Origin of the sequence: Mesorhizobium sp. M1334 (assembly GCF_040317995.1) — a bacterium.
GTDB lineage: Bacteria > Pseudomonadota > Alphaproteobacteria > Rhizobiales > Rhizobiaceae > Mesorhizobium.
The window spans coordinates 1-109,885 of sequence record NZ_JAMYLM010000007.1; the positions used below are offsets into that span (position 1 = coordinate 1).

Below are 109,885 nucleotides of genomic sequence, written 5' to 3' on the forward strand. Positions count from 1 at the left end.
CCCCCCCCCACACTCGCTTCCTCCCCGCGGCCTAATTTGTTTGCCGCCGCACATCCCCGCGCCCCCCCACAAACCAAAATCTTGTTTTTCCAAAACCCTTCCCACAAAAAACCCGGGGCGCCCCCCCCCCCCCCCCCCACCAGGCTTGGGAGGCTTAGCGAGCTGCGGTCCAGCCCTTGTAATCCTTCAAATTGTCGGCCGTGATCAACTTCGGGTCGAGCAGTACCGTCGGCTCGGCCGGCTTCTTGCCGGCAAGCAGGTCAGCCGCCATCGTCAGCGACTGGCCGGCCATCACATAGGGATCCTGCGAGGCCGAGGCTTTGATCATCGACGTGCCGGAAGCGAGTTCCTTCTCGATATCGGGCGCGCCGTCGACCGCGGTGAAGATGAACTCCGAGCGGTTGAGCTGCTTGGCCGCAAGCTGGGCGCCGATCGCCGTCGGATCGTTGATGGCGAAGACCGCGTCGATCTTGTCGAAACGGGTCAGCAGCGACTGGAACACTTTCAGGCCGCCGTCACGCGAGCCTTCGGCGTTCTGGTCGTCGGAAAGGATCTTGATGTCGGGGTGTTTTGCCAGCACGTCCTTGCAGCCCTTGACCCGCTCCAGGATCGATGACGAGGCCGGGCCGTTGAGGATGACGTAGTCGCCCTTGCCGCCGGTATGATCGACCAGATACTGGCACGCCTCTTCGCCGGCCTTGACGTTGTTGGTCATCACGGTGACGTCGGCGCCCGGCGCCGAAACGTCGAAGGCGGCAACGACGATGCCGGCCGCCTGTGCCTTCTTGACCGCCGGCGCGATCGCCTTGGCATCGACTGCGTTGAGCATGATGACGTCCACACCGGCGGCGATGAAGGAATCGACCTGCGAAACCTGCTTGTTGAGGTCGTAGTCGGCCGATACCGAGGTCACCTGCACGTTCGGATTGATCTTCTTGGCCGCGTCCTCGATGCCCTTGATGGTGGCGACGAAGAACGGGTTGCCGAGCAGGCCGACCGAGATGCCGACCTTGTTCAGGTCCTTGGCCGATGCCGGCGCGATGACGGCGGCCGCAAAGGCTACGCCGCAGAGCAGTTTAGCGATGGTCTTCATTGTTTTATTTTCCTCCTGATGCCCCGCGCCTCTCACGGTGCGTTACACATGAAACCGGCTCGTTGGATGCCGGCGACTAAGGGCCATCACGTTCTTGCTCCTGCCTGGAGCCGGTAACGGTCGAGGGCGACCGCCACGATGATGACCAATCCCTTGATGATGTACTGCCAGATGTCCGAAACACCGGCGAGGATGAGCCCGTTGGACAGCACGGCGATGATCAGGCCGCCGATCAGCGTGCCCCAGATCGAGCCGACGCCGCCGACGAAACTGGTGCCGCCAAGGATGACCGCGGCAATGGCGTCGAGTTCGTAGGACTGGCCGAGCTGCAGCCCGTTGGCGGCATAGAGCCGGGCCGCCGACATAGCGCCGCCAAGCCCGGCCAGGAGGCCGGAAACGCCATAGACGAAGAGCAGCACCAGCGGCACCTTGATGCCGGTCAGCCTGGCGGCCTCGGCGTTACCGCCGACGGCGTAGATCCAGGTGCCGAGCACGGTGCGCTTGAGCACCAGCCAGGACAGCACCACGACCGCCAGCGCGATGATTACCAGCCACGGAATGCCGAACAGCGAACCGTTGCCGATGAAGTCGAACGGCAGGTCCGCGTTGAACACCGTAGTGTCCTGGCCAAGCAGGCGGGCGACGCCGCGCACGGCGGTCAGCGATCCCAGCGTGACGATGAAGGGCGGCAGCTTGATGTAGGCGATCAGCAGCCCGTTGATGACGCCGAAGCCGAGCCCGACGAGAATGGCCGCCGGCACGCCCAGCAGTCCCCAATCGGGCACCAGCGACACCATCACCGCCACCATCGCCGAGGCGGCAAGGATCGAGCCGACGGACAGGTCGATGCCGCCGGTCAGGATGACGAAGGTCATGCCGGCCGCCAGCACGATGTTGATCGACGATTGCTGCATGACGATCAGCAGATTGGTCTGGGTGAAAAAGCGCGGGTTGATGAACTGGAAGCCGACCGCCAGCAGAATCAGGATCGGCAGCATGCCGAGTGCGGCGATGGCGGTGCGCCATCTCGTACTTCTGCCGATCGCCCGGTCGTCCGCTTTCATCGTGTCGGCCACCTTGTCGGTCATCGCTGAGCCGCTCCCGTTGCAAGTTCCATGATCGCTTCCTGCCGCAGCGGCTCGCCCTCCGACGCCGTCACCTCGCCGGCAATGGTGCCGTCGCGCATCACCAGCACGCGGTCGGCGATGCCGATCACCTCCGGCAGTTCGCTGGAGATCATCAGGATGGCGATGCCTTTCTTGGCCAGGTTGTCGATCAGCCGGTAGATTTCCGACTTCGCCCCGACATCGACGCCGCGGGTCGGCTCGTCGAGGATGACGACCTGCGGCTCGGTTTCCAGCAGGCGGGCGAGCAGCACCTTCTGCTGGTTGCCGCCCGACAGCGAACCCGCATTGGCCTGCACCGAGCTGGTGCGGATGGAGAGGTCTGACACCGCCTTGGCGGCGCGCTTTTCGGCAGCCGCGAAGTCGCGCAGACCGCCGGCCTTCGCGTCCTTTGCCAGCACGCCCATGCTGATGTTGTCGGAGATCGACATGTCGAGAAACAGGCCAAGTTGCTTGCGGTCCTCGGTCAGGTAGGCGATGCCGGCATCGAGCGCCTCGCTCGGCGAACCGATGGATATCGGTTTGCCGCCGAGCTCCAGCGTGCCCGATATGCGCCTGTCGGCGCCGAAGATCAGCCGTGCCAGTTCGGTCCGGCCCGAGCCGACCAGGCCGGCCAGTGCCAGCACCTCGCCTTTGTGGAGGTCGAAGGAACAATTCTTTATGAGATTGCCGTCCGACATGCCGCGCACCGACAGCGCGACGGCGCGCTTGCTGTCCGGCGGGCGGTGATCCTTCTTGTAGAAGGTCGACAGATCGCGCCCGACCATCATCGATACCAGGCGCGAGGCGTTCAGGTCGGCGCGGTCGAGCGTGCCGACATAGCCGCTGTCGCGCAGCACGCTGACGCGGTCGGCGAGCTGGTAAACCTCTTCCATGCGGTGGCTGATGTAGATGATGGCGATGCCTTGCGACTTCAGCGTCGCGATCACCTCGAACAGCCGGTCGGTCTCACGCGAGGTCAGCGACGTGGTTGGCTCGTCCATGACGATGATGCGCGCATTGGTCGACAGCGCCCGGGCGATTTCCACCAGCTGGCGCTCGCCGAGCGACAGGCTGGTGACCGGGGTGCGCGCCGAAAAGGCCACACCGAGCCGCGCGATGATCTCGCTGGCGCGCCGGTTGCACTGCTCGCGGTCGACGATGCCGAACCGTCTTGGCTCGTTGCCGAGGAAGATGTTCTGCGCCACCGACAGATTGGGCGCCAGCGACAACTCCTGATAGATGACCGCAATGCCGGCGGCGCGCGCCTTGATCGGGTCGCCGGTGGCGGCAGGCATCCCGTCGATCAGGATTTCGCCGCCGGGGTCCGGCCGGTAGGCGCCGGACAGCACCTTCATCAGCGTCGACTTGCCGGCACCGTTCTCGCCCATCAACGCGTGCAGCTCGCCGGCGTGAACGGTCAGCGACACATCATGCAAGGCGCGGATCGCCCCGAACGTCTTCGAGATGTGGCGCATCTCCAGCACCGGCTGGCGCACCGTCTCGATCCGGGCGGCGGCGCTCATCGTGCACCTCCCGAGGCTGCCCTGGCCACGCCCCGGTCGGCGGCAAGGCCGCGCCAGTCGTTGCGGTAGCCGGCAAGGCCGCTGAAGCTTGCCGCGTGCACCGCCTCCGGCGCCTCGGTGGCAAACTCGCGTCCGACGCTTTCAAAGGCAAGTGCGGCGGCACCGGTGGCGCTGCCCTCCAGCGTTGCGCCCTGCAGGAAGGCCTGCCCGGGCCGCAATTGCGCCAGCAGCGCGGCAAGCAGCCCGCCATTGTTCAGGCCGCCATCGACGATCACCGTATTGTCCGAATGGATCAGCTCGAGACATAGATCGAGCATCAGCGCGACGTAGAGCAGCGCCACGGCCGCGCGTTCCTCGGCATTGGGCGTACGCCCGACCAGTTCGCCTCGGCGGTGCGGCATCGGGCCGCCGGGCGCGAAGCTCGGCAGCGCCATGATGCCGGCGTCGATCACCCGTTGTACCGATGACGGCGCGATTGCGCCCTGCCAGCCGGCGCTGATCGTGGCGAATTCGCGGCCGCCCATGAAGCGGATGGTCGGCACCGGGCCGCCGTCGACATCGACATTGACCAGCATGTCGCGCTCGCCATCGAGTGCATCGAGCGGACAGTCCGGATTGAGCACGACCACCCAGGTGCCGGTCGAGACCACGGTCACCGGCCCGAGCTGCTGTCGGCGGTAGGCATGGAGCGCAGCATTGCTGTCATGGACGCCGTTGTGGACGGCGACCGGCTTGGCGGCCCGGCTGAAGCGCTGCTCGCCGATCACCGCGCCGGCACGCTCGAAGGCGGGCATCTGGCCGCGCCAGCCCTCGGCATCGACCAGCGAGCTGAAATCGCGTTTGCGCGGCGCCCATAGATGCGAATGGCAGCCGAGATAGGAGACCTCCGACACCGGCCGGCCGCCAAATCGCCAGCTCCAATATTGGGGGTAGCCGAGGATCGACGTCGCTGTGGCGAAGGCACCGGGCTCCACCTCCTTCAGCCACAACATGTGGCGGCCGTAGTTGAAGCCAAGCGGCAGGCGCGGCGAAAAGGTCTCGGCAAAATCCGGAATGCGGCGGTCGATCTGCGCGGCGATTTCAGCTGGCGGTTCCTGCTCGTAATCGAGGATCGGATGCGTCAGCGCGGCTTCGTCGATCAACGCGAAGGTGCAGCCATGGCCGGATACCATCAGCCCTTCCACGCCATGCGTATCGACGGCGTCATCGATGGCGCGAGCCGCCCAGTCGTGCAGCATTGCCTCGTCGAGCACGCTGAAGCCGCCTTTGCGGATCCAGCTCGGCTGGGTGCGGCGCTCGTCGAGGATCTGTCCGTCCTGGCCGAAGACGAACAGCTTCGAATTGGTCTTGCCGAAATCGAGGACCGCGATGTTCACTGGGCGCCTCCCGAGGAAGCGGCGATCCTTACCGTGACGCCGGCATCTTCGAGCATGCGGGCATCTGTCTCGGACAGGCCGTCATCGGTGACCAGCGTGCCGATCCGCGACAGCGGCAGCGCCACATTGCGCGCGTGGATCGACAGTTTTCGGCTGTCGGCCAGCACGACGATCTGGTCGGCGCAGAGGCTGAGCTCGACGATCGAGCGGACCAGGAGCGGGTGTGATTCCAGAAGGCCTTCCTGGCCGATGCCTTGCGCGCCGAGAAAAAACTTCGAGGCGTAGAACGGCACCGTCTGCGTCAGCGAATGGATGATGCCCGGCTCGCGGTAAAGGTCGCCGCCGGCAACGGTCAGACTGCAATGGCCGTGATCGCTGAGATAGGCCGCGAGCGGCATCGAGTTGGTGTAAAGCCGGATATTGCGGTCGGCGAGCTTGACGCCGAGATGGAAGCAGGTCGAACCGCCATGCACGATGACCGCGTCGCCGTCGCGCACCATGGTGGCGGCGAGAGCGGCGATCTGCCGCTTGGCCTCGACGGCGAGGTCGCGGTTCTCGTCATAGGGCCTGGCATAGGCGACGCCGGCTTGCGAAGCGCCATCGAGCGCCGAGATGCCGCCATAGACCTTGCGCGCTTCGCCGGCCTCATCGATCTTGTCGATGTCGCGCCGCACCGTCGCCGCCGACACGCCAAGCCGCTCCTGCAGCTCGCGCACCGATGCGAAGGGCCGGTCCCGCAAAAGCTCGACGATCTGACGCTGGCGGCCGGAGTCGCTCAACCCTTACCTCCCAATGCGCTTGCCTCCCAAGCCACTGCACGGCATTGCCATTTTGCACGGCAATTGGTGCAACTTACTCAACGGCCCTCGGATTGCAAGTCTGATTTGACGCGATAACATCACTGTTGACGTAACTTACTCGCATCTGCGATACCAGCGTCGGTCTTCGTCCCGGCGACAGGACGTCCAAAGCCGTGGCCACGCGGCCGGTTTGTGGAGGAATTTCGATGACGATCAGTGCGGATGCGCGGGAACTGGCAGCGCTGCGGTCGCTTTCCGCCGAGATCGGCAGCGACCCGCATCTGACCCAGGCCGCCGGCGGCAACACCTCGCTGAAAGCCGGTGACACGCTCTGGATCAAGGCCTCCGGCACCTGGCTGAAGGACGCGCTCACCGCGGACATCATGGTGCCAGTCAGCATCCCGCCATTGCTCGACGCCATCGAACGACGCGACCCGACCGCCGAACAGCCACAGGCCTTCACTGTCGGCGCCCTCAATCCGCGCGGCTTGCGCCCCTCGATCGAGACCACCGTACATGCGCTGATGCCGCAGCGCATCGTTCTGCATGTCCACTGCGTCGAGACCATTTCGCTGGCCGTGCAGGCCGACTGCGAGGCCGAGGCCGCCAGGCGGCTCGACGGCCACCAATGGGCGTATGTTCCCTATCGCCGGCCGGGACTGCCGCTCGCCCAGGGCATCGCCGAGCGCCTTCGGCCAGGCGTGGATATCCTGATCCTCGGCAATCACGGCCTGGTCGTTGCTGCCGACACTGTCGCTGAGGCAGGCATGCTGCTGCGCCGCGTAACCCGGCTGTTGGCACGGCCGCCGCGCCAGGTGGCTGAGCCGGACACCGCGGCATTGATGGCGCGCGCCGGCGACAGCGACTACAGATTGCCGGCGGATGTCGAGGCGCACGCGGTGGCGATCGACCCCGAAAGCTGCCGCATGGCTTCGGGCGGCAGCCTCTACCCCGACCACGTCATCTTTCTCGGCAAGGGCTCGGTCGTGGCGAGGCCGGGCGAGGGTGTGAAGCGCGTCATCGAGCGCTGCGGCGCCGCACCCGCGGCGATCCTGTTTCCCGGCCTCGGCGTGCTGATGCGCGGCGACGCGGGCGCCGGTGCCGACGCCATGCAGCGCTGCCTCGCCGACGTGACCGCGCGGGTCGATGTCGCGGCGAAGCTTAATTATCTGACAGCGGCAGAGAATGACGAACTGATCAACTGGGACGCCGAAAAATATCGCCAGAAACTCAATGCCGGAGGCAGCTGACATGCCGCGTTCGTCTGGCCCGCTTGCCATCGGCATCGACATCGGTACATCCGGCGCGCGCGCCGTCGCCATGCGCCCGGACTTTTCCATTGCCGCGCATTCCGCTATTGCCCTCGAGCGATTTGGGCCGAACGGCCGCGACCCCGCCATCTGGTGGGAGGCGGTCGGCGCGACGTTGGCGGAACTGCTCAAATGTATCGATCGCGCGGCAGTGCGCTCGATCGCGGTCGACGGTACGTCGGGCACGCTGCTGCCGGTCGACGGCGCCGGGCGGCCGCTGGCCGAACCGCTGATGTACAACGACAAGGTCGCTGACGACACTATTCTGAGTGAAATAGCCGGCGCGGCACCGGCAACGAGCGCTGCACTTGGGGCGACGTCCGGTCTCGCCAAGGCATTGTCTTTCCGGCACCTGCCCGGCGTCGCCGCTGTGCTGCACCAGGCCGACTGGATCGCCGGACAGTTCTCCGGCCGCTTCGATGGCAGCGACGAAAACAACGCATTGAAAACCGGCTACGATGTCGAAACCCGCCGCTGGCCGGACTGGATCGCGGCCACCGGAATGCGCATGGAATTGCTGCCTGGCGTCGTACGGCCGGGCGATGTCACGGGTACGCTCACCGCCAGCGCCGCGAAAATGTTCGGCCTGTCGCGTGACGTGGTCGTGGTCGCCGGCACCACCGATGGCTGTGCGTCGTTCCTGGCAACCGGCGCGACGGCGGCGGGCGACGGCGTCACTGCGCTCGGCTCATCGCTGACCATCAAGATTCTCTCCGACCGGCCGATCTCGGCGCCGCAATTCGGCATCTACAGCCATCGGCTGGGTGACACCTACCTGGCAGGCGGCGCCTCGAACTCCGGCGGCAAGGTTCTGGCCCAGCATTTCCCCGTCGCCCGCATTGTCGAACTCAGCAAAAAAATCGACCCGGCGACCGAGACCGGTCTCGACTATTACCCGCTGCCGGCGCCGGGCGAACGCTTCCCCATAGCCGATCCGGCCTTGCCGCCGCGCCTCGAGCCGCGGCCCGCCGACGACGCCGATTATTTGAAAGCGATGCTCGAGGGTATTGCGGCGATCGAAGCGCTCGGCTATCGCCGGCTTGCCGAACTCGGCGCACCCCGGCTGACATCGGTCAGGAGCGTCGGCGGCGGAGCGGCCAATCCGGCCTGGACGGCAATCCGGCAGCGCAAGCTTGGCGTCGCTCTCGTGCCGGCTCTTTCGGAGGAGGCCGCCGCCGGCACGGCGCGGCTGGCGCTGATGGGCGCTAGCGCAGCGGGGCTTTTATGACGGCCAAGGCAATTCAACACCTCGACGGCATCGCCGCGCTGGCCGAGCGCTATCAGGTATTCCTGCTCGACCAATTTGGTGTGCTGCACGACGGCACCAGCGCCTATCCAGGCGCTGTCGAGGCCTTGTCGGCACTCAAGCGTGCCGGCAAGACCATCGTGCTGATCTCGAATTCCGGCAAGCGGGCGCAACCCAATGAGCGCCGTCTACTGAAGCTCGGCTTCGAACCGGGAAGCTGGGATCACTTTGTCTCATCCGGCGAGGTGGCGTGGCGCTCCTTCCATCAAATGGCGGCATCCGGCGCCCTGCGCCCGCAGACAAAATGCCTGCTGATCCGCCGCGACAATGACCGTTCGGCTGTCGACGGCCTGCCCTTCGTCCTGGCCAAGGACGGCGACGATGCAGAACTGGTGCTGATTTCCGCCAGCGAGGGCGATCGCTACGACCTCGACCATTATCGCCGGCTTCTTGGTCCGGCGGCCGCGCGCCGGGTGCCATGCTTCTGCACCAATCCCGACAAGATCATGCTGACTGCCGTCGGCCCTCGCTTCGGCGCCGGCCGGCTCGCCGATCTCTATGAGAGCCTCGGCGGCAGCGTGGCGCGCATCGGCAAGCCCAATCCGCAGATATTCGAGGCAGCGCTGGCACTGGCGGGTCACCCGGAGCGCGACAGCGTGGTCTGCGTCGGCGACAGCGTCGAGCACGACATCGCCGGCGGCAACGGCGTCGGCGTCGCGACAACGCTGGTCCTGTCGGGCATATTGGCGGGGGCGCCTGACCTGGACGACGTTTTCGCCGCGCTCAACGCCCGTCCCGACTACATCGCGGATAGCTTCAGGTTTCGTTGAGTTGCTAAGGCGAGATAAAGCTAATCGAGGTTGAAACGCCCGATCACCGGCACGTGGTCCGAGGGTCGTTCCCAGCCGCGTGCCGGCCGCAGGATTTCATAGCCGGCAAAATGTGGCACCAGGTTTGGCGACGACCAGATATGGTCGAGGCGGCGGCCACGATTTGAGGCCTGCCAATCCTGGGCGCGATAGCTCCACCAGGTGTAGAGTTTCTCCTCGTAAGGCACATTGAGCCGCATCAGGTCGACCCAGTCGCCGGAGAGCCGCATCGCCTCGAAATTTTCCGTCTCGACCGGCGTATGGCTGACGACGTTGAGGAGCTGCTTGTGCGACCAGACATCGTGCTCGAGCGGCGCGATGTTGAGGTCGCCGACCAGGATCGAGCCGGAGTGCTCGTCATGCTCGGCCCGCACGGCGTTCATCTCGGCAACGAAATCGAGCTTGTGCTTGAACTTTCGGTTAACGGCCGGGTCGGGCTCATCGCCGCCGGCCGGAACGTAGAAATTGTGCAGCAGGATCGTTTTGCCGCCGGCCTTGACGGTGACCGACAGATGCCGGCTGTCGTCGATCTCGCAGAAGCGGCGCTTTTCGACCACCTCGATCGGACGGCGCGCTATGGTCGCAACGCCGTGATAGCCCTTCTGGCCATGGAAGGCGATGTGCTCGTAGCCGAGCTTGCGGAACGCCTTCTCCGGAAACAATTCGTCCGGAACCTTGGTTTCCTGCAGGCAGAGCATGTCCGGCGCCTGCTCGACCAGCAGGCGCTCGACGATCGGCATGCGCAGTCGAACGGAGTTGATGTTCCAGGTAGCGACGGAAAACGGCATGTGGGGTTCCGGACAACGCAAGATCCGCCGGATGGCTCCGACGGAAGTCAATCGCGGAAACTACTGCCAGCCGCGCACCGCAAAAACAAGCCGCCCGCACCAACGCGGAAAAGCCATCCCGCAGCAGTAGAAAGTTACCGCGTCTTGGTGTTCAGCTCGCGGTTCGCCGTATAATCGATGGCGAAGGTGTCGGGGGCGAAGCTGACGCCCTCCTTGGTGTTGAAGATCATCACCGTTGTGTCCTTGCCCTGCGCATCGGTGATGGTCCACTGCCGCAATTCATAGGATTTCGGATCGAACATCATGGTGATCTTCGAATTGCCGAACACCGATTTGTCGGCAAGCTGGATGGTGGTGAGATCGTTTTCTTCCTTGACGCTTCTGACGCGCCCGCCCGACAGATCGATCTTGTCGTCGAGCAGCAGCTTCAGCGGCGTCTTCGACAGCGGATAGAGGTCGGAGGTCCGCAGTTTCTTGTTGAGGATGACCACCGACTTGCCGTCGGAAATCACCCTGAAATTCGAGGCGCCGTCATAATTGAAGCGGATCTTGCCCGGCCGTTCCAGAAAGAACTTGCCGCCGGTCTGCTCGCCCTTGGGCCCGAACTGCACGAACTCGCCGCTCATCGATTTGACCGAGGAGAAATGATCGGCGATCTTCTGCGCCGTCGCCGGAACCGCTGCTTGCGCCGACGCCAGCAGCTGGAAGCCGGGCACGACATTGGCGGCCGCCGCACCGGCCAGGACCAGACCGAGGCCGAGCACCTGCCGGCGGGTTGGGGCGAAATCCCTTTTTGGGGCGAGAGTTGCGTTTTTCATGCCGGTCACCATCATCTGATTGCTTGCTCGTTATATTGGTCTGGCCCCCCAGTTGGGCTTAAGTTTGGCGGGCCGCACGGCGCTCATCGTTGCAACGCGCCAAAAGGTTCAAAGTTGCCGGCGCGGATGTGCTCTAGAACTTGTCGTCCTCCGTCGGCACCAGGATTTCGCGTTTTCCGGCATGGTTGGCCGGGCCGACAATGCCTTCCTTCTCCATCTTCTCGATGATCGAGGCGGCGCGGTTGTAGCCAATGCCGAGCCGGCGCTGGATGTAGCTGGTCGAGGCCTTGCCGTCGCGCAGCACCACCGCAACCGCCTGGTCGTAGGGATCGTCGGAATCCTCGAAATTACCGCCGTCGCCGCCGCCACTGCCTTTGCCCGTCGGCTCGTCGTCATCCTTGTCGTCGTCCTCCGTGATGGCGTCGAGATATTCCGGCACGCCCTGCAGCTTCAGATGCGCGACGATCTTCTCCACCTCGTCGTCGGAGACGAAAGGACCGTGCACGCGCTGGATGCGGCCGCCGCCGGCCATGTAGAGCATATCGCCCATGCCGAGCAGCTGTTCGGCGCCCTGCTCGCCCAGGATGGTGCGGCTGTCGATCTTCGATGTCACCTGGAACGAGATACGGGTCGGGAAATTCGCCTTGATGGTGCCGGTGATGACGTCGACCGACGGCCGCTGCGTTGCCATAATGACATGGATGCCGGCGGCGCGCGCCATCTGCGCCAGGCGCTGCACCGCGCCTTCGATGTCCTTGCCGGCGACCATCATCAAATCGGCCATCTCGTCGATGATGACGACGATGTAGGGCATCGGCTCGAGGTCGAGGTTCTCCGTCTCGTAGATCGCTTCGCCGGTCTGGCGGTCGAAGCCGGTCTGCACGGTGCGGGAGATCCTTTCGCCCTTTTTCTCGGCCTGCTGCACGCGCGCGTTGAAGCCGTCGATGTTGCGAACGCCGACCTTCGACATCTTGCGGTAGCGGTCCTCCATCTCGCGCACGGTCCATTTCAGCGCCACCACCGCCTTCTTCGGATCGGTGACCACCGGCGTCAGAAGGTGCGGGATGCCGTCATAGACCGAGAGTTCCAGCATCTTTGGATCGATCATGATCAGCCGGCAGTCCTGCGGCGTCAGCCGATAGAGCAGCGACAGGATCATGGTGTTGATGGCGACGGACTTGCCCGAGCCGGTGGTACCGGCAACCAGCACGTGCGGCATTTTGGCGATGTCGACGATCACCGCCTCGCCATTGATGGTCTTGCCCAGCGCCAGCGCCAGCTTGGCCTTGGTGGTCTCGAAATCGCGGCTGGCCATGATCTCGCGCAAATAGACGGTCTCGCGCCTGGCGTTCGGCAATTCGATGCCGATGGCGTTGCGGCCGGGCACCACGGCGACACGGCAGGCGATGGCGCTCATCGAGCGGGCAATGTCGTCGGACAGCCCGATGACCCGCGACGATTTGATGCCGGGCGCGGGTTCCAACTCGTAGAGCGTGACGACCGGACCCGGACGCACATGGATGATTTCGCCTTTGACGCCGAAATCCTCCAGCACGCCCTCGAGCAAGCGGGCGTTCTGCTCCAGCGCGTCCTTGGACAGGCTTGCGTCGCGCACCACGTTCTTCGGTTCCGACAGGAAATGCAGCGACGGCATCTCGAATTTCTCCGAGCCGATCAGCGACGTCTGCGCCTCGCGCTGGACGCGGGCGCCTGGTGCCGGCCGCGGCGCCGGCGCCTCGACGCGCGTCGCCGCGTCGGAGCGGAAGTTCTGCACCTTGGCCGTTGGCGCGGCGCGGCGCTGGCCGGCCGGCTCGGGCGCGAAATCCATGTCGTCATTGTCGTCGTTATCGAAGACGTCGGCATCGTCGGGGTCGATCGAGGCACTGCGGTCGTTGACCATGGCGGCGAAGAATTCCGGCTCGACGCGGGCGCGCCCGCCCGGGCTCATCCGCGCCTCGGCGAACTCGGCCGATTCGACTCGTTCGGCCGCCCGCCGCCAGGCGCTGGGGCGCGGTTCCATCTCCGGTTCGAAATCGTCGCGCTCGCGCCGACGCGCGGCGCGGCGGCGCAGATAGGCCCGCAGCGACAGCCACCAGTGGGTGATGGCGCCAAGCGCCAATATGCCTTCGTCGCCCTCGTCCTCGTCATTGTCGAAAAGCAGGTCGTCCTGCGGATCGGGCACGGCAGGCTGTTCGAGGACGGCAAAGCCGTTCTTGCGCGAAATCAGCGCCGAGCCATACAAGAATACCCACAGCGCCGGCGCTGCCAGGAGCACGGCGAGCACGCTGGCGACGAGGCCGGTCGGATAGCCGCCGATGATGAGGCCCGGGATATTGAGCACCATATCGCCGAATACGCCGCCGAGGCCGGTCGGCAGCGGCCAGGTCTTGGGCGGCACCACGCAGCCGGCGATTGCCGCGCCAAGCAGCGAAAACCCGAACCAGGCGAGCGCCCGTTTCGGCAGCCTGTCGACGCCGCGCGCGGTAAACAGCAGAAATCCCCAGATCACCGCCGGCACCAGCGCCGCAACGGCGGCAAGCCCGAAGAACTGCATGGCGATGTCGGAAAAGACGGCGCCCGCATACCCCATTGCATTGGTGACGATATTATCGGTGGCGTGCGAAAAGCTCGGATCGGCGACGTTCCAGGTGGCAAGGGCGGCGACGCCGAAGCCAACCAGAGCAAACAGCCCGGCACCGACCAGCCGCCCGACCTGGCGCCTCGCGAACGCCCGGATGCCGTGCCCCGTATCGGCCAGCGCAAGCGGTGCTGAAGCCCCTGAACGCATGCTCTTCCTCGTCTGTCGTTGCCCGGCCGGGCGCGGACGCGCAACACGGCAGATTCGGCTGTCAGACTAGCGGCGGGAAGGTTAAGGGCGCATTAACCATGGGCATTCTGCGTCACCGGAACGGGCGACCGCCACCACAGTTCGGAGCCGCCGCGGCCGATGTTTCACGCCGCCGGCGGATCGAGCACCTTGATCAAGCGACCGTGATCGAGCCATCACGGCCATCCGCGCGCAAAAAAGAGGCCCGGAAGGTTTCCGGGCCTCAAGGCGTGAGTCCTTTCGGGAGCGTCACGACGGGATCTTCCCGGCACCGGCAAAACGCCGATGCCGGCCAATGCCTTTACGGCACCACTTCGCCGTGCTGGCTGATGTCGAGGCCTTCGACCTCTTCCTGGGTGGAAGGACGCAGGCCGACCAGCGCCTTGACGATGTAGAGGATCACGAAGCTCGCGATCGCCGTCCACAGGATGGTGAAGACGATACCGTAGAGCTGCTTGCCGACAGAGGCGCCCGAGCCGAGGCTGTTGATCGCCGGATCGGCGAGCACGCCGGTCAGCAATGCACCGATGATGCCGCCGATGCCGTGCACACCGAATGCATCGAGCGAGTCGTCATAGCCGAACGCGTGCTTGAGCTTGACGGCCGAGACGTAGCACAGCACGCCGGCGACGATGCCGACGATGAAGGCGCCGGTCGGATTGACGAAGCCGGAAGCCGGCGTCACCGCGACCAGGCCGGCGACGGCGCCCGAGATGATGCCGAGAACGCTCGGCTTCTTGGCGACGATCCATTCGGCGAACATCCAGGCGAGCGCCGCAGCGGCAGCGGCAACCTGGGTGTTCAGCATCGCGGCACCGGCAAGGCCGTCGGCGGCCAGTTCCGAACCGGCGTTGAAGCCGAACCAGCCGACCCACAGCAGCGAAGCACCGATTACGGAGTAGACGAGGTTGTGCGGCGCCATGTTGGTGGTGCCGTAGCCTTCACGCTTGCCGAGAACCAGCGCGCAGACCAGGCCGGCAACACCGGCATTGATATGAACGACAGTGCCGCCGGCGAAATCGAGAACGCCGGCTGTGCCGAGGAAGCCGCCGCCCCACACCCAGTGCGCGATCGGGGCATAGACCACCAGCAGCCACGCCCCCATGAAGATGAGCAGCGCCGAGAACTTCATGCGTTCGGCGAAGGCGCCGGCAATCAGCGCCGGCGTGATGATGGCGAAGGTCATCTGGAACATCGAGAAGACGAACTCAGGGATGTTCGCCACGCCCGGCAGCCACAGCGACGAGGTGGTGATGCCGTTGTGGAAGAACTTCGAGAAGCCGCCGAGATAGGCATTCATGCCGCCGCCATCCGAGAAGGCCAGCGAGTAGCCGAACATGAACCACAGCACCGTCACCAGGCAGGTGATGGCAAAGCTCTGCATGATGGTGGCGAGCACGTTCTTCTTGCGCACCATGCCGCCATAAAACAGCGCCAGGCCCGGTATGGTCATCATCAGCACCAGCGCCGTCGAGGTCAGCATCCAGGCGGTGTTGCCGGTGTCGAGCGCGGGCGCTGGGGCAGCCGGTGCTGCCGGTGCCGCTTCCTGCGCGAACGCAGCAACCGTGCCCAGTGCAGCGAGAGCGAGCGAGCCCAAAACGGCCGCGCGTCCCGTTATCTTCAAGGTGGAAGGAATATTCATTGAACTCTCCATTGGAATACGTATCGGCGGCTCAAAGCGCGTCGGTGTCTGTTTCGCCGGTGCGAATGCGCACCGCCTGGTCGATGCCGAAAACGAAGATCTTGCCGTCGCCGATCTGGCCGGTCTTGGCCGCGGCGGTGATGGCTTCGACCGCCCTGTCGACCATGTCGACGGCGACCGCGACTTCGATCTTGATCTTCGGCAGGAAGCTGACCGCGTATTCCGCCCCGCGATAGATTTCCGTGTGCCCCTTCTGGCGTCCGTAGCCTTTTACTTCGGTGACGGTCAGGCCCTGGATGCCGACCGCGGTGAGCGCCTCGCGCACCTCGTCGAGCTTGAACGGCTTTATGATTGCCATCACGATCTTCATAAGGTTTCACCCTTTGCTGTTGCGGGTCCCCGCGTTTTGCACGACTTCGCCGATCCCCATGAGAGCCGGAGAGTGCCCGCTAGGATTCAAGCTCCGTGCCAATTGCCGAAGCAGGGTGTTAAGCTGTTGTTAAACAACGAAATCGGGAAGGTTTGCCGGCTGCCTGTTCACAGTCGCGGCAACGCATATGATTAAAAAATAGGCAAATTTCGAAAAATGCCTACTCCGCAGGCGGTCGCCTCAGCCGGATGAGTCCTTCTTGGGCAACCGAGGCGATCAACGTGCCGTCGCGGGCAAACAGCGAGCCGCGGGTAAAGCCTCGCGACCCTTGCGTCGACGGGCTGTCTTGCGTGTACAGCATCCAGTCGTCGAGCGGGTGGCTGCGATGGAACCACATGGCGTGGTCGAGGCTCGCCGCCTGGATATCGCGATCGAAAATGGCGCGGCCATGGGCAAAGGTCGAGGTGTCGAGCAGCGTCATGTCGGAGAGGTAAGCGAGCACAGCCGCCTGCGTGGCGCGATCTGCCGGCACCGGACCGGTGGTGCGGATCCAGATGTTCTGCTTCGGCTCGAGCTTTTCGCGGCTGGTATAATGCTTCAGCATCACCGGTTTCATCTCGATCGGCCGGTCGCGCTCCCAATAGCGCTTGATGCCCTCGGGCACCGCTTCGCCGAACTTGCCCAGCAACTCGCGTTGCGACAGCAACGTGTCGGGCGCCGGCACGTCCTGCGGCATCGGCACCTGATGTTCCAGGCCGACCTCATCCTGCTGGAACGAGGCTTCCAGCGAAAAGATCGCCTGGCCGTGCTGGATAGCGACGACGCGGCGCGTGGTGAAGGAGCCGCCGTCACGGATACGGTCGACCTCGTAGATGATCGGCACCTTGGTGTCGCCCGGCCGCATGAAATAGCCATGCAGTGAGTGCACATAGCGCTCGGGCTCGACCGTTCGCTGTGCGGCGACCAGCGCCTGGGCGATGGTCTGGCCGCCGAAGATGCGCTGCCAGTCGAGCTTGGGGCTGCGACCACGATACAGGTTGTGTTCCAGCTGCTCGAGGTCGAGAATGCCGAGAAGCTCGTCCATGGCTGCCGTCATCTTGACCTCGCCGCAAAATTACCATGGCGGTTTCCGACAGGAACAGCGGGCAGTCAAGGGCGGAAAGCCCGGCGACGGTCAGGCTGCGAAAGGAATTGCGATGGTGGACAGCAAGAATTCGCTCGACGTTCTTGTCGCCGGCGCCGGCTATGTCGGCCTGGCCGCCGCCGTATCGCTGAAGCAGGCGCGGCCGAGCCTTGCCGTTGCCGTCGCCGATGCAGCACCCGCCGGGGTCTGGCGGAAGGACGGCCGCGCCTCGGCGATTGCCGCCGCCGCGTGCCGCATGCTCGACCAGCTCGGCGTCTGGAACGAGATCGCGCCGGAGGCGCAGGCGATCACCGAAATGATCGTCACTGATTCGCGCACATCCGATCCGGTCCGCCCGGTGTTCCTCACTTTCGATGGCGAGGTCGCGCCCGGCGAACCCTTCGCGCATATGGTCGCCAACAAGGATTTGAACGGCGCCTTGCGCCGGCGCGCCGAACAACTCGGCGTCGGCATCATCGAAGGCGTCGCCGTCAGCGCCTTCGACATCAACGGCGCCGGCATCACCGTGCATCTTGCCGACGGCGCGACGCTGAAGGCGCGGCTGCTGGTCGCCGCCGACGGCGTCAACTCGAAGCTGCGCGACATGGCCGGCATCAAGACGGTGAAATGGGAGTATGGCCAGTCCGGCATCGTCTGCACGGTGGCGCATGAGCGGCCGCACAACGGCCGCGCCGAAGAGCATTTCCTTCCCGCAGGCCCGTTTGCCACGCTGCCGCTCAAGCCGGGCAAGGACGGCACCAACCGCTCGTCGATCGTCTGGGTCGAACGGTCGCACGATGCCGACAAGCTGGTCAGTGGCGACACCCTGGTCCTGGAATATGAGCTCGAGCAGCGCTTTGGCCTGAAACTCGGCGAAATCCATATCGCCGACAAGCCGCGTGCCTGGCCGCTTGGGCTGATCATTGCGCGCGCCTTCGTCGCGCCGCGCATCGCCTTGGCCGGCGACGCCGCCCACGGCATCCACCCGATCGCCGGCCAGGGTCTGAATCTCGGCTTCAAGGACGTGGCGGCGCTAGCCGAAGTGGTGGTCGAGGCCGACCGGCTCGGCCAGGACATCGGCGCGCTGGACGTGCTTGAGCGCTACCAGCAATGGCGGCGTTTCGACACGGTGCAGATGGGCATCACCACCGATGTGCTGAACCGGCTGTTTTCCAACGATTTCGGCCCGCTGCGCACTTTGCGCGACATCGGCCTCGGCCTTGTCGAGCGCATGCCGCGGCTGAAGGGGTTCTTCATCCGCCAGGCGTCGGGTCTGTCCGGCGACACGCCGAAACTGTTGAAGGGCGAGGCGATCTAGGCCCGGCAAGCGCGCGCGTTTTACTGGCGTTCGGTCAGTTGACCTCAAAGCCTAGCTTCTGGCGCAGCCGGAGCATGCGCTGGTCGGGAATCGGCAGGTTTTGTCCACCAGCTTCCGCCGCACGGCTGACCATTCGCAGCAGATCGTTCCTTTCAGCTGCGTCGAGCCGTTCGCGCAGGAACGGTGCCAGCTTGTCGATGACGACCGTGGCGTCGTCGATTTGCGATGCCGCCCATTTGGCGTAGATCACGGCTTCATCGGTCTGCTTTTTGTCGGCGATCTCCGAGATCACCGATCGAATGGCGGCTTCGCGTTGCGGCAGCACAGGACCATGCTCGGAAACAATCGCGGTGATCAGCGTCGCGGCGGCGACGACCGGATCGTCGATCGCCGTCAGCGGCGAGAGCGCCGCCTGCGTGCGCAGCTTCTTGCGGCGAATATTGCCCTGGACGCGGCCAACGACGTCGGCAACCTCACGCGCCGCGTCGTTCATGATCTTCAGCCGGTACCACCAGAACGCCGCTGCCCCCAGCAGGCCGATTGCAGCAATCAATATATGCATACCCCAAGATCCCCAATCTCGGGCGACGATAGAAGAAGTATTGCTTCGCTTCAACACGCAAAAGTTGCATCGATCGAAGAAAACGAAAGCCTGCGCCAGTCATCGGCCGCCATCACTTTGCCAAGGATCCTATCGGGACATCCCTACGACCCCGGTACGTTGTAGATCGCCCGCACCTCGATCGTGCCGATTTCGGCCAGCGGGATTCCGCCGGCGATCTCCAGCGCCTCGTCGAGATCCCCGGCCTCGATCATGACGAAACCGAGCAACTGCTCCTTGGTCTCGGCGAAGGGGCCGTCAGTGACCAGCCGCTTGCCCTGGCGCCGGCGCACGGTCTTCGATGTCTTCACCGATTGCAGCGCCTGCGCGATGATCAGGCGGCCGCTTTGCGCCACCGACCTGTCATAGGCCAGCGAATCGGCGTCGAGCTTGGCCAGCCTCGCAGGCGTCATTGCGTAGAGATCTTTTTCTTCACCATAGACCAGGCAAACGTATCTCATCTTTACCTCCATTCCTGGGTTGGACCGTAGGGCGAGGCGACGGACACGTCAGCTGGGCCTTTGGCCGCTGCATAGTCGAGAAAGGACACCGTAATGCCGATGATGGCAATCGCCGCAAGCAGTCGGCCGAAGCCGGAAGGCCGCAGGCGCGACCAGTCGGCTTGTTGTTCACCGGCCATGTGGCTGGTGCTTGTCCAGTGAGCAGAAAACAGATTGTTCATATGGTCCTCCATCCGGCCACCAATTCCATGGCCGCCCGCAGGACGGCCGGGACAGATGGAAGTCGACATTTTTGCATGCGTATTTTTTCGAATTTTTTTCGCTCGAACATGGTGTGTCACGCTGCCGCCGATACGAAAGCGTGGGTGGCCTTCGCTCCGGCGCGCGCTATAGTCGACCGGACGCCGACTACGGGCTCAATCACGACAATCAAGGAGGAATTGATGGACCGCACCGCCAACGCCGTTTGGAAAGGCAGTTTCAAGGAAGGCAAAGGCACGCTCGATACCCAGAGCGGGACGCTGAAAGGCACGCCCTATTCTGCCAAGATGCGTTTCGAGAACGAGAGCGGCAAATCCGGCACCAACCCGGAAGAGCTGATCGCCGCCGCCCATGCCGGCTGCTTTGCCATGCAACTTTCGCATCTTCTTGCCGAGAACGGCACTCCGGCTACCGAGCTCGACGCCAAGGCCGTGGTGACACTGGTCCCCGGCACCGGCATCACCGGCAGCGCGATCACGCTGGTCGGCAAGGTACCGGGCATCGATGCCGCCAAATTCCAGGAACTAGCCGAAAAAGCCAAGGGCGGATGCCCGGTTTCGAAGGCGCTCGGCGCCATCAAGGTATCGCTCGACGCCAGACTCGGCTGACGGGCGAGGTTCGGGGCAATCGGTTCAGACAGATGGACCCAATTGACTTGGGACGCCAATTGTTAAGGCCGGCGCTGCCCCTCACCTTGAGGGGCTGTCCGCCAACGTCTCGAAAATCCTTATCGCCCATCGCCGGTCAGCGCATCGAGGCGGGCGCGCAATGCCGCGACCTCCTCCTCGAGGGCCTGCACGCGCGTCTCCAGATCCGAGGCCGGCGAGGACGATTGCAGGGGCGCTGCTGCAGTCGACAGCTGCACCGGCCCGCTGAGCAGATGGACATAGCGATCCTCGCGCTGGCCGGGGCCGCGATCGTTCTGCTGCACCAGCGGCGGCCTTCGGCCGATCAGCAGATCGAGATTGCCGCGAAGCTCGTCGATCGACGGCAACCGCGCCAGGCGCTCGCTTCGCGCCAGCAATTCATAGGCCGTCTGCGGGCCGCGCAGCAACAACAGGCCGAGCAGCGCGATCTGCGCCGAGGTCAGGGAAAAGCGCTGTGCCACGACATGCTCATAGCGCTCGACGCGCGACGCGAACACCTGCCTGACGAGGCCCTTCTGCTCGAGCTGGCCAAGCGCCCGTCTGACCTCGGCAAGCTCGACCGACATTACCGGCTCGCGCGCCGTTTTCTGGTTGGCCGCCGCATGTGCTGCATTGAGCGTCAGCGGATAGACGTCCGGCGTCAGTTCCTTCTTCTCGATCAGGCAGCCGAGGACGCGCGCTTCGATGGGAGAGAGGATGGGAAGGTCGGAGTCGGTCATTGGATCGGCTATCCTTCTGAGGCCGGAGGGACAGCACCCCCCTCTGTCCTGCCGGACATCTCCCCCGCAAGGGGGGAGATCGGCAGCTTCAACGCTGTGCGTCCATTCTTGCAATGGTGGAGATTAGCGAAAGCCAAGATGACGGCCAATCTCCCCCCTTGCGGGGGAGATGTCCGGCAGGACAGAGGGGGCGCGAAGGATCGCTACGGACAACACGATCGGCAAAGCCGCCAGCCCCCTTATACCCGTCGCTCCACCATCATCTTCTTGATCTCGGCGATCGCCTTGGCCGGGTTGAGCCCCTTGGGGCAGGTCTGGGCGCAGTTCATGATGGTGTGGCAGCGATAGAGCCGGAACGGGTCTTCGAGATTGTCGAGCCGCTCGCCCGTCGCCTCGTCCCTGGAATCGATCAGCCAGCGATAGGCCTGCAGCAGCGTCGCCGGGCCGAGATAGCGATCGCCGTTCCACCAGTAGCTCGGGCAGGAGGTCGAGCAGCAGGCGCACAATATGCACTCGTACAGCCCGTCGAGCTTTTCGCGGTCCTCGTGGCTTTGCAGCCATTCCTTGGCCGGCTCGGGCGACACCGTCTTCAGCCACGGCTCGATCGAGGCGTGTTGGGCGTAGAAATTGGTGAGGTCGGGCACGAGGTCCTTGACCACTTGCATGTGCGGCAGCGGATAGACCTTGACCGCGCCGGAAATGTCGTCGCAGCCCTTGGTGCAGGCCAGCGTGTTCGACCCGTCGATGTTCATGGCGCAAGAGCCGCAAATGCCTTCGCGGCAGGAGCGGCGCAGCGTCAGCGTCGGGTCGATCTTGTTCTTGATCCAGAGCAGCGCGTCGAGCACCATCGGCCCGCAATCGTCCATGTCGACGAAATACGTATCCATGCGCGGGTTCTCGTCATCGTCCGGCGACCAGCGGTAGATGCGGTATTCGCGCAGATTGGTGGCACCCTCCGGCTTCGGCCAGGTTTTTCCGGCCATGATCTTCGAGTTTTTCGGAAGCGTCAGTTCGACCATTACCTCAGGTCCTTTCGGATGACGAGCTTCAGCCCGGACCAGATCTCGTTCACGGCGGCGACCTTGACGTCGACGAGGTCGAGCTTCAGCGCCTCTGTGCGGATAACGTCCTCGGTGACGTCGGTCGGCACTTTCGATGCCTTTTTTGGCCAAGAGACCCAGACCATGCCGTCCCGCTTGATCGCTGCTTCGATGTCGCCAAGACGGTCCTCGATCTCGACACGCTGCCGGGTGAAAGCATGCACGGCATCGTATTTGTCATGAACGCCCGAAATCGCCGACCAGTCAGCCAGCCGGTCGAGCTCGGCAAAGTCCACGGCTTCGGCAAGGTCGTCCAGCTCGGCCGGCAAGGCGACGAAGGCGGCAATCATCCCGTCCTTCAGGCCGAGCTTGGCTGGAAGGGGCATGCCGGAATATCCCGCAACCGCCAGCGCCATCGTCAATACACTCTCGCCTTCGGCGCAATCTTGGCCGGATTGATGCCGCCGTCTGCCTCCTTGAGCAGCGTCTCGGTGTGCACCGGCCGGTAGCTGAGCGCCACCTCGCCGGCCTCGTTGAGCCGGGCCAGCGTGTGCTTGCGCCAGTTGGCGTCGTCGCGGGCCGAAAAGTCCTCCCGCGCGTGCGCGCCGCGGCTTTCCTTGCGCGCCTCGGCGCCGTAGACGGTGGTGATGGCGTTGGCCATCAGATTTTCCAGCTCCAGCGTCTCGACCAGGTCGGAGTTCCAGATCATCGAGCGGTCAAACACCTTGACGTCCTTGAGCTCGCCCCAGAGCTGCGAAATGCGCCTGCAGCCGCTTTCCAGCGATTCCTGGGTGCGGAACACCGCCGCGTCCTCCTGCATCGCCTTCTGCATCTTTTCGCGCAAAACCGCTGTCGGCGTCGAGCCGTTGGCGTGACGCAGCCGGTCGAAGCGGTCCATGATCTTTTCGACGGCGGCCTCGTTGGGCGGAGGGATCGCCGATGTCCGGTCGATCACCTGGCCGGCCCGGATCGCCGCCGCACGGCCGAACACCACCAGATCGATCAGCGAGTTCGAGCCCAGCCGGTTGGCGCCGTGCACCGAGGCGCAGCCGGCTTCGCCGACCGCCATCAGCCCGGGCGACACCTGGTCCGGATTCGACGCCGTCGGGTTCAGCACCTCACCCCAGTAATTGGTCGGCACGCCACCCATATTGTAATGGACCGTCGGCAGCACCGGGATCGGCTCCTTGGTCAGGTCGACGCCGGCAAAGATCTTTGCCGATTCCGAAATACCCGGGAGCCTCTCGTGCAGAACGGCCGGGTCGAGATGGTCGAGATGCAGGAAGATATGATCCTTCTTCGGGCCGACGCCGCGGCCCTCCCTGATCTCCAGCGTCATACAGCGCGAGACCACGTCGCGCGAAGCCAGATCCTTGGCTGACGGCGCGTAGCGTTCCATGAAGCGCTCGCCCTCGGAATTGACGAGATAGCCGCCCTCGCCGCGCGCGCCCTCGGTGATCAGGCAGCCGGCGCCGTAGATGCCGGTCGGGTGGAACTGCACGAACTCCATGTCCTGCAGCGGCAGCCCTGCGCGTGCGGCCATGCCGCCGCCATCGCCGGTGCAGGTATGCGCGGAGGTGGCCGAGAAATAGGCGCGACCATAGCCGCCGGTCGCCAGCACCACCATTTTCGCCGAAAAGCGGTGGATGGTGCCGTCGTCGAGGTTCCAGGCGACGACGCCGGTGCAGGTGCCGTCCGGCTCCATGATCAGGTCGAGCGCGAAATACTCGATGAAGAACTGCGCATTGTGCTTCAGCGACTGGCCGTAGAGCGTGTGCAGCATGGCGTGGCCGGTGCGGTCGGCGGCCGCGCAGGTGCGCTGCACCGGCGGCCCCTCGCCGAAATTCATCATCATGCCGCCGAACGGCCGCTGGTAGATTTTCCCGTCCTCGGTGCGGCTGAAGGGGACGCCGTAATGCTCGAGCTCGTAGACCGCAGCCGGCGCTTCGCGCACCATGTATTCCTGCGCGTCGGTGTCGCCCAGCCAATCCGAGCCTTTGACGGTGTCGAAGAGATGCCACTGCCAGTTGTCGGGACCCATATTGGCGAGCGAGGCGGCAATGCCGCCCTGCGCCGCAACCGTATGCGAGCGCGTCGGGAACACCTTGGTGATGCAGGCGGTGCGCAGGCCCTGCTCGGCCATGCCGAGCGTGGCCCGCAGGCCGGCGCCGCCGGCGCCGACGACCACGACGTCGAATTTGTGGTCGACATAGCTATAGGCGGAAGCCGTGTTGGCGTTCTTCGCGTCCTTGGCCAAAACTCAGCCTCCAAATGCCAGTTTAAGCAGGGCGAAGACCGAAGCGACGCCGACGACTACGGGAAAGAATGTGTTGAGGGCGAGCAGCGCCAGCCTGGCGCCTTCGCCATGCACATAGTCTTCGATGATTGCCTGCATGCCGAGCCGCATGTGGTAGAGCACCGACAGCAGGACCAGCGCCAGCACCAGTGCCACGAATGGATTGGCAAGTGCGGCGCGCACCTCGATATAGCTGGCACCGTTGAGTGCGATCAGGAAACCCACGAAGAACAGGACCAGCGGGATGTTGGAGATCGCCGTCAGCCGCTGGCGCCAGAAATGGCCGGTGCCCTCGCGGGCGGAACCGAGGCCGCGGACCTTGGCCAGCGGCGTACGCATGTCGGTGTTTTTGCCGCTCATGTCAGGCTCCCCCGCGCCATGTAGCCGGCGATCCAGATCAGCAGCGTCAGCGTGACCGAGCCGGCCAGCGTCGCCCAGGCGATCCTCGACGCCGTATGCTTTTCCAGCCCTGCCCCAGTGTCCCAGATCAGATGGCGCACACCGCCCAGCATGTGGTGCATCAGCGCCCAGCTGTAGCCGAACAGCACCAGCCGTCCCAGCCACGAGCCGAAGGCCCAGTTGACGGCATTGAAGGTCGCCTCCGAACTCGCCGCCGCCATCAGCCACAGCGCGACCAGCAGCGTGCCGAAATAGAGCGCCCCGCCGGTGATGCGGTGGACGATCGACATCGTCATGGTGATCGGCGGCCGATAGACGGTCAGGTGCGGCGAAAGCGGCCGTTCACGTCTGGCAAATTCGCGGGTGGCTGGTGATTTGCTCATGGCTCCCCCAGTTCGGCGTCTCTGGAGCCTCAGGTGGGAATGCGGCATTGCCGCTTCCGGTTGCGACTTCGGACAGCCGGTTTCTAATGCTCTTTTTGCACCGCGTCAAAGCCGGAAAACCGTTTCGAAAACGTAATTTAGTCTGATGAAAGTGGCGTTTTCAGCTTCAATCGATTAGGACTATCGCCTTGAGCCGGCACAATGTCGCTGCACTGCAAAATATGGCTGCCACAAAGGGGCGGATCAGCGCTTGCAGGCCAGCGGTGAGGCACCGCCCTTCATCACCAGCGCGTCACGCCCGTCGATCACGATTGCGTCATGCGCCTCGCCGTAACGGCTGGTCTGATTGGCCGGTGAAGCCGGCAGCTCGGCACTGGTGCCGTCCTGGCCGAGCACGCGCACCGACGTGCCCAGGTTCTCGATGGCCATCACGCTACCGTCGGCGCAGTTGTAAGTAGCAATGCGCGGCTGCGGTGCCGTCGGTTCGCTGGCGGCGGGAGCAAGCGACACGGAAGCGGCGGCCGTATTGCCGAGCTTGGGCGCGCTGGTCTGTGGCGCGCAGGCGGCGGCCGCCAGTAGCGGCGGAATGGCCAGCGCCACCCGAAACCTGCGGTGTAATCTCATGCTGCTTTCCCCCGCGCATCGAGCCCGCAGCGATGCTCCGGAAGCCCCGGATTTCATGCTTTTTGAGTCGCGCCCGATGCCGGCGATGGTGGGAACAAGGCATGGCCGAATGATGGCCGGCGGGCGACCGAGTATTAACCATGTTTTCCAGGACCTCGCCCCGACTGCGGTTGCTCTCTTAACAAAGGTTAATAAAAGGTTAATTTCTGATTCGAGGAGGCTTGCCTCTCAGCAATGGAGCAGCACGCCATGCATTCGAATTCAGCAGGATCGCGCCTTCCCTGGTTCCTATTGGCGGCGCTCGCCGTCGGCGTCGTCGCACCGGCATTCGCCGGGACGCGCCATCATGACCGCGTCTATGCCGATTCCTTCGGCAATCTGGTCATCGAAAGCGCCGCCGGCTACAAGCGTATCCTCGTCGGCGAAGGCAAGCTGGCCAAGGAATTGTCCGACTACACCGGCGCCGGCCAGCCCGACGTGATCTACGAAAACGAATCGGACAATGTCCGCGGCGGCGACTGCTACAGGCCGCCGGTTTTCGTCAAGGGCCGCAGCTATATGTACGGCCTCTCCGACGGCGAGATGCCGGAGCTCAGCCCCTGCCGCTGACGGCCACGCCGCCCTTGGTTGACGGCGCCGGCAGGGCAACAGCCGGCCCCACCGAGACACGCACGCAATCGCGGCCGCTGCCCTTCGCCTGATAGAGCGCTTTGTCGGCGCGCCGCAGCAGGTCGGAAAAGCTTTCGCCCGGACCAAGCTCTGCAACGCCGAAGCTGGCGCTGCAGCGGTGATTCGCGGGCAGGCAGTCGATCGGCGTGGAACCGAAGGAGCTGCGCGTGCCCTCGGCAAAGAGCCGGGCGGCGGCTAGATTGGTCCCCGGCAGGAAAATAGCGAATTCCTCGCCGCCGATGCGCCCGGCGACATGATGGTCGGCCGCGGCATCGCGGAGAAAACCGGCAAAGGCCTCGATGACCCGATCGCCCGACGCGTGACCGTAAGTATCGTTGATGCGCTTGAAATGGTCGAGATCGGCAATGACCAGCGCCGCTGGAACGGCGCGCCGCATGGCGTCGCGCAGTGCGATCTCGGCATGGCGCTCGAAGCCGCCACGGTTGAGCAGCCGCGAAAGCGTGTCGGTTTCCGATTTCGACGTCGCCTCGGCGAGCACGTCGCGGACCAGGATAGCCAATGTCACCAGCGCCAGCGCCAGGCCGAACACGGTGCCGATAGACTGCGACACCAACGCATAGCTGGTCTGCGCATAAGATTGCGGGTTGGCACCCCAGCCCCCAAGCGCATGGGCGATGAAGGGTTTGCTGGCGAATTGCAAGGTGCTGGCCGCCAGGACAGCCATCAGCATATAGTCGAGCCGCTCGTGTCTTTGCCTGGACGACAGGACGATCGCCAGCCCGGTGAATTGCATGGCCGCATAGGGAAGCTGGTAGGCCGCCATTCGCACAAAGGATTGGCGTGGCAGGTCCTGGACGAAGTAGACCGCGAGGGTGGCGAAGACCAGGAAGAACAGCATCGGCGCCCAAGGCGGCGAAACGCGGTATTTATGGGCAAGCCCGCCATTGATGGCGATGGTAGCAGCAAGGAAAGCGGCAAAGGCGGCGACAACTACGGGGCGCGCATTGTCGAAGGCAGGAATGCTGAACTCGATCGCGAAATAAGCCATGCCGAGCACATAGCCGAACGCCAGCCAGCGCGCCGACACCCGGCCGGCGTCATAGACCGCGATCGTCATGAAGGCCGCCGCCAACAGCCCGGCAACGAACAGGTTGATCAGCAGGATGAAATTAGCGCTGCCCATGGCGTTTTCGCACTCCCCCCGGAACAGCAGATCACCAACGCGCGAAAAAGACGTTAATTCGAAGCCGCTGATGCTCAGCCAGCACTGGTCCGATTGGGAAGGACGACCGTTTCAGGCCGCTGATAGGACAGGCACACGCTGTCGCGGCCATTCCTCTTGGCTTTGTAGAGCGCTTCGTCGGCGCGGCGCATCAGCGGGTCCAGCCCTTCGTCGCTGGTGCGGGCGGCCACGCCGAAGCTCGCGGTCACTCTTGTCTCGGGCGGAAGCCCGTCGATTCGGCCCGCCGAATAGAGCGTGCGAACGGTTTCGGCATACAGTCTTGCCGCGCCAAGGTCGCTGAGCGGCAACAGCACGGCGAACTCTTCGCCGCCGATGCGGCCGGCAACGCCGCGCGTACCTACAGCCGACAGAAGCTTGGCGGCGAAATCGACGATGACGCGATCGCCGGCCGCGTGGCCATGCTGATCGTTGAGTGCCTTGAAATGATCGAGATCGGCCAGCACCAGCGTAACCGCCGATCGGGCCGTGGCACAGTGCTGCAGCACCAGCGTGGCGCGCTCCTCGAAGCCGCGGCGATTGAGCAGGCCCGACAGCGGGTCTGTCAGGGTTTCGGTCTTCAGGGCCTTCATCACATCGAGCGCGGCGGCGCCGAACAGGCAAAGTGCAATAAGCAGCGACAGCAATGCATGCGACAGCAGCGCCGTCGTCCAATAGGACGAGGTGTAAAGCCCTTCATAGCTGGTGAACGGCCCATGCGCGATGACGACGGCAAGGGTCCGCGCCAGGAAGTTCATGCCGGAAAGCAGCGACAGCACGAACAGGACCATTTCTGTCGGGCCGTTGTTGCGCACCGCGCGCAACTCGGCGGCAACAACCAGGCTGATGCCCCCGAAGCTGAAATTGATGGCAAGGATGCGCCAGGTGAGATCCGGCCGGGCAAAAAGAAACCACGAGAACGCGGCCAGTCCGCCGCAGGCCAGAATGCCGACCGCCGTGTAAGGCACGCGCCGCCCATAGCGCGCAATGACCGCGCCGGCGAGACAGCAAGTGGCAAAGGTGAAGCACAGGATCGAGATGAGCTTGGTGGGCGCCATACCGACAGGCAGCGTGAAATACTGGAGCAGGAAGCCTGCGGCCGAGGCCGAGTAGCCCGCCGCCAGTACGGCCAGATAGGGACGGTGACGCTGATAGAACCACAGCACGAGAAATGCAGTGCCGAGTGTGAGGGCGATGCCTGGATTGAGCAGCGCTATGAGCAGGCCGGTGTCCAAGCGCTGTAATTTCCCCTCGCTTCCCTCAGGAGACGTTAGAGCGGAAGCCCAAACAAGCGGTTAAGCGAAAGCGAATATACGACAGGTGCGTCGACGCAGCCGCTGGGCGGAACCGCGAACGGCGAGCGGCGTTTCACGACGGCAACCAGGAGACGCTCCGATGGCCGACACGATCATGCTGACCGATCACGATGCAATTCGCTCATGGGCGGCGGCGCGCGCCGGCTTTCCGGCGATCGTCGACGTGTCGCCCGAAGCCGGAACGCAGCCCATGCTGAGGCTGGTCTTCGGCCAGCATGCCTATCAGGACCAGGATGAGCCCGAACGTCCGGTCAATGCCGGCGGCTATGAACTGGTCGAATGGGATGAATGGTTCAAACTCTTCGACGAGCGCCAACTGGCGCTGATCGTTGCAAAGGACCAACCCGGCCGACGTGAGGGATTTCACGAATTCGTCAGGCGGCCCGGCTGAAGAATGCCCGAACCGCATTGCGGCTCGGGCACTCTCCGACTGGGCGCGCCCTGCGCTATTTCCACTCGCGGATGTCGACGAAATGGCCGGCAATTGCCGCCGCCGCCGCCATTGCCGGCGACACCAGATGGGTGCGGCCCTTGAAGCCTTGGCGCCCTTCAAAATTGCGGTTCGAGGTCGAGGCGCAGCGCTCATGCGGCTTCAGCCGGTCGTCGTTCATGGCAAGGCACATTGAGCAGCCCGGCTCGCGCCAGTCGAAGCCGGCCGCGACAAAGATCTTGTCGAGGCCTTCGGCCTCGGCCTGTTCCTTGACCAGGCCGGAGCCCGGCACGATCATCGCGCTGACCCGTGGATTGACCTTCTTGCCTTCGATCACCTTGGCGGCGGCGCGCAGATCCTCGATGCGGCCATTGGTACAGGAGCCGATGAAGACGCGGTCAAGTTCGATATCGGTGATCTTGGTGCCCGGTGTCAGGCCCATATAGTCGAGTGCACGCTGCTTGGACGTGCGCTTGTTCTCGTCGGTGATGTCGTCCGGGTTCGGCACGATGCCTTGCACCGAGACCACGTCCTCGGGCGAGGAGCCCCAGGAGACGATCGGCGGCAGCTTTGCCGCGTCGAGCACGACGACCTTGTCGAAATGCGCGCCTTCGTCGGACTGCAGCGTCTTCCAATAGGCGAGCGCGGCATCCCAGGCTTCGCCCTTGGGGGCGCGCGGCTTGTCCTTGACATAGGCGAAGGTGGTCTCGTCCGGCGCGATCAGGCCGGCGCGCGCGCCGGCTTCGATCGACATGTTGCAGATCGTCATGCGGCCTTCCATCGACAGCGCACGGATTGCCTCGCCGGCATATTCGATGACATAGCCGGTGCCGCCGGCTGTGCCGATCTCGCCGATGATGGCGAGGATGATGTCCTTGGCGGTGACGCCTTCCGGCAGTGCGCCGTCGACGCGCACCAGCATGTTCTTGGCCTTGCGCTGGATCAGCGTCTGCGTCGCCAGCACATGCTCGACTTCCGAGGTGCCGATGCCGTGCGCCAGCGCCCCGAACGCGCCATGCGTCGAGGTATGGCTGTCGCCGCAGACGATGGTCATGCCGGGCAGCGTGAAGCCCTGCTCGGGACCGATGATGTGGACGATGCCCTGGCGGATATCCTTCTCGGAATAATATTCGATACCGAAATCCTTGGCGTTTTTGGCCAGCGCTTCGACCTGGATGCGGCTTTCCTCGTTCTTGATGCCGAACTTTCGCTCCGGCGAAGTCGACACGTTGTGGTCGACGACAGCCAGCGTCTTTTCCGGATGCCGAACCTTGCGGCCGGTCATGCGCAGGCCTTCGAAAGCCTGCGGGCTGGTGACTTCGTGGACGAGGTGGCGGTCGATATAGAGCAGGCAGGTGCCGTCGTCCTGGCGGTCGACGACATGGTCGTCGAAAATCTTGTCGTAGAGGGTGCGCGGTGCGCTCATGTGCGTAAATCCGTCGATTTAAAAAGGGAAAAGGGACGCCGGTCGGCCGGCGAAACAGCCTGGCGAGTCCGCCCTAGCGAAGTCGGCTGGTCAGCGCCCCGCAGACGCGCGCGGAAAATCGCGACGGCAGGCGTTTCCTGTCCTGCAGCACGAAACCTTTATAGGCCGGATCGCCAAAAAGCTCTTCCATGGCGCTGCTCATATCAATGTTTTGGCTTTTCAGCAATCGCGTCTGCCTTCGCAGGCGCTTCACAGCACCTCGAACACGAAGGTTTTCACCAGCGCGTCGGGCTCGGCGATCGCGTAGCAGCGGAACCATGGGCTCTCCTCGACCGGCCGCCATTTTTTCGCCTGCTCCAGTTCGCCAAACACGGCCTTGAACCCGCTGCTTTCAAACACCTGGTCACGGACCGTAAAGATGGCGTGGCCGCCCTTCCGGGTGATGCGCACCAGCTCACGCAGGCCCGACGCCGGCGCGTGGCTGATGGTGAACACGCCGGTCGAGAAAAAGGCACGGAAATAGCCGTCCGGCCAGGGCAATGGCCCGCCGAGCATCGCCTGTTTCAGCTCGCTGTAGGCCTGCCGGCCGCCGGCGATTTTCAGCATGTCATGCGACAGGTCGAGGCCGGCAACGTCGTGGTAGCCGAGCGCCTTGAGCGACGGCCCCGACAGGCCGGTGCCGCAGCCGGCGTCGAGCAGCGGTCCTTCGCCCGGCGGCACGTAGCGCGCCACCCAGGCGGTGATCAGGAACGGCAGGAGATAGCCGAGCGCCGCGGTTTCGCCATCATAGGTCGCGGCCCATTGCGCATAGGCCTTGGCGAGCGCCTCAGGCGTGTCGGCCGTGTAGACCGCTTCAAGCGCCGCATTGGCCTCGTCGATGATCATGGGTCCTCTCCGGTCGCGTCGGCTCGATGGTAGCGCCGTTTTTGCCCGCCTTCTATTCCCCATGCTGGTGGCGCAGCCGCTTCTCCAGCGCCCGCATGGCCAGCGACAGGCCGACGGTCAGGATGAGATAGATATAGGCGACGATCGAATAGGTTTCGAAGAAGCGGAACGAGCCGGCGGCGTAGATCTTGCCCATCTGGGTGATGTCGGCGACGCCGAGCACCGAGACCAGCGAGGAATCCTTGACCATGGCGACGAAATCATTGCCGAGCGGCGGCAGGATGGTGCGGATCGCCTGCGGAAAGACGACCAGCCGGAAGCGCTGCGTGCGCGTCAGCCCGAGCGCCTTCGCCGCCTCGATCTGGCCTTTCTCGACCGCCTGGATGCCGGCGCGGAACACCTCCGAGATGAAGGCGGAATAGCCGATGGTCAGCGCCATGACGGCGCGCCATAAAAGCGAGACGTCGCGTACCAGCAGCTCACCGAAAAGGCCGGCGCTTTGCAACGGCGCCGTCAGCGCGTTCCACGCCGCGACGAAGGCCGGCGCGCCGGCAAAGGCGATCCAGAACAACAGCACCAGCATCGGTACGCCGCGGATGATCTCGACGTAGAAGCGGGCGATCTGGCTGAGCCAGCGTGAGCCTGACAGGCCCATCAGCGCGACGCCGAGCCCGATCGCGCAAGCCAGCGCGAAGGCGACCACGGTGACGAAGATGGTGACGCCGATGCCCTTGGCGACGGTTACGAAGACCTGGGCATAGAGGTCGCTGGCAACGATGAAGACGGCGGCGGCCAAGGCGATCGCCACAGCCACGGCAAGCCACCACGGGAAGTCGGATTTGGCCGAGGCGAGAGGCGGCGACGGCATCAAGCAATACCGGTTATAGAGTCGCCCAGAGTCAGCACGCACTCCCGCGCATCACCCGGCACCCGCGACAAAAGTCCTACTGCCCCATCTTGTAGTCGAGGAACCACTTCTTGTTGAGCGCGTCGAGCGTGCCGTCGGCCTTGAGCGCGGCGATCGCCGCGTTGACCGGCTTCACCAGGTCGGAGCCCTTGGGGAAGATGAAGCCGAAATCCTCGGTGCCGAGCGGCCCGCCGATCAGCTTCAGCCCGCCATTGGACGCATCGACATAGCCCTTGCCGGCAGTGCCGTCGGTGAGCACGACATCGACGTCGCCCGCCTTCAGCGCCTGCACCGTCGCGCCGAATGTCTCGAACAGCTTTATGCGCGGGTTCTGCTCATTGCCGTCGAGCACGCTGTAGACGGCGGTGTAGAACGGCGTGGTGCCGGCCTGCGCACCGATCAGCCCGTCCTTGAAGGCAGCGAACGTCTTGGCATCGGTGAAGCGTTTCTCGTCGCCGCGCACCAGCATGAACTGTTCCGAGCGCATATAGGGATCGGAGAAATCGACCTTCTGCTTGCGGTCGTCCTTGATGGTGATGCCGGTCATGCCGATGTTGTATTGGTTGTCGGAAACCGCCTGGATCATCGCGTCCCACGAGGTGTTCTGGTACTCGACCTTGAAGTTCAGCCGTTTGGCGATCTCGTTCATCGCGTCATATTCCCAACCGATCTGCTTACCGGTCTTGGCATCGATAAACTGCAGCGGCGGATAGGCGTTTTCGGTCACCACCACCACTTTCCTGCCGCCAAGATCGGGCAGCGCCTGCGCCAGGGCCGCGATGGGCACGAGAAGGCAAGCCAGCAGGCCGGCCAGCAGCAGTTTCGATTTGGTCATGACACGCTCCCCAAGAACTGAACCGCCTCGATCGACCGAGGCATGCAGGAAATCCGGCGCCGACTTTAGCTTTCCGCAGGCGCCTTGCAAGCCGCTCCGATGCGCCGCTCTGCACGAAAATGAGTTTCCGATGCTTTCAATGGCGGCATTACCGAACGATCCGTATCGATTGAGGACCGGCAAAATCGAATCCACCTCGCGAAACAAAAAGGCGGCCGAAGCCGCCTTTCCGAAACCATGGGTTTTGAAGACGCCTTATTCGGCGGCAGCTGCTTCCGCGGCCTTGGCGGCCTCGTCGGCGGCCTTCTTTTCGGCGGCGTCCTGCGCGGCCTTCTCGGCGGCCAGCGCCTGGGCGGCGGCCACTTTCTCGGCCTCGATGCGCGCCTTCTCGGCGTTCAGCGCATCACGCTCTTCATCGTTGAGCTTGCGGGCGCGCACGCCGGTGTTTTCCGAAATACGGGCCGACTTGCCGCGACGGTCACGCAGATAGTACAGCTTGGCGCGACGCACCTTGCCACGACGCACGATCTCGACGCCCTCGACCATCGGCGAATAGACCGGGAACACACGCTCCACGCCTTCGCCGTAGGAGATCTTGCGGACGGTGAAATTTTCCTGGAAGCCGGCACCGGCGCGGGCGATGACGACGCCCTCATAGGCCTGGACGCGGGTGCGGGTGCCTTCGGTCACGCGGACCTGAACGCGCACGGTATCGCCGGGCTGGAATTCGGGAAGCTTGCGCTTGGCTTCGATCTTGGCGGCCTGCTCGGCCTCGAGCTGACGGAGGATGTCCATCTCAATAATCCACTTCTTGTTCTTCCGACAGTCAGAGCGTCCGACACTCGCCTTGCAGTCGCATCGACCGCTCGGCTATGCCCTTCGTTCGAGAACTTCTGTTCGAGAACATCGGGCAGGGGCGACTACACCGTCACTGTTGACGGGTCCGGGAGAATTTTCTTCCGGTTCGGCGCGCACATACAGCTATTTCGGCGCTTTGTCACGCCTTCGCCGTTTCTTTTTTGGCACTGCTTCTTTTTGGCTGGCGCCGCTGTGGCAGTCCCGTGATCGCTTGTGGTCCAGGGGGTTGCGCCCGCGCGTCAAGCTTTCTAAGCCGGATGATAGGCGTTTTCCTCCAGCGACGACACCCCCCATGCCAATCTTGGACGCGGTCCTGCTCTTTCTCGCCGGCTTTCTATCAGGCGCGGTCAACGCCGTTGCCGGCGGCGGCACGTTCATAACCTTTGGCGCCATGACCCTGGCCGGCCTGCCGCCGATCGTCGCCAACGCGACATCGTCGGTGACGCAATTTCCTGGCTATATCACCTCGACGCTGGCCTATTGGCACGACATCAAGCATTTCTGGCGCGGCGCACTGCTGCTCAGCCTCATTTCGGCTCTCGGTGCGCTGTCTGGCGCGCTCATCCTTCTAGGCCTCGACAACCCGTCGTTCCGCGCCTTGGTGCCGTGGCTGCTGCTGGCGGCAACAGCGTTGTTCGCTGCCGGGCCATGGCTGAAGCCGGCCCCCAAGCCGGAGCATGAAGCCGCCGTGGGTTCGCTGGTCGGGTCGCTGGCGCAGTTCGCCACCGCCGTCTATGGCGGCTTCTTCGGCGCCGGCATGGGCGTCATGATGCTGGCGACGCTCGGTCTCACCCAGTCCGGCGATTATCATCGGCTGAACGCATTGAAGAACATGCTGGCCGTGGTCATCGCTGCGGTTGCCATCCTGGTCTTCGTCTCTGGCGGCGTCATCGCCTGGCTGCAGGCGATCATCATGATCCCGGGTGGCGCGCTCGGCGGCTATGCCGGCGTCTGGATCGCCAGGCGCGTGCCGCAGAACGCGGTGCGCGGCTTCGTCATTGCCGTCGGCCTGTTCCTGGCCTTCTACTATTTCGATAAGGGCTGAGCGGCTAAAAGATCCGGCCGTCGCTCCTTCGTCAGCCTCTCCGCTTCGGCCCGCCGCCACGCCGCGATCTTGCTGTGATTGCCCGAAATCAACACTTCGGGAATCGGCCGGCCCTCGAATTCCTGCGGCCGCGTATAATGCGGATGTTCGAGCAGGCCGTTTTCAAAGCTCTCTTCCTCGCCTGATACCGCATTGCCCATCACGCCGGGCAGCAGGCGCACCACGGCGTCGAGCAGCACGAGTGCCGCCGGCTCGCCGCCGGACAGGATGAAATCGCCGATCGAGACTTCCTCGAGGCCTCGCGATTCGATGACCCGCTGGTCGACGCCTTCGAAGCGGCCGCAGACGATCACCGCACCCGGCCCGGCGGCGAGCTCACGCACACGGCGCTGTGTCAGCGGCTTGCCGCGAGGGCTCATCAGCAGGCGCGGACGTGGATCGCCTGCCGGCGAGGCATGGTCGATAGCGCTGGCCAGCACGTCTGCCCGCATCACCATGCCGGCGCCGCCGCCGGCCGGCGTGTCGTCCACGGTCCGGTGACGATCGCGGGCAAAGTCGCGGACCTGGATCGTTTGGAGCGACCAAATGCCGGTCTCGAGCGCGCGGCCAGCCAGCGACAGGCCAAGCGCGCCGGGAAACATCTCGGGATAGAGCGTCAGCACCGAAGCCGAAAAACTCACCGGTTGCCTCCGGCGTCCCTCGGCCCGCGCGGCCGGCCCTTGGGGTCGAAGCTGTCGCGCTCGGCAGACTCTCCGTCCTCGTCCTCGTCCTCGACCAACCCTGCCGCAGCCGGATCGATGCGGACAAAGCCGCCGGCGATCGACACTTCCGGAACAGCGGCCTGCGTGAACGGGATAAGCACGCCTTTGCGCCCCGCCAGCGTCACGTCGAGAATGTCGCCGCCGCCAAAATTATGCACGGCGACGACCTTGCCGATAATGGCACCGGTGTCGTCCTTGACCTCCAGCCCGACGAGATCGGTGTGGTAGAATTCGTCCTCTTCGCCCTCATCAGGCAACACCGAACGGTCGACGAACAATTCGGTGCCGGCAAGCGCCTCGGCGGCATTGCGATCGTTGACGCCTTTGAAGCGCACCACCACGACGGTGTTGGCAGGCCTGATGTCGACGATCTGGAAGGCGCGGCCATCCCTGGCGTAGAGCGGACCGTAATCGGCCAGCGCCAGCGGGTCGCCGGTAAAGCTCTTGACGCGCAATTCGCCCTTGATGCCGTGCGCGGCACCGATCACGGCCATCTGGACGGGGTTTTGCGGTTTGCTCATCTGCGGAAAATCCTTTGCCTTGCTCTAACCCCAGCCCATCGTCATTTCAATGATGCCGCTCTTCACCGCTTACTAACCCGCATGCCGGAAAATGGCGGGGCACTGGAAGAGCGCAATGCAGGAATTCCTCATACCGGCAAAACCCGATCTTCAGGCGGCGCGCGAGGCCTGGCTGAAGATGCTGGCGCGCGAACGCCGGCTGTCGCCCGAAACCGTCGAGGCCTATGAGCGCGACACGCGCCAGTTCCTGCATTTCCTGACCGGCCATTGCGGCGGCTCGCCTGGTATTTCAGACATCGCCGATCTGCGCCCAGCCGATCTGCGCGGCTTTCTCGCTGCCCGCCGTGCCGAGGGCGCCGGCGCCCGCACGCTCGGGCGCGGGCTAGCCGGCATCCGCTCGCTGCTGCGTTTCCTGGAACGGCGCGGCCTCGCCAATGCGGCAGGTGCGGCAGCCTTGCGCGCGCCGCGGCAGCCGAAATCGCTGCCCAAGCCGCTGACCGCAAGCGATGCAAAACACGTCGTCTCGGTGGAAGGCCAACTGGCGGAGGAGCCGTGGATCGCCGCGCGCAACGCCGCCGTGCTGACTCTGCTTTATGGGTCCGGCTTGCGGATCTCCGAGGCGCTCGGCCTGTCGGGCGCCGATCTGTCCTCACCTGGTGAGACCGTGCTGCGCGTCACCGGCAAGGGCGGCAAGACGCGGCTGGTGCCGGTGCTGCCGGTGGCGCTGCGGGCGATTGCCGAATATCGCCGCCTCTGTCCCTGGCATCTCGATCCCAAGGGCTCGCTGTTTCGCGGTGCCCGCGGCGGCCCGCTCAACCCGGCGATCGTTCAGCGCGACATGGCCAAGCTGCGCTCGGCGCTCAACCTGCCCGACACCGCGACGCCGCATGCGCTGCGCCATTCCTTCGCCACGCATCTGCTTGGGCGCGGCGGCGACCTGCGCACCATCCAGGAGTTGCTCGGCCACGCCAGCCTGTCGACAACCCAGATATACACCGGCGTCGACACCGCGAGGCTGCTCGAGATTTACGAAGCAGCTCATCCTCGTGCGTGATGGACGCTCGGAATCGGTGACGATCTCGCAACAATTTTGATGCGCTGATTAACCGTTTTGCCGCTTTTTGCGCCTACAAGCGCAGCATGAAACGCCTCATCGCCATCGCCGACCGCGCGACCCAAGTGTCGCTGAAGCTGCTCGTCGCGCTCAACGCCCTGTTTTTCCTCTCCTTCCTCATCATCACGCTACTCGCCGTGGGCAAGGCACGCGCCGAGGCCCCGGTCTGCGTCGGTACCGATATGCTGAGCGCGCTGCAAAAGAACGACCCGGCTAGCTACCGCAAGATCGAGGCGGACGCGGCAGCAACACCGAACGGCAAGGGCTTGCTGTGGAAGCTGGAAAAATCGGGCGAAAAACCGTCCTTCCTGTTCGGCACCATGCACCTTACCGACCCGCGCGTCACCACGCTGCCACCCGCCGCGCAGAAGGCATTCGATGCAGCTGGCACCGTCATCATCGAAACCACCGAAGTGCTCGATAAGCAGAAGATGATGGCAGCATTGCTGAAAGAGCCGGATCTGATGATGTTCACCGACAAGACGACGCTTTCGTCGCTGCTGTCGCCGGAGGACGCGGCGGTGGTCGACAAGGCGCTCGACGCGCGTGGCATCCCGCCAGCGACGGTCGCCAAGATGAAACCTTGGTTGCTGTCGGCGATGGTGGCGCTACCAGCATGCGAAGTCGCCCGCCAGGCTGGCGGCGCGCCGGTGCTCGACGTCAAGCTTGCCAAGGACGCCGAGGCTGCGGGCAAATCAGTCGAGGGGCTCGAGACAATCGCCGACCAGCTGCGCGCCATGGCTTCGCTGCCGATCGCCTTTCACCTGAAGGGGCTCGTCGATACGCTGAAGCTTGGCGACAAGGTGAACGACGTCAACGAAACCATGATCGTGCTTTACCGCCGTGGCGACACTGGCATGTACGTACCGCTGTTTCGGGCTGTCGTCCCCGAACAGGTCGACGACCAATCGGGTTACGCCGAATTCGAGCAGACCATGATCACCAGCCGCAACAGGGTGATGGTTGATCGTGCAGCGCCGATCCTCGCCCACGGCAATGTCTTCATGGCGGTCGGCGCCATGCACCTTCCCGGAGCGCAAGGCTTGGTCGAGGGTTTCCGCAAGACCGGCTATACTGTGACTGCCGTCAACTGAACAACACGGCGGAGTTGCACACCGAATCATCGCCACGCCTGGGTCAACCCCTACTCGCGGCGCGACGGCGGACCGGCAGCGCTTCGTGTCAAGAAACTGAAAAAGGTTCGCTTTGGCTCGACCGAACCCATTTTGCGGTGGAAATGCATGCCTGCAAGCGATTCCGGATCAGAATTGCCCTGTTTTCGGCGTTTTCAACGCCTAATGTGAAACCGATTCAACGATTGTACGTTGATGGCTATTACTTGATGTTTTTCATCCACGGAGGACACTTTTATGGCGAACACACCCAATCCGAACGACCCATTCACCTCGCCGGGCTCCGCGCGGCCAAGCGGCGGCGGCAGCGGCTGGCTGATTGCCCTGGTCGTCGTTATCCTGGCAATTGTCGCCTATTATGTTTTTGGAAGACGTAGCGAGGCACCTGCGCCTGCCGAACCGCCCGCAGCCAGCACACCAGCTCCGGCCCCAGCGCCCGCCGAGCCGATGAAACCAGCCGAACCGGCTCCTGCGCCAGCTCCGGCAACACCGGCTCCGGCTCCCGCTCCGGCAGAGCCTGCACCCGCTCCGGCCCCTGCGCCAGCCCCGGCCCCGGCACCAGCACCTGCCCCGGCTCAGTGATCAAACTGCTGATTTGATATATGAACGGCCCGCTGAAAAAGCGGGCCGTTTTGTTTTTGGGAGCAGCCGTCGAGGGCTTTGGACGTTTCAGCCAATCTCTAAGGTTTGCGATTCACCGCGTTTGCTCAGATATGGATCGGCTTGAAGAACGTCGCCAATGCCGCCTCCTTTACCGCTTCCGACATTGTCGGATGGGCGTGACAGGTGCGGGCCAGGTCTTCCGACGAGCCGCCAAATTCCATCAGCACGGCCGCCTCGTGGATCATCTCGCCGGCGCCGAAGCCGACGATGTGGACGCCGAGCACACGGTCGCTGGCCTTGTCGGCCAGGATTTTCACAAAGCCGTCGGTGTGCAGCATGGCGCGCGCCCGTCCATTGGCGCTGAAGGGGAATTTTCCGGCCTTGTAGTCGATGCCGGCCTTCTTCAATTCTTCTTCGGTCTTGCCGACCGAGGCGATTTCCGGCGTGGTGTAGACGACGCTCGGAATCACGTCATAGTTCACATGCCCGGCCTGGCCGGCGATGGTTTCGGCCACCGCCACGCCCTCGTCCTCGGCCTTGTGTGCAAGCATCGGCCCGGCGATGACATCGCCGATGGCATAGATGCCAGGCACGTTGGTCCTGAGATGGCCGTCGGTCTTGACCCGGCCGCGCTCATCAACGTCGACGCCGGTCTCCTTCAGCCCGAGAGCGTCCGAATAGGCCCGTCGTCCCGTCGCAATCAGCACCGCGTCCGCCTCGATCGTCTCGGCTGCTCCGCCCTTGACCGGCTCGAAGGTAACCGTCACCCCCTTCCTGGCCTTGGCGACGCCGGTCACCTTGGCGCCCAGCCTGAACTCAAAGCCCTGCTTCGACAGCAGGCGCTGGAACTGCTTGGAGACCTCGCCATCCATGCCGCCCAGGATGGTGTCGAGGAACTCGACCACGGTCACCTTGGCGCCGAGCCGCGCCCATACCGAGCCGAGCTCCAGACCGATGACACCACCGCCGACCACCACCAGATGGCCCGGCACCTTGTCCAGCGACAGCGCGCCGGTCGACGAGACGATCACCTTCTCATCGAAATCGACCTCGACGCCGGGAATGCCGGCGACGTCGGAGCCTGTGGCGATGACGATGTTCTTGGTCTCGATCTCCTCGACCTTGCCGTCATCGGAGGTCACCGACACCTTGCCGGCCGCAACTACCTTGCCGGTGCCACGAAAACTGTCGATCTTGTTTTTCTTGAACAGGAAGGCGACGCCATTGACGTTGGCGGTCACCGTCGCATCCTTGTGTGCCATCATCTTCCCAAGGTTGAGCTTGGGCGCGCCGATCTCGACGCCGAGCGCCTCGAAGGAATGGCCGGCCTCGGCAAACATCTCGGTCGCATGCAGCAGCGCCTTTGACGGGATGCAGCCGATATTGAGGCAGGTGCCGCCGAAGGTCGGGTTCTTTTCGACCACCGCCGTCTTCAGACCGAGCTGTGCCGCCTTGATGGCGCAGACATAGCCGCCTGGTCCCGATCCGATGATAACGACATCATAGGCCATGATACTGTCCCTTTTGCTTTAGCGGCCGCCGCCGATTTCCAGATTGGCGCCTGTTGTGTAGGACGCCTCGTCCGACAGCAGCCACAGAATTGCGGCTGCGACTTCCTCGGCGGTTCCGACGCGCTGCATGGGCACCACCTTGCGCATTCTCTCGGCGCGATCCGGCTGACCGCCGGAGGCATGAATTTCGGTGTCGATGATGCCCGGGCTGACCGCGTTGACACGAATGCCTTCGCCGGCCACTTCGCGGGCAAGCCCGATGGTGAAGGAATCGATCGCGCCCTTCGAGGCGGCGTAGTCGACATATTGACCCGGCCCGCCAAGCCTTGCCGCGATCGAAGACACATTGGCGATGGCGCCACCCTTGCCGCCATGCCTGGTCGACATCCGCTTCACCGCCTCGCGGGCGCAAAGCATCGGCGCGATCACATTGATGCGCATCATGCGCTCCAGCCTTGCAGCGCTAAGCTCGTCGACGCGCGCGCTCTGGTCGACCACGCCGGCATTGTTGACGAGCGCGTCGAGCCGACCGAAACGGGCGTCGAGAGCCTCGAACATGGCCAATACGTCCGTCTCGTTGCCGACATCGGCCTTGACTGTGAAGGCTTCTCCGCCAGCAGCCTCGATGTCGGCGACCACCGTTTCGGCGGCTTTTGCATTCGACGCGTAATTGACCGCAATGCGATAGCCGGCCTTGGCAGCAAGCCTGCATGTAGCGGCGCCAATGCCGCGGCTGCCGCCGGTCACCAGCAGGATCTTTCCGCTCGCGCTCATTCCTGACATCCCTTCAGGGCAAAGACGTCCCAGGGCACCCTGGAAAAGCCGTTGGCGCCATAGGCAGCCGACATCTGCAACGACGCTCCCAAGTCAGGCAAGATCAGCTTCTTCGGCGCATCCTTTGCTTCGCCCGGCAGCAACGCGATGTTGCCCTGGTCGTCGGCAGTGTAGATGACGCCCTCCCACACGGTGCAGGCGGCGAGCTCGTCGCCGGTGACGTCGCCGGCCGGGCATTTGTACATCAGCGAGCCGTGCGGCCGCGCCACGCCCTCCGTCCACATGACGATGCCGTCGAGCACGACGCCGTTGTCGAGCACCATCTTGAAGGTATTGGTGACGGTAGCCGACTCCATGGTCGGCCTGAAATCGATCTCGGCGGCGTTCTCAGGATCGCCATAGACGGCCAGTTCGAGCGGGCAGGCGGCGAGGGCCGCGGAGACCGTCTGCACGCCGAGTGCGCAGATTGTGACAAACAAACCGGACCGGAAACGACACGAACTCATCCGGCGGCGCAGATCCATGCTCCGGCCCACGTCGGCCGCGCCCTAAAGGTCGAGCACCAGCCGCTCAGGATCCTCCAGGCTTTCCTTGACCCGCACCAGGAAGGTCACCGCTTCCTTGCCGTCGACGATGCGGTGGTCGTAGGACAGCGCCAGATACATCATCGGCCGGATGACGATCTGGCCGCCGACCACCACCGGCCGCTCCTGGATCTTGTGCATACCCAGAATGCCGGACTGCGGCGCATTGAGGATCGGCGTCGACATCAGCGACCCGTAAACGCCACCGTTGGAAATCGTGAACGTGCCGCCTTGCATATCGGCGACGGAGAGCTTGCCGTCGCGCGCCGCAAGCCCCAGCCTGCCGATGTCCTTCTCGATTTCGGCGATGGACATCTGGTCAGCATTGCGCACAACCGGCACGACAAGGCCTTTCTCTGTACCGATGGCAACGCCGATATGAGCGTAGTTCTTGAAGATGATGTCGGTGCCGTCGATCTCGGCATTGACCGACGGGATCTCCTTCAGCGCATGGGTGACGGCCTTGGTGAAAAAGCCCATGAAGCCGAGCTTCACGCCGTGCTTCTTCTCGAACACGTCCTTGTATTTGCTCCTCAGCGCCATCACCGCGCTCATGTCGACCTCGTTGAAGGTGGTCAGCATGGCGGCGGTCGATTGCGCTTCCTTGAGGCGGCGCGCAATGGTCTGGCGCAGCTTGGTCATGCGCACACGCTCCTCGCGCGACGCATCGTCGGCAGGGGACGGCGCGCGCGCGGCTACGGGTGCCGGTACAGGCGCGGCCTTGGGCATTTCTGCCGGCTGCGACGGCGCGCCCCTGGCGATAAGGTCGAGCACGTCGCCTTTCAGCACCTGGCCGCGCTTGCCCGAGCCCGACACCTGGTCGACCGCGAGATTGTGCTCGGCCAGCAGCTTTGCCGCCGACGGCGCCGGCGGCATGGTGCGCGTCTCGATCGCGCCGGCGTCGCCGGCAATCTTGGCCGTCTCGGCCGCAGCCTGCTTGACGCTCGAGGCCGCAGTCGGAGCCGAGGCCTGCGACACCGCCTCCTGCTTCGTTGCCGGAGCGGCGGCGGCATTGGCTGCCGCGCCGGCGCCTGCCGAAATCGTGCCGAGCAGTGCGCCGACGCCGACCGTCTCGCCTTCCTTGACGGCGATCTCGGCGAGCGTGCCCGCGGCGGCGGCCGGCACTTCCACCGTCACCTTGTCGGTTTCGAGCTCGACGAGCGGCTCATCGGCGGCGATCGCGTCGCCGACCTTCTTGAACCACTTGCCGATGGTCGCCTCGGTGACTGACTCACCAAGTGTCGGAACGCGGATTTCGGTTGCCATTGTGCCTGTCCGTTTCTTTCGGTTCTGTTCTATTCACCAAGCGCGTCGTCGAGCAAGGCGGCAAGCTGGGCGAGATGCTTCGACATCAATCCGGTCGCCGGCGAGGCGGCGGCCCGCCGGCCGGTATAGCGCACCCGCTGATGCTTGGCGTCGATATGCGCCAGCACCCATTCGAGATACGGGTCGATGAACGACCAGGCGCCCATGTTCTTGGGCTCCTCCTGGCACCACACCATCTCGGCATTACGGAAGCGCGACAGTTCGGTGATCAGCGCCTTGGCCGGGAACGGATAGAGCTGCTCGACGCGCAGCAAATAGATGTCGTTGATGCCGCGCTTCTCGCGCTCTTCGTAGAGGTCGTAATAGACCTTGCCGGAACAGAGCACGACACGGCGGATTTTCGAATCCTTGGTGAGCTTGATGGCCTGGCCTGACAGCAGCTGCGCGTCGTCCCACAACAGCCGGTGAAAGGCGCTTTCGCCCGACATTTCCGGCAGCGTCGACACCGCCCGCTTGTGGCGCAGCAGCGACTTCGGCGTCATTAGGATCAGCGGCTTACGGAAGTCCCGCTTCAATTGCCGGCGCAAGATGTGGAAGTAATTGGCCGGCGTCGTGACGTTGGCGACCTGCATGTTGTCTTCGGCGCAAAGCTGCAGGAAGCGCTCGAGCCGGGCCGACGAATGCTCGGGCCCCTGGCCTTCATAGCCATGCGGCAGCAGGCAGACGAGGCCCGACATTCTGAGCCATTTGCGCTCGCCCGACGAGATGAACTGGTCGAACACCACCTGGGCGCCGTTGGCGAAGTCGCCGAACTGCGCTTCCCACAGCGTCAGCGCCTTCGGCTCGGCCAGCGAGTAGCCATATTCGAAGCCGAGCACGGCCTCTTCCGACAGCATCGAGTTGATGACCTCGAAGCCGGCCTGCGCCGCCGACAGATTGTTGAGCGGGATATAGCGTGTCTCGTCGCGCTGGTCGTAGAGCACGGAATGGCGCTGCGAGAAGGTGCCGCGCTCAGAATCTTGTCCGGACAGCCGGATCGGATTGCCGTCGAGCAGGATGGCGCCGAAGGCCAGCGCCTCGGCCGTCGACCAGTCGATGCCTTCGCCGGACTCGATCGCCTGGCGGCGATTGTCGAGGAAGCGGATGATCGTCTTGTGCGCCTCGAAATCCTTCGGCACCTCGGTCAGTTTCTTGCCGATCTCCTTCAGCGTCTTGACCGGCACGGCGGTCTTGCCGCGCCGCTGCTCGTCCTGGTTGTCGGCCGAGCGCAGGCCGGACCATGCGCCGTCCAGCCAATCGGCCTTGTTCGGCTTGTAATGTTGGCCGACTTCGAATTCCTGCTCGAGATGCGCTCGCCAATCGGCCTTCATCTTTTCGAACTCGGCCTGGGTGATGTGGCCTTCGGAAATCAGCCGGTCGGCATAGATCTGCACCGTCGTCTTCTGGTTGCGGATCTTGCGATACATGATCGGCTGGGTGAAGGCGGGCTCGTCGCCCTCATTGTGGCCGAAGCGGCGGTAGCAGAACATGTCCACCACGACAGGCTTGTGGAACTTCATGCGGAATTCGATCGCCACCTTGGTCGCATGGACCACGGCTTCCGGATCGTCGCCGTTGACGTGGAAGATCGGCGCCTCGATCATCTTGGCCACGTCGGACGGATAGGGCGAGGAGCGCGAAAAGCGCGGGTTGGTGGTGAAGCCGATCTGGTTGTTGATGATGAAATGCAGCGTGCCGGCGACGCGGTGGCCGCGCAGGCCGGACAGGCCGAGGATTTCGGCAATCACGCCCTGGCCGGCAAAGGCGGCGTCGCCATGCAGCAGCAACGGCAGCACCTTGGCACGCTCTTCCAGCGGCACGATCTCCTCGCGGCTGCGGCCGAACAGATAGTCCTGTTTGGCGCGCGCCTTGCCCATCACCACCGGATCGACGATTTCCAGATGCGAGGGATTGGCGGTCAGCGACAGATGCACCTTGTTGCCGTCGAACTCGCGATCCGACGAGGCACCGAGATGGTACTTCACGTCGCCCGAGCCTTCGACCTCGTCGGGCGCGGCCGAGCCGCCCTTGAACTCGTGGAAAATGGCGCGGTGCGGCTTGGCCATCACCTGCGACAGCACGTTCAGCCGGCCGCGATGCGCCATGCCGAGCACGATCTCTTTCATGCCGAGCTGGCCGCCGCGCTTGATGATCTGCTCCAGCGCCGGGATCAGCGACTCGCCGCCATCGAGGCCAAAGCGCTTGGTGCCCTTGTATTTGACGTCGATGAACTGCTCGAAGCCTTCGGCCTCGACCAGCTTCTGCAGGATCGCCTTCTTGCCGGCGGCGGTGAAGGAGATCTCCTTGTCGGTGCCCTCGATGCGCGCCTGGATCCAGGCCTTCTCCTCGGGATCGGAAATATGCATGAATTCGACGCCGAGCGTCGAGCAATAGGTCCGGGTCAGGATATCGAGCATCTGCCGGATGGTGCCGAATTCCAGCCCGAGCACATTGTCGAGGAAGATCGGCCGGTCGTAGTCGGCTTCGGTGAAGCCGTAATTCTCCGGCGACAGCTCGTTATAATCCTCCAGCGGCTTGGCAATGCCAAGCGGATCGAGATTGGCGTGCAGGTGGCCGCGCATGCGGAAGGCGCGGATCATCATGATGGCGCGGACGGAATCGCGCGTCGCCTGATGCACGTCGGCGTCGGAAAGCGCTGCGCCGTTGCCGGCTGCCCTGTCCTTGACCTTCTTTTCGATGTGCTTTTCGACCAGGCCCCAATTGCCGTCCAGCGCCGAGACCAGCTCGCCATTGGCCTGCATCGGCCAGGAGGGCTTGGCCCAAGAGGCCCCCTTGGCGTTCCTGCGCACGTCGCCGGCGTCATCCTTCAGCGCCGCGAAGAAATCCTGCCATTCGGGATCGACCGAAGCAGGATCGTCCTCATAGGCGGCATAAAGCGCGTCGATATAATCGGCATTGCCGCCATAGAGGAAAGAGGTAAGCGAAAACTGGTCGTTGGCCTGATCTTGTCTTGCCATTTTTGTCCGCGGAGCCGCGCTCCGTCTCCTTTTCAGAGCGAATAGAGAGTAGCGAATAGCGAGTAGGGATTTTCCCTGGTTCGCGCCGTTACTCTGTTCTTACCTATTCGCTATTCACTACTCGCTACTCACTACTCACTAACCTTTGATCGCCTCGACCAGCGTCGTGCCGAGCCGGGCCGGCGATGGCGAAACCTTGATGCCGGCCGATTCCATCGCCGCGATCTTGTCTTCCGCACCGCCCTTGCCACCGGAGATGACCGCGCCCGCATGACCCATGGTGCGGCCGGCCGGCGCGGTGCGCCCGGCGATAAAGCCGGCCATCGGCTTGCTGCGGCCGCGCTTTGCCTCGTCCTTGAGGAACTGCGCGGCGTCTTCCTCGGCCGAACCGCCGATCTCACCGATCATGATGATCGACTTGGTCTCGTCGTCGGCGAGGAACATCTCCAGCACGTCGATGAACTCCGTGCCTTTGACCGGATCGCCGCCGATGCCGACGGCGGTGGTCTGGCCGAGGCCGACATTGGTGGTCTGGAACACCGCCTCATAGGTAAGCGTTCCCGAGCGCGAAACAACGCCGACCGAGCCCTTGCGGAAGATGTTGCCGGGCATGATGCCGATCTTGCATTCGTCGGGCGTCAGCACACCGGGGCAGTTCGGCCCGATCAGCCGCGATGTCGAGCGGTCGAGCCTTGCCTTTACCTTGATCATGTCCATCACTGGTATGCCCTCGGTGATGCAGACGATCAGCGGGATCTCGGCCTCGATCGCTTCCAGGATCGCTTCGGCAGCACCCGCCGGCGGCACGTAGACGACGGAGGCATTGGCACCGGTCCTGGCCTTGCCTTCGGCAACGGTGGAGAAGATCGGCAGCGTCTCGCCCTTGGCGCCGGTCCAGGTCTCGCCGCCCTTCTTGGGGTGGATGCCGCCGACCATCTTTGTGCCGTGATAGGCGAGCGCCTGTTCGGTGTGGAACGTGCCGGTCTTGCCGGTCAGGCCCTGCACCAGCACCTTGGTGTTCTTGTCGACGAGAATGGACATGATGGTCCTTTTTAAAAACCGTTGATCGGGGAAGGCCGCGCGCTCATGGTCACAACCGCTTCAGGTCGGCGACGGTGAGGTCGCTTTTGGCGTTGCCGGTGTTGAGCGTCGTCGCCGGCTCGAACATCAGCACGACAGGTTCCTCGCTCAGCGAGCGCGGCCGGTGCTCGACGGCGCGCGGCACGACGATGAACTCGCCGCTGCCAAGTTCCACCGTGCCGTCGCGGAAATCGATGGCAATGCGGCCGCGCAGCACGAGGAACGCTTCATCCTCATTGTCATGCGCGTGCCAGTCGAAGACGTCGCCGAACTTGGCGATCTTGACCTGGCTGTCATTCACGTCGCCGGCAATGTGCGGATCGAACGCCTTCTTGATCTTCGCATCGGCCGCTTCGACGAGGTTTATCTTATGCGGAGGCACAGACTCAGCCCTTCACCGCCGCGACAATCTTCTTGGCTGCGTCATCGAGGTCATCGGCCGACACCACGTTCAGTCCGCTGTCGTTGATGATCTTCTTGCCGAGCTCGGCATTGGTGCCTTCCAGCCGCACCACAAGCGGCACTTGCAGGCCGACCTCCTTGACCGCGGCGATGACGCCCTCGGCGATGATGTCGCACTTCATGATGCCGCCGAAGATGTTGATCAGGATGCCTTTGACCGCCGGATCCTTGGTGATGATCTTGAACGCCGCCGTCACCTTTTCTTTCGACGCGCCGCCGCCGACATCGAGGAAGTTGGCGGGCTCGGCGCCGTAGAGCTTGATGATGTCCATCGTCGCCATGGCAAGGCCGGCGCCGTTGACCATGCAGCCGATATTGCCGTCGAGCGCGACATAGGCGAGGTCGTATTTCGACGCCTCGATCTCCTTCTCGTCCTCTTCGGTGGTGTCGCGCAATTCGAGCACGTCCGGGTGACGGAACAGCGCATTGTTGTCGAACGACACTTTTGCGTCGAGCACGCGCAGCCGGCCGCTCTTCATGACGATCAGCGGGTTGACCTCGAGCAGGCTCATGTCCTTCTCGACAAACGCCTTGTAGAGGATCGGAAACAGCCTGCCACCATCCTTGGCGGCGTCGCCGTCGAGCCTCAGTGCGGCGTTGAGCTTCTTCACATCGTCGGCCGTCACGCCCTTTTCCGGGTCGATGGCGACGGTAATGATCTTTTCCGGCGTGTCGTGGGCGACCGCCTCGATGTCCATGCCGCCCTCGGTCGAGACGACGAAGGCGACGCGCCCGACCGAGCGGTCGACCAGGATCGACAGATAGAGCTCGCGCTCGATGTCGGCGCCGTCCTCGATATAGAGCCGGTTGACCTGCTTGCCGGCCGGGCCGGTCTGCTTGGTGACCAGCGTGTGGCCGAGCATCTCCTTGGCGTTGGCGACGACCTCGGCCACCGACTTCGCCAGCCTGACGCCGCCCTTGGCATCGGGCCCGAGCTCCTTGAACTTGCCCTTGCCGCGGCCGCCGGCATGGATCTGGCTTTTGACCACATAGAGTGGGCCGGGCAGCGCCTTGGCGGCAGCTTCCGCCTCGCTCGCCTTGAACACCGGCACGCCCTCGGCCACCGGTGCGCCAAAGCCTTTCAGCAGCGCCTTGCCCTGATACTCATGGATGTTCATGCGCTATGTCTCCAGCTTGCTTGGCGGGCTTGGTTACCGGCTTACTTGGCCGCGAGATGTGGAGCGATCTTGACGCAGGCGTCGCACAGGCCCTGCACCGCCGCGACCGAATTTTCGAACATCTTCTGCTCGTTCTTTGTGAGCTCGATCTCGATGATCCGCTCGACGCCGCCGGCGCCGATCACCACGGGAACGCCGACATAGGTGTTCTTGACGCCATATTGGCCGGAGAGGTACGCCGCACAGGGCAGCACCCGCTTCTTGTCCTTGAGATAGGCTTCGGCCATGGCGATGGCCGAGGCGGCCGGCGCATAAAAGGCAGAGCCGGTCTTGAGCAGGCCGACGATCTCGGCGCCGCCGTCGCGGGTGCGCTGCACGATCTGGTCGAGCCGCTCCTTCGAGGTCCAGCCCATCTTGATGAGGTCGGGCAGCGGGATGCCGGCAACCGTCGAATAGCGGATCATCGGCACCATGGAATCGCCATGGCCGCCGAGCACGAAGGCGGTGACGTCCTCGACCGAGACCTTGAATTCCTCGGCCAGGAAATAACGGAAGCGCGAACTGTCGAGCACGCCGGCCATGCCGACGACATGGCTCTTGGGCAGGCCGGAAAACTTCTGCAGCGCCCAGACCATGGCGTCGAGCGGGTTGGTGATGCAGATGACGAAGGCTTTCGGCGCGTATTTCTTGAGGCCGGCGCCGACCTGCTCCATCACCTTCAGATTGATGCCCAGAAGATCGTCGCGGCTCATGCCGGGCTTGCGCGGCACGCCGGCGGTGACGATGCAGACGTCGGCGCCCTCGATACCGGCATAGTCGTTGACGCCGGTCAGCCTGGAGTCGAACCCATCGACCGGCGACGACTGCGCGATGTCCAGCCCCTTGCCTTGCGGGATGCCTTCGGCGATATCGAACAGCACGACGTCGCCGAGATCCTTGAGGCCGACCATGTGGGCGAGGGTGCCGCCGATCATGCCCGAGCCGATGAGCGCTATCTTGTTGCGTGCCATGTCAGGATGTTTTCCCTTTGACTATGACGGCGCCCAAATCCTTGACGATTTGATGACGGCGTCGGAGGAAGAGGCCGGAATGCTGCGGAACCGCGAAATTCGCCGCACGCAATAGCCCCGGCCGCACAAAAATTCAAACGATTATTTTGCAGTGAATAATTTCAATCGGTTAGAAACAATGGGACTTACGTAAACGTCAAAATTCTGAAGCCGGCTAGAGGAATTCTACACAATGGCACTGGAAATCAGAAGGCTGTTTCCTGGCGATGACGCCCTTGTGATGCGGGTTGCCGACGAAGTCTTCGACGAGCCGGTCAGGCCGGATCGGCTCTCCGCCTATCTTGCGGAGCCCGGTCATTTCATGGTCGTGGCCGTCGCCGACGGCATCGTCGTTGGCCAATGCGCAGCCGTCATCCACCGCCACCCGGACAAGGTGAGCGAACTCTACATAGACGAGGTCGGCGTGGCGCCGGCCTTTCAACGCCAGGGCATTGCGACGAGGATGCTCGACGCCATGTTCGCACTCGGTTGCGAGCATGGCTGTGAGGAGGCGTGGGTCGGCACCGAGCCGGACAATGTTGCTGCTCGCGCACTTTACGAGTCGCGAAAAGAGCCGCGTGGGCCGGCGGAGGGGTTCGTCATGTATATTTATCGGTTATAGGCGCCGGCGGCAGGGGCCTCTTCTGTACTATCCCTCACGCCTGAGCCTGCCGTGCCTCGGTCGATGATCCCCGCGCCCTCTGCCTCTCCGCCCAGTTCTCCAGCCAGTCGTGGCTCTGCATCTCGATCAGCCGCGATGCGGTGCGCTCGAACTCGAAGACTTCGTTGCCGCGCTTGGCCGTATAGAGCTGCGCCGGCGGTGCCGCGGCGCTCATCACCAGCCGTACATGATGATCGTAAAGCGTATCGACCAGCAGGATGAAGCGCTTGGCTTCGTTGCGCTTGCCTTCGCCGAGCACCGGCACCCGGTCGATGACGATGGTCGAGAAACGGCGGGCAATGGCAAGATAGTCGCGGGCCCCGAGCGGCCTCTCGCAGAGATCGGCGAACGAAAACCGCGCCGCCTCGCCGGCAGTACGCGGCACCACGACGTGTCGGCCCTTAACCGTCAGCATCGTCTCGGCCGTCGGCCTGCCATGCGTCATCACCACCCACAGCTCGTCGAGCGCATGGTCGGCGGCGGCATCGGCCGGGGTGATGTAGACCGGCATGCGGCTGAGCTTGTCTAGGCGGTAATCCTTGTGGGCGTCCAGCGCCAGCACGTGCGCGTGGCGCTCCAGGATAGCGACAAACGGCAAAAACAACTGACGGTTCAGGCCGTCGCGGTAGAGATCCTGCGGCGCGACATTGGAGGTGGCGACCAGCACCACGCCATTGGCAAACAACGCCGAAAACAACCTGGACAGGATCATCGCATCGGCGATATCGGTGACCGAAAACTCGTCGAAGCACAGCACCCAGGCTTCCTCGGCAAGCGCGCGCGCCACCGGCGGGATCGGGTCGTCCTCTTTGACCGTACCCTCTTTACGCGCCTGCCGGTGATTCTGGATGCGGTCCTGCACGTCGGCCATGAAATCGTTGAAATGCACGCGGCGCTTGCGCCGCACCGGCAGCAGCTCGAAGAACATGTCCATCAGCATGGTCTTGCCGCGGCCGACGCCGCCATGGATATAGAGGCCCTTGACCGCCTCGTGCCCCTCGCGCTTGCGGGCGAACAACCACCCCAGCGCGCTTGATTTATGCGCCAGCCGCTTTGCCGATATCTCGTCGATCAGTCGGTCGAGCGCAGCGGCGATCCGCTCCTGCGCCGGATCGCGCCCGATGGCGCCCGTCTCGACCAGATGGTCGTAGCGCTGCTTGACGGTCGCATGGGTCTGGAGGCCGTCACGCAGATGCATCGGTCACGTCGTTCCGGAGCAATTCCAAGAAAAGTGTGTTGCGGTTTTCTGTCCGGAATTGCGTAAAAAACAAAAGAGAGCAATTCCAGGAAAAGTGTGTGGCGGTTTTCTGCCCGGAATTGCGTAACAATGGGGGCCGTTCTCTTACCTTGTAAGCGAGATCGGCAGGCCGTTGGAAGTCTGGCCGTCGAATTTCTCGCCGCCCGAGGAATAAAGCCGTGCCAGCGTGCCGCCATTCTCGTCATAGAGCGTCAGTTGCTTGCCGGCGACGTTCCAGGATTTGATGCCGTCGATCGGCGCCGGGCAATGCAGCGGTCCGGCGCGGTAGCCCGACCCGAATTTGGTCTGCGGCGTCGCCACCTGACAGCTCTGGCCGGACACGCTTGCTTTCCACACACCAGCGACGCTAGAGGCGGTCAGGTCGGCCGCACCGGCCGGCGCCGTCCCGTCGGGCGGCAGCGAGGCGACCTGCGTGTTCTGCGGCGCAGTCGGAAATTTCGACGGGTCGGCGGCGCCGGGTGTCGCCGGTGGCGGCAACTGGTTTGCAGTCACCTTGCCGGCGGGCGCAGCTTCCAGCGGCGCCGGCTGCTGCTCGTCCATCGATGAGAACCGCGAGGTCGAACAGCCGCTCGCAACGAGCGCGGCCAGCGATACGGCCAGCAGGCCGGTTTTCGAAAATTTCATTCTTCAACCTCCGTCGGATCGAGCTGGGGAAGCCGTCCACGCAATGTCCCCCTCACCAAGATGGAGAAGGTGGCGAAATTTCAACCCGATATGGTTAAAATACGGTTTGCGCCGCTAATGTTGCAAATTTGTCGCAAAATGCACATTGCCTGAATTGCGTCGCGCCTTGGCCTTTGGCCGGCACCTCCGGTTGATGCGATACGGCGCGCTGGCGTCAAATCCTTGGCGTTTCCTTGGCGTTCACCTCAATGCTTGTGCGGGCCGGCTCCGGCATTATCTCTTGGCGATCAGCAAGCTGCAGGGAGCCGATTTCTTGGCCGCGAGAAAGAGAGCCGCCAACCGCTATTACAGCGGGCCGCCCAGCGATCATTTCGACGGCACCTTGTTCTTCAATCCCGGCGGACGGCCGCCGGGTCGCTTTGCCGATCTGTTGAAGTGGCAACTGAGCCGCGAGCGCTCGAAATGGCCGACGGCGGATCCGAGCCCGTTTCCGCCGGCAAGACCGGTCGAGCGCATCGATGGTTCTGCGCTGCGCCTCACCATGGTCGGTCATTCCTCGCTGCTCGTCCAGACAGCAGGCCTGAACATCCTGACCGATCCGGTCTGGTCGCGGCGTGTCTCGCCGCTCTCCTTCGCCGGGCCGAAACGCGTCAATCCGCCCGGCATCGCCTTTTCGCATTTGCCGCCGATCGACCTCGTGCTGGTCAGCCACAACCATTACGACCATCTCGACCTCGCCACGCTGAAGCGCCTGAAGGCAAGACACGATCCGCTGCTGCTGACGCCGCTCGGCAACGACACAATCATCGGCGCTGCCGTGCCCGGTATGCGGCTTTCCGCGCATGACTGGGGCGACCGGGTCGATATCGGCGATAGCGTCGCCGTCCATGTCGAGCCGGTGCATCACTGGTCGGCCCGCGGTACCCGCGACCGGCGCATGGCGCTGTGGGCGGGTTTCGTCGTCGAGACGCCCGACGCAAAGATCTATTTCGCCGGTGACACCGGCTTCCACGGCGGCATCAATTACCGGCTGATGGCGCAAAAGCACGGCGGCTTCCGCCTCGCCATCCTGCCGATCGGCGCCTACGAGCCGCGCTGGTTCATGGCGCCTCATCACCAGGATCCGGAAGAGGCGGTGCAAGGCATGCTTTTGTGCAACGCCGCCTATGCCGCCGGCTGTCACTGGGGCACGTTCCGGCTCACCAACGAGCCGATCGAGGAGCCGCCCAGAAAGCTCGGCGAAGCGCTCGATGCTGCCGGCCTGCCGCGGCAACGTTTTCGCGCCTTGCGGCCGGGGGAAGTCTGGGACGTACCGGAGGTTTAGCGCGGCGGAACCTGAGGCATCACATAGACGTTTGTAGGTTGTTCAAACCTGTCGGTTGCGAGGTGCCTCTTATGATCAGGTGGATTATCATTCTTTTGATTATCGCGGCCGCGGCGAGCCTGCTCGGCATGCCGGTACTGGCCGGAGCCGCCGCCACCGGCGCGCGCATCCTCATCGGCATCGTGCTGATCATCTTCCTGCTGATCGTGCTTGGCGTTTTCGCGGTGACGTGAGAATCACGCCGCGCTGGTAATTTCTGCCGCTATCCGCCATATAGGCGCCAAACCGGCAAGAGACCTTTCGATCGATGGCAAGCGCGGCCCCTTTCGCCAAGATGAACGGCATCGGCAACGAAATCATCGTTGCCGATATGCGTGGCCGTGCCGATCGCGTGGCGTCTGCGGCAGCCGTCGCGCTCAATGCCGACACGTCGACCCGGTTCGACCAGATCATGGCGATCCACGACGCCAGGACGCCGGGCACCGCCTTTTTCATCGATATCTTGAATTCCGACGGGACCAGCGCGCAAGCTTGCGGCAACGGCATGCGCTGTGTCGTCCAGGCGCTCGCCGCCGAGACCGGCCAGAAGACATTTGCCTTTGAAACAGTCGCCGGCATCCTAAACGCCGAGGAACATGCCGACGGAATGATCTCGGTCGACATGGGCAGGCCGCGCTTTGGCTGGCAGGACATCCCGCTGGCCGAGGAATTCCGCGACACCCGCATGATCGAGCTGCAGATCGGCCCGATCGATGCCCCGGTGCTGCATTCGCCGTCGGTCGTCTCGATGGGCAATCCGCACGCTATCTTCTGGGTCGACCGCGACGTCTGGTCCTACGAGCTCGAGCGCTTCGGCCCGCTGCTCGAAAACCACCCGATCTTCCCCGAGCGCGCCAACATCACCATCGCGCAGGTGACTTCGCCGGAGACCATGATCATCCGCACCTGGGAGCGCGGCGCCGGCCTGACCAGGGCCTGCGGCTCGGCCGCTTGCGCCGCCGTGGTCGCCGCGGCCCGCACCCGGCGCACCGGCCGCAGCGTCACACTGATAACGCCCGGCGGCGGCTCGCTGCATGTTCTGTGGCGCGACGACGACCACGTCATCCTCACGGGTGCCGCCGAATGGGAATTTTCCGGCAGCTTCGATCCGGCGACCGGGGCGTGGGCGCGCGACACCGAAAGCGCCGCCTGATGGCTCCTCTTGGCAACAAGGGCATCGAGGTCGTCACCTTCGGTTGCCGGCTGAACACCTATGAATCCGAGGTGATGCGGCGTGAAGCCGAAAGTGCGGGCCTCGGCGGCCTCGAAGGCGGCGCCATCATCTTCAACACCTGCGCCGTCACCGGCGAGGCTGTACGCCAAGCCAAGCAGTCGATCAGAAAAGCCCGCCGTGAGAACCCGGCCGCCCGCATCATCGTCACCGGCTGCGCCGCGCAGACCGGCCCGCAGGATTTCGTCGCCATGGACGAGGTCGACCTCGTCCTCGGCAATGAGGAAAAGCTGAAGGCGCATTCCTATCGCGCGCTGCCGGATTTCGGCGTCAACGACACCGAAAAGGCGCGCGTCAACGATATTTTTTCGGTACGCGAGACGGCCGCCCACATGGTCGACGCCATCGAGGGCCGGGCACGCGCTTTCGTCCAGGTGCAGAACGGCTGCGACCACCGCTGCACCTTCTGCATCATTCCCTACGGTCGCGGCAATTCGCGCTCCGTGCCGATGGGCGCCGTGGTCGAGCAGGTCAAGCGACTCGTCGGCAATGGTTATGCCGAGATCGTGCTGACCGGCGTCGACATGACCAGTTTCGGCGCCGACCTGCCTGGCGCACCGAAGCTCGGCAAATTGGTCAAGACCATCCTGAAGCAGGCGCCCGACATGAAGCGCCTGCGGCTTTCCTCCATCGATTCGATCGAGGCCGACGACGATCTGCTGGACGCCATCGCCACCGAGCCCAGGCTGATGCCGCATCTGCATCTGTCGCTGCAATCGGGTGACGACATGATCCTGAAGCGGATGAAGCGCCGGCACAGCCGCGACCAGTCGATCCGCTTTTGCGAGGATGTGCGCAAACTGCGCCCCGGTATCGTTTTCGGCGCAGACATCATCGCCGGCTTCCCGACCGAGACGGACGCCATGTTCGAAAACTCGCTGGAGATCGTCGAGGAATGCGGCCTGACGCATCTTCATGTCTTCCCGTTTTCGCCGCGCGAAGGCACGCCCGCCGCGCGCATGCCGCAGCTCCGCCGCGACGTCGTCAAGCAACGCGCGGCACGCCTGCGCACCGCCGGCGAGGCCGCCTATCGCCGCCATCTTGCCTCGCTCGCCGGAACGCATCAGTCGATCCTGGTCGAGCGTGACGGCCTTGGCCGCACCGAGGGGTTTACGCTGGCAGTGTTGTCGGCGGGCGCGCCTGGCGACATCGTCGAGGCTGATATCGCCGGCCATGACGGTATCAGACTGATCGCCGCGCCGCTTGCCGCCCGCGGCGTCTGAGAGCGCAAGACATGGCTGGTTTTTTCAAGAAGATATTTTCGTTCGGCAAGAAGGAAGTGGTCGAGGAGCGGCCCGACGAGACCGCACCGCTGCCGCCGATCAAATGGGACGAACTGGAGGCGCTGAAGCCGGCCGCCGAGCAGACCGTTCCGGAGTTTTTGAAACGCGAAGAGCCTCGCCCCGAAGCCGTACCGCCGGTCGAGGCGGAAGCACCCGCGCCGCAGCCGGCGCCTGTTGAAGAGGCCGAGCCCGAACCTGCGCCGACCCTTCTGGTCGAGCCGGACACCCAGCCAGAACCCGCTCCGGTCGAGGAGCCAGAGGCGCCTGCTGAACAGGCTGCGTCAGACGCCGCTCCCGTCGTTCCCGAGCCAGCCCCGGAGCCAGAGCCGAAGGAAATTCCTGAGCCAGAGCCGACGCAGCCAGAAATCGTCCAGACTGAGCCTCCGCCATCCGAACGTGGCGCTGCCCCTCATCCGCCTGCAGGCACGTTCTCCCCGTATAGTGACGGGGAGAAGGGTGCTGATCGTCACGCCGAGCCTCGTTTTGAAAGCGGCAAAGAAAAAGCTCCGGCGCTGACGCCCCCCTCTCCCCGTCCCTTACGGGGGTCCGAAGGACGGGTGAGACAAGCGGCGCGCCCCGGAACGGGTGAGGGTGAGGGGCAGCGCCAACCTGCGCAAGACGCGGCACCCACTGCCGAAATCACGCCACCAGCACCCGAAGCGCCGCCGCCGGCCGAAATCCCGCCCCCGATCCGCCAGCCAGCGCCCGTCGAGACGAAGCCGCCGCTCGCCGAGATCGCGCCCGAGCCGGAGGCCGTCCCGCAACCATCGCCGGAGCCAAAGCCCGCCCCCGGCAAAGTCACCGTAACCAAGAAGGTCGAGCAGAAAGCCGAGCCGCAGAAGGCGCCCGAACCGACGCCGAGGCGCTCCTGGTTCCAGCGCATGCGAGACGGGCTTGCGCGCTCCTCCCGGGAGTTGTCGGGCAACATCGCCGGCGTCTTCACCAAGCGGAAACTCGACGAGGACACGCTGCAGGACCTGGAGGACGTGCTGATCCGCGCCGATCTCGGCATGGAGACGGCTTTGCGCGTAACCGATGCACTCTCCGCCAGCCGCTACGGCAAGGACGTCTCCGATACCGAAGTCCGCGCCATCATGGCGGCCGAGGTGGAGAAGGTGCTGTCCCATGTCGCCATGCCGCTGGAACTCGACCTCAGCCATAAGCCGCATGTCATCCTGGTGGTCGGCGTCAACGGCACCGGGAAAACAACGACTATCGGCAAGCTCGCCGCAAAGCTCACCGATGGCGGCCTCTCGGTGATGCTCGCCGCCGGCGATACTTTCCGCGCAGCCGCCATCGAGCAGCTGAAGATCTGGGGCGAGCGCACCAACTCGCCAGTCATTGCCTCGAAGCTCGGCGCCGACGCCGCTGGCCTCGCCTATGACGCATTCGAGCGGGCGAAGGAGGCCGGCTCGGACGTGCTGATCATCGACACCGCCGGGCGGCTGCAGAACAAGACCGAACTGATGGCGGAACTGGAAAAGATCGTCCGCGTGCTGGGCAAGCTCGATCCGGAAGCGCCGCACACGGTGCTGCAGACGGTCGATGCCACCACCGGCCAGAACGCGCTCAACCAGGTCGAGATCTTCCGCAATGTCGCCGGCGTCAACGGCCTGGTGATGACCAAGCTGGACGGCACGGCGCGCGGCGGTATTCTGGTGGCGATCGCGGCAAAGCATAAATTGCCGGTCTATTTCATCGGCGTCGGCGAACAGGTCGACGACCTCGAACCCTTTTCCGCAAGCGAATTCGCCAGGGCGATCGCTGGCGTGGCTTGACGAGCATGATCCCAATAAGGTGCAGGCTTTTTGGATTGAATCATGCGTAAGAAGGACCTTATGAGCCCACCCATTCTCGAACGCGACCCATCCGACCCGCAAAAGCAGAAGAAGGAAGCCGTCAATCCGCTGCTCAAGCTGGTGCTGGAGCTTGGCCCGCTGATGGTATTCTTCTTCGCCAATGCGCGCGGCGCATGGCTGGTGCAGAAATTCCCGGCGCTGGGCGAGTTCGGCGGACCGATCTTCGTCGCGACCGGCCTGTTCATGGCCGCGACCGCGATCGCGCTGATCGCTTCCTGGCTGCTGACCCGTACCTTGCCGATCATGCCGATGGTGTCGGGCGTCGTCGTCTTCATCTTCGGCGCGCTGACGCTCTATCTGCAGGACGATATCTTCATCAAGATGAAGCCGACCATCGTCAACACGCTGTTCGGCGGCGTGTTGCTCGGCGGCCTGTTCTTCGGCAAATCGCTGCTCGGCTATGTCTTCGAATCGGCCTTCAATCTCGACGCCGAGGGTTGGCGCAAGCTCACCTTCCGCTGGGGCCTGTTCTTCCTGTTCCTAGCCCTTGTCAACGAAGCGGTCTGGCGGAATTTTTCCACCGATACATGGGTTACCTTCAAGGTCTGGGGCATCATGCCGATCACGCTTCTGTTCACCTTCAGCCAGATGCCGCTGATCCTGCGCCATTCGCTCGAGGACAAGACCGAGAAAGCGGGAAAGGCCAGCAAGTAGCAATTCCAGGAAAAGATGAGTGCTGCGGTTTCCCTGGGAATTGCGTCAGAATAGGAGGGGACGAGGATGGAATTCATCATCACGCGCGACGAGCTGAGGACGATCTACAAGACGCCTCGGCCGACCGACGGCTCGATCCGCAAGGAATTGAAGACATTGGACGGCCACTGCCGTTCCTTCATCGGCAAGAGCCCGTTCGTGCTGATCGGCTCGTCCGACGGCGCCGGCAATGCCGATGTGACGCCCAAGGGCGACAGGCCGGGCTTTGTGGCAGTGCTCGACGAGAAGACCATCGCCATCCCCGACCGGCCGGGCAACAACCGGCTCGACACGCTGGAGAACATTCTTCTCAATCCCTCGGTCGGGCTGCTCTTCCTCATTCCCGGCATGAACGAGACGCTGCGTGTCAACGGCGATGCCCGCATCACCGTCGATGCGGCATTGCGCGAGCGGCTGGCGGTCGACGGCAAGGCACCGCAAAGCGTCGTCGTGGTGACGGTCAAGGCCGCCTATATGCATTGCGCCAAGGCCTTCATGCGCTCCGAACTGTGGAAGCCCGAAACCTGGTACGACCGCGCGACGCTGCCGACGCTTGGCCAGATCCTGCGCGACCAGCTGGCGCTTGCCGAAACGGCGGAGGCCACCGACCGCTGGCTTGACGAGGATTACAAGCAGACCATGTGGTAGCGTGCCCGGCAACGAATCGCCGAGCCGCTCCCTTTGCTGAACATTCTCGCCATTTCCGGCAGCCTGCGCGCCGCCTCGACCAATTCGGCCCTGGTCGCGGCCCTCACGCAAAACGCGCCGCCGGACTGTCACGTCTCCGTTTATGACGGGCTTGGTCGGCTGCCGATCTTCAACCCCGACGACGAAGGCGAGCGGACGCCGCCGCAAGCAGCGGCGCTGATCGATGCGGTCACCGCCGCTGACGGCGTCATCGTCTCCTGCCCGGAATACGCACACGGCGTGCCAGGCGGCCTGAAGAACGCGCTCGACTGGCTGGTGTCGCGCGATGCCGCCGTCGGCAAGCCAGCCATGCTGGTGCATGCCTCGCCGCGCTCGCTGTTTGCCCGCGCCGCACTGGTCGAGGTCATGCGGACAATGTCTTTCGCGCTCTATGAGGAAGCAGCGCTCGAAATCGCGCTGCTCGGCAAGAGGCGGCCGGAGGTGGAGAAAATCCTGGCGGAACCGGAAAACCGGCTGGCGATGCGCGGCGCCGTTTCGGATTTCGCCGAGTTCATCCGCGTCGGCTGAGCGGCGCTCAACCCTTGCCTCTCCGCGTCTCGACGTCGGTCTCGCCGACGAACCAGTCGCGTGCAGCGACCTCCTCGAAGACCACCCAGACATCGTTGTTGGTCGGCCGGTGACGCCGGTTATGGCCGCTGTCACCTGGGCGGCGATCGCGGCCTTTTTGCCGGCCGGGTCATCGGCAATCACCTCCTTGACCAGGCGGATGTTCACGAACGGCATGGTTCCCTCCCTTGGATATGCTTGGCGGCCGCTCAGTAGGTTTTGGCGCCGTTGACCATGAGCCGGACCATGTAGAGCGAGGTCGTGCCGGCGATATAGAGGCAGTTCAGCTTGTTGCCGCCGAACACGCAATTGGCAACGACTTCCGGTACCTTGACCTTGCCGATCAGCGTCCCGTCTGGATCGTAGCAGTGGATGCCGTCGGCGGCGCTGGTCCAGATGCGGCCGTCCGCATCCAGCCTGAAACCGTCGAACAGGCCGGCGGTGCAGTCGGCAAAGACCTTTCCGCCTGAGACCGTCTTGCCGCCCTGGCCGACATTGAACACCCGGATGTGCGCCGGGTTTTGCGCACCATGCGTGCGGCCGGTGTCCGCGACATAGAGCTGGCGCTCGTCGAGCGAGAAGGCGAGCCCGTTGGGCCTGACCATGTCGGTGATCACCGCCTCGGTCTCGCCGGTGCCGGGATCGACCCGATAGACATGGCAGGCGCCGATCTCGCTTTCGGCCTTGTCGCCCTCGTAATCGGTATCGATGCCGTAGCTCGGATCGGTGAACCAGATCGAGCCATCGGACTTGACCACCGCGTCATTGGGCGAGTTCAGCCGCTTGCCGCGCCATTTGTCGGTGATGGTGATGACCGAGCCGTCATGCTCGGTGCGGCTGACACGGCGGCCGGAATGCTCGCAAGTAACCAGCCGGCCTTGCCGGTCGACGGTGTTGCCGTTGGAATTGCCCGACGGCTGACGGAACACGCTGACACTGCCGTCGGTCTCGTCGTAACGCAGCATGCGATTGTTCGGGATGTCGGACCATACCACATAGCGCCCGGCTGCAAACCAGGCCGGTCCTTCCGCCCATCGGCAGCCGGTAAACAGCCTGTCGACCTGTGCATTGCCGTTGAACAGCCGCGAAAAGCGCGGATCGAGAACTTCGTAGAATTCGCTGGCCATGGTTCCTCCCGGTAGCAGTCGCTTGGCGAGGCGCGATCAAGCCAGCCTGCGATCGATATGGCAAGATCGATGATGCGTCAGAAGCATTGTGGAAGCGAATGCTGGCCCGGACGGCAGGTCACATCCGGTTAACCGGCTATGCGCCCAGCGCAATGGTGCATTGCAACATCTTATTTTTGCAACGCACCATAACTATGTCATGCTTCGTATCGATCAAGGGAGGAACAACTGGCCGCAAATGCGGCGCAAAAGGAGACTCGCTATGATCATCGACAGCCTCATGAGCCGCGCTCGCGCCAGCATCGCCAAGCGCCGGCATTACAACCGCCTCGTCGCCGAAATCGACAGCTTCACCAGCCGCGACCTCGCCGACATGCGCGCCGATCGCTCAGAAATGCTCTACCAGGTCCACAAGCAGATCTACGGCTGAGTCTTCGGTCAACCTATCACAAACGGCGGGCAATCAGCCCGGCACGGCCAGCGCCTTCTCGATCTCCGGCAGCAGCAGCGTCTGCGCCGAGTCCGGCGTCAGCGGCCCGACATGCTTGTAGGCGATCTTGCCGTCCTTGCCGATGACGAAGGTCTCCGGCACGCCGTAGACACCCCAGTCGATCGCCGTGCGCCCGGCCTGATCGACGCCGATTGCCTGGAACGGATTGCCGAGATCGCCAAGGAACCGACGGGCGTTTTCCGGCTGGTCTTTGTAGTTCAACGCTGCCATGACGAAGCGTCTGTCCCGCGACAGCGCCAGCAGCACCGGGTGCTCTTCGCGGCACGGCGCGCACCACGACGCGAAGACGTTGACCAGCGTCACCTTGCCGGCGAACTGTTTTGAATCGAGGCCCGGCAAATTGGTGCCCTCGAGCGCCGGCAGGTTGGTCTGCGGCGCCGGCAGGCCGATCAGCGCCGACGGCACTTCCGACACGTCGCGCCCGGACAAGAGCTGCGCCAGGAACAATCCCGCCAGCCCGAGAAAGACCAGCAGCGGCAGCAGCACGATCAGGCGGCGGCGCGCCGGTGTTTCCGTTTCCGTGCTCATGGCTTGACTGCCCTATCGGAGCGCCGGCGCACGCCGGATGCTTCCAGCTCGGCGAGTTCTCGCTTGCGGCCGCGCTGGTCCAGCAGGATCCAGCCGATCAGCCCGCCCAGCACCACGGCCGTGATCGCATAGGCGGCGGTGACATAAAGCGCGTGTACGCTCATGCTTTTCGCTCCGCGGCGCTTTCCAAACGGTCCGTCTCGCCTTGTTCCGACATGTCTTCTCTTAACGCCGCGCCATCGGCTCCGCAATTGTTCGCCGCGCCGCAGGGATGAGCTGAAGCCAACACATCAATCCGTTCCGTGCCGCAGCGCCAGCGCCGCCGCCACCGGCCCGAGCACGGCAAGGAACAGGGTCAGCGCGGCAAGAATGAGGAAGGGCTGCAGGAACGGATCGGGGTCCGCTACCGCGCCATAGCTTGCCGATACGCCGAAGATCAGCACGGGAATGGTCAGCGGCAGTACCAACACCGAGATCAGCAGCCCGCCGCGCGGCAACGCTACCGCCACCGCAGCACCGGCGGCACCGATGAAAGTAATCGCCGGCGTGCCGACCAGCAGCGTCAGCGCCGTGGCGCCGATGCCGGCCGGCTCCATGTTCATGAACAGGCCGAGCAGGGGAGCGGCGACGACCAGCGGCAGCACGCTTCCCGCCCAATGCGCCAGGCATTTCGTCAGCACGGTCAAGGCCAGCATTTGCCGGTCGTTGCCAAGCACCAGAAGATCGAGAGAGCCGTCTTCCCGATCAGCCTGGAACAGCCGGTCGAGGCCGAGCAGGCAGGCAAGCAAGGCGGCAATCCACAGGATCGCCGGGCCGATGCGGGCCAGCAGCCTCAGGTCGGGACCGACGCCGAAGGGGATGGTCGCGATGACGGCGAGAAAGAAAATCACTCCAGTCAGCGCTCCGCCGCCGGCGCGGATGCTCAGGCGGATGTCGCGCAGGAAGAGGGACCACATTATGGTTTGGTCCCGATGCAGGCGTGAAGGCCAAGCAAAGGATGGAGTTCCGTCGCAGGACAGAGGGGGGCGCCGTAGAGCACCAACATCAAACGGCCTCGCCCATCACCAGCCCTTGTGCCCGCTCGATCCCCAGCGGCAAATGCGTCGCCGCGACCACGATCCCACCACTCTCGAGGTGCTTCTCCATCAATTCGCCGACTCTCTCCTCCGAAACCTTGTCCAGTCCTGCGGTCGGCTCATCAAGCAGCCACAATGGCCGATGGCTGACCAGCAGTTTTGCAATCGCCGCGCGCCGGCGCTGGCCGGTCGAGAGATAGCCGAACGGCAGATGGCCGATGCGGCCCAGGCCGACGGTTTCCAGCGCCTCTTCGACACCCGCAGAGCCCGCGCCCGAAAAATCGCGCCAAAAGCACAGATTCTCCTTGACGCTCAGCGCCGTCTTCATCGCGTTGAGGTGGCCGAGATAGTGACAGGCCGAGGCGACCGACGGGAAGTCTTCGCCACCACCTTCGAACCGCACACGGCCTGCCGCCACCGGCAACAGACCGGCGATGATCCTGAGCAGCGTCGATTTGCCGGCGCCGTTCGCCCCGGTGACGACCAGCGCCTGGCCATCCCCCAGCGCGAATTCGATGGCGGAAAATACCGACTCGCCGCCGCGTTCGCCGCCCAGATTTTCGGCGATCAGCCGCATCCGTTCCCCTTCGCCGAAAAGTACAAATGCGGCTTCGGTGCGCCGCAGCAAAAATGGCGATTCCGTGTCTAGAACTATTCCAGAAAATTCTCTATATCCGCATCATCCGTGCCAGCGGTCGGCGCGGGAACCGAATTTGCGCCGAACCAGCGCGCGTGCCGCCTTGAACGGCCCGGACGCTTGGGAACGGACAGCGGAAATGGCCGTACCCGCACCTTTGCGCGTGATTTGCATGCCCACTGGCGTCCGTTCCCTCCCGGCAACCGACAGTTAGGGATCGCACGTGTCCAAATCACTCGACAGCTTCAATTGCCGCCGCACGCTGACCGCCAGCGGCACCGAGTACATCTACTATGACCTTGTCGAGGCCGAAAAGAACGGCCTCACAGGCATTGCCCAATTGCCCTATTCGATGAAGGTGCTGCTGGAGAACCTGTTGCGCAACGAGGACGGCCGTTCCGTTACCAGGGAGAGCATCCAGGCGGTCGCCGGCTGGCTGACCGACCGGGGCACTGCCGGCGTCGAGATCGCCTATCGCCCGGCCCGCGTTCTGATGCAGGATTTCACCGGCGTTCCGGCTGTGGTCGACCTTGCCGCCATGCGCGACGCCATGGCCTCGCTCGGCGGCGACCCGCAAAAGATCAATCCGCTGGTGCCGGTCGATCTGGTCATCGACCATTCGGTCATCGTCGATGAATTCGGTACGCCGCTGGCTTTCGCCCGCAATGTCGAGCTTGAATATGAGCGCAACGAGGAACGCTATAAATTCCTGAAATGGGGCCAGCAGGCGTTCCGCAATTTCCGCGTGGTGCCGCCCGGCACCGGCATCTGCCATCAGGTCAATCTCGAGTACCTCGGCCAGGTGGTGTGGACCAACAGCGAAGACGGCGAGACCACCGCCTATCCCGACACCTGCGTCGGCACCGATTCGCACACCACCATGATCAACGGTCTTGGTGTGCTCGGCTGGGGGGTCGGCGGCATCGAGGCGGAGGCCGCGATGCTCGGCCAGCCGGTTTCCATGCTGCTGCCGGAAGTCATCGGCTTTCGCCTCACCGGCAGGTTGAGGGAAGGCGTCACCGCTACCGACCTGGTGCTCACAGTCACCCAGATGCTGCGCAAGAAGGGCGTCGTCGGCAAGTTCGTCGAATTTTTCGGTCCGGGCCTATCCAACATGACGCTGGCCGATCGCGCCACCATCGGCAACATGGCGCCGGAATATGGCGCCACCTGCGGGTTCTTCCCGGTCGACAGCGAAACCATCCGCTACCTCACCATGTCCGGTCGCGACGAAAGCCGCATCGCCCTGGTCGAGGCTTATTCGAAGGCACAAGGCCTGTGGCGCGATGCCGGCTCGGCCGATCCGGTCTTCACCGACCTGCTGGAGCTCGATCTCGGCAGCGTCGTCCCGTCGATGGCCGGCCCCAAGCGGCCGGAAGGCCGGGTCGCCCTTGAAGACATTCCGGCCGGCTTCGCCAAGGCGATGGAGACCGAATACAAGAAGGCCGCCGAAATCGACAAGCGCTATGCCGTCGAGGGGACGGACTACGATTTTGGCCATGGCGATGTCGTCATCGCCGCCATCACCTCCTGCACCAACACCTCGAACCCGAGCGTGCTGATCGGCGCCGGGCTGTTGGCGCGCAACGCCAACCGGCTCGGCCTCAAGCAGAAGCCGTGGGTCAAGACCTCATTGGCGCCGGGCAGCCAGGTCGTGGCCGAATATCTCGAGAAATCCGGCCTGCAGAAGGAACTCGACCAGATCGGCTTCAACCTGGTCGGCTTCGGCTGCACCACCTGCATCGGCAATTCCGGCCCGCTGCCGGCGCCGATCTCCAAGACCATCAATGATAAGGGCTTGATTGCCGCGGCAGTCTTGTCCGGCAACCGCAATTTCGAAGGCCGCGTCTCGCCCGACGTGCAGGCGAACTATCTCGCCTCGCCGCCACTGGTCGTCGCCCACGCGCTGGCTGGGACCGTGACCAAGGATCTGACCACCGAGCCGCTCGGCGAGGATCGCAACGGCAATCCGGTCTATCTCAAGGATATCTGGCCGAGTTCGGTCGAGATCCAGGAATTCATCGAGAAGAACGTCACGCGCGAATTGTTCGCCCGCAAATATGCCGACGTCTTCAAGGGCGACGAGTACTGGCAGAACGTCAAGGCGCCGGAAGGCCAGACCTACGCCTGGGACGACAATTCCACCTATGTGCAGAACCCGCCCTATTTCGCCGGCATGACGTCAGGCTTCGGCAAGATCGGCGATATCAAGGGCGCACGTGTGCTCGGTCTGTTCGGCGACAAGATCACCACCGACCACATTTCACCGGCCGGTTCGATCAAGGCGGCCTCCCCGGCCGGCAAGTACCTCACCGACCACGGTGTCGGCGTCGCCGATTTCAACCAGTACGGCACGCGCCGCGGCAATCATGAGGTAATGATGCGCGGAACCTTCGCCAACATCCGCATCCGCAACCACATGCTGGGCGAGAACGGCCGCGAGGGCGGCTACACCATCCATTACCCGTCGAAAGAAGAGGAATCGATCTACGACGCCGCCATGCGCTACAAGAAGGAAGGCGTGCCGCTGGTCATCTTCGCCGGCGTCGAATATGGCAACGGCTCGTCGCGCGACTGGGCGGCCAAGGGCACCAATTTGCTGGGCGTCCGCGCCGTCATCGCCCAGTCCTTCGAGCGCATCCACCGCTCCAATCTTGTCGGTATGGGCGTCATCCCCTTCGTCTTCGAGGAAGGCACCTCATGGGCCTCGCTCAACCTCAAGGGCGACGAACTGGTTGAGATCGACGGACTGGGCAACATCAAGCCGCGGCAGAAGATGATCGCCAGAATCACCTACGGCGACGGCAGCGTCAAAGAGGTCCCGATCATCTGCCGCATCGATACGCTGGACGAGCTCGACTACTTCAAGAATGGCGGCATCCTGCAATACGTGCTGCGCGATCTGGCAGCATAGAGAGAGGGGAGTACGGCAGTAAGGGAATAGGGAACGCTTCCCCTATTCCCCTATTCCCGGCTTTCCAAACCGTGCTGTCGCCGCCAGCAGCACACCGAGCATCAGCCCGTTGAGGATGTGCCACAGGAAGTGCGTGCCGAGCGGGAAGCTGCCGCAGACCAGCGGATCGATCATCCGGCAGATGACCGACACGACGAAGAACGCCGAGCCCGCCAGATTGTACCAGCCGGCACGGTTGCCGCTCGCCGCCACCAAGGCGCCGAAGAAGGCGAGCGCCAGGAAGGGCGGCAGATAGCCGGTCGTGCCGTTCGACGCCTCGCGCAGCCAGTCCGGCACGGCAAAGGTCACCAGCCCGGCGACGGCATAGAAGGCGACGAAGATGGCGATCGCCTTGCCCCATTTCATGCCGAGAAAACGCCGCAGGTTGAACAGCGTGTAGGCCAGCGTGAACCCGGCGATCGGCAGCACGTCGGCCCAGACCGTGCCACGGTTGGCAAAGGTGTGGAACAGCGACGAGCCGACGCCGATCGCCACCACCCACCAGGCCAGCACTTCGGCGAAGATACCGGTGCCGCGCTTGCGCACCTGCCAGACACCCCACAGCCCGGCGGCAAAAAAAGCCAGATTGCTCAGCGCATTGAGCGGTTCGGCCCAGAGTTCCGGCCCGGTCCGCTCGCAGTACAGGTCGACCGGCGCCAGGAGAGATTGCCACATGCTGATTGCCGCCCGAATCGCTTCCATCGTCTAGTGCAAGTCCACCTATTGCGCCCTTGCCAGCGGTTGCAACGGCAAAATTTCACCGCAACGTGACTTCCCGTTGACTGCCGCTTCTGCCACATATTTCGACAACCAGAACAAAGCCGGCGTCACCGGCGGGATCGGAACGGCCATGCCATCTCGAAGACCATTGCGGCTTGCGGCCCTTGCGCTGGCCCTCTCGGCATTTGCCGGAAGTGCCTTTGCCGAGCCAACCGACAAGCCGTTAGGCGTCGTCGAGCTCTTCACCAGCCAGGGATGCAACTCCTGTCCGCCGGCAGATGAATTCTTCGCCGAGCTCGCCGCCAAGGACGACATCGTCGCGCTCGCCTATCATGTCGATTATTGGGATTACCTCGGCTGGCAGGACACGCTGAGCCGCAAGGAAAATACCGAGCGGCAATACGAGTATATGCGCGCCTTCGGCAGCCGTTCCGTCTACACCCCGCAAGCCGTCATAAACGGCCGCAGCCATGTCAACGGCGCCAGCCGCAAGGAAGTCGACGGCGCGCTGGCCCGCATGGAGAGGGTCGGCGAAGGCATGCGCGTCGGCATCAAAGTCAGCCGGACCAGCGATCGCGTCATGATCGATGCCGGCGACGCCGTGACCGGCCCCGCCGACGCGCATGTCGTCATCGTCTATTTCAACCCGCCGCAGACGATAAAGATCGGCAAGGGCGAAAACAGCGGCCGCAGCATGACCTACTGGAACGCCGTCTCCAGCATCCAGACCGCCGGCATGTGGCACGGCAAGGCGCAGCGCTACGAACTGCCGATGAGCGAGATCGCCAAGAAGGGCGGCTGCGCCGTGCTGCTGCAGTCGGTCGGCAAGGACGGCATGCCCGGTCCGATCCTGGGCGCAGCCTTTATCCGCAAGCCTTAGATAGAGCGCTCCTCCTTGTTCCCTGTGGGAGAAGGGATAACCGCGCTCAAGCCTCCGACGACAGCCTACTGGAGGGATCGCACCGCCACGGCTCGGGCCAATAAAAAACCGGCGTCAGCTTGCTTCTGACGCCGGTCATTTAGGTTTTGGGATCGTCGCACCCGATCTTTCCAAGGAAAAACCGAGGTTGGTTCGATCCGACGCAGACCCGTGGGCGGGGGGCTTGGGGTTTACGAGCCGGTGCCGGACCGAACCGTCTCAGGCAACACCGGTAAATTCGTCGGACATTGGGGCATGAGCACGGATAAAAAAAGGCAGGATTGTGGCGAAGCATCACCAATTCCAACAGGCGTTTCGCAAACGTGACTGGACGCTGGAGAAACCGCACGGCGCTGCCCTTGCCCGGCCGGGCCTTGCAATTCGGCAACGAAAGCGCCAACTTTGGTCGGCGTACGATTCATTGCGAGGATCCAGGCATGACTGATCGCAGCAGCGGGATGGAGGATGGGGACGCATCCGCAATACTGATCCCGCTGCATGAGGCAAGACGCGAACGCCTCGACCAGCCGGTGCAGTTCGACCGGCGCGAACTGGACCAGATCCTCAGGCTCTATGGCCGTATGGTTGCCGCCAATGAGTGGCGCGACTATGCCATCGACCATCTCGCCGACCGCGCCGTTTTTTCTGTCTTCCGCCGCACCAGCGAAGTGCCGCTTTTCCAGATCGTCAAGGATCCGAAGCTGGCGCGCCGGCAAGGCGCGTTCGCCGTCATCGCCGCCGGCGGACGCATCCTCAAGCGCGGCCAGGAGCTCGGCCGGGTGCTTGGCGTGTTCGACCGAACGCTGAAGCTGGTCGAAGCGTAACGTCTTATTTTTGTTCGCGGAACTTCTGCTCGGGCAGCGACTGCGGATCAGGCGGGATCGACGCCCCGCCATTGATCGGCAACTGCATGAACACCGTGTCGAGCCAGCGTCCGTGCTTATACCCTGAGCCTTCCAGGCGGCCGGAATGACGAAAGCCGAGCTTCTCGTGCAACCGCACCGAGGCGCTATCGGGCCGGCCGTCGCCGATCACCGCGATGATCTGGCGAAAACCTGCCGCCTTGGCCGCTTCGATCAGCCCTTGCATCAAGAGCAGCCCTACGCCTTGCCCTTTGGCCTTGGGCGCGACATAGACGGAATCCTCAACGACGAAGCGGTAGGCCGGGCGCGGCCGGAACGCCCCGGCATAGGCATAGCCGAGCACGCTGCCGGCCTTTTCCGCAACGAGATAGGGAAAGCCGCCCGCCATCAGGTTGTCGAAGCGCGCGCCCATCTCGGTGCGGCTTGGTGGCTCGAGTTCGTAGCTGGCAGTGCCATTCGTCACCGCGTCGGCATAGATTTCCGTGATCCGGTCGAGATCGGCCGACGTCGCGGCCCGCAAGGTGATGCTGCTCATAATTTAGGCACGTCGTTCATCTGCCCTATATCACAGCAAAAGCCGGCACAAAAGAAAAGGGCGGCCATTGGGCCGCCCTTTCCAAACTCGCTGGTCCAGGAAACCGTATTTAGCGACGGTCGCCCATGAACTGCAGCAGGAACATGAACAGGTTGATGAAGTCGAGATAGAGCCTCAGTGCGCCCATGATCGCCTTGCGGCCGGCGACATCAGTCTCGTCGCCCTCGAAATACATCTCCTTGATGTTCTGCGTGTCGTAGGCGGTGAGGCCTGCGAAGATCAGCACGCCGATCGCCGAAACGGCGAAGGAAAGCGCCGACGACTGCAGGAAGATGTTGATCACCATCGCGATGATCAGGCCGACCAGGCCCATGACCAGGAACGACCCGAATGCCGAGAGATCGCGCTTGGTCGTGTAGCCGTAGAGCGACAGTCCGCCAAAGGCGGCGGCGGTGGCGAAGAAGGTCTGCGAGATACTGGCGGTGGTGTAGACCAGGAAGATCGACGACAGCGACAGGCCGACGAGGCCGGCGTAGACCCAGAACGTCGTCTGCGCGGCCGAAACGCTCATCGACTGGACGCGGAACGACAGGAACATCACCGCTGCCAGCGGGGCAAAGATCACCAGCCATTTCAGCGGCGAGCCGAAGATCGCGTAGCCGAACGAGGTCAGCATCTCGCCGCTTGGCAACGTCGCGACCGCCGAGGCGGGATCGCTGGTCGTGGCCAGCATGATTGTGCCGACCGCGGCAAGGCCGGTGATGAGGAGGCCAAGCCCCATCAGATTGTAGACCTTGATCATGTAGGCCCGCAGGCCCTGGTCGATGGCAGCATCGACGCCGGCGCCGGGCACGGCGCGCGTCTGATAATTGCGAACGGGATCAGCCATGGAAATCCTCATATTGCTTCTGCCCCGTCCGGTGTCAGGTCCATTTGAACCCAGGCGCCGCTGGCGGGGCTCCAGCATGCCTGCGCCGAAATATGATGGTTCTTGGTGTAAAGGACAAGACCGTAACCAAACGTAATGCGCCGTGAAGTGCGGGAGATCCGGTTTTATTGGCCTTCCCGCCCGGAACATTAACGAGATTTAATCAAAACCGGCTCTGGCTCAAAGATTCCGCAGCACCGGCGCCGCCTTGTGGCCCAGCACCCGCCACGTGCCGGCAAGGCCGATGCCGACCGTGACCACCAGTGAAAAGCCGATGGTCGCCACCGCCACCTCGGGCATGAAGTGCGATGGCAGCGTCATGATGCGCGCGACGACGAACCATGCCGCCACACCGCCCGCCGCCAGCGCGAAGATCGCGGTGGCAAGGCCGATCAGCATGTATTCCAGCGAAAACGCGGCGATCAGCGTTTTCCTGGTCGCACCCAGGGTCTTCAGCACCACCGCGTCGTGGATGCGAGCCCGGTTGCCGGCGGCGAGCGCGCCGGCCAGCACCAGCACCGAGGCGATCAACGCCACGCCCGCTGCCGCCCTGATTGCTGTGCCGAGCTGCGCCACCAGCCGGTTGACGATTTCGAGCGCGTCCTTGACCCTGACCGTCGTGACCGCGGGAAAGGCACGCGTGACGGCATTGAGAAGATGACCGTCGTCGGCTGCCGACGCATTCGTCTCGGTAAGCGTCGCCAACCAGCCGTGTGGCGCCCCGGCGAATGTGTTGGGCGAGAACACCATGACGAAATTGATGCCCATTGTTTCCCATTCGACCTGGCGGAAATTGGCGATCTTGGCCGTGATGTTGCGGCCGAGCACGTTGACGGTGACGGTGTCGCCGAGCTTCAGCCCGATCTCGTTGCCTTCCTTGGCGGAAAACGAGACCAGCGGCTCGCCGGCATAGTTCTCCGGCCACCAGCTGCCCTCGGTCAGCGTCGCATTCTCCGGCATCTTTGCGTCATAGGTCAGGCCGCGATCGCCGCGCAGCACCCAGGCGCCCTCGGCCGGAACCTTGACCTTGTCGACAGCGACGCCGTTGAGCGCCATCACCCGGCCGCGCAGCATCGGCACCTTGATCAGCCTGCCCTGCGGCGCCTCTTTGGCGACCAGCGCAGAGAAAGCATCGACGTCGCCGCTCTGGATATCGACGAAGAAGAAGTTCGGTGCCCGTTCCGGCAGGCTGCCCGAGATCTGCCGCCTGAGATTGCCGTCGATCAGCGCCAGCGTCACCAGCAGCGTCAGCCCGAGGCCAAGCGACAGAACCACCGATGGCGTCAAGGCGCCTGGCCGATGGATGTTGCCGATGGCGAGCCTGAGCGCGGTCGAACGCACGCGCGGGCTTTTCTTTGCCGCCCACTGCACCAGCGAGCCGACGACACGCAGCACCAGGAACGACACCACCGTGGCCCCAATGAAGATCGAGGCAATACGGCGGTCGTCGGAAAACAGGATCACCAGTACCGCCAGGAGCAGGGCGATGCCCAATGCCGCGGCGATGTAGAGCGGGTGGGGAAAACCGCGGCCCTCGAAACCCATTTCGCGAAACAGCGCCGTTGCCGGCACGTCGCGGGCGCGGCCGAGCGGAAGCAAGGCGAAAGCCAGCGTCACCAGCAGCCCGAACAGCGCTGCCATGCCGAGGGCGCCGGGATAGAACCCACCTTCCGCCGGCACAGGAATAACCGATTGGAGTGCGGCGCTGGCCGCGAATGGCATCAATGCGCCGAGCACCAGGCCCAGCGTGATACCGAGGGCGGCGATCATCAGGATCTGGACCAGATAGACGGTAAAGACGAACCCGCCCGAAGCCCCTAGGCTCTTGAAGGTGGCGATGACGCCGCGCTTGCCGTCGAGATAGGCACGCACGGCATTGGCCACGCCGACGCCGCCGACCACCAGCGCCGTCAGCCCAACCAGCGTCAGGAATTGCGAGAACCGCTCGATGTTCGAGGACAACGCCGGCGCCGCGTTGCTGCGCGTGCGGATCGACCAGCCGGCCTGCGGGAACTCTTTTGCCGCCTGCTCCTGGATCGCCTTGATCTGTGCGTCGCCGGTGCCGCCGGGCAGCCGGACCTTATAGGCGTTCTCGACCAGGCTGCCCGGCTGGATCAGGCCGGAAGCGGCAAGCCCGTCGGTCGACACCATCAGCCGCGGCGCAAAGCCGAAGCCATCCGACACCGCATCCGGCTCGTTGACCAGCCTTGCACGCAGCTCGAATGTCGCGCTGCCGAGCTTCAGCCGGTCGCCGATGCCAAGGTTCAGCCGCTCGAACAAAAGGTCCGGCGCGGCGGCGCCGAAGACGCCGGATTTTTCGCCGAACAGATCCTCTCGCGACAGCACCGGCTCGGTCTCCAGCGCGCCATAGAGCGGATAGGCGCCGTCGACCGCCTTGGCCTCGACCAGCGCCTGGTCGGAGCCGTCCTCGAGCCTGGCCATCGAGCGCATGTTGGCACTGTGCGAAACCGTGCCAAGCCGGTCGAGGAAGCTGCGTTCGGCTCTGGTAAGATCGCGCTGGTTGAGCTGGAAGCGGACATCGCCGCCGAGCAGCGTCTGGCCCTGGTCGGCAACACCGGCGGAAATCGCTTGCGCGACAGAATTGACGCCGCCGATTGCCGCGACGCCGAGCGCGATGCAGGCAAGGAAGATCAGGAAGCCGGACAGCCCGCCACGCATTTCGCGCAGCGAAAACCGAAAGGCGAGCCTCAGTGTTTGCGACAGCGGCATCAGGCGGTCACCTTGCCGGCCCTGGTGGCCGGCTCAGGCGCGTCCTCGATCAGCCCCGACCGCATCGACACCTGGCGCGAGCAGCGCGCGGCGAGTACCGGGTCATGTGTGACCAGCACCAGCGTCATGCCGCGCTCGGCGGCCTTGGCAAACAGCAGGTCGGCGACGTGCCGCCCCGTCGCCTGGTCGAGATTGCCGGTCGGCTCGTCGGCGATCAAGATGCGCGGCGACGGCGCCAGCGCCCGGGCGATAGCCACGCGCTGTTGCTCGCCGCCAGACAATTCGCCGGGGTAATGGGTGACGCGATCGCTGAGACCGACCGCCGCCAGCTCGCGCGCCGCCACGCCGAACGGATCGGCATGGCCGGCAAGCTCCAGCGGGACGGCAACGTTTTCCAGCGCCGTCATATTGGGGATGAGATGGAAAGACTGGAATACGATGCCGATGTTTCGCCCCCGAAACGATGCGATCTGGTCTTCGCTTTTGCCGTTGAGCAGCTCGCCGGCAATTCGAACCGTGCCCGAATGGACCCTTTCAAGCCCAGCCAAAACCATCAGCAGTGTCGACTTTCCCGAACCGGAGGGTCCAACGATGCCTGTCGCCTCGCCGCCCGCCACATTGAGGCTGACGCCCTTCAGCACATGGACCGAGGAGCCACCTTCACCGAGCGTCAGCGATACGTCTTTCAGCGAAATGACGGCTTCTTCCAAAATCAAATCGTCCTATATGGAGGATGAAGGCTAGAGCATCCGATGCTCGACAAAGATGAAAACCCGCCTTCGCCAACAGATGTTCCTGGTTCATATGGGGCCTGCCGCATGGCTTTCAAACACACCTTTGCCGCAGCCTTCGCCCTTTTCCTCGCCGTTTGCGGCGCCATTTCGTCGGCGAGCACCGAACCCTTCACCATTGTCGGTTTAGGCGACAGCTTGATGGCGGGTTATGGCCTCGGGCCAGGTCAGGGCTTCACCGAAAAGCTGCAGGCGGCGCTTCGCGCCAAGGGCTACGATGTCACGGTCGCCAATGCTGGCGTCTCCGGCGATACGACGAGCGGCGGCCTGTCACGGCTCGACTGGTCGGTGCCGGACGGAACGCAACTCGTCATCCTGGAGCTCGGCGCCAACGACATGCTGCGCGGCGTTTCGCCCGCCATAGCGGAAAAAAACCTGGACGCCATGCTGGCAAAACTGAAGCAGCGCAAGATCGCCGTTTTGCTTGCCGGAATGCGCGCGGCGCCCAATCTCGGCGCCGACTACCAGAAGGCGTTCGACGCAATCTTTCCGCGACTGGCTGAAAAATACGGCGTGCCGCTCTATCCTTTCATTCTCGAGGGCATCGCTGGTCAATCCGTCCTGCAGCTCGAGGACGGCCTTCATCCGAACGCCGGAGGCGTCGACCGCATCGTCGAGGGTATCCTGCCCGGTGTGGAGAAGGCCATTGCAACGGTGCGGGGTAATTCCTGAAGGCGAGGGTTCGCCGCCGCACTACATTCCGTAGGGGAAGCTTTTAGGCAGCCCTGCGACCAACAAACCGCTTGCCCCGTTCGAATATCGATGATTCGCTAGGTGCAAGAGTTCGATTCGAGGACAGGAGGCTTCCCATGCCGCGTCTTTTTACCGCCCTCGAAATACCGCGTGATGCCGCTCTTTCGCTGTCCCTGCTCAGGGGCGGCCTGCCCGGAGCCCGCTGGATCGACGTCGAGAACTACCATCTGACGCTGCGCTTCATCGGCGATGTCGAGGGCCATGTCGCCGACGAAATCGCCAACGCGCTCGACCGTGTTCACCGCTCCTCCTTCCCGCTGACGCTGTCCGGCGTCGGCGCCTTCGGCCAGAAGAAGCCGCATGCGGTGTGGGCCGGGGTCGCCGCTTCGCCCGATCTTTCCGCGTTGCAGGCCGAGATCGTGCGCATCTGCCAGCGGCTCGGCATCCCGGCCGACCCGCGCAAGTTCATGCCGCATGTGACGCTGGCCCGCCTGCGCAATTCGAGCCCGCTCGATGTCGCCCAGTACCTGTCGGCACGCGGCAATTTTTCGACGCTGCCGTTCCGGGTCGGCCGCTTCGTGCTGATGTCGTCGCGCGATTCGGTCGGTGGCGGGCCTTACGTCGTCGAGGAGGCCTGGCCGCTTTCAGGTGCCGACAACCGCATCGCCAGCCGTTTGGTCGGCGCCGCCGACGCTTCGCGGATCATGCGGTAGGCGGATATGACCAGGGAGAAACTAGCAAAAGAGGCGATCCGCGCCGAACTTGCCGGCCTCGAAGGCTGGTCGCTGGCCAAGGATGGCGGCTCGATCACCCGCACCTTCACCTTCAAGAATTTCTCCGAAGCCTTTGCCTTCATGACCCGCGTCGCCCTGGCGGCGGAGAAGATGGACCACCATCCCGACTGGTCGAACGTCTACAAGACGGTAAACGTGACCCTCAACACGCACGACGCCGGCGGCCTGACGGCGCTGGATTTCGATCTGGCCAGAAAGATGAACCGCTATTTCGGCGGCTGAGCCTATCTGCACCTTGCAGCGAGGTTCGGCTTTCACCACATTTTGCCTCGCGGTCATGCGTGAAGTCACGCGACGGCCGCACGGAGAGATTGATGGCGCAAAAATCCGGTTTTGATTTCTTCGGCCCCGGCAGCAAGCCGGGCAACGAGAGTGAAGTGCGCGACAAGTTCTGGCGTACGGCGAAGAAAGCCGCCCGGCATATCCCGTTTATGGAAGAGGTGGTCGCCGCCTATTACTGCGCCATGGACAAGAAAACGCCGCTTCGCGCCAAGGGCACATTGCTGGCTGCGCTCGGCTATTTCGTACTGCCGACGGACGTCATCCCCGATTTTATCGTTGGGCTTGGCTTCACCGACGACATCGCCGTGCTGACCGCCGCGATCACAACCGTCAGCGCCCACATCACGCCCGCGCACCGGCTCGCCGCCAAACAGGCCATCGCCGACAAGAGCTGAGCCGGCACGGCGCAAAAAATCGCGCGAGACTTTCCGGCCGTCAAACCCACCGCCGCACCCGCGCCTTGTAGGCGCGATAGGCATCTCCGAACTTCCGCTCGAGATAGCGCTCTTCCGGCGCGATGACGCCGGTATTGATCACCCACAGCAGGGGGATGACGAGCGCGATAGCCCAAAGACTTCCGGCGGCGACGCCGAGGCCCAGATAGATGAGGGTCGCTCCCAGATATAACGGGTTTCTGGTCCGCCGATAGATACCGTCGACGACCAGCGCCGTCGTTGGCAAGGTCGGTGGTATGTTGGTTCCAGCGGCCTGAAAGCGGCCCGCCGCCATAAAGAGGAACACGAAGCCGCACACCGCGAGCACGGCGCCGGCCAGATAGCGGGCGAGCGCCTGCCCGGCCATGACAGGGAGCGGCGCGAGCACCTCGAGCACGGTTGCCGCCGCCAGGAAGCCGAGGAAAATCAAAGGCGGTAGCGCAATGACCCCGGGCACGTCGGACGCGCCCGATCCGCCCGCCGCCTCTCCGCCATCCGACCGGGGAACCGCGCCGCTAGCCGCCGCGCGGACGGCGACACGAATGCCGAACACGATCGCCAGGACGACTGTGCCGCCCGCGAGGATCAGGACTGTCTCGGAAATGGCCATGGCCAAATCTCCCGTAAGCCGCCAAGGAGGGCACCCTGGCCGAGTGCCGTAGCGACGAACGCAGACATGGTACCGCCTGCAGGGAAATTCGTCACGTACCTCAAGAAAAGCGGGAATCGCCGCGAAACCTAGCTGCTTGAAAAGTCAAACTCTTGCCGTTTTCGTGGCCTCCAAGTCGCGGCAGGGACAGTGCGCCAGCCGCTTTTTCGAGCGGCAGCGCGAAGACGGCGGCGGTTTCCTGGCGTGAACATCCTTTTCTCAGGGGAAATTCACCGTTTGGTAACCCAGATTAAATCAAAATGAAGCGACGGGCAGGACGCCGAGCCGGCCTGCCGCCGCACCAGTGGAATACGGGAAAAGCGATGCGCGGATTGATTGCTATAGTTTCCAGCCTGGCCCTGGTGGCCCTGACGGCGCCCGCGCTGGCGCAGTCGGCCACCAAGATCGGCCAGCATAATGCCTGGGGCACCTACAGCTATCAGGCGTCGGGCGGCGGCAAGGTCTGCTATGTCCTGACCGTGCCAACCGACAAGCAGCCGCCGACGCTCGATCACGGCGACATGTTCTTCTTCGTCAGCCAGCGGCCGGGGCAGCAGGTGTCCTACGAGCCGCAATTCATTGCCGGCTATACCTTCCAGGAGGGTTCCAAGGCCACCGTCACCATCGACAAGAAGTCTTTCTCGATGTTCACGCGCGGCAAGTCGGCCTGGGTCGAGAACGCCGCCGAGGAGCCGGTGCTGATCGCCGCGATGAAGACCGGCACGGACATGAAGGTGTCGGCCAAGTCCGGCCGCGGCAACACCACCACTTACGTCTTCTCGCTGAAGGGCATCTCGGCGGCGCTGGCCTCGATCGCCAAGTGCAAGTAGGCGGTTAGGCGCGGTCTTCCCTTCCCTCCTTGTGGGAGAAGGTGGATCGGCGCGCAGCGCCGAGACGGAAGAGGGGTGTTGGACGGAACGCGGTCGGCGCCAAGCTGGAACACCCCCGACCGAGCTACGCTCGGGCCACCTTCTCCCAGGGGAGAAGGGAAGACCACCTGCATGACTCCGCCGCGAACCTGTGCTATGCGCCGCGCTTCATTTCGGGCACGATGCTGTATTCGGCCGCAAATCGCTTATATTGGCGCAACAATGACCCTTTCATTCGATCTCACCACTGAGGGCGCGCGTGACGCGTTGCGCACCCGCACGACGCCTGAAAAGCCGTCGCTGATCGGCCTGACGCGCGCCGAACTCGGGGCCGCCCTCGTCGCCGCCGGCATCGTGCCGGAGCGCCAGGCGAAAATGCGCGCCCAACAGCTCTGGCATTGGATCTATGTGCGCGGCGTTTCCGACTTTGCCGGCATGTTCAACATCTCCAAGGATCTGCGCGCCGCGCTCGACAGGCATTTCACCGTTGCCAGGCCCGAGATCGTCGAGGAGCAGATTTCCTCCGACGGCACGCGCAAATGGCTGTTCCGCTTTCCGCCGCGCGGCGCCGGCCGGCCGGTCGAGATCGAGACCGTCTACATTCCCGAAGAAGGCCGCGGCACGCTCTGCATCTCGTCGCAGGTCGGCTGCACCCTGACCTGCTCCTTCTGCCACACCGGCACGCAGAAGCTGGTGCGCAACCTGACCGCCGAGGAAATCCTCGCCCAGCTTTTGACCGCCCGCGACCGGCTCGGCGATTTCCCCGACCGCGACACACCCGACGGCGCCATCGTGCCGGCCGAGGGCCGGAAAGTGTCCAACATCGTCATGATGGGCATGGGCGAGCCGCTCTATAATTTCGAGGCGGTGAAGAAGGCGCTGCTGATCGCATCCGACGGCGATGGGCTTTCCCTGTCGAAGAGGCGCATCACGCTCTCGACATCGGGTGTCGTGCCCGAGATCTTCCGCACCGGCGAGGAGATCGGTGTGATGCTGGCGATCTCGCTGCACGCCACCAATGACGATCTGCGCGACCTTTTGGTGCCGATCAACAAGAAGTATCCGCTGAACGAGCTGATCGCTGCCTGCCGGGCCTATCCCGGCCTTTCCAACGCCAAGCGGATCACCTTCGAATATGTGATGCTGAAGGACGTCAACGATTCGATCGAGGACGCCAAGGCGCTGGTCAAGTTGCTCAAGGGCATCCCAGCCAAGATCAATCTGATTCCGTTCAATCCGTGGCCGGGCACCAACTACCAGTGCTCGGACTGGGAGACGATCGAGAAATTCGCCGACTACATCAACAATGCCGGCTATGCTTCGCCGATCCGCACGCCGCGCGGCCGCGATATCCTCGCCGCCTGCGGTCAGCTCAAGTCGGACTCCGAGCGTATGCGCAAGGTCGACCGGCTGGCGCTGGAAGCGATGATGATCGCGGGGCATGGCGAGGTGTGAATCGCGTCGTCGCCTATCTGATCCGCTTCGCCGTCATCCTTGTCGGCTATGGCGTTGCTTCGCTGGCGGCAAGCGCCTTCCTTAACATCATGTTCCTGGCGTCTCTTGGGCTGATGACGGACGAGACGCAACCGGCGGCGCCGGCTTCGCTGTGGTTTTCAGTCCCCTTCGTCGGGCTGTTCGTCGCCTATTTCGCTTTCATGCCGGCGGCCATCGCCATCCTGGTTTCCGAGATCCTTGGCCGGCGGGACTGGCTGTTCTATGCACTGGCGGGCGCGGCGGTAGCGGCGGTCTTCCTCGGCTTCGTCCACCAGACGGCCGATGCCAATTTCGAGGTTACCAACACCAGCGTCATGCTGGCGGTGATCGGCTGCGGTATGGTCGGCGGTATTTTCTACTGGCTGAGCGCCGGGCGCTCGGCCGGAAGCTGGCGCCAGATCAGCGCATGACCCCGAACCAAAGGTTCGGAAAGGATCATGGGCAAAATGAAAGTACCTATTTCGACTGGGCCGTCAGGATCTTGAGCGCGAAGGCCGAAAAAACTCCGGCAAACAGATAGTCGACGACGCGGGTCACACGCGGGCTGGATTTCATCGCGGCCGAGAATTTTTCCGCCGCCAGCACCATCGGCGCCGTCACCGGGATCGCCAGCACGACGAACATCGCGCCGAGGAAGAACAGCTTTCCCGGCGCGTTGGGATCATGCGCTGAGACGAATTGCGGCAGGAAGGTCATGAAGAACAGGATGATCTTCGGGTTGAGCAGATTGACCCCGAGCCCCGCGGCCCAGCTGCGGAACAGCGAGATTCTCGGCCCGCTCTTCTTCTCCGGTGAAAACGCCGACCCTTTTGTGATCGCCTGCCATGCCAGGAAGACCAGATAGCCGGCGCCGAAAATCTTCAGCACGAAGAACGCCATCGGCGAGGCGACGATCAGCGCCGAGACGCCGACAACCACCAGCGTGGTGTGAATCAGTGTGCCGCACAAGGCGCCGGCCATCGAGGCAAAGCCGGTGGCACGGCCCTGGCTCAGCGTGCGCGAGACGAACAGCGTCATGTCAGGCCCGGGCGTGATCGCCAGGATGAAGGTGGCGATGGCGAACTGGATAAGCGTCGTACTGTCGGGGATGAAGGACATGGCTCGTCTCATAGCGGCAAAAAAAAAAGACGGCGCAGCCATAGCGCAAGAGCCTTATTCTCGCCAGCCACTGGGAGATACAGCATCTGGTCCAGGCCACCGTTCGTCCCTTGCGCTGGCCTAAAACGCCGTGATACCTCGCCCGCGAAGAACTCCTGTCGCGGAACCGCCCACCATGTCGAAAGCAAAAGCCGTCAAGAAAGTCGTGCTCGCCTATTCCGGCGGTCTCGATACCTCGATCATCCTGAAATGGCTGCAGACCGAGCTCGGCGCCGAGGTCGTCACCTTCACCGCCGATCTCGGCCAGGGTGGCGAACTGGAGCCGGCTAGGCGCAAGGCCGAGATGATGGGCATCAAGGACATCCGCATCGTGGATGTCCGCGAGGAGTTCGTATCCGATTTCGTCTTCCCGATGTTCCGCGCCAACGCCGTCTATGAAGGCAGCTATCTGCTCGGCACCTCGATCGCCCGGCCGCTGATCTCGAAACATCTTGTCGAGATCGCCAGGGAGACCGGCGCCGACGCGATCGCGCATGGGGCCACCGGCAAGGGTAACGATCAGGTGCGTTTCGAGCTTTCCGCCTATGCGCTGAACCCCGACATCAAGGTCATCGCACCCTGGCGCGACTGGTCGTTCAAGTCGCGCACCGACCTGATCAACTTCGCTGAGCAGCACCAGATCCCGGTGCCGAAGGACAAGAAGGGCGATGCGCCGTTCTCGGTCGACGCCAACCTTCTGCACTCCTCCTCCGAGGGCAAGGTGCTGGAGGACCCGTGGAGCGAGCCGCCGGAATTCGTCCACCAGCGCACCATCTCGCCGATGGATGCGCCCGATGAGGTCACCGAGATCGAGATCGAATTCCTCAAGGGCGACCCGGTTGCGCTCAACGGCAAGAAGCTGTCGCCGGCAACGATGCTGGCGGCGCTGAACGATCTCGGCCGTGACAATGGCATCGGCCGGCTCGACCTGGTCGAGAACCGTTTCGTCGGCATGAAATCGCGCGGTGTATACGAGACCCCCGGCGGCACCATCCTGATATCGGCCCACCGGGCGATCGAATCGATCACGCTCGACCGAGGTGCGGCCCACCTCAAGGACGAGTTCATGCCGCGCTATGCCGAGCTGATCTATAACGGCTTCTGGTTCGCGCCCGAGCGCCTGATGCTGCAGGCGATGATCGACAAGAGCCAGGAAGATGTCGAAGGCACGGTGCGGCTGAAGCTCTACAAGGGCAACGTCATCGTCACCGGCCGCAAGTCGAAGAAGACGCTCTATTCCGATGCGCTGGTCACCTTCGAGGACGATCGCGGCGCCTACGACCAGAAGGACGCCGAAGGTTTTATCCGCCTCAACGCGCTCAGGCTTAGGACATTGGCCGCGCGCAGCCGCACGGGTTGAGCCAAACACTATTCCAGGAAAACCCGGCGGAGACGCCGGGTTTCTATTTGGTATCCCTCGCGGGACGGAGGGATTCTGATAATGAAAACGCCATTTTTCTCCTGCTTGCGGCAGCCATCGTCTTTATTGGATGCCAGTCCTCGCAGGCGGCCTCGAAACGCGAGCAGAATCCAGACGGGTGCATCTCTGCTGTCCACCTGTGGAGCATCACGCTCAAGCACGATATCGCCTCTTTCATGGGCGTCTCGCAGGAGCACATGCCGGCCCTGTTCTGCCAGCGCCTTGCCGAAGGGGTGCGCACCGGACGCATCAGCTACTCCGACATAAACAGCCTGCAGCTAGATCAACCGACCGAAATCTGGATGGTCATCAAGGGCAAGTCAAAGGCGGCTGCTAGGGCCACCCCGGCGCCGCGGAACCCCAAATTCCGTACCTGCTCAAATGTTATCACCGGCTCCTTCGAGGTTGCCGCTTCCGAGAAATGCCCCTTGGGCGGCAGCTCCTCGCAAGCTGCCGGAGTCCCGACGGTGATCGAGGGCAGGCCAAAGGCGGCTCCTTCAACGCCACGGAACTCCAAGTTCCGTACCTGCTCAAATGTTTACGCAGGCTCCTTCGAGGTTCCCGCTTCCAAGAAATGCCCATTGGGCGGCGGTTACGTGAACAATTGAGAGCCCAGGCGCTCGCCTCTCTTGGCATGCCACACGCACCGACAAAAAAGCCCGGCACACGGCCGGGCTTTTTGTCGAACGGACATTTCTAGTCAGCCGCCGTCGATCGCGTCGGCGATCTGGGCGATGGCCTGTTGGTAGACGCTCGCGGAATTCCAGCCGGCAATTGCACCGATATTCGCCTGCGCGCTGGCGCCCGGTCGCCAACCATGACTCTTGAGGAAGTTGGCGGTAGAAGCCAACGCAGTGGCCTTGTCGCGCAGGTTTTTGTTGCCTACGCCATATGTCAAAACATTTCCGGGCAGGAACTGCGTGTGACCAATCTCGCCATGCGCGGCACCGACCGACGAGGCGCTCAACGCTCCGCGATCAACCAGCTTCAGGGCCGCAATGGCATGCGGGTAGAAGAACTCCGGACGGCGGCAGTCATAAGCGAGCGTTAAAATGGCGGAGACCGTATTCTGGTTGCCCATGGCGGAACCGAAGCCGGTTTCCATGCCCCAGATGGCGAGCAACACGCCCGGCGACACGCCGTAATTCTGTTCGATCTTGTCGAACAGCGCAGCATTGGCCTTCTTCAGTGCACGGCCCCTGGCAATGATCGCGGACGCGCCACGGCGCTTCATGAAAGCTTCCACCGAGCCGCTGAAAGCCTTATGGATGGCGCGGTCGACGGAGATCGTCTTTGTCGCGTAGGTTGCGCGAGCCAGAGCGGCCAGACCCTTCGAGCCGACGCCGTCGGCCTTGGCCTCCGCGGCGAACTCCGGTTTCCACGCCTCGAAGCCGGCGCCGCTCTTGCCACAGCTGGCCGCCTGCGCGCCCGTCGCCAGCGCAAGCACCGCCACCACCGTGGCCACTACAAACATCTTCTTGGCAAGAAATGCCATGCTGCTCTCCTGGTTGCCTGAATCACGTTCCCAATTGCGAACTTGCCTGCGAAACACCTGCTTGTCACTGCCCCGGCGCCACGCCGATGCACTCAATACAGCAGGAACCTCAAATCCACCACACTGGCGGACGCCCGGGAATTTGCCTACGATCAAGTAATTATTGTGGCGGGGGCAGAATAAGCATGGAAGACGTTGATGTCGTGATCATCGGCGCCGGTTCAGCCGGGCTTTCGGCTGCCAAGACCCTGCGCGCTGCCGGTTTTTCCTTCAAATTGTTGGAAGCGATGAACCGCATTGGCGGCCGCGCCTGGACCAGCGATCAGCATTTCGGCGTGCCGTTCGACATCGGCTGCGCCTGGTTGCATGCCGCGGACCGCAATCCTTATTTTCCCGAGGCGAAAGCCGCCGCCTGGACGCTTCACCATCACGACATGAATGTCGATCATCTCTACTACCGCGAGCGAAAGGCAAGCGAAGCCGAAGAGGCGGCGATGAAGGTGGCCGACGCAAGGCTGTTCGAACTGGTGGCGGCACATCAGGTGAGGGAAGGCGACGACGACCGTCTTTCGGCATTGCTCGCCAAGGGACACGCGCCGCGCGCCGCCGCAACCTTCGCCGGGCCGATGGATTTCGGCGCCGACGAGGACGAGATATCGATCCGCGACTTTCAGGCCGCCGCCGATCTCGATCCGAACTATTTCACCAGGGAAGGCTTCGGTACGCTGGTTGCGCGCTTCGGCGCCGATGTGCCGGTGGAACTGTCGACGCCGGTGCGCAAGATCGTCTGGGATGGGCCGGGCGTAGCCTGCGTCACCGATCGCGGTACCATCTGCGCCAAGGCGGTTATCGTCACCGCCTCGCCGGCAGTGCTCGCCTTCGAGGAGATTGCGTTCTCGCCTGCACTCCCCGACGCGCATTTCGCCGCCTTCTTCGACCTGCCGATGGGCATGCTGACCAAGCTGCCGGTCGAAATATCCGGTACAAGGCTCGGCCTGGAGCCGTTCGACGATTTGCTGATCGAGCGGCTGGCCAGACACGACATCTACTTCCTCTGCTTTCCCTTCGACCTCGATCTGATGGTCGGTTTCGTCGGCGGCGATTTCGCCTGGGAGATGTCGGCGGCGGGCGAGGCGGCCGGCATCGACTTCGTCGTCGACCGGCTCTGCGGCATCTTTGGCGGCGACGTGCGAAAACATGTCGGACGCGCGATGATGACCAATTGGGGCGCTGAGCGGTTCGTGCGCGGCGCCTATGCGGCGGCGCGGCCAGGCCGCTCGCAAGCGCGCGCCACGCTGATGCAGCCGGTGGCGGAAAAGATCTTCTTCGCCGGCGAGCATTTGGCCGGTCCGCTGATGCAGACGTGCGGCGGCGCCAGGCTATCGGGCGCGGCAGTGGCCAAGGAGGTCGTCGCCCAGCTTGCGGCAAAATAGCGTCGGCCGGCAGGAACGTGGGCAGCTGACAGGCGTTTGGCGTTCTCCTGCTCGTATTGTCCTTCGCATTTCGAATGATTTGAGACGCCAATGAAGCTTTTCGACTGCCCGCATTGCGGCCATCGTCTCTATTTCGAGAACGCGCAATGCCTGAACTGCGCCAGCCTCGTGCTCTACGATCCCGAGCATGCGTGCTTCGCGCTGTCCGGCGGCGACGTCTTCCATTGCACCAATGCCGACGAATGCGCCTGCAACTGGATGGCTGAGCCCGGCCACGCCTTCTGCCGCGCCTGTGCGCTGAACCAGCTGATCCCGGATCTGTCGGTCGACGGCAACCGCCGCCGCTGGATCCGTGTCGAGGCGGCAAAGAAGCGTGCCGTGTATTCGCTGCTCGCCTTCGGCCTGCCAGTCGCACCCAAGCAGAATCCCGGCGACGAGATCGGCCTCGCTTTCGATTTTCTTGCCGATCCGATCGGCGGCGGTCCCGGCGGCGAGCGTATCTTGACCGGCCACGACAACGGCCGGATCACGCTCAACGTCGCCGAGGCGGATTCGGCAGAGCGCGAGCGACGGCGCGTCGAGATGGGCGAGAACTACCGCACGCTGCTCGGCCATTTCCGCCATGAACTCGGCCATTATTACTGGGACCGCCTGATCCGCGACGATCCGCAAAGGCTTGCCGGTTTTCGCGCTTTGTTCGGCGACGAGCGCGCCGATTACGAACAGGCGCTGAAGACCTATTATGCCGATGGCGCGCCGCCCGACTGGCAGCAGCGCCATATCTCGGCCTATGCGACGTCGCACCCATGGGAGGACTGGGCCGAGACATGGGCGCATCACATGCACATCACCGACACGCTGGAGATGGTGCATGCCCTGAATTTCCCGCTCGGCCGGTTGGAAACCGTTGAAGCCAACGAGCTGCCGCGCGCCGATACCGGCGGCAAGTTGCAGCCGGCACCATCGGAACCCGCCCCCAGGCCAGAGCCCTTCGAAAGGATTCTCGAGCGCTGGCTGGTGCTGTCGGAGGCGTCCAACTCGATCAACCGCTGCATGGGCCTGCCCGATCTTTATCCGTTCGTCATCTCGGACGTGGCGGCGCAAAAACTTGCTTTTGTTCACGAGCTTTTGACCGACCTGCCGAAAACGACTGGAACAAATCGTGAGCCGGCCGAAGCTTTTTAGCCGGAACGCATGCGGCTTTGCTTCGTTTTCCGTGCCAAGGGACTGTGAAACGGAGAGAAGACCATGAAACGCATATTGTTTCCGGCGGTGGCCGGAGCGCTCATAGCGATGTCGGGCTCTGCTTTGGCCGACACCGCCGTCTCGGCCATCACCGATCTCAATGTACGCGCCGGCCCCGGCCCACAATATCCGGTCATCGGTGTGCTCGCGGCCGGCCAGTCGGCGACGCTCGACGGCTGCATCGCCAATAGCAAATGGTGCACCATCGCCGAGGCCAACGGCCAGGGCTGGGTCTATTCCGACTATGTGACGGCCGATTTCGGCGGCAGCCGTGTGGTCCTGACACAGCGTCCGGCCAGCGCCGACATTGCCGTCGTGACACCGCCTGCCGATAGCGCCGAATATTCCGACACCTATACCGGAGCGATCGTTGCCGGCGAGGCGATCGAGCCCATCCGCAGACCGCCGGCCGAGATCCGCACCTATGTCCGTACGCATCGGCTCGAACCGGTCTATCTCGAGGGCGAGGTGGTGACCGGCGCGACGTTGCCTGACACCGTCGAGCTGCGCGAGATTCCGGACTATGATTACCGCTATGTCTATGTGAACGGCCAGCCGGCACTGGTCGATCCAGGCACCAGGCGCATCATGTACGTCGAGCGCTGACAATACAAACAGGGCGGTCGCCTATGGCGGCGGCCGCTCGCACTGCCGACATTGCCACAAGCCGGTACTGCCGCTGCAATACCGGTTTCCACATTGCGGCCGATGTTCTAGACCTTGCGAGCCGAAGCACCAGCCAGCGAGCCCGCGTGACGATCGACCCAACCGCCTTCCAACAGTACCGGCACACCACCAACAACAAGACCACTTTGCCGCGGCTTCTGCTTGGAGCGGTGGTCGTCATCCTGTTCTGGCTCGGAACCACTGCCGCCGTGCTGTTCGGCGGCACATATGCCTTTGCCGTTTGGCAGGCGTCATCTGGCACCGCCTCGCCAGGTGGAGGAGCGGTGCAGGATTTCATGGCCTCTCCTGCGGGCATCCTCGCGGCGCTGGCTTCATTTGCCGGAATCTGGCTCGGCCTTTGGGCTGCAATGCGCTGGATCCATCGCGAGAAGCTGACCGTCCTGATTGGCGTCAGCCGGCGCATTTCTTGGGCGGGGTTCCTGAAAGGGTTGACCGCGGTGCTGATCACCTCGCTGCTTTCCGAGATCCTGCTTTATGGTTTGCAGCCCGACATCGCGCGCGGCGCGATCGGCCTGTCCTGGTGGCTTTTGTTCCTGATCCCGATCGCCGCCCTGACCTTTCTGCAGACCTCGTCGGAGGAGATGCTTTTTCGCGGTTATCTGCTCAGGGGCCTGGCGAGCCGGTTCCAGAACCCTTTCATCTGGGCGCTGCTGCCGGGATTGCTGTTCACCTCCCTGCACTGGAGCCCAGGTTCGAGCGCCGCCATCAATGCCTGCGTGCTGGCCTCGATCGCCGCCTTTGCGCTGTTGCTGACCCTTCTGGTCTATGCCACCGGCAATCTCGGTGCCGGCTTCGGCGCCCATCTCGGCAACAATCTGACCGGTTTCCTGCTGATTTCGCACCAGCAAAGCTATAATTCCTTCGCCCTGTTCAACGCCAAGCCGCTCGAATCCGCCGGCTGGACGACTTTAGACGCCGTCCTCATCGCCGTGATCGGCATCGTCAGCAGCCTGTTGACTGTTCTGTTGCTTTTGCATCCGCGCTCACCGCTGAAGGTCGAGCCGGATATGCCGCGCGCCGGCGGCGTGCGCTGATGCGCCTTGCCTGGCCGCCCCGAGCATATTTGGCGCAAAGCCTGACCAAGCTTGACTCTGCAGCCGATTTCCTGTCTACACGCCGCGAAATCCGCGACGAGTATTCCTCCGAGCAAACCGACCGGGACGCCGAAACCTCCTTGAGGTGAAGTGCTGTAAATCGATCCCGGAGGCCAACACCCGGCAGCGCTGTGCGCCCCCGGGTGCTTTTTGGCTTTGGGCTTTTGCCCGGACCGGCTTTTGCTTGGACAGTTGGCGCGAACGCATTACCTCTCGGGCATCATCCGGGTGCCAGGGAAAAGGAAAAAGAATGTTTGAATCGCTACAGGAACGCACAAGAGGCGTGGAGGGCCATCGGCCCGACAGGGATCAAAATCAATCCAAGGCGCTGTCGCGCGGTGGGTTGACCAATGTTTGAGTCCCTGCAAGAGCGCCTTGGTTCGATCCTGAACGGCCTCACCGGCCGCGGCGCCTTGTCGGAGGCTGACGTCTCGGCGGCGCTGCGCGAGGTGCGCCGTGCGTTGCTCGAGGCCGACGTGGGCCTGGAAGTGGTGCGTTCCTTCACCGACAAGGTGCGCGAAAAGGCCGTCGGCGCTGCCGTGGTCAAGTCGATCAAGCCCGGCCAGATGGTCGTCAAGATCGTCCATGACGAGCTGGTCGAGATGCTCGGCGCCGAGGGCGTCGCCATCGATCTCAATGCACCGGCTCCGGTCGTCATCATGATGGTCGGCTTGCAGGGTTCCGGCAAGACGACGACCTCGGCCAAGATCGCCAGGCGCCTCACCGATCGTCAAAACAAGAAGGTTTTGATGGCCTCGCTCGACACGCGGCGGCCCGCCGCACAAGAGCAGCTCCGCCAGCTCGGCGAGCAGGTCAAGGTCGCCACATTGCCGATCGTCGCCGGCCAGACGCCGGTCGACATCGCCCGCCGCGCCGTGCAGGCGGCCAAGCTCGGCGGCCATGACGTCGTCATCCTCGACACTGCCGGCCGCACCCATATAGACGAGCCGCTGATGGTCGAGATGGCCGACATCAAGAAGATGTCGTCGCCGCACGAGATCCTGCTGGTTGCCGATTCGCTGACCGGCCAGGACGCCGTCAATCTGGCAAAAAGCTTCGACGAGCGCGTCGGCATCACCGGCCTCGTGCTGACCCGCATGGACGGCGACGGCCGCGGTGGTGCGGCGCTCTCGATGCGCGCCGTTACCGGCAAGCCGATCAAGCTGATCGGCACCGGCGAAAAAGTGGACGCGCTGGAGGAATTCCATCCCAAGCGTATCGCCGACCGCATCCTCGGCATGGGCGACATCGTCAGCCTCGTCGAAAAGGCGGCCGAGAACATCGACGCCGAGCAGGCGGCGGCGATGGCCAGGAAAATGCAGTCGGGCAAGTTCGACCTGAACGACCTCGCCGGCCAGCTTCAGCAAATGTCGAAAATGGGCGGCATGGGAGGCATCATGGGGATGATGCCCGGTATGGGCAAGATGAAGGACCAGATGGCCGCCGCCGGTCTCGACGACAAGATGTTCGGCCGCCAGCTCGCCATCATCTCGTCGATGACTAAGGCCGAGCGCGCCAACCCCGATATTCTGAAGCACTCGCGCAAGAAGCGCATCGCCGCCGGCTCGGGCACCGACGCGGCCGAAATCAACAAACTGTTGAAGATGCATCGCGGCATGGCCGACATGATGAAGGCGATGGGCGGCAAGGGCAAAGGCGGCGGCCTGATGCGCGGCATGATGGGCGGCCTCGCTTCCAAGATGGGGCTCGGCGGCATGATGCCTGGCGGCCCAGGCGGTCCCGGAGGCGGCATGATGGGCGGCGGCATGCCGGATCTCTCCAAGATGGACCCCAAGCAGCTCGAAGCCTTGCAGAAGCAGGCGCAGGCGGCCGGGCTCGGCGGCATGAAGGGCCTGCCCGGCGGTCTTCCCGGTGGCGGTGGCCTGCCTGGGCTGCCCGGCGGCATGAAACTTCCCGGCCTGCCGGGCGGTGGCGGGCTGCCAATGCTTGGCAAGAATGGCCTCGGCAAGAAGAAGTGAGGGCGCCATGAACGAAGAGAAGGACATGGCGGACGCACGTGCGGCGCTGGCCAATTATCGCGCCTCGATCGACAACATCGACGCGGCGCTGATCCACATGCTGGCCGAGCGCTTCCGCTGCACCAAGGCAGTCGGTGTGCTGAAGGCGGAACATGGCCTGCCGCCTGCCGACCCGGCGCGTGAGCAGGAGCAGATCGCCCGTCTTCGCCAACTGGCCAAGGACGCCCATCTCGACCCGGATTTCGCGGAGAAATTTCTGAACTTCGTCGTCCGCGAAGTGATCCGCCATCACGAGCAGATCGCCGCATCCAACGGCGTGACGAAAACCGGCTGAGGACCAGCCACCAACCGATCAACCAAATCAGAACTTTTAGGAGAAGAGAAATGCCACTGAAAATCCGATTGGCCCGTGCGGGCTCGAAGAAGCGTCCCTATTACCATGTCGTCGTCGCCGACGCGCGTTCGCCGCGCGACGGTCGTTTCATCGAGTCGCTCGGCTCGTGGAACCCGCTGCTGCCCAAGGACGGCGAACGCGTCAAGGTCGACGCCGAACGCGTCAAGCATTGGCTGTCGCATGGCGCCCAGCCGACCGACCGCGTGCTGCGCTTCCTTGATGAAGCCGGCATCGCCAAGCGCGAAGCCCGCTCCAACCCGAAGAAGGCCGAGCCCGGCAAGAAGGCGCAGGAGCGCGCAGCCTTGCTGAAGAAGGCGCAGGAAGATGCCGCCGCGGCCGTTGCCGCCGCTGCAGCCGCGCCGGAAGCCGCCAGCGCCGAATAAACCATCTCCACAACCACGAAACGGCGGGCCTTGCCCGCCGTTTTGCTGTTCGTCCGCATGGTGCGGCCCGATCAATAGCCCTCGGGGCAACTCGCAACGTACACACGACCGTTACGATCGCGATAACGGCACTGGCCGCTTTCGCTGGCACGGCCGATCAGCGCACCGGCCAAAGCGCCGGCCGCACCGCCGATCACCGCGCCCTTGGTTGGGTTGCCGGCCACCGCAGCGCCGACCGCCGCACCGCCCAGGCCACCAACTGCCGCGCCTTGCTCAGTGCGGGAGCAGGCACCGAGCGGTACCAGCAAGGCCATCAAGATCATCACCTTTTTCATTGTCGTTCCTCTCCAACAGGGTGCCGTCCTCGCCGCTGAACCTCCTAACTCGCAACCAGGCGATTTGATCCAAAGAAGAAGATCGGCTGCCGCCCGGCGGCGCTCGATTTGATCCAACTCGATTTGATCCAAAGAGTAGAAAAGCGGCGGCAGATCGCGCCCGCTCTGGCGGCGTGGCCACCATCGAACGGCTTTCGAAGTCGCCGCTATTGGTTGAATGGGAACAACCCGCGCACCCTTGGATCGCGCAGATACAGGCCACCCCAGAGGATGGCGCCGAGATAGACGCCGAACAGTATGTGCGAGAACAAAGGGCTGCCGATCCGCACATGCGTGGCGACGGCGCCGCCGAGATAAGCGGTGAGCAGGATGGCGCCGAGCACCGAGGTGCGCGGCAGCGCGTAAAGCGCTGTCGAGACCAGTCCGATGATGCCGAGAATGCGCGAGACATTGGCATCGGCCGGCCAGCCGAGCTGCACCATGGTCTGGGTGACGATTTCGAGCGGCGGTAGCTTGATCACGCCGTCGAAGATCATGAACAGCACGACGACGGCGCTGAGCACGCGGCCGGCCCACAAGGCACGCGATGAGACGGGTGCTGCCTGAGACATGGTCATTGATGGTCCCTCCGGTCGTTGTGAGCACTGGCTCCTCCGCCAGCTCGAACCAAGGACGCGGCCCGTGACGGCGATCCGACATGTCTCCAGTTCTTTTCACTCCAGCGGCGAACCTTGGGTGTGTACGTTCAGTCAGCAACGAACCTGGCCAAGTCCACCTTGCGGGGTGAGGTGGAGGGCGTTATCGAAAATCCATAGAAGTGTCTTCGAGCGCTCGACGCAGCAGCCGCCTAGTCGCACAACGAAAGCAATCGATGGCCGGAGCGACCGACCTGAAACAGTTGCTGGCGGCAATGACGCCGGAATTGCTTGCCGGGGTTCATGTGTTCACCACGTTGCCACCCGATGCGCCCGTTCCCGACAGGCTCCACCCGGTGATGCTATTTCGCGAGCGCGAGGGCATTACGCTGATCGTGCATGAAGACCATGCCAAGGCCGCTGGACTGAAAACCGTGTTCCGCTGCCGGATGCTGACGCTGAACATCCATTCGTCGCTGGACGCGGTCGGCTTCCTCGCCGCCATCACCGCACGACTGGCCGCGGCCGGCATCGGCGTCAATCCGGTCTCGGCCTTCTACCACGATCACCTGTTCGTGCCCGCCGACCGGGCGGAGGAGGCGCTGGAGTTGCTGAGGAAGCTCACCGCCGACAGCCGATCAGCATGATGTCAACGCCTGCATGTGGCGTCGACGCCAAAGCAGACTAGGTGGATACAGCGAGAGCAATTAGAAGCCCGGCCGGACCGAAGCGATCTGGTCAGCCAATTTATGTTCGCATCCGGCGCATTTTAGTATTCGATCTTCAAATCGAGCTTGACCGCCTCTGTCCGCACCCCTGCAAGCTGGGCCACGCGGTCTCTTGCCCATGCCATCACTTCAGCGATGGTTGACAGACCGGGCGCGACCGCCTCAGGGGAGTGCTCCGGCTCTTCGCTATCCGCCTCTTCTTGAGGATGGGCAGCTAATAGCTCGGGAATGGAGTAGATCGCTACACTCTTGTAGTGGTCAAGAATGCCGGTCCCGACGCTGGCGGCCAGACCGCGATTGTCTCGGTCGAGCCCAACCCACATGCCAAAATTGTCCTTGATCATCTGGCCTTCCTTTGAGCGGGCGGCGTAGTGGGCATTGAACCGCCTGCGCACGTCCTCGGCGGGGAAAATATAGACCTCGATATTTTCCGGGTCGTCCTTCGAGTCCACCGTTGCAACGATGACCGTCTCGACATCATCGAGGGTCTTCCACTTGGTGCCTCCCTCCAAGGGAGGGAAAGCGATGTAACGGTCGCGTGTGGTGCGGATAGACGCCGTCGTCGTCTTGCCGTCCTTGGTGATATTCCAAATGTTTGACAGGCCCCGTCCCGGCACCCGAGTCAGGGAGTAGCCCTGGGCCTCCGCTGCCCTCTTCGCCGCTTCCACCAGTAAACGCCACTTAACCGTTTCAGAAAGTCCGCTCAACAAATTGGCCATTGTAGTCGTCTCCGTTTACGGCGTGCTCGTTCTGGGGCAGCTCGATTGGGCTGGATATATGGTACGGAAAATTGTTTGTCAACGTTTTCCATACGGTTGAATTGGTACGGTTGCAAGTAGCTGGCTTGGGCAATTGGCCCAAAGACAATTCAAACGGTTCAGCCTCAGTCTGTGAGCCTGTCAAGCAGGGTGACAGGCCAGCCTGGCGCGGTCATTTGCCACCAGTGCCCAGCTTAAGGATTTCAGGCCTGAGAGCGGAGAACCTGACGAGGCGGCGGAGGAGGGCGATGGCGATATGGAAAGCTGGCGGAGGAGAACCGGCTTTGACGCCGGCCCGATGCGAACTCCCTGAGACGCCGGCGCTGCCCCTCATCCACCCTTCGGGCACCTTCTCCCCGTTGAACGGGGAGAAGGAAGAAGCGCCCCGGGCCGAGCCCGCGACTGCGGGCCGCCGGCCTTCCGGCGCCCCGCGGAGGCCAGCCGCGTTAGCGGCGATACGGCCGTGAGCGAAACTACGCCGCCTTCTTCTTTGGCTGGATCAGCCCGCGCTCGACCAGCAGTTCGGCGATCTGAACCGCATTGAGTGCCGCGCCCTTGCGCAGATTGTCGGAGACGATCCACATCGAAAGGCCGTTGTCGATGGTCGAATCCTCGCGGATGCGCGAGATGAAGGTGGCGTCCTCGCCGGCCGATTCCAGTGGCGTGATGTAGCCGCCGTCCTCGCGCTTGTCGATGACCTGGCAGCCCGGCGCCTCGCGCAGGATCTCGCGCGCCTCATCGGCGGTGATCGGCTTTTCGAACTCGATGTTGACCGCTTCCGAATGACCGATGAACACCGGCACCCGCACGCAGGTCGCCGTCAGCTTGATCTTGGGGTCGAGCATCTTCTTGGTCTCGGCCACCATCTTCCACTCTTCCTTGGTGAAGCCGTCGTCGAGGAAGACGTCGATATGCGGGATGACGTTGAAGGCAATACGCTTGGTGAACTTCTTGATGTCGACGGTGTCGGCGACGAACACCGCGCGCGTCTGCGTGAACAATTCGTCCATGCCTTCCTTGCCGGCGCCGGAGACCGACTGGTAGGTGGCGACGACGACGCGCTTGATGGTGGCAGCGTCATGCAGCGGCTTCAGCGCCACGACCAGCTGCGCCGTCGAGCAGTTCGGGTTGGCGATGATGTTCTTGCGCGTGAACAGCGAGATCGCATCCGGGTTCACTTCCGGAACGATCAGCGGCACGTCCTGATCGTAACGGAAGGCCGACGAATTGTCGATGACGACGCAGCCCTGCTTGCCGATCTTCGGCGACCATTCCTTGGAGACGTTGCCGCCAGCCGACATGATGCAGATGTCGGTGTCTGAAAAATCATATTGGTCGAGCGCCCTGACCTTCAGCGTGCGGTCGCCGAACGACACTTCCGTGCCCTGGCTGCGCCGCGAGGCCAGCGCCACCACCTCGCTCACCGGAAAGCCGCGTTCCTCCAGTATGTTGAGCATTTCCCGGCCCACATTGCCCGTGGCGCCGACGATCGCAACCTTGAAACTCATCGAAATCTCCTGTCCCTCTCCGCTCGGTTTCTGGAGAAAACCCGCCGGCCGATGCGGGTTTCAACCCCCGGGCCGGACCCGGGAGAGGGTGGTTAGGCCAAGGGAATCAGACCGTTTTGGTGGTCGTTTTGCCGGTTTTTTTGAGCAACAACGTGGGTTTGCTGGAACGAGGAGACGCAGCGACGCACCCGGTCCAATGGTTCGCATTGGGGCCGGGGATGTCGAATGCAAGGAGCGCCATCATAAGGCCGAGCATCGAAACTATCCCGTTCGGTGCCGGCTTTTACGCGGTTTGCGTCCAGAGTCAATCGCAAGCAGGCCGACCCGCCCGCCCTGTACAATGCCAGCGGCACCAAGTACGAACGGGTATCGTCTGGCTCGTGGCGCCCGTCCGTGGCGCTTGCCGACATTTACCCGTCGCCGGGTATTCAGAATCCGAATTTCGAAAGAGCAAGATGTCCAATTTCGAAGCTATTGTTCCCGCGCTGGCAAAGGCGCTGGAAAAACGCGGCTATGTCGAGCTGACGCCGGTGCAGAAAGCGGTTCTCGAGCTTGGCCAGGCCGATGCGCTGGTTTCGGCCCAGACCGGCTCCGGCAAGACCGTCGCCTTTGGGCTGGCTTTGGCGCCGACCCTTCTGGACGGCGCGGAACGCTTTTCCCACGCGGCGGCACCCATGGCACTGGCCGTCGCGCCGACGCGGGAACTGGCCCTGCAGGTGACGCGCGAGCTGGAATGGCTCTACGAGCTGACCGGGGCAGCGATAGCCTCCTGCGTCGGCGGCATGGACATGCGCACCGAGCGGCGCGCGCTGGAGCGCGGCGCCCACATCGTCGTCGGCACGCCCGGCCGCCTGCGCGACCACATCACCCGCAACTCGCTCGACATGTCGGCGCTCAAGGCAGTGGTGCTCGACGAGGCCGACGAGATGCTCGACCTCGGCTTTCGCGAGGACCTGGAATTCATCCTTGACGCGGCACCCGCCGATCGCCGCACGCTGATGTTTTCCGCCACTGTGCCGCGCTCCATCGCCACGCTGGCCAAGGGCTACCAGCGCGATGCGGTACGCATCTCGGCCTCGGGCGAGGAGAAGCAGCATCTCGACATCGAATACCGGGCGCTGAGCGTCGCTCAGGCGGACCGCGAAAACGCCATCATCAACGTGCTTCGCTACTACGAGGCGAAGAATGCATTGGTGTTCTGCAACACCCGCGCCGCCGTCAACCATCTGACGGCGCGCTTCAACAACCGCAACTTTTCCGTCGTGGCGCTGTCCGGCGAGCTTAGCCAGAACGAGCGCAGCCACGCGCTGCAGGCGATGCGCGACGGCCGCGCAAAAGTCTGCATCGCCACCGACGTCGCGGCACGCGGCATCGACCTGCCCAACCTCGAACTGGTCGTCCACGCCGACTTGCCGACCAACCCGGAGACGCTCCTGCACCGAAGCGGGCGGACGGGACGGGCAGGACGCAAGGGCGTCAGCGCGCTGATCGTGCCCAACAATGCCCGCAGGCGCACCGAACGCCTGCTGCAAAGCGCCGGCCTTGCGGCGACGTGGGCGAGCCCGCCTTCGGCCGACGACGTCTTGCGCCGCGACGACGAACGCATCCTCGCCGACCCGGTCTTCAGCGAGCCGGTGACGGACGATGAGCGCGGCTTCGTCAACGCGCTTCTCGACCAACGTGGCGCCGAACTGGTGGCGGCGGCCTTCGTGCGTCTCTGCCGCTCCAGCCGCTCGGCGCCCGAGGATCTCTTGGACGTCGCTCCGTTCACGCCGTCGGGCGACAGACCCGCTGGCGACAGAGCCGCCCGCCGCGACGAGGCACCGAGCCGCCGCGACGATTTCGGCGACAGCGTCTGGTTCTCGCTGTCGGTCGGGCGCCGGCAGAACGCCGAGCCGCGCTGGCTGATCCCGATGCTGTGCCGGACAGGCGGCATTTCCAAGCGCGAGATAGGCGCGATCAAGATGCAGCCGGAGGAAACCTTCGTGCAGATCGCGGCGGACTGGGCCGAGCGCTTCCTCGCTGCGATCGGTCCCGACCGCAAGCTGCAGGGCAACATTGCGGTCAAGCGGCTGGACGCCACGCCGGATTTGTCGCGAGCCGGCTATCAGGAACCAAGGCCCGACAAGAAGCCGCACCGCGGCAAGCGCACCTTCGATCAGCATGCGCCCAAATTCGAGAAGCGCGCACCGGCCGACCAGCGCCCGGCATTCGAGACGAAGCCCTGGGCCGGGAAACCGGCCAAGGCGAAGTTCGAAGGTGGACCTGCGAAACACAAGAAATCGAAGAAACGGCCGGGGTAAATAGCCAGCACTCTCCATTTCCGCACGCCCTTGCGGTCTGCCGGAACTTTGCACAGTCTGGGGCAGGGAAACGGGGGTGGGCAGGACATGCGCGGCGAAGTTCTTCATTACGACGAAGACCAGGGTTTTGGTTTCATCACCGGAGCCGACGGCAACCGCTACACTTTGGCGCGCGAAGATTTGCGCCGCGAAGCATCGGTTGCCGGAGGTACTACCGTCGAATTCCAGCCGGCTGGCGGACGGGCACGCGATGTTTTTTCGATCCGCGCCCAACCTCGCAGTGCGCCTGCCGACGCCTCCACTGCAACCGCCGTGCCATCTCAGGCTGGCAATGCGCCAGCGGCACGTCAGCCGCAGCATTTCGGCCGTTCCGCTGAACAAAGTCCGGCCGAATCCGCCGGCCTGTGGAACTATTTCTGGCTGGGTCTGACCGAGAATTACTTCAACTTCGCCGGCCGTGCCCGCCGCAAGGAATATTGGGGGTATTGCCTGTTCTGGACGATCGCGCTGATTGTGGTCATAGGCATCGGCGTCTTCATCGACGACGCCATGGGCAATCTCGACAACAGTGAATTGCCGGCAGTGACGGTCGGCCTTTTCGGTCTCTTTCTGCTGGCGACAGCCCTGCCGTGGTTCGGGCTGAACGTGCGTCGGCTGCACGACATCGGCCTGACCGGCTGGCTCTTCCTGCTTTTCCTGATCCCGACCTTCGGCACCGTGATCATCCTGATCTTCGCGCTCATCCCGACACAGGCACGTGAAAACCAGTGGGGTCCAGTGCCGGCAGGCGTCAGGGTTTAGCCGGCGCCGTGCCTCGCAGCCGCTCCATTCGCACATGTCATGCGTGCATATTGCAATTGAAAACAACCTTGGATAGTATCAGTACGGCACAGTATTTGGGGGCAAGCAATGCGCGGCGCGATTTATCATTATGACCAGGATCAGGGTTTCGGATACATCAATGGAGCCGACGGCAAGCGTTACATCGTCGGGCATGAGGATCTGAGTCCCGGCGTGGCGTTGGTCAGAGGCGCACCCGTCGAGTTCCAGCCGGACGATGGGACTGCGCGCGCCGTCATTGCAGGAAGGCCAAGGGCTGCGGAATCCCGCAGCCTCATTCCCAACGGCGTTGAACCTGCCCAATCCACCGGATTATGGGCTTATTTCTGGCGCGCATTCAAAGTGAGACATGTCAGCTTCACCGGCCGCGCCTGCCGCAAGGAATTTTGGGGCTTTTTTCTGCTCACGCTGATCGTGTTCTTCGCGCTTCTTGCGTTCGGCGTCCTCATCAATGCAGCGATCACAGCTGTCAGAGGCGACCTGGAATTTGGAGCTTTGGGTTATGCGCCAGCCTTCGTGTTCCTGCTACTGACTGTCCTGCCGTGGTTTGCCCTTATGGTACGACGCCTGCACGACATCGGCCTGAGCGGCTGGTTCGTTTTGCTGTACTTCGTTCCCGGCTTCAACACGCTGGGTCTGTTGGCGCTTGGGCTTATCCCATCCAAGGTCGGTGAAAACCTTTGGGGTCCGGTGCCGGCGGGCGTCAGGATTTAGCGATCGCCTTCAGCGCCTCGCTCGAAAGCCTGAGGAAGACCTTCCGGCCCTGGCGCTCCGCGCCGAGCCCGACGTAGAAGCGCAGCGCACGCTCGTTCCAGTCCTCGGTGGTCAGGTCGATGCGGCCGATGCCTTCGCGCAGGCAATGGCCGGCAAGGAATGCCATCAGCGCTCGACCGACACCGCCATTGCGGGCATCATCGCGTACGAATAGGTCCTTAAGGAACAGCAGCCGCTCGAGATCGATGCCGGGATGCGCGATCGCAACCGAGGCCAGCCCGCAAACTTCACCATCGACGAAGGCGAGCGCAAAATGCGGATAGGCCGGACTTTCGTCGCCAAGCCATTTCTGCGCCGCCGACAAAGCTTGGCTGGCGTCGAGTGGCGGCTGCCGGTAATGCACCGCCATTTCGCAAAGCATGGCGGCGGGTGCCGCGGCATCCCCGGTCGTCGCCCAGCGGACGTCGACCGACACGGGATCAGCCCAGGAACTTGGCGATGATCGCGTCGCCCATCTCAGCGGTGCCGACCTCGGTCATCCCCGGCGAATGAATATCCCTGGTGCGCAAGCCCTGGTCGAGAACGGCGGCGATCGCGCCTTCCAGCCGGTCGGCCTCTTCAACCATGCCGAAGGAATAGCGCATGCACATGGCGAAGGAGGCGATCATGGCGATCGGATTGGCGATGCCCTTGCCGGCGATGTCGGGTGCCGAGCCGTGCACCGGCTCGTAGAGCGCCTTGCGCTTTTTTGTCTTCGCATCCGGCGCGCCTAGAGAGGCGGACGGCAGCATGCCGATCGAGCCGGTCAGCATGGCGGCGATGTCGGACAGCATGTCGCCGAACAGATTGTCGGTGACGATGACGTCGAACTGCTTCGGCCAGCGCACCAACTGCATGCCGCCGGCATCGGCCAACATGTGATCGAGCTTGACGTCGGCATAGCGCGCCTTGTGCGTCTGGGTGACGACCTCGTTCCACAGCACGCCAGATTTCATCACATTGCGCTTTTCCATCGAGGTGACGTGGTTCTTGCGCGTGCGTGCCAACTCGAAGGCAACGCCCGAAATGCGCTCGATCTCGAACGTATCGTAGACTTGGGTGTCGATGCCGCGCTTCTGGCCGTTGCCGAGATCGATGATCTGCTTCGGCTCGCCGAAATAGACGCCGCCGGTGAGCTCGCGCACGATGAGGATATCGAGCCCTTCGACCACCTCCTGCTTGAGCGAGGAGGACGCCGCCAGCGCCGGATAGCAGATTGCCGGCCTGAGATTGGCAAACAGCTCCATGTCCTTGCGCAGCCGCAGCAGACCCGCCTCCGGGCGCACCTCGTAAGGCACCGCATCCCATTTCGGTCCGCCGACGGCGCCGAACAGCACAGCGTCCGCGGCCATCGCCTTGGCCATGTCGGCATCGGAGATCGCCGCGCCATGCGCGTCATAGGCGCAGCCGCCGACAAGGCCCTCATCGGTAACGAAATCGCTGCCGAGCCTGTCGTTCATGGCGGCGATCAGCTTCTTCACCTCGGCCATCGCCTCGGGGCCGATGCCGTCGCCGGCAAGCAGGAGAAGATTTTTCGAAGCCATGAGAACCGTCCCGATTGTTTAGCGCATGAACGCGGCCTTGCTAAACGCCAAGCAGCCGGCGCGCAAGCCTGCGGTTCATAGCATCGGACCCAAAAGTGGAGACCGGTTTTGGGAGAATCCGATGCTCAAGCCAAAACGCCTACAGATGCGAAAGAATATTGACCAGCCTGCCGAACGGGTCGCGTACGAAGAAGCGCCGCACGCCCCAGGGTTCGTCCGCCGGACCGTATTCGATGACAAAGCCGGTCGTCCTCATGCTTTCAAGCGCGGCATCGACGTCGTCGACTTCGATAGAAATGTCCGGCACCGGCGTTCCTGATCCCCCTTCGGCCATGAAACTGACCTGCACGGACATCGTCTCTTGCGAGCCGTAGGTAGCGATCCAGCCCATATCCATCTTGAGATCGAGGCCGAGCACATCCTGATAGAAGGGTTTTGCCGCCGCGATATCCTGCGTGTCTATGTTTGCAACGATGCGCTTGACCTTCACCATGGGCCGATCCTCGTGCTAACCGTGTCGTTGTCGCAACCGTGACAGGCATCAGGCTGTGCGCCGCAGCGCCGTCACCTCGATCTCGATCTTCATCTCCGGCTTGTTGAGCTGGCACACGATCATCGTTGCCGCCGGCCTGATCTCGCCAAAGGCCTCGCCGAGGATCGGGAACACCACATCCACGAAAGCCGCATCGGTGATATAGTAATGTGCCCGCACCACATCGGCCATCTCGAAGCCGCCGTCTTGCAGTGCCTTGGCGATGGTAGAGAGGCAATTACGCGTCTGCGCCTCGACCGTCTCCGGCATCGTCATAGTGGCATAATCGTAGCCGGTCGTTCCGGACACGAAACACCAGTCGCCCTGCACCACAGCACGCGAATAGCCGGCGGTCTTCTCGAAGGGCGAACCGGTGGAGATCAGTTTTCGCATGGGGCGGCCTCGTTGGGTTGCTGAGCGTCGTCTAGCAGAGGGGGCCGGGCGGGTCATGAGCCAAGCTAGGCAAATTGTTGTCACGAGGCGGCAAGACGCAAACCTTGGAGATTGGCCGGAGCACCTATCCGTCGTCATCCTATGGCGGAGCAAGGAGCGTAGCGACGCAGCGTAGACCATAGGATCCATGCCGAGACATCATGGGCTTTGCCACGGTGCAGAATTTCTGCTCAGCCGCGCCTTCCGACAACGGTCGCGGCAGGGATCCTCGGGTCAAGCCCGAGGATGACGAATGCGCAGTTGCGACCCCTTGTCGAAACCTTAATTCGCCGACCCCAGCGCCTTGTCCAGCGCTTCCTTGACGTCGGCCGGCCATGTACTCACCGCCGGCCACGCGTCCGGCTCGGGCTTGTCGCCGCGGCGGGCGAAATAGAGCTTATGGTTGATCGGGTCGACGGCCATGAAACCGTCATTGCCGCCGCAATCATGCGGCACGCAGCCGCTGGCAAAAAAGGCGCCCGAAGCGGTCGCCTCAGTACCGCCGCCGACCAGCAGGCTGGTCGCCATGTCGGGCATGTCCTTGCCGAGCAGCGTCTCGGCTAGCCTGTAGACGGCCTCGTTGTGAAAGGCATCAATGATGTTGTCGTATTTCGACGGATCGACGTCTTTCCAGTCCGTGCCCGGCTCCGGCATGTAGGTCAGATTACCGGATGTCGTCAGCCCGTCCGTCGGCGACCATTGCAGCGCCGGCTTGGAATCGCCCGGCAAAAGATAGGGTACGAAATAGATGGCGCTGTCGGAGATCGCGGCCGGCGGTGCGCCGCATTCATCCTGCTCGACCGTGGTCGTCTGGATCGTGCCGCCTTCCGGCTTCCACACGATCACCTTGGCCGGGCCGCATTGATTGCCGCCGTCGCCGACATCGACCAGCGCCACCTTGACACCGCCGACCTCGACGACCTTGTCGAAGAAGACGTCGTAATTGCGCGCCAGTTCCTTGCCGTCGAAGGCGAGCACCCGTTCCCCGTACTCTTCCTCCTGGGTGATGGTCAGCTGGCCGCCCTCGAACGGGATCGGCGCCTGTTTGTCATTGTCGGCTAGGGCCGCATTGCTCAACGCGCCCTGGTCGGCCCCGCCGGACGCATCGTCAGCCGGCACGAGCACCATATCTGTCTGTGCATGCGCGCCTGCCACTGGCATCAGAATCCACGCCAGCGCGCAGGCCCCTGCAAGAAGCGAACGTGTCATGACTGTCCCCTCCGTTCAGTCGCCACGAACCCGGCCTGTCGCGACCAGGTTATCGTACCGCTCAGGCCCAGGGGCGCTCAGCAGCATTCTTCTTCTCGAACGAAGCGATGGCGCCGGCCTTCTCCATGGTCAGACCGATATCGTCGAGCCCGTTGAGCAGGCAGTGGCGCTTGAACTCGTCGAGGTCGAACTTGACCACGCCGCCGTCCGGCCCGCGGATTTCCTTGGTCTCGAGATCGACCGACAGCGTCGCGTTGGAACCGCGCGAGGCATCGTCCATCAGCTTCTCCAGGTCTTCAGCGCTGACGGTGATCGGCAGGATGCCGTTCTTGAAGCAGTTGTTGTAGAAAATGTCGGCGAACGAGGTCGAGATGACGCAGCGGATGCCGAAATCGAGCAGCGCCCACGGCGCATGTTCCCGGCTCGAACCGCAGCCGAAATTGTCGCCGGCGACCAGGATCTGCGCCTTGCGGTAGGCCGGCTTGTTGAGCACGAAGTCCGGATTTTCCGAACCGTCGTCCTTGTAGCGCATTTCGGCGAACAAGCCGGTGCCGAGCCCGGTGCGCTTGATCGTCTTGAGATAATCCTTTGGGATGATCATGTCGGTGTCGACATTGACGATCGGCATCGGCGCGGCGACGCCGGTGAGCTTGGTGAATTTTTCCATGGTTCTTGCCCGTCTTCTTCTCGTTGCGGGGAATTGCTGGCGCCCGGTTTACACAAAGCCGCGGGCAAATAAAAGGCGGCTGTTTCTGGAGTTCCGTCGCCGATCGAAACACAAAACGCTTCAAAACCACTGGCCCATGGTGCACTTTTATCGACATGACAACGCGATCCACGATCCTTTACGCCAGCGAACCAGGCCTCGGCATCGCCGAGTTCCGCCGCGTGCTGGTGGAATCCGGCCTCGGCGAGACACGGCCCGTCGATGACAACACTCGATTGAAGGCGATGTTGTCAGCGGCCAATTTGGTGCTCACCGCGCGTCTCGACACAGAAGGCAAGCCGCTGGTCGGTGTCGCTCGCGGCATCACCGACTTTTCCTGGGTCTGCTATATCTCCGAGCTCGCTGTTTCTGCATCGGCGCAAGGGCTGGGTATCGGCAAGGGTCTGATGGATGAGGCACGCCGGCAACTCGGACCGTCCGTCGCCATCAGCCTGATCTCCATGCCCGACGCCGTCGGCTTCTATGAGCGTATCGGCATGGAGCGCATGCCCAACGCATTCTGGTTCGGCCGCAAGCGCTGAAATCCACTTTCAGCGACCTCAACCTGCGCATCCTCGGCCAAGGTTCTGCCTCTTGACATGCAACCAGACGGTTGCATATTAGGGTCATGAGCATGGATGCGGTCTTTCGCGCCTTGGCCGACCCGACACGTCGGCGATTACTGGACAGCCTTCATGCAAGGAACGGGCAGACGCTGAACGCGCTGTGCGGTGAGATGGACATGACGCGCCAGGCGGTGACCAAGCATCTGGCGATCCTGGAAGAAGCAAACCTCGTCACCACCATCCGCAAGGGACGCGAGAAGCAACATTACCTGAATCCTGTTCCCATCAACGAGATCGCCGAACGCTGGATCGGCAAATTCGAGCGGGGGCGACTGGGCGCCCTCAGCGATTTGAAGAAACGCCTCGAAAGGGAAGACTGATGAGCAATATTTTCGTTTATGTCACCTACATCCGCACCTCGCCCGAAAAACTCTGGCAAGCGCTGACCGAGCCGGAGTTCCAGCGGCAATATTTCTTCGGCGCCCAGATGCTAAGCGACTGGAAACAAGGTTCGGCGTGGAAGATGGTTTACACCGACGGCCGCGTCACCGACAGCGGCGAGGTCCTCGAGATCGATCCACCCAAGCGCATCGTGCTCAAATGGCGCAACGAGTTCATACCCGAGGTCAAGGCGGACGGCTACACACGCTGCACCTTCGCCATCGAGCAGGAGGGCGAGATGGTGAAGCTCGCCATCACACACGAAGCCGATGGACCGCACAAGCTGCTTGGCTATGTGGCGAACGGCTGGCCGCTCATCCTGTCCAGCCTGAAGAGCCTGCTCGAAACCGGCAAAGGCCTGTCGCGCCCTGCGTCGAAGGCTTGAGGTTGTTTCGATAGCGAAACGTTTCTGGAGACAGGCGATGTACAGTTCCGCGGTGCAGAGCATCACCAATGGCAAGACCGTTATGGCGAGCGCCGATGTTTGCGCGCCGCCCGAGCGGATCTTTGACGCGCTCGTTACACGTGAGGTCGAGCGCTGGTGGGGGTCCGCCGCGACCTACCGGATGACCGGATGGACGGCCGACCTCCACGTCGGCGGCCGCTGGAGCGTCACCGTCGAGACGGCGGCCGGCAGACACCTGCCCGCCAGCGGCGAATTCCTGGAGATCGAAGAGCCGCGCCGGATCGTGCAGACGCGGAGATACGGCTGGGACCATCCGACGCTTGGCCGCCGCGAAACCAAAGTCGCCTGGCTGCTGGAGCCGATCGCCGGCGGCACACGCGTCACCATCTGCCATGGCGGCTTCGCCGGCCTCGCTGCTGCCGCGACGAAGCATGCCGAAGGCTGGGCCCAGGTGCTGGGCTGGCTTCAGGCGTATCTTGGTACGGACGGCTTGGTGGCGGCTTAATCCACCAAGCAACGGTAGCATCCCTTCGGGCTAGCGTTAAATTACATTCAATTCCCGAAACGGCCGCCCATCGGCGATCCGGCTATACCCGAACGCCGAGCAATCCACCGTGCGATAGCCGCCATGCACGATCAGTTCGGCCAGCGCCTTGCCGACCGCTGGAGCCTGCTGCAAGCCGTGACCGGAAAACCCGTTGGCGAAGAGGAAATTACCGACCTCGGGATGCGGGCCGATCACCGCATTCTGGTCGAGCGTGTTGTAGTCGTAATGGCCGACCCAGGCGCGCGTCGGCTTGATCGCCTCGAAGGCTGGAATGCGGGTCGCCAGCACCGGCCAGATCACCTCTTCGAACAGTGGCCAGTCGGGGTCGAAGTCGGCGGGATCGGCTGGTCCTTCGCCCTCTTCCGGCTCGGCGCCACCGGTGATGTAGACCGAGCCCTCCGGCCGGACATAGATGCCGCTCGGGTCGACCAGAAGCGGCATGTCCTCATATTTCTCGCGCGCCTCGAAGACGAAGACGTTGCGCTTGCGCGGCTCCACCGGCAGCGCCAGCCCTGCCATTGCCGCCACCTTGCCGGCATTCGGCCCGGCGGCGTTGACGACGGTGCCGGCCTCGAGCCGCTCGCCATTGTCCAGAAATACACCAGTGACGCGGCCGCCTAGCCGCTCGATACCCGTCACCGACGCCGTGATAAAGTCGATGTTCTTCGTGCGCAGTGCCTTGCGGAACAGCATCAGCATCGCATGCGCGTCGAACCAGCCTTCGCCGCTGCGGCCATAGGCGCCGGCGGAAATGCCCTCGACCGACAGCCACGGAAAGCGGCGGACGAGCGCCTCCGCATCCTCGAGCAGGATGTCGGCGCCCTCGGCCATCTGCGCTTCGTGGTTGGCCCGCAGGATAGGCAGCCCGTTTTCGCCGGCAAGGATGAGATAACCGCCTTCGCGAAAGCCGATATCGGCATCCGCGCCAAACTCTTCCCTGAGCCGCCGGAACAGTTTCAGCGTGAACTGCGACAGACGGATGTTTTCCGGGATCGAAAACTGCTGGCGGATGGAGGCGCAGGACAGTGTGGTCGCCGCATGAGAAAATTGCGGGTCGCGCTCGACAAGTGCAATCGAGCCCGAAAACCCTTCCTCGCGCAGGTAATAGGCAACCGACGAGCCGACGATGGCTCCACCGATGATGACGATGTCGTAATGCACCTTTTCGCCCTTCCGGTCTGAATCGCCGAGTCACGCCGCCGGCAGGATGATCTCGAAGCGCGTGCCGCTCGCCGAGTCAACCAGCCGGATCGTGCCATCATGCGCTTTCAGGAGGGCCAGCACGATGCCGAGGCCCATCCCGGTGCCGCCGGAATCGCGGCGCGTGGTGAAAAACGGCTCGAAGATGCGGCCTCGGTTGCTGGGCGAAATGCCGGCGCCGTCGTCGTCCACCACAATGGTGGCCTTGCCGTCCGCGCTTGCGGCCGTGATCGAAACCAGCGTTGCGCCGTGCCGCGCCGAATTGTCGATGAGATTGGCCAGCACGATCGCCGCGTTTTCGGCCGATATGCGCAGACCGATCCGGGCGCCCGCCTCGAGGCGCACCGCCAGCCTGTCGTCGGCCGGCAGCAGCGCCAGCGCAGCAGTGAGCGACGTGCTTTCGCCGCTGGGCTCGAGATTTTCGGCGCGCGCCAGGTCGAGCAGGCGGCGCACGAGCAGATTGAGCCGGCCGGCATCGGTGACGATATTGTCCGAAAAGCGCCGCCGCTCGGCCTCGTCCATCGCGCTGCCCGAATCGCGCAACAGTTCGGCGGCGCCCTGGATCGCCGTCAGCGGCGATTTGAGCTCGTGCGAGACGTGGGTGGCAAAAGTCTGGATGCCGTCGGAGCGTGCATGCAGTTTTTCGGCCATGTCGAGGAAGGCGGCAGAAAGCGCCGCCATTTCGCGCGTGCCGTGGTGATCAAGCGGCCTGATCGCCGCGCGGTCGCCGGCGGCGATTCGATTCGTGCGTTCCATCAGCGCATAGATCGGCCGGCTGACGGTGCGCAGGAAAACCAGCCCGATCAGCAGCGTGCCGCCTAGAATGGCAATTGCCGCCAGCGCCACCTTGCCGCGCTCGCCATAGAGATGCTTGACGATGTTGTTGGGCGTCCGCGACAGATAGATCACGCCGGCGACCTTGCCTGAAACGGCAACCGGCATGGCGACAAAGACGCGAACCTTGGTGCCGCGGCTGACCGAATAGAGCGGCGGCGAAGGCTGGTCGGGCACCCGCAGCCTGAGCGCGCTGGCGTAGCGGCCGGCAAGCGCTGCGCGAACTTCTTCGACAGCGGCGAGCGACAGGCCGGCCTCCTCACGGCCGGCGATGACCACGCCTCCGGGATCGAGCAGCCGGAAGCCGGCCAGCGTGGTCTTCTGCGTCTCGGCAAGAATGCCCGACAGCCGCGCGCCGATTGCCGCGAAGGCAGGATCGACGCTGGCCGCCGTGGCTGCTGGCCGGGTTGGCAGGATCCTGTCGGATGCAAGATCGAGGCGCGGTTCGATTGGCTGGTAGGGAGAAGCCCGATCCCTTGTACTGGGTGGAGGCATGGATGTGCCGAGCTTTTCCGGGGCAAGGCCGGTCTCACGGACCTCTTGCGCATAGATCGCGGCAAGGGCGGCACCTTGTGCGATCAGCTCGGCCTCGGTCTGGCGGATCAGCTGGTTCTCGTAGAGCCGGAAGAAGAACAGGCCGGCCAGCGGCAGCGTCATCACCATGATCAGGATGGCAATGACGACCGTGGCAAGCCGTGGCCGCCATTTGCTGCCAATCCATTTTCGGGCGCTCAACTCCCGCATCGGCCGAGCCGGAAGCCGACGCCATGCACGGTCTCGATCGCATCGACGCAGCCGATGGCCGCGAGCTTGGCGCGGATGTTGCGGATATGGCTGTCGACGGTGCGGTCGGCGACGTGGATGTTGGCGGCATAGGCATTGGCCATCACCATGTCGCGGCCGAGCACATGCGCCGGCCGCGCCAGAAACCCTTTCAGGATCGCGAATTCGATCGAGGTCAGCGCCAGCGGCTTGCCGTCGAAGCTGGCTGTATGGCTTGCCGGCACCAGCGCCAGTCTGCCATGAGAGAATTGCCGGTCGTCGGCTGGTTCGGGCGCAGGCCGGGCGCGGCGCAGGATGACGTTGACGCGGGCGACCAGCTCGCGCGGGCTGAACGGCTTGGTGACATAGTCGTCGCCGCCCATTTCCAGCCCCAGTATGCGGTCGATCTCCTCATCCCGCGCGGACAGGAACAGCACCGGCACGTCGGATGTGTGGCGAAGCCGCCGGCACACTTCCAGCCCGTCCATTTCCGGCATGCCGATATCGAGCACGACAAGATCGGGAGCACGGCGTTCGATCGCCAGCAAGGCAGCTGCGCCGTCCGGCACTGCCAGCGTTTTCATGCCGGCCTTTTCGAGCGCGAAGCAGATGATTTCGCGAATGTGCGGATCGTCGTCGGCGACCAGTATGTGGTGCGGCATCAAATCAGCGGCCCGGCATGAAGGGTTCGGACATCGGAGGAACCACAAACGGGCCACGCCTGTCGAGGGCGCGGTTGAGCCGCCAGTCACGAAAGCTCCAGCCGCGCCAGTTTTCCTGGCCGGCGCGGAAGCGTGCTTCGTCCTGTGCATACCAGTCGGCGAGTTCGCGGATGGAGGCATCCTCCGCGGAAACCGTCCTGCTCTGGTGCTGGACGAAACGATCGAGTGCCGGCAAGGCGCCGGGCCCGAGCGAGCGCAGGTACCAGGCGTCGAGCTGGGCGCCTTGGCCGGTCATTTCGAAGGAATGGTCGACATTGTAGCTGGCGATCAGCGCGGCAAAGTTGATGAAGGAGCAGGCATAGAGCGTCGCCGATAGCGTCAGAAGATTGGCGGAAAGCAGCCATTCGTTGGATTTTCCGCGCGCGATGCGGGCTATGATCAGGGCAAGGCCCGCCGCCACCAGCCCCATCCAGACGAAGGCGGCGACACGCCAGTAGGTCAGCGCATAGATGCCGATATAGAGATCGAGCCGCAGGATCGACGAGATCACCAGAACGATGTTCTGCGCCACCCAGACATAGACCAGCCGGCGGATGAGCGGATCGCCGGAGGTCGCGCTGCCCGGCCGCAGCGCCGCCAGCACGAAGCCGGCGGCCAGCAGTGCCGTGACGATCAGCGGGTAGGCACCGCGATGCGCGTAGGCGGCATAGGTCAGCCCGTCGGGAAGCGCGATGCCGCCCCACAGATAGGTGGCGTCGAGTGCGCTCTGCACCGCGAACAGGATGTTGAAGACGACGAGCGCGCGGAGGATAGCGGCCTTGCCGAAGACGATGTCCTCGATCGTGGTCCTGGTGGCTGGCGTCGCCGGTGCGCTGGCTGGCGACACCCTGCGGCGGCGAAGAAACCGCGGCAGGCGCGGCCGCAGAAAGGCCCATACGCCGACGAGCACGGACAGCCAGAAGGCAAGACGCGGC

115 protein-coding genes (1 of these 115 cut by a window edge) are annotated in these 109,885 nt (G+C 63.7%); 47 read left to right on the forward strand and 68 right to left on the reverse strand.

What is annotated here, in order from left to right; all coding sequences use genetic code 11:
- Positions 1 to 154 precede the first annotated feature (154 nt).
- The 5 genes from NKH17_RS14930 to NKH17_RS14950 form a co-directional block, all read right to left on the reverse strand.
- A complete protein-coding gene (locus tag NKH17_RS14930; protein ID WP_254817805.1) occupies positions 155 to 1,093 on the reverse strand; it encodes an ABC transporter substrate-binding protein in 939 nt (312 codons plus the stop codon).
- Between the two features lie 86 nt (positions 1,094 to 1,179).
- On the reverse strand, positions 1,180 to 2,157 hold the full coding sequence (locus tag NKH17_RS14935) for an ABC transporter permease subunit (RefSeq protein WP_502894194.1): 978 nt from the start codon (positions 2,155 to 2,157) through the stop codon (positions 1,180 to 1,182).
- 20 nt (positions 2,158 to 2,177) lie between these two features.
- On the reverse strand, positions 2,178 to 3,722 hold the full coding sequence (locus NKH17_RS14940) for a sugar ABC transporter ATP-binding protein (RefSeq protein WP_352901897.1): 1,545 nt from the start codon (positions 3,720 to 3,722) through the stop codon (positions 2,178 to 2,180).
- Entirely contained in the window at positions 3,719 to 5,098 is a 1,380-nt protein-coding gene (locus NKH17_RS14945; RefSeq protein ID WP_352901900.1) for an FGGY-family carbohydrate kinase, read from the reverse strand. The genes NKH17_RS14940 and NKH17_RS14945 overlap by 4 nt, the downstream gene beginning before the upstream one ends.
- Positions 5,095 to 5,877, reverse strand: a complete 783-nt coding sequence (locus NKH17_RS14950) for a DeoR/GlpR family DNA-binding transcription regulator (protein WP_352649392.1) — start codon at positions 5,875 to 5,877, stop codon at positions 5,095 to 5,097. Before NKH17_RS14950 ends, NKH17_RS14945 begins: the two co-directional genes overlap by 4 nt.
- Before the next feature lie 227 nt (positions 5,878 to 6,104).
- Here NKH17_RS14950 and NKH17_RS14955 point away from each other — a divergent pair, with 227 nt between their 5' ends.
- From NKH17_RS14955 to NKH17_RS14965, 3 genes are read left to right on the forward strand one after another with little or no spacing between them, the layout of a single operon-like run.
- Positions 6,105 to 7,148, forward strand: coding sequence for a class II aldolase/adducin family protein (locus tag NKH17_RS14955; RefSeq protein ID WP_352901903.1), 1,044 nt, complete (start codon positions 6,105 to 6,107; stop codon positions 7,146 to 7,148).
- 1 nt (position 7,149) lies between these two features.
- On the forward strand, positions 7,150 to 8,436 hold the full coding sequence (locus NKH17_RS14960; protein ID WP_352901906.1) for an FGGY-family carbohydrate kinase: 1,287 nt from the start codon (positions 7,150 to 7,152) through the stop codon (positions 8,434 to 8,436).
- Positions 8,433 to 9,284 (forward strand): TIGR01459 family HAD-type hydrolase, encoded by an 852-nt coding sequence (locus NKH17_RS14965; protein WP_352901909.1) that lies wholly within the window; start codon positions 8,433 to 8,435, stop codon positions 9,282 to 9,284. The genes NKH17_RS14960 and NKH17_RS14965 overlap by 4 nt, the downstream gene beginning before the upstream one ends.
- Positions 9,285 to 9,304: 20 nt before the next feature.
- Here the strand turns inward: NKH17_RS14965 and NKH17_RS14970 are convergent, their stop codons facing one another.
- The 6 genes from NKH17_RS14970 to tesB all read right to left on the reverse strand — a co-directional run bounded on the left by NKH17_RS14970 (position 9,305) and on the right by tesB (position 16,864).
- On the reverse strand, positions 9,305 to 10,111 hold the full coding sequence (locus tag NKH17_RS14970) for an exodeoxyribonuclease III (protein ID WP_352971286.1): 807 nt from the start codon (positions 10,109 to 10,111) through the stop codon (positions 9,305 to 9,307).
- Between the two features lie 134 nt (positions 10,112 to 10,245).
- Positions 10,246 to 10,929 carry an outer membrane lipoprotein carrier protein LolA gene (locus tag NKH17_RS14975; protein ID WP_254817814.1) on the reverse strand — a complete coding sequence of 228 codons (684 nt, stop codon included), beginning with the start codon at positions 10,927 to 10,929 and terminating at the stop codon, positions 10,246 to 10,248.
- A gap of 133 nt (positions 10,930 to 11,062) precedes the next feature.
- Complete coding sequence (locus NKH17_RS14980) at positions 11,063 to 13,717, reverse strand: FtsK/SpoIIIE family DNA translocase (protein WP_352901915.1); 2,655 nt, start codon at positions 13,715 to 13,717, stop codon at positions 11,063 to 11,065.
- A 340-nt stretch (positions 13,718 to 14,057) separates the two neighbouring features.
- Positions 14,058 to 15,380: an ammonium transporter gene (locus NKH17_RS14985; protein WP_352480032.1), complete on the reverse strand. Its 1,323-nt coding sequence runs from the start codon at positions 15,378 to 15,380 to the stop codon at positions 14,058 to 14,060.
- 49 nt (positions 15,381 to 15,429) lie between these two features.
- The gene (locus NKH17_RS14990) at positions 15,430 to 15,768 is read right to left on the reverse strand and encodes a P-II family nitrogen regulator (protein ID WP_254817816.1); all 339 of its coding nucleotides are present in this window, start codon (positions 15,766 to 15,768) and stop codon (positions 15,430 to 15,432) included.
- 220 nt (positions 15,769 to 15,988) lie between these two features.
- Positions 15,989 to 16,864 (reverse strand): acyl-CoA thioesterase II, encoded by an 876-nt coding sequence (gene tesB, locus NKH17_RS14995; RefSeq protein WP_254817817.1) that lies wholly within the window; start codon positions 16,862 to 16,864, stop codon positions 15,989 to 15,991.
- 100 nt (positions 16,865 to 16,964) lie between these two features.
- Here tesB and NKH17_RS15000 point away from each other — a divergent pair, with 100 nt between their 5' ends.
- A complete protein-coding gene (locus NKH17_RS15000; RefSeq protein ID WP_352901949.1) occupies positions 16,965 to 18,209 on the forward strand; it encodes a ubiquinone biosynthesis hydroxylase in 1,245 nt (414 codons plus the stop codon).
- A gap of 34 nt (positions 18,210 to 18,243) precedes the next feature.
- On the opposite strand, the gene NKH17_RS15005 is transcribed toward NKH17_RS15000, so the two are convergent.
- The 3 genes from NKH17_RS15005 to NKH17_RS15015 form a co-directional block, all read right to left on the reverse strand.
- Positions 18,244 to 18,771: a hypothetical protein gene (locus NKH17_RS15005; RefSeq protein ID WP_352691681.1), complete on the reverse strand. Its 528-nt coding sequence runs from the start codon at positions 18,769 to 18,771 to the stop codon at positions 18,244 to 18,246.
- A gap of 143 nt (positions 18,772 to 18,914) precedes the next feature.
- Positions 18,915 to 19,271, reverse strand: coding sequence for a YciI family protein (locus NKH17_RS15010; protein ID WP_352479974.1), 357 nt, complete (start codon positions 19,269 to 19,271; stop codon positions 18,915 to 18,917).
- 2 nt (positions 19,272 to 19,273) lie between these two features.
- Complete coding sequence (locus tag NKH17_RS15015) at positions 19,274 to 19,492, reverse strand: hypothetical protein (protein WP_352738329.1); 219 nt, start codon at positions 19,490 to 19,492, stop codon at positions 19,274 to 19,276.
- A 222-nt stretch (positions 19,493 to 19,714) separates the two neighbouring features.
- On the opposite strand from NKH17_RS15015, the gene NKH17_RS15020 reads away from it, so the two are divergent.
- A complete protein-coding gene (locus tag NKH17_RS15020; RefSeq protein ID WP_352901920.1) occupies positions 19,715 to 20,140 on the forward strand; it encodes an OsmC family protein in 426 nt (141 codons plus the stop codon).
- A 119-nt stretch (positions 20,141 to 20,259) separates the two neighbouring features.
- Here NKH17_RS15020 and NKH17_RS15025 read toward each other — a convergent pair whose 3' ends face one another.
- The 7 genes from NKH17_RS15025 to NKH17_RS15055 all read right to left on the reverse strand — a co-directional run bounded on the left by NKH17_RS15025 (position 20,260) and on the right by NKH17_RS15055 (position 25,640).
- Positions 20,260 to 20,898: a YceH family protein gene (locus NKH17_RS15025; protein WP_352901923.1), complete on the reverse strand. Its 639-nt coding sequence runs from the start codon at positions 20,896 to 20,898 to the stop codon at positions 20,260 to 20,262.
- 239 nt (positions 20,899 to 21,137) lie between these two features.
- Positions 21,138 to 21,917 carry a succinate dehydrogenase iron-sulfur subunit gene (locus tag NKH17_RS15030; RefSeq protein ID WP_352802133.1) on the reverse strand — a complete coding sequence of 260 codons (780 nt, stop codon included), beginning with the start codon at positions 21,915 to 21,917 and terminating at the stop codon, positions 21,138 to 21,140.
- Positions 21,917 to 22,354 (reverse strand): DUF3052 domain-containing protein, encoded by a 438-nt coding sequence (locus NKH17_RS15035; RefSeq protein WP_352901951.1) that lies wholly within the window; start codon positions 22,352 to 22,354, stop codon positions 21,917 to 21,919. The genes NKH17_RS15030 and NKH17_RS15035 overlap by 1 nt, the downstream gene beginning before the upstream one ends.
- A gap of 2 nt (positions 22,355 to 22,356) precedes the next feature.
- Positions 22,357 to 24,195, reverse strand: a complete 1,839-nt coding sequence (gene sdhA / locus NKH17_RS15040; RefSeq protein ID WP_352901926.1) for a succinate dehydrogenase flavoprotein subunit — start codon at positions 24,193 to 24,195, stop codon at positions 22,357 to 22,359.
- 3 nt (positions 24,196 to 24,198) lie between these two features.
- The gene (sdhD, locus tag NKH17_RS15045) at positions 24,199 to 24,594 is read right to left on the reverse strand and encodes a succinate dehydrogenase, hydrophobic membrane anchor protein (RefSeq protein WP_352508952.1); all 396 of its coding nucleotides are present in this window, start codon (positions 24,592 to 24,594) and stop codon (positions 24,199 to 24,201) included.
- Positions 24,591 to 25,016: a succinate dehydrogenase, cytochrome b556 subunit gene (gene sdhC / locus NKH17_RS15050; RefSeq protein WP_352479640.1), complete on the reverse strand. Its 426-nt coding sequence runs from the start codon at positions 25,014 to 25,016 to the stop codon at positions 24,591 to 24,593. Before sdhC ends, sdhD begins: the two co-directional genes overlap by 4 nt.
- Before the next feature lie 243 nt (positions 25,017 to 25,259).
- Positions 25,260 to 25,640, reverse strand: a complete 381-nt coding sequence (locus NKH17_RS15055) for a hypothetical protein (protein ID WP_352901932.1) — start codon at positions 25,638 to 25,640, stop codon at positions 25,260 to 25,262.
- Positions 25,641 to 25,889: 249 nt separating this feature from the next.
- On the opposite strand from NKH17_RS15055, the gene NKH17_RS15060 reads away from it, so the two are divergent.
- Positions 25,890 to 26,249 carry a hypothetical protein gene (locus NKH17_RS15060; protein WP_352901935.1) on the forward strand — a complete coding sequence of 120 codons (360 nt, stop codon included), beginning with the start codon at positions 25,890 to 25,892 and terminating at the stop codon, positions 26,247 to 26,249.
- On the opposite strand, the gene NKH17_RS15065 is transcribed toward NKH17_RS15060, so the two are convergent.
- Both NKH17_RS15065 and NKH17_RS15070 read right to left on the reverse strand, forming a co-directional pair.
- The gene (locus tag NKH17_RS15065) at positions 26,233 to 27,453 is read right to left on the reverse strand and encodes a GGDEF domain-containing protein (RefSeq protein WP_352901937.1); all 1,221 of its coding nucleotides are present in this window, start codon (positions 27,451 to 27,453) and stop codon (positions 26,233 to 26,235) included. The genes NKH17_RS15060 and NKH17_RS15065 overlap by 17 nt on opposite strands.
- Positions 27,454 to 27,527: 74 nt before the next feature.
- Entirely contained in the window at positions 27,528 to 28,724 is a 1,197-nt protein-coding gene (locus tag NKH17_RS15070) for a GGDEF domain-containing protein (protein ID WP_352901940.1), read from the reverse strand.
- Between the two features lie 160 nt (positions 28,725 to 28,884).
- On the opposite strand from NKH17_RS15070, the gene NKH17_RS15075 reads away from it, so the two are divergent.
- Positions 28,885 to 29,196 carry a hypothetical protein gene (locus NKH17_RS15075; protein ID WP_352479645.1) on the forward strand — a complete coding sequence of 104 codons (312 nt, stop codon included), beginning with the start codon at positions 28,885 to 28,887 and terminating at the stop codon, positions 29,194 to 29,196.
- 55 nt (positions 29,197 to 29,251) lie between these two features.
- On the opposite strand, the gene leuC is transcribed toward NKH17_RS15075, so the two are convergent.
- From leuC to rplS, 5 genes are all read right to left on the reverse strand, one after another.
- Positions 29,252 to 30,661, reverse strand: a complete 1,410-nt coding sequence (leuC, locus tag NKH17_RS15080) for a 3-isopropylmalate dehydratase large subunit (RefSeq protein ID WP_023722709.1) — start codon at positions 30,659 to 30,661, stop codon at positions 29,252 to 29,254.
- A 249-nt stretch (positions 30,662 to 30,910) separates the two neighbouring features.
- A complete protein-coding gene (locus NKH17_RS15085; protein WP_352479647.1) occupies positions 30,911 to 31,546 on the reverse strand; it encodes a class I SAM-dependent DNA methyltransferase in 636 nt (211 codons plus the stop codon).
- Positions 31,547 to 31,598: 52 nt separating this feature from the next.
- Complete coding sequence (locus NKH17_RS15090) at positions 31,599 to 32,414, reverse strand: amino acid ABC transporter permease (RefSeq protein WP_352479648.1); 816 nt, start codon at positions 32,412 to 32,414, stop codon at positions 31,599 to 31,601.
- 76 nt (positions 32,415 to 32,490) lie between these two features.
- The gene (locus NKH17_RS15095) at positions 32,491 to 33,288 is read right to left on the reverse strand and encodes a transporter substrate-binding domain-containing protein (protein WP_254817834.1); all 798 of its coding nucleotides are present in this window, start codon (positions 33,286 to 33,288) and stop codon (positions 32,491 to 32,493) included.
- 255 nt (positions 33,289 to 33,543) lie between these two features.
- Positions 33,544 to 34,083, reverse strand: coding sequence for a 50S ribosomal protein L19 (gene rplS, locus NKH17_RS15100; protein ID WP_254817835.1), 540 nt, complete (start codon positions 34,081 to 34,083; stop codon positions 33,544 to 33,546).
- A gap of 355 nt (positions 34,084 to 34,438) precedes the next feature.
- On the opposite strand from rplS, the gene NKH17_RS15105 reads away from it, so the two are divergent.
- Entirely contained in the window at positions 34,439 to 35,191 is a 753-nt protein-coding gene (locus tag NKH17_RS15105; protein WP_023679781.1) for a sulfite exporter TauE/SafE family protein, read from the forward strand.
- On the opposite strand, the gene trmD is transcribed toward NKH17_RS15105, so the two are convergent.
- Entirely contained in the window at positions 35,173 to 35,871 is a 699-nt protein-coding gene (gene trmD / locus NKH17_RS15110; RefSeq protein ID WP_352479649.1) for a tRNA (guanosine(37)-N1)-methyltransferase TrmD, read from the reverse strand. The genes NKH17_RS15105 and trmD overlap by 19 nt on opposite strands.
- Positions 35,868 to 36,473, reverse strand: a complete 606-nt coding sequence (rimM, locus tag NKH17_RS15115) for a ribosome maturation factor RimM (RefSeq protein WP_352479650.1) — start codon at positions 36,471 to 36,473, stop codon at positions 35,868 to 35,870. The genes trmD and rimM overlap by 4 nt, the downstream gene beginning before the upstream one ends.
- Before the next feature lie 115 nt (positions 36,474 to 36,588).
- Between rimM and NKH17_RS15120 the strand changes: the two genes are divergently transcribed.
- Positions 36,589 to 37,527, forward strand: a complete 939-nt coding sequence (locus NKH17_RS15120) for a tyrosine recombinase XerC (RefSeq protein WP_352479651.1) — start codon at positions 36,589 to 36,591, stop codon at positions 37,525 to 37,527.
- 86 nt (positions 37,528 to 37,613) lie between these two features.
- Positions 37,614 to 38,681 carry a TraB/GumN family protein gene (locus tag NKH17_RS15125; RefSeq protein WP_352479652.1) on the forward strand — a complete coding sequence of 356 codons (1,068 nt, stop codon included), beginning with the start codon at positions 37,614 to 37,616 and terminating at the stop codon, positions 38,679 to 38,681.
- Positions 38,682 to 39,427: 746 nt separating this feature from the next.
- Here the strand turns inward: NKH17_RS15125 and lpdA are convergent.
- From lpdA to mdh, 9 genes are all read right to left on the reverse strand, one after another.
- Positions 39,428 to 40,834 (reverse strand): dihydrolipoyl dehydrogenase, encoded by a 1,407-nt coding sequence (gene lpdA / locus NKH17_RS15130; RefSeq protein ID WP_352479653.1) that lies wholly within the window; start codon positions 40,832 to 40,834, stop codon positions 39,428 to 39,430.
- Positions 40,835 to 40,852: 18 nt separating this feature from the next.
- Positions 40,853 to 41,608: an SDR family oxidoreductase gene (locus NKH17_RS15135; RefSeq protein WP_352479654.1), complete on the reverse strand. Its 756-nt coding sequence runs from the start codon at positions 41,606 to 41,608 to the stop codon at positions 40,853 to 40,855.
- Positions 41,605 to 42,060, reverse strand: coding sequence for a hypothetical protein (locus NKH17_RS15140; RefSeq protein WP_502895552.1), 456 nt, complete (start codon positions 42,058 to 42,060; stop codon positions 41,605 to 41,607). The genes NKH17_RS15135 and NKH17_RS15140 overlap by 4 nt, the downstream gene beginning before the upstream one ends.
- Before the next feature lie 96 nt (positions 42,061 to 42,156).
- Positions 42,157 to 43,458 carry a 2-oxoglutarate dehydrogenase complex dihydrolipoyllysine-residue succinyltransferase gene (gene odhB / locus NKH17_RS15145; RefSeq protein WP_352971298.1) on the reverse strand — a complete coding sequence of 434 codons (1,302 nt, stop codon included), beginning with the start codon at positions 43,456 to 43,458 and terminating at the stop codon, positions 42,157 to 42,159.
- A 29-nt stretch (positions 43,459 to 43,487) separates the two neighbouring features.
- A complete protein-coding gene (locus NKH17_RS15150; RefSeq protein WP_352971301.1) occupies positions 43,488 to 46,475 on the reverse strand; it encodes a 2-oxoglutarate dehydrogenase E1 component in 2,988 nt (995 codons plus the stop codon).
- Positions 46,476 to 46,613: 138 nt separating this feature from the next.
- Entirely contained in the window at positions 46,614 to 47,516 is a 903-nt protein-coding gene (gene sucD / locus NKH17_RS15155) for a succinate--CoA ligase subunit alpha (protein ID WP_352479658.1), read from the reverse strand.
- A gap of 49 nt (positions 47,517 to 47,565) precedes the next feature.
- Positions 47,566 to 47,937: a cupin domain-containing protein gene (locus NKH17_RS15160; RefSeq protein WP_352470808.1), complete on the reverse strand. Its 372-nt coding sequence runs from the start codon at positions 47,935 to 47,937 to the stop codon at positions 47,566 to 47,568.
- A 4-nt stretch (positions 47,938 to 47,941) separates the two neighbouring features.
- Positions 47,942 to 49,135 carry an ADP-forming succinate--CoA ligase subunit beta gene (gene sucC, locus NKH17_RS15165; RefSeq protein WP_352479659.1) on the reverse strand — a complete coding sequence of 398 codons (1,194 nt, stop codon included), beginning with the start codon at positions 49,133 to 49,135 and terminating at the stop codon, positions 47,942 to 47,944.
- Positions 49,136 to 49,176: 41 nt separating this feature from the next.
- Positions 49,177 to 50,145 carry a malate dehydrogenase gene (gene mdh / locus NKH17_RS15170; protein ID WP_352899058.1) on the reverse strand — a complete coding sequence of 323 codons (969 nt, stop codon included), beginning with the start codon at positions 50,143 to 50,145 and terminating at the stop codon, positions 49,177 to 49,179.
- A 232-nt stretch (positions 50,146 to 50,377) separates the two neighbouring features.
- On the opposite strand from mdh, the gene NKH17_RS15175 reads away from it, so the two are divergent.
- Positions 50,378 to 50,806, forward strand: a complete 429-nt coding sequence (locus NKH17_RS15175) for a GNAT family N-acetyltransferase (protein ID WP_352479661.1) — start codon at positions 50,378 to 50,380, stop codon at positions 50,804 to 50,806.
- A 34-nt stretch (positions 50,807 to 50,840) separates the two neighbouring features.
- On the opposite strand, the gene zapE is transcribed toward NKH17_RS15175, so the two are convergent.
- Together zapE and NKH17_RS15185 are read right to left on the reverse strand one after the other, a co-directional pair.
- Positions 50,841 to 52,043 carry a cell division protein ZapE gene (gene zapE / locus NKH17_RS15180; protein ID WP_352899061.1) on the reverse strand — a complete coding sequence of 401 codons (1,203 nt, stop codon included), beginning with the start codon at positions 52,041 to 52,043 and terminating at the stop codon, positions 50,841 to 50,843.
- Between the two features lie 144 nt (positions 52,044 to 52,187).
- Positions 52,188 to 52,727 carry a protease inhibitor Inh/omp19 family protein gene (locus NKH17_RS15185; RefSeq protein ID WP_352479663.1) on the reverse strand — a complete coding sequence of 180 codons (540 nt, stop codon included), beginning with the start codon at positions 52,725 to 52,727 and terminating at the stop codon, positions 52,188 to 52,190.
- A 313-nt stretch (positions 52,728 to 53,040) separates the two neighbouring features.
- Here NKH17_RS15185 and NKH17_RS15190 point away from each other — a divergent pair, with 313 nt between their 5' ends.
- From NKH17_RS15190 to NKH17_RS15225, 8 genes are all read left to right on the forward strand, one after another.
- On the forward strand, positions 53,041 to 54,051 hold the full coding sequence (locus NKH17_RS15190) for an MBL fold metallo-hydrolase (RefSeq protein WP_352479664.1): 1,011 nt from the start codon (positions 53,041 to 53,043) through the stop codon (positions 54,049 to 54,051).
- Positions 54,052 to 54,122: 71 nt separating this feature from the next.
- Positions 54,123 to 54,284 carry a DUF1328 domain-containing protein gene (locus NKH17_RS15195; RefSeq protein WP_352479665.1) on the forward strand — a complete coding sequence of 54 codons (162 nt, stop codon included), beginning with the start codon at positions 54,123 to 54,125 and terminating at the stop codon, positions 54,282 to 54,284.
- A 74-nt stretch (positions 54,285 to 54,358) separates the two neighbouring features.
- The gene (dapF, locus tag NKH17_RS15200) at positions 54,359 to 55,243 is read left to right on the forward strand and encodes a diaminopimelate epimerase (RefSeq protein WP_352479666.1); all 885 of its coding nucleotides are present in this window, start codon (positions 54,359 to 54,361) and stop codon (positions 55,241 to 55,243) included.
- Positions 55,243 to 56,544, forward strand: a complete 1,302-nt coding sequence (gene mtaB, locus NKH17_RS15205) for a tRNA (N(6)-L-threonylcarbamoyladenosine(37)-C(2))-methylthiotransferase MtaB (protein ID WP_352479667.1) — start codon at positions 55,243 to 55,245, stop codon at positions 56,542 to 56,544. Before dapF ends, mtaB begins: the two co-directional genes overlap by 1 nt.
- 11 nt (positions 56,545 to 56,555) lie before the next feature.
- On the forward strand, positions 56,556 to 58,382 hold the full coding sequence (gene ftsY / locus NKH17_RS15210) for a signal recognition particle-docking protein FtsY (RefSeq protein WP_352479668.1): 1,827 nt from the start codon (positions 56,556 to 56,558) through the stop codon (positions 58,380 to 58,382).
- A gap of 60 nt (positions 58,383 to 58,442) precedes the next feature.
- On the forward strand, positions 58,443 to 59,117 hold the full coding sequence (locus tag NKH17_RS15215) for a septation protein A (protein ID WP_352479735.1): 675 nt from the start codon (positions 58,443 to 58,445) through the stop codon (positions 59,115 to 59,117).
- A gap of 66 nt (positions 59,118 to 59,183) precedes the next feature.
- Positions 59,184 to 59,804 carry a pyridoxamine 5'-phosphate oxidase family protein gene (locus NKH17_RS15220; RefSeq protein WP_352479669.1) on the forward strand — a complete coding sequence of 207 codons (621 nt, stop codon included), beginning with the start codon at positions 59,184 to 59,186 and terminating at the stop codon, positions 59,802 to 59,804.
- 33 nt (positions 59,805 to 59,837) lie between these two features.
- The gene (locus NKH17_RS15225; protein WP_352479670.1) at positions 59,838 to 60,371 is read left to right on the forward strand and encodes an NADPH-dependent FMN reductase; all 534 of its coding nucleotides are present in this window, start codon (positions 59,838 to 59,840) and stop codon (positions 60,369 to 60,371) included.
- A gap of 248 nt (positions 60,372 to 60,619) precedes the next feature.
- Here NKH17_RS15225 and NKH17_RS15230 read toward each other — a convergent pair whose 3' ends face one another.
- The gene (locus NKH17_RS15230; RefSeq protein ID WP_352479671.1) at positions 60,620 to 61,537 is read right to left on the reverse strand and encodes an SMP-30/gluconolactonase/LRE family protein; all 918 of its coding nucleotides are present in this window, start codon (positions 61,535 to 61,537) and stop codon (positions 60,620 to 60,622) included.
- 262 nt (positions 61,538 to 61,799) lie between these two features.
- Here NKH17_RS15230 and NKH17_RS15235 point away from each other — a divergent pair, with 262 nt between their 5' ends.
- A complete protein-coding gene (locus tag NKH17_RS15235) occupies positions 61,800 to 61,967 on the forward strand; it encodes a hypothetical protein (protein WP_254817861.1) in 168 nt (55 codons plus the stop codon).
- 33 nt (positions 61,968 to 62,000) lie between these two features.
- Here NKH17_RS15235 and NKH17_RS15240 read toward each other — a convergent pair whose 3' ends face one another.
- The 4 genes from NKH17_RS15240 to ccmA form a co-directional block, all read right to left on the reverse strand.
- A complete protein-coding gene (locus NKH17_RS15240) occupies positions 62,001 to 62,576 on the reverse strand; it encodes a DsbE family thiol:disulfide interchange protein (protein ID WP_352479672.1) in 576 nt (191 codons plus the stop codon).
- The gene (ccmD, locus tag NKH17_RS15245; RefSeq protein ID WP_352479673.1) at positions 62,573 to 62,740 is read right to left on the reverse strand and encodes a heme exporter protein CcmD; all 168 of its coding nucleotides are present in this window, start codon (positions 62,738 to 62,740) and stop codon (positions 62,573 to 62,575) included. Before ccmD ends, NKH17_RS15240 begins: the two co-directional genes overlap by 4 nt.
- 126 nt (positions 62,741 to 62,866) lie before the next feature.
- Positions 62,867 to 63,532 (reverse strand): heme exporter protein CcmB, encoded by a 666-nt coding sequence (gene ccmB, locus NKH17_RS15250; RefSeq protein ID WP_352479674.1) that lies wholly within the window; start codon positions 63,530 to 63,532, stop codon positions 62,867 to 62,869.
- A gap of 88 nt (positions 63,533 to 63,620) precedes the next feature.
- Positions 63,621 to 64,229, reverse strand: coding sequence for a heme ABC exporter ATP-binding protein CcmA (gene ccmA / locus NKH17_RS15255; protein WP_352479675.1), 609 nt, complete (start codon positions 64,227 to 64,229; stop codon positions 63,621 to 63,623).
- Positions 64,230 to 64,512: 283 nt separating this feature from the next.
- Between ccmA and acnA the strand changes: the two genes are divergently transcribed.
- Positions 64,513 to 67,203: an aconitate hydratase AcnA gene (gene acnA, locus NKH17_RS15260; protein ID WP_352899068.1), complete on the forward strand. Its 2,691-nt coding sequence runs from the start codon at positions 64,513 to 64,515 to the stop codon at positions 67,201 to 67,203.
- 42 nt (positions 67,204 to 67,245) lie between these two features.
- On the opposite strand, the gene NKH17_RS15265 is transcribed toward acnA, so the two are convergent.
- Positions 67,246 to 67,917 (reverse strand): ceramidase domain-containing protein, encoded by a 672-nt coding sequence (locus NKH17_RS15265; protein ID WP_352899070.1) that lies wholly within the window; start codon positions 67,915 to 67,917, stop codon positions 67,246 to 67,248.
- Positions 67,918 to 68,092: 175 nt separating this feature from the next.
- Here NKH17_RS15265 and NKH17_RS15270 point away from each other — a divergent pair, with 175 nt between their 5' ends.
- Together NKH17_RS15270 and NKH17_RS15275 are read left to right on the forward strand one after the other, a co-directional pair.
- On the forward strand, positions 68,093 to 68,842 hold the full coding sequence (locus NKH17_RS15270) for a DUF1223 domain-containing protein (protein WP_352479678.1): 750 nt from the start codon (positions 68,093 to 68,095) through the stop codon (positions 68,840 to 68,842).
- 476 nt (positions 68,843 to 69,318) lie between these two features.
- Entirely contained in the window at positions 69,319 to 69,705 is a 387-nt protein-coding gene (locus tag NKH17_RS15275; RefSeq protein ID WP_254817869.1) for a DUF2794 domain-containing protein, read from the forward strand.
- A gap of 4 nt (positions 69,706 to 69,709) precedes the next feature.
- Here the strand turns inward: NKH17_RS15275 and NKH17_RS15280 are convergent, their stop codons facing one another.
- The 4 genes from NKH17_RS15280 to NKH17_RS15295 all read right to left on the reverse strand — a co-directional run bounded on the left by NKH17_RS15280 (position 69,710) and on the right by NKH17_RS15295 (position 74,647).
- On the reverse strand, positions 69,710 to 70,279 hold the full coding sequence (locus NKH17_RS15280) for a GNAT family N-acetyltransferase (RefSeq protein WP_352479679.1): 570 nt from the start codon (positions 70,277 to 70,279) through the stop codon (positions 69,710 to 69,712).
- A 109-nt stretch (positions 70,280 to 70,388) separates the two neighbouring features.
- Positions 70,389 to 71,168 carry a Bax inhibitor-1/YccA family protein gene (locus NKH17_RS15285; RefSeq protein ID WP_254817871.1) on the reverse strand — a complete coding sequence of 260 codons (780 nt, stop codon included), beginning with the start codon at positions 71,166 to 71,168 and terminating at the stop codon, positions 70,389 to 70,391.
- A 219-nt stretch (positions 71,169 to 71,387) separates the two neighbouring features.
- On the reverse strand, positions 71,388 to 73,937 hold the full coding sequence (locus NKH17_RS15290; protein WP_352899072.1) for an ABC transporter permease: 2,550 nt from the start codon (positions 73,935 to 73,937) through the stop codon (positions 71,388 to 71,390).
- Positions 73,937 to 74,647 (reverse strand): ABC transporter ATP-binding protein, encoded by a 711-nt coding sequence (locus NKH17_RS15295; RefSeq protein ID WP_352971311.1) that lies wholly within the window; start codon positions 74,645 to 74,647, stop codon positions 73,937 to 73,939. Before NKH17_RS15295 ends, NKH17_RS15290 begins: the two co-directional genes overlap by 1 nt.
- Before the next feature lie 108 nt (positions 74,648 to 74,755).
- Between NKH17_RS15295 and NKH17_RS15300 the strand changes: the two genes are divergently transcribed.
- From NKH17_RS15300 to NKH17_RS15315, 4 genes are all read left to right on the forward strand, one after another.
- On the forward strand, positions 74,756 to 75,400 hold the full coding sequence (locus NKH17_RS15300) for an arylesterase (protein ID WP_352479682.1): 645 nt from the start codon (positions 74,756 to 74,758) through the stop codon (positions 75,398 to 75,400).
- Between the two features lie 137 nt (positions 75,401 to 75,537).
- Positions 75,538 to 76,134 (forward strand): RNA 2',3'-cyclic phosphodiesterase, encoded by a 597-nt coding sequence (gene thpR / locus NKH17_RS15305; RefSeq protein WP_352479683.1) that lies wholly within the window; start codon positions 75,538 to 75,540, stop codon positions 76,132 to 76,134.
- A 6-nt stretch (positions 76,135 to 76,140) separates the two neighbouring features.
- On the forward strand, positions 76,141 to 76,437 hold the full coding sequence (locus tag NKH17_RS15310; protein WP_352479684.1) for a 4a-hydroxytetrahydrobiopterin dehydratase: 297 nt from the start codon (positions 76,141 to 76,143) through the stop codon (positions 76,435 to 76,437).
- Positions 76,438 to 76,529: 92 nt separating this feature from the next.
- On the forward strand, positions 76,530 to 76,892 hold the full coding sequence (locus tag NKH17_RS15315) for a YkvA family protein (protein ID WP_352479685.1): 363 nt from the start codon (positions 76,530 to 76,532) through the stop codon (positions 76,890 to 76,892).
- A 40-nt stretch (positions 76,893 to 76,932) separates the two neighbouring features.
- Here the strand turns inward: NKH17_RS15315 and NKH17_RS15320 are convergent, their stop codons facing one another.
- Positions 76,933 to 77,541 carry a methyltransferase family protein gene (locus tag NKH17_RS15320; protein WP_352479686.1) on the reverse strand — a complete coding sequence of 203 codons (609 nt, stop codon included), beginning with the start codon at positions 77,539 to 77,541 and terminating at the stop codon, positions 76,933 to 76,935.
- A 362-nt stretch (positions 77,542 to 77,903) separates the two neighbouring features.
- Between NKH17_RS15320 and NKH17_RS15325 the strand changes: the two genes are divergently transcribed.
- From NKH17_RS15325 to NKH17_RS15335, 3 genes are all read left to right on the forward strand, one after another.
- Positions 77,904 to 78,410 carry an invasion associated locus B family protein gene (locus NKH17_RS15325; protein WP_023721899.1) on the forward strand — a complete coding sequence of 169 codons (507 nt, stop codon included), beginning with the start codon at positions 77,904 to 77,906 and terminating at the stop codon, positions 78,408 to 78,410.
- A 261-nt stretch (positions 78,411 to 78,671) separates the two neighbouring features.
- Positions 78,672 to 79,904, forward strand: coding sequence for a dual-specificity RNA methyltransferase RlmN (rlmN, locus tag NKH17_RS15330; protein ID WP_352479687.1), 1,233 nt, complete (start codon positions 78,672 to 78,674; stop codon positions 79,902 to 79,904).
- Entirely contained in the window at positions 79,901 to 80,353 is a 453-nt protein-coding gene (locus NKH17_RS15335) for a hypothetical protein (RefSeq protein ID WP_352899076.1), read from the forward strand. The genes rlmN and NKH17_RS15335 overlap by 4 nt, the downstream gene beginning before the upstream one ends.
- Positions 80,354 to 80,399: 46 nt before the next feature.
- On the opposite strand, the gene NKH17_RS15340 is transcribed toward NKH17_RS15335, so the two are convergent.
- Positions 80,400 to 81,041 carry a LysE family translocator gene (locus tag NKH17_RS15340; RefSeq protein WP_352899078.1) on the reverse strand — a complete coding sequence of 214 codons (642 nt, stop codon included), beginning with the start codon at positions 81,039 to 81,041 and terminating at the stop codon, positions 80,400 to 80,402.
- Positions 81,042 to 81,216: 175 nt separating this feature from the next.
- Between NKH17_RS15340 and NKH17_RS15345 the strand changes: the two genes are divergently transcribed.
- A complete protein-coding gene (locus tag NKH17_RS15345; RefSeq protein ID WP_352899082.1) occupies positions 81,217 to 82,440 on the forward strand; it encodes an argininosuccinate synthase in 1,224 nt (407 codons plus the stop codon).
- Positions 82,437 to 83,108, forward strand: a complete 672-nt coding sequence (locus NKH17_RS15350) for a hypothetical protein (RefSeq protein ID WP_352899084.1) — start codon at positions 82,437 to 82,439, stop codon at positions 83,106 to 83,108. Before NKH17_RS15345 ends, NKH17_RS15350 begins: the two co-directional genes overlap by 4 nt.
- A 92-nt stretch (positions 83,109 to 83,200) precedes the next feature.
- On the opposite strand, the gene NKH17_RS15355 is transcribed toward NKH17_RS15350, so the two are convergent.
- Entirely contained in the window at positions 83,201 to 83,995 is a 795-nt protein-coding gene (locus tag NKH17_RS15355) for a lytic murein transglycosylase (RefSeq protein ID WP_352650244.1), read from the reverse strand.
- Positions 83,996 to 84,180: 185 nt separating this feature from the next.
- Here NKH17_RS15355 and NKH17_RS15360 point away from each other — a divergent pair, with 185 nt between their 5' ends.
- The 7 genes from NKH17_RS15360 to rpsP all read left to right on the forward strand — a co-directional run bounded on the left by NKH17_RS15360 (position 84,181) and on the right by rpsP (position 91,210).
- Complete coding sequence (locus tag NKH17_RS15360) at positions 84,181 to 85,428, forward strand: flavin monoamine oxidase family protein (protein WP_352650245.1); 1,248 nt, start codon at positions 84,181 to 84,183, stop codon at positions 85,426 to 85,428.
- Between the two features lie 90 nt (positions 85,429 to 85,518).
- Positions 85,519 to 86,613, forward strand: coding sequence for a zinc-binding metallopeptidase family protein (locus tag NKH17_RS15365; RefSeq protein ID WP_352701222.1), 1,095 nt, complete (start codon positions 85,519 to 85,521; stop codon positions 86,611 to 86,613).
- Between the two features lie 63 nt (positions 86,614 to 86,676).
- Positions 86,677 to 87,279: a DUF1236 domain-containing protein gene (locus NKH17_RS15370; protein ID WP_352479695.1), complete on the forward strand. Its 603-nt coding sequence runs from the start codon at positions 86,677 to 86,679 to the stop codon at positions 87,277 to 87,279.
- Between the two features lie 146 nt (positions 87,280 to 87,425).
- Positions 87,426 to 88,394 carry a CPBP family intramembrane glutamic endopeptidase gene (locus tag NKH17_RS15375; protein ID WP_352899086.1) on the forward strand — a complete coding sequence of 323 codons (969 nt, stop codon included), beginning with the start codon at positions 87,426 to 87,428 and terminating at the stop codon, positions 88,392 to 88,394.
- Between the two features lie 410 nt (positions 88,395 to 88,804).
- Positions 88,805 to 90,433, forward strand: a complete 1,629-nt coding sequence (gene ffh / locus NKH17_RS15380; protein ID WP_352899088.1) for a signal recognition particle protein — start codon at positions 88,805 to 88,807, stop codon at positions 90,431 to 90,433.
- 7 nt (positions 90,434 to 90,440) lie between these two features.
- Positions 90,441 to 90,767: a chorismate mutase gene (locus NKH17_RS15385; RefSeq protein ID WP_254817890.1), complete on the forward strand. Its 327-nt coding sequence runs from the start codon at positions 90,441 to 90,443 to the stop codon at positions 90,765 to 90,767.
- A gap of 50 nt (positions 90,768 to 90,817) precedes the next feature.
- Entirely contained in the window at positions 90,818 to 91,210 is a 393-nt protein-coding gene (gene rpsP, locus NKH17_RS15390) for a 30S ribosomal protein S16 (RefSeq protein ID WP_352899090.1), read from the forward strand.
- 71 nt (positions 91,211 to 91,281) lie between these two features.
- Here rpsP and NKH17_RS15395 read toward each other — a convergent pair whose 3' ends face one another.
- On the reverse strand, positions 91,282 to 91,545 hold the full coding sequence (locus NKH17_RS15395) for a YMGG-like glycine zipper-containing protein (protein WP_023680734.1): 264 nt from the start codon (positions 91,543 to 91,545) through the stop codon (positions 91,282 to 91,284).
- A 206-nt stretch (positions 91,546 to 91,751) separates the two neighbouring features.
- Positions 91,752 to 92,162, reverse strand: coding sequence for a DoxX family protein (locus tag NKH17_RS15400; protein WP_352479698.1), 411 nt, complete (start codon positions 92,160 to 92,162; stop codon positions 91,752 to 91,754).
- A 254-nt stretch (positions 92,163 to 92,416) separates the two neighbouring features.
- Here NKH17_RS15400 and NKH17_RS15405 point away from each other — a divergent pair, with 254 nt between their 5' ends.
- Complete coding sequence (locus NKH17_RS15405) at positions 92,417 to 92,827, forward strand: ACT domain-containing protein (RefSeq protein WP_352899094.1); 411 nt, start codon at positions 92,417 to 92,419, stop codon at positions 92,825 to 92,827.
- A 122-nt stretch (positions 92,828 to 92,949) separates the two neighbouring features.
- Here NKH17_RS15405 and NKH17_RS15410 read toward each other — a convergent pair whose 3' ends face one another.
- Together NKH17_RS15410 and NKH17_RS15415 are read right to left on the reverse strand one after the other, a co-directional pair.
- Positions 92,950 to 93,627: a hypothetical protein gene (locus tag NKH17_RS15410; protein ID WP_352899096.1), complete on the reverse strand. Its 678-nt coding sequence runs from the start codon at positions 93,625 to 93,627 to the stop codon at positions 92,950 to 92,952.
- Between the two features lie 512 nt (positions 93,628 to 94,139).
- Positions 94,140 to 95,174 (reverse strand): aspartate-semialdehyde dehydrogenase, encoded by a 1,035-nt coding sequence (locus NKH17_RS15415; protein WP_352899098.1) that lies wholly within the window; start codon positions 95,172 to 95,174, stop codon positions 94,140 to 94,142.
- A gap of 455 nt (positions 95,175 to 95,629) precedes the next feature.
- On the opposite strand from NKH17_RS15415, the gene NKH17_RS15420 reads away from it, so the two are divergent.
- The 3 genes from NKH17_RS15420 (at position 95,630) to NKH17_RS15430 (ending at position 99,031) form a co-directional block, all read left to right on the forward strand.
- Entirely contained in the window at positions 95,630 to 97,477 is a 1,848-nt protein-coding gene (locus NKH17_RS15420) for a DEAD/DEAH box helicase (protein WP_352701217.1), read from the forward strand.
- An 87-nt stretch (positions 97,478 to 97,564) separates the two neighbouring features.
- Complete coding sequence (locus NKH17_RS15425) at positions 97,565 to 98,278, forward strand: DUF805 domain-containing protein (RefSeq protein ID WP_352802864.1); 714 nt, start codon at positions 97,565 to 97,567, stop codon at positions 98,276 to 98,278.
- A gap of 108 nt (positions 98,279 to 98,386) precedes the next feature.
- The gene (locus NKH17_RS15430) at positions 98,387 to 99,031 is read left to right on the forward strand and encodes a DUF805 domain-containing protein (protein ID WP_352802867.1); all 645 of its coding nucleotides are present in this window, start codon (positions 98,387 to 98,389) and stop codon (positions 99,029 to 99,031) included.
- Here the strand turns inward: NKH17_RS15430 and NKH17_RS15435 are convergent.
- From NKH17_RS15435 to leuD, 6 genes are all read right to left on the reverse strand, one after another.
- Entirely contained in the window at positions 99,021 to 99,506 is a 486-nt protein-coding gene (locus NKH17_RS15435; protein ID WP_352899100.1) for a GNAT family N-acetyltransferase, read from the reverse strand. The genes NKH17_RS15430 and NKH17_RS15435 overlap by 11 nt on opposite strands.
- A 4-nt stretch (positions 99,507 to 99,510) precedes the next feature.
- Positions 99,511 to 100,614: a 3-isopropylmalate dehydrogenase gene (gene leuB, locus NKH17_RS15440; protein ID WP_254817899.1), complete on the reverse strand. Its 1,104-nt coding sequence runs from the start codon at positions 100,612 to 100,614 to the stop codon at positions 99,511 to 99,513.
- Positions 100,615 to 100,753: 139 nt separating this feature from the next.
- The gene (locus NKH17_RS15445) at positions 100,754 to 101,104 is read right to left on the reverse strand and encodes a VOC family protein (protein WP_352899157.1); all 351 of its coding nucleotides are present in this window, start codon (positions 101,102 to 101,104) and stop codon (positions 100,754 to 100,756) included.
- 51 nt (positions 101,105 to 101,155) lie between these two features.
- Complete coding sequence (locus tag NKH17_RS15450) at positions 101,156 to 101,539, reverse strand: RidA family protein (RefSeq protein WP_352738387.1); 384 nt, start codon at positions 101,537 to 101,539, stop codon at positions 101,156 to 101,158.
- 321 nt (positions 101,540 to 101,860) lie between these two features.
- Complete coding sequence (locus tag NKH17_RS15455) at positions 101,861 to 102,787, reverse strand: Ivy family c-type lysozyme inhibitor (RefSeq protein WP_352802875.1); 927 nt, start codon at positions 102,785 to 102,787, stop codon at positions 101,861 to 101,863.
- Positions 102,788 to 102,848: 61 nt separating this feature from the next.
- The gene (leuD, locus tag NKH17_RS15460; RefSeq protein ID WP_254817902.1) at positions 102,849 to 103,454 is read right to left on the reverse strand and encodes a 3-isopropylmalate dehydratase small subunit; all 606 of its coding nucleotides are present in this window, start codon (positions 103,452 to 103,454) and stop codon (positions 102,849 to 102,851) included.
- A gap of 155 nt (positions 103,455 to 103,609) precedes the next feature.
- Between leuD and NKH17_RS15465 the strand changes: the two genes are divergently transcribed.
- The 4 genes from NKH17_RS15465 to NKH17_RS15480 all read left to right on the forward strand — a co-directional run bounded on the left by NKH17_RS15465 (position 103,610) and on the right by NKH17_RS15480 (position 105,411).
- Complete coding sequence (locus NKH17_RS15465; RefSeq protein ID WP_352479709.1) at positions 103,610 to 104,035, forward strand: GNAT family N-acetyltransferase; 426 nt, start codon at positions 103,610 to 103,612, stop codon at positions 104,033 to 104,035.
- A 92-nt stretch (positions 104,036 to 104,127) separates the two neighbouring features.
- On the forward strand, positions 104,128 to 104,439 hold the full coding sequence (locus NKH17_RS15470; RefSeq protein ID WP_031213186.1) for an ArsR/SmtB family transcription factor: 312 nt from the start codon (positions 104,128 to 104,130) through the stop codon (positions 104,437 to 104,439).
- A complete protein-coding gene (locus NKH17_RS15475; RefSeq protein WP_352802879.1) occupies positions 104,439 to 104,885 on the forward strand; it encodes an SRPBCC family protein in 447 nt (148 codons plus the stop codon). The genes NKH17_RS15470 and NKH17_RS15475 overlap by 1 nt, the downstream gene beginning before the upstream one ends.
- 37 nt (positions 104,886 to 104,922) lie before the next feature.
- The gene (locus tag NKH17_RS15480; protein ID WP_352899103.1) at positions 104,923 to 105,411 is read left to right on the forward strand and encodes an SRPBCC family protein; all 489 of its coding nucleotides are present in this window, start codon (positions 104,923 to 104,925) and stop codon (positions 105,409 to 105,411) included.
- Positions 105,412 to 105,447: 36 nt separating this feature from the next.
- Here NKH17_RS15480 and NKH17_RS15485 read toward each other — a convergent pair whose 3' ends face one another.
- The 4 genes in view from NKH17_RS15485 to NKH17_RS15500 are tightly spaced (at most 30 nt apart) and all read right to left on the reverse strand, a layout consistent with a single transcriptional unit that may run on beyond the window.
- Positions 105,448 to 106,614 (reverse strand): NAD(P)/FAD-dependent oxidoreductase, encoded by a 1,167-nt coding sequence (locus NKH17_RS15485; protein WP_352479711.1) that lies wholly within the window; start codon positions 106,612 to 106,614, stop codon positions 105,448 to 105,450.
- 30 nt (positions 106,615 to 106,644) lie between these two features.
- On the reverse strand, positions 106,645 to 108,231 hold the full coding sequence (locus tag NKH17_RS15490) for an ATP-binding protein (protein ID WP_352479712.1): 1,587 nt from the start codon (positions 108,229 to 108,231) through the stop codon (positions 106,645 to 106,647).
- Entirely contained in the window at positions 108,219 to 108,911 is a 693-nt protein-coding gene (locus NKH17_RS15495) for a response regulator (protein WP_352479713.1), read from the reverse strand. Before NKH17_RS15495 ends, NKH17_RS15490 begins: the two co-directional genes overlap by 13 nt.
- Before the next feature lie 4 nt (positions 108,912 to 108,915).
- Positions 108,916 to 109,885: the 3' portion of a DUF4153 domain-containing protein gene (locus tag NKH17_RS15500; RefSeq protein ID WP_352899107.1), read on the reverse strand. The gene runs 575 nt beyond the window's last position; only the last 970 of its 1,545 coding nucleotides appear in the window; its start codon lies beyond the right edge, outside the window; its stop codon occupies positions 108,916 to 108,918.

What these genes read in the sequence shown, in the direction of transcription:
- NKH17_RS14930 (WP_254817805.1), bottom strand. Translation starts at nt 1,093, where the DNA reads ATGAAGACCATCGCTAAACTGCTCTGCGGCGTAGCCTTTGCGGCCGCC.
- NKH17_RS14935 (WP_502894194.1), bottom strand. Translation starts at nt 2,157, where the DNA reads ATGAAAGCGGACGACCGGGCGATCGGCAGAAGTACGAGATGGCGCACC.
- NKH17_RS14940 (WP_352901897.1), bottom strand. Translation starts at nt 3,722, where the DNA reads ATGAGCGCCGCCGCCCGGATCGAGACGGTGCGCCAGCCGGTGCTGGAG.
- NKH17_RS14955 (WP_352901903.1), top strand. Translation starts at nt 6,105, where the DNA reads ATGACGATCAGTGCGGATGCGCGGGAACTGGCAGCGCTGCGGTCGCTT.
- NKH17_RS14960 (WP_352901906.1), top strand. Translation starts at nt 7,150, where the DNA reads ATGCCGCGTTCGTCTGGCCCGCTTGCCATCGGCATCGACATCGGTACA.
- NKH17_RS14965 (WP_352901909.1), top strand. Translation starts at nt 8,433, where the DNA reads ATGACGGCCAAGGCAATTCAACACCTCGACGGCATCGCCGCGCTGGCC.
- NKH17_RS14970 (WP_352971286.1), bottom strand. Translation starts at nt 10,111, where the DNA reads ATGCCGTTTTCCGTCGCTACCTGGAACATCAACTCCGTTCGACTGCGC.
- NKH17_RS14975 (WP_254817814.1), bottom strand. Translation starts at nt 10,929, where the DNA reads ATGAAAAACGCAACTCTCGCCCCAAAAAGGGATTTCGCCCCAACCCGC.
- NKH17_RS14980 (WP_352901915.1), bottom strand. Translation starts at nt 13,717, where the DNA reads ATGCGTTCAGGGGCTTCAGCACCGCTTGCGCTGGCCGATACGGGGCAC.
- NKH17_RS14990 (WP_254817816.1), bottom strand. Translation starts at nt 15,768, where the DNA reads ATGAAGATCGTGATGGCAATCATAAAGCCGTTCAAGCTCGACGAGGTG.
- tesB (WP_254817817.1), bottom strand. Translation starts at nt 16,864, where the DNA reads ATGACGGCAGCCATGGACGAGCTTCTCGGCATTCTCGACCTCGAGCAG.
- NKH17_RS15000 (WP_352901949.1), top strand. Translation starts at nt 16,965, where the DNA reads ATGGTGGACAGCAAGAATTCGCTCGACGTTCTTGTCGCCGGCGCCGGC.
- NKH17_RS15005 (WP_352691681.1), bottom strand. Translation starts at nt 18,771, where the DNA reads ATGCATATATTGATTGCTGCAATCGGCCTGCTGGGGGCAGCGGCGTTC.
- NKH17_RS15010 (WP_352479974.1), bottom strand. Translation starts at nt 19,271, where the DNA reads ATGAGATACGTTTGCCTGGTCTATGGTGAAGAAAAAGATCTCTACGCA.
- NKH17_RS15015 (WP_352738329.1), bottom strand. Translation starts at nt 19,492, where the DNA reads ATGAACAATCTGTTTTCTGCTCACTGGACAAGCACCAGCCACATGGCC.
- NKH17_RS15020 (WP_352901920.1), top strand. Translation starts at nt 19,715, where the DNA reads ATGGACCGCACCGCCAACGCCGTTTGGAAAGGCAGTTTCAAGGAAGGC.
- NKH17_RS15025 (WP_352901923.1), bottom strand. Translation starts at nt 20,898, where the DNA reads ATGACCGACTCCGACCTTCCCATCCTCTCTCCCATCGAAGCGCGCGTC.
- NKH17_RS15030 (WP_352802133.1), bottom strand. Translation starts at nt 21,917, where the DNA reads ATGGTCGAACTGACGCTTCCGAAAAACTCGAAGATCATGGCCGGAAAA.
- NKH17_RS15035 (WP_352901951.1), bottom strand. Translation starts at nt 22,354, where the DNA reads ATGGCGCTGGCGGTTGCGGGATATTCCGGCATGCCCCTTCCAGCCAAG.
- sdhD (WP_352508952.1), bottom strand. Translation starts at nt 24,594, where the DNA reads ATGAGCGGCAAAAACACCGACATGCGTACGCCGCTGGCCAAGGTCCGC.
- sdhC (WP_352479640.1), bottom strand. Translation starts at nt 25,016, where the DNA reads ATGAGCAAATCACCAGCCACCCGCGAATTTGCCAGACGTGAACGGCCG.
- NKH17_RS15055 (WP_352901932.1), bottom strand. Translation starts at nt 25,640, where the DNA reads ATGAGATTACACCGCAGGTTTCGGGTGGCGCTGGCCATTCCGCCGCTA.
- NKH17_RS15060 (WP_352901935.1), top strand. Translation starts at nt 25,890, where the DNA reads ATGCATTCGAATTCAGCAGGATCGCGCCTTCCCTGGTTCCTATTGGCG.
- NKH17_RS15065 (WP_352901937.1), bottom strand. Translation starts at nt 27,453, where the DNA reads ATGGGCAGCGCTAATTTCATCCTGCTGATCAACCTGTTCGTTGCCGGG.
- NKH17_RS15075 (WP_352479645.1), top strand. Translation starts at nt 28,885, where the DNA reads ATGGCCGACACGATCATGCTGACCGATCACGATGCAATTCGCTCATGG.
- leuC (WP_023722709.1), bottom strand. Translation starts at nt 30,661, where the DNA reads ATGAGCGCACCGCGCACCCTCTACGACAAGATTTTCGACGACCATGTC.
- NKH17_RS15085 (WP_352479647.1), bottom strand. Translation starts at nt 31,546, where the DNA reads ATGATCATCGACGAGGCCAATGCGGCGCTTGAAGCGGTCTACACGGCC.
- NKH17_RS15090 (WP_352479648.1), bottom strand. Translation starts at nt 32,414, where the DNA reads ATGCCGTCGCCGCCTCTCGCCTCGGCCAAATCCGACTTCCCGTGGTGG.
- NKH17_RS15095 (WP_254817834.1), bottom strand. Translation starts at nt 33,288, where the DNA reads ATGACCAAATCGAAACTGCTGCTGGCCGGCCTGCTGGCTTGCCTTCTC.
- rplS (WP_254817835.1), bottom strand. Translation starts at nt 34,083, where the DNA reads ATGGACATCCTCCGTCAGCTCGAGGCCGAGCAGGCCGCCAAGATCGAA.
- NKH17_RS15105 (WP_023679781.1), top strand. Translation starts at nt 34,439, where the DNA reads ATGCCAATCTTGGACGCGGTCCTGCTCTTTCTCGCCGGCTTTCTATCA.
- rimM (WP_352479650.1), bottom strand. Translation starts at nt 36,473, where the DNA reads ATGAGCAAACCGCAAAACCCCGTCCAGATGGCCGTGATCGGTGCCGCG.
- NKH17_RS15120 (WP_352479651.1), top strand. Translation starts at nt 36,589, where the DNA reads ATGCAGGAATTCCTCATACCGGCAAAACCCGATCTTCAGGCGGCGCGC.
- NKH17_RS15125 (WP_352479652.1), top strand. Translation starts at nt 37,614, where the DNA reads ATGAAACGCCTCATCGCCATCGCCGACCGCGCGACCCAAGTGTCGCTG.
- lpdA (WP_352479653.1), bottom strand. Translation starts at nt 40,834, where the DNA reads ATGGCCTATGATGTCGTTATCATCGGATCGGGACCAGGCGGCTATGTC.
- NKH17_RS15135 (WP_352479654.1), bottom strand. Translation starts at nt 41,608, where the DNA reads ATGAGCGCGAGCGGAAAGATCCTGCTGGTGACCGGCGGCAGCCGCGGC.
- odhB (WP_352971298.1), bottom strand. Translation starts at nt 43,458, where the DNA reads ATGGCAACCGAAATCCGCGTTCCGACACTTGGTGAGTCAGTCACCGAG.
- NKH17_RS15150 (WP_352971301.1), bottom strand. Translation starts at nt 46,475, where the DNA reads ATGGCAAGACAAGATCAGGCCAACGACCAGTTTTCGCTTACCTCTTTC.
- sucD (WP_352479658.1), bottom strand. Translation starts at nt 47,516, where the DNA reads ATGTCCATTCTCGTCGACAAGAACACCAAGGTGCTGGTGCAGGGCCTG.
- sucC (WP_352479659.1), bottom strand. Translation starts at nt 49,135, where the DNA reads ATGAACATCCATGAGTATCAGGGCAAGGCGCTGCTGAAAGGCTTTGGC.
- mdh (WP_352899058.1), bottom strand. Translation starts at nt 50,145, where the DNA reads ATGGCACGCAACAAGATAGCGCTCATCGGCTCGGGCATGATCGGCGGC.
- NKH17_RS15175 (WP_352479661.1), top strand. Translation starts at nt 50,378, where the DNA reads ATGGCACTGGAAATCAGAAGGCTGTTTCCTGGCGATGACGCCCTTGTG.
- zapE (WP_352899061.1), bottom strand. Translation starts at nt 52,043, where the DNA reads ATGCATCTGCGTGACGGCCTCCAGACCCATGCGACCGTCAAGCAGCGC.
- NKH17_RS15185 (WP_352479663.1), bottom strand. Translation starts at nt 52,727, where the DNA reads ATGAAATTTTCGAAAACCGGCCTGCTGGCCGTATCGCTGGCCGCGCTC.
- NKH17_RS15195 (WP_352479665.1), top strand. Translation starts at nt 54,123, where the DNA reads ATGATCAGGTGGATTATCATTCTTTTGATTATCGCGGCCGCGGCGAGC.
- dapF (WP_352479666.1), top strand. Translation starts at nt 54,359, where the DNA reads ATGGCAAGCGCGGCCCCTTTCGCCAAGATGAACGGCATCGGCAACGAA.
- mtaB (WP_352479667.1), top strand. Translation starts at nt 55,243, where the DNA reads ATGGCTCCTCTTGGCAACAAGGGCATCGAGGTCGTCACCTTCGGTTGC.
- ftsY (WP_352479668.1), top strand. Translation starts at nt 56,556, where the DNA reads ATGGCTGGTTTTTTCAAGAAGATATTTTCGTTCGGCAAGAAGGAAGTG.
- NKH17_RS15215 (WP_352479735.1), top strand. Translation starts at nt 58,443, where the DNA reads ATGAGCCCACCCATTCTCGAACGCGACCCATCCGACCCGCAAAAGCAG.
- NKH17_RS15220 (WP_352479669.1), top strand. Translation starts at nt 59,184, where the DNA reads ATGGAATTCATCATCACGCGCGACGAGCTGAGGACGATCTACAAGACG.
- NKH17_RS15230 (WP_352479671.1), bottom strand. Translation starts at nt 61,537, where the DNA reads ATGGCCAGCGAATTCTACGAAGTTCTCGATCCGCGCTTTTCGCGGCTG.
- NKH17_RS15235 (WP_254817861.1), top strand. Translation starts at nt 61,800, where the DNA reads ATGATCATCGACAGCCTCATGAGCCGCGCTCGCGCCAGCATCGCCAAG.
- NKH17_RS15240 (WP_352479672.1), bottom strand. Translation starts at nt 62,576, where the DNA reads ATGAGCACGGAAACGGAAACACCGGCGCGCCGCCGCCTGATCGTGCTG.
- ccmD (WP_352479673.1), bottom strand. Translation starts at nt 62,740, where the DNA reads ATGAGCGTACACGCGCTTTATGTCACCGCCGCCTATGCGATCACGGCC.
- ccmB (WP_352479674.1), bottom strand. Translation starts at nt 63,532, where the DNA reads ATGTGGTCCCTCTTCCTGCGCGACATCCGCCTGAGCATCCGCGCCGGC.
- ccmA (WP_352479675.1), bottom strand. Translation starts at nt 64,229, where the DNA reads ATGCGGCTGATCGCCGAAAATCTGGGCGGCGAACGCGGCGGCGAGTCG.
- NKH17_RS15265 (WP_352899070.1), bottom strand. Translation starts at nt 67,917, where the DNA reads ATGTGGCAATCTCTCCTGGCGCCGGTCGACCTGTACTGCGAGCGGACC.
- NKH17_RS15270 (WP_352479678.1), top strand. Translation starts at nt 68,093, where the DNA reads ATGCCATCTCGAAGACCATTGCGGCTTGCGGCCCTTGCGCTGGCCCTC.
- NKH17_RS15275 (WP_254817869.1), top strand. Translation starts at nt 69,319, where the DNA reads ATGACTGATCGCAGCAGCGGGATGGAGGATGGGGACGCATCCGCAATA.
- NKH17_RS15280 (WP_352479679.1), bottom strand. Translation starts at nt 70,279, where the DNA reads ATGAGCAGCATCACCTTGCGGGCCGCGACGTCGGCCGATCTCGACCGG.
- NKH17_RS15285 (WP_254817871.1), bottom strand. Translation starts at nt 71,168, where the DNA reads ATGGCTGATCCCGTTCGCAATTATCAGACGCGCGCCGTGCCCGGCGCC.
- NKH17_RS15290 (WP_352899072.1), bottom strand. Translation starts at nt 73,937, where the DNA reads ATGCCGCTGTCGCAAACACTGAGGCTCGCCTTTCGGTTTTCGCTGCGC.
- NKH17_RS15300 (WP_352479682.1), top strand. Translation starts at nt 74,756, where the DNA reads ATGGCTTTCAAACACACCTTTGCCGCAGCCTTCGCCCTTTTCCTCGCC.
- thpR (WP_352479683.1), top strand. Translation starts at nt 75,538, where the DNA reads ATGCCGCGTCTTTTTACCGCCCTCGAAATACCGCGTGATGCCGCTCTT.
- NKH17_RS15310 (WP_352479684.1), top strand. Translation starts at nt 76,141, where the DNA reads ATGACCAGGGAGAAACTAGCAAAAGAGGCGATCCGCGCCGAACTTGCC.
- NKH17_RS15315 (WP_352479685.1), top strand. Translation starts at nt 76,530, where the DNA reads ATGGCGCAAAAATCCGGTTTTGATTTCTTCGGCCCCGGCAGCAAGCCG.
- NKH17_RS15320 (WP_352479686.1), bottom strand. Translation starts at nt 77,541, where the DNA reads ATGGCCATTTCCGAGACAGTCCTGATCCTCGCGGGCGGCACAGTCGTC.
- NKH17_RS15325 (WP_023721899.1), top strand. Translation starts at nt 77,904, where the DNA reads ATGCGCGGATTGATTGCTATAGTTTCCAGCCTGGCCCTGGTGGCCCTG.
- rlmN (WP_352479687.1), top strand. Translation starts at nt 78,672, where the DNA reads ATGACCCTTTCATTCGATCTCACCACTGAGGGCGCGCGTGACGCGTTG.
- NKH17_RS15340 (WP_352899078.1), bottom strand. Translation starts at nt 81,041, where the DNA reads ATGTCCTTCATCCCCGACAGTACGACGCTTATCCAGTTCGCCATCGCC.
- NKH17_RS15345 (WP_352899082.1), top strand. Translation starts at nt 81,217, where the DNA reads ATGTCGAAAGCAAAAGCCGTCAAGAAAGTCGTGCTCGCCTATTCCGGC.
- NKH17_RS15355 (WP_352650244.1), bottom strand. Translation starts at nt 83,995, where the DNA reads ATGGCATTTCTTGCCAAGAAGATGTTTGTAGTGGCCACGGTGGTGGCG.
- NKH17_RS15360 (WP_352650245.1), top strand. Translation starts at nt 84,181, where the DNA reads ATGGAAGACGTTGATGTCGTGATCATCGGCGCCGGTTCAGCCGGGCTT.
- NKH17_RS15365 (WP_352701222.1), top strand. Translation starts at nt 85,519, where the DNA reads ATGAAGCTTTTCGACTGCCCGCATTGCGGCCATCGTCTCTATTTCGAG.
- NKH17_RS15370 (WP_352479695.1), top strand. Translation starts at nt 86,677, where the DNA reads ATGAAACGCATATTGTTTCCGGCGGTGGCCGGAGCGCTCATAGCGATG.
- ffh (WP_352899088.1), top strand. Translation starts at nt 88,805, where the DNA reads ATGTTTGAGTCCCTGCAAGAGCGCCTTGGTTCGATCCTGAACGGCCTC.
- NKH17_RS15385 (WP_254817890.1), top strand. Translation starts at nt 90,441, where the DNA reads ATGAACGAAGAGAAGGACATGGCGGACGCACGTGCGGCGCTGGCCAAT.
- rpsP (WP_352899090.1), top strand. Translation starts at nt 90,818, where the DNA reads ATGCCACTGAAAATCCGATTGGCCCGTGCGGGCTCGAAGAAGCGTCCC.
- NKH17_RS15395 (WP_023680734.1), bottom strand. Translation starts at nt 91,545, where the DNA reads ATGAAAAAGGTGATGATCTTGATGGCCTTGCTGGTACCGCTCGGTGCC.
- NKH17_RS15400 (WP_352479698.1), bottom strand. Translation starts at nt 92,162, where the DNA reads ATGACCATGTCTCAGGCAGCACCCGTCTCATCGCGTGCCTTGTGGGCC.
- NKH17_RS15405 (WP_352899094.1), top strand. Translation starts at nt 92,417, where the DNA reads ATGGCCGGAGCGACCGACCTGAAACAGTTGCTGGCGGCAATGACGCCG.
- NKH17_RS15410 (WP_352899096.1), bottom strand. Translation starts at nt 93,627, where the DNA reads ATGGCCAATTTGTTGAGCGGACTTTCTGAAACGGTTAAGTGGCGTTTA.
- NKH17_RS15415 (WP_352899098.1), bottom strand. Translation starts at nt 95,174, where the DNA reads ATGAGTTTCAAGGTTGCGATCGTCGGCGCCACGGGCAATGTGGGCCGG.
- NKH17_RS15420 (WP_352701217.1), top strand. Translation starts at nt 95,630, where the DNA reads ATGTCCAATTTCGAAGCTATTGTTCCCGCGCTGGCAAAGGCGCTGGAA.
- NKH17_RS15425 (WP_352802864.1), top strand. Translation starts at nt 97,565, where the DNA reads ATGCGCGGCGAAGTTCTTCATTACGACGAAGACCAGGGTTTTGGTTTC.
- NKH17_RS15430 (WP_352802867.1), top strand. Translation starts at nt 98,387, where the DNA reads ATGCGCGGCGCGATTTATCATTATGACCAGGATCAGGGTTTCGGATAC.
- leuB (WP_254817899.1), bottom strand. Translation starts at nt 100,614, where the DNA reads ATGGCTTCGAAAAATCTTCTCCTGCTTGCCGGCGACGGCATCGGCCCC.
- NKH17_RS15450 (WP_352738387.1), bottom strand. Translation starts at nt 101,539, where the DNA reads ATGCGAAAACTGATCTCCACCGGTTCGCCCTTCGAGAAGACCGCCGGC.
- NKH17_RS15455 (WP_352802875.1), bottom strand. Translation starts at nt 102,787, where the DNA reads ATGACACGTTCGCTTCTTGCAGGGGCCTGCGCGCTGGCGTGGATTCTG.
- leuD (WP_254817902.1), bottom strand. Translation starts at nt 103,454, where the DNA reads ATGGAAAAATTCACCAAGCTCACCGGCGTCGCCGCGCCGATGCCGATC.
- NKH17_RS15465 (WP_352479709.1), top strand. Translation starts at nt 103,610, where the DNA reads ATGACAACGCGATCCACGATCCTTTACGCCAGCGAACCAGGCCTCGGC.
- NKH17_RS15470 (WP_031213186.1), top strand. Translation starts at nt 104,128, where the DNA reads ATGGATGCGGTCTTTCGCGCCTTGGCCGACCCGACACGTCGGCGATTA.
- NKH17_RS15475 (WP_352802879.1), top strand. Translation starts at nt 104,439, where the DNA reads ATGAGCAATATTTTCGTTTATGTCACCTACATCCGCACCTCGCCCGAA.
- NKH17_RS15480 (WP_352899103.1), top strand. Translation starts at nt 104,923, where the DNA reads ATGTACAGTTCCGCGGTGCAGAGCATCACCAATGGCAAGACCGTTATG.
- NKH17_RS15490 (WP_352479712.1), bottom strand. Translation starts at nt 108,231, where the DNA reads ATGCGGGAGTTGAGCGCCCGAAAATGGATTGGCAGCAAATGGCGGCCA.
- NKH17_RS15495 (WP_352479713.1), bottom strand. Translation starts at nt 108,911, where the DNA reads ATGCCGCACCACATACTGGTCGCCGACGACGATCCGCACATTCGCGAA.